Below are 113,751 nucleotides of genomic sequence, written 5' to 3'. Positions count from 1 at the left end.
AAGATTTGCATGTGTGGCCACAACCGCTACATTCCGCCGAAAAGTCCACATGTGCAAGATTTGCATCTGTGGACTCAGCAGACTCAGCGAAGTTACCCTCCACCTCCAAATGCAGACGATACGTCGTGCCCGACCGGTGCTTATGCGCGGACTTATCCGCACACGCACCCGACTGATCCCCGCACCACGAATAACGCGGAACACGTGAAATGAGCCCACACTCATCCAGCGTCTTTAAATGCGACGCCACACTCCGCAAAGAACACTCCGCCCGCTTGGCAATCTCCTCGCGCGAACGCCAGGTCTCATCCTCGTCGTTAGCGAACTCCGCCAACGCCAACAACACCAGCTTCTCGCCCTGACCAAGACCCTTAATCCGATCAAACGCCCACGCAACAGCCCTGAAACTCACAGCCCATCACTCCCCACCATCACCTGGCCCAACATGGGAAAGCGCTTCGCTTCAATAGGGCCACCCAGATCGATAAGCCCACGCTGTTGAAGATGGACCAAAGCACCTTTCACATCATCAACACTTGAACGCGACCGGCGAGCTGGACGCTCAAGCGAGCGCAACAACACCCAGCCGTCCTCACCAGCATCATCAGCCAAAGACAACAAGACCAGCTTTTCGAGCACATCAATACCGTCGGTTAAACCAAACGCCCACTCAATCGCTTCAACACTCACAACACGCCCCCTAACAGCAAGCGGGCTGACCAACAGCCCGAATCCGTCAGACGACTAATAACTCGACGGATATTACGCACGCTCATACGCGACTTTTTTGCTATGACCGCCTGGGATGGCCAGCAGACACCATCGTCTCTGGCAGCGTCAGCCAGGGAGAGCATGACGAGTGTTTCAGATTGCGTGAGTTCTTGGAGTTCCCAGACCCACGTCATAGCTTTAATACTCATGGCAGGATAGTTCCGTTCCACATCGTTAAACGAGAAAAAGAAAGTAAGAGGGGATACAGGCACGCTCAAGTCGTTTAAGAGCCTTGAGGCATTGGATTAAACCGACTCCCAGGCAAAGCGATATTCAGTGCCTGATTGAGCGCAATAAGGAGCAATCGCCTGTATGTCGCACGCGCTTCAATAGCCGTCTCGCGACTTAGATGACCACGCGCTTGTTTTGCCTCACAGACCTCATCAATATGCGCGCACGTATCGCGCCAGATCCCTTCGACCGCTTGAGAGCGCTCTAAGGGCGTTAAATCACCAATCTTGACAGACTGAAGCATGTCGACAAACGTTGCCGTTTGACGCTTCATTGCATCTTGTGTATTGATATAAGCTGGTGTTTGCGATATCACTGGTATCGCCTTTCTATCGCTTGTAGCTAAGCGATGTATCGAGTGCTAGGTACTCGAATGGGGGCGAGCAATTCGTTTGCTCGCCCCCATCCTCATGCCCTAGCACCACCTGCATAGCCTGCCGACGCCTGCTACACACTTGAAATTAAAGGTGAGAGGGCCTCACCCTTACACGCCCACCCTTGGAGGAACAGAGGCGCATGAGGGCGAGAGCTCAAAGAAAACGGTTCAGGCGACGCGACGACGCTTCAACGCCAGCGTTACACCGCCCCCGACAAGAGCCAGGCTCGCAAGGCCACCAACGCCAGCAATCTGCGCACCAGTCTTAGCCAAGCCACGAGACGACGAACCACGATCCTCATCCCCACCCTTAACTGTCTGGTCTTCGTCGTTGATGTCAGTGTGGACAGCGATGGTCTGGCCGTCGTGTTCGAGGCGTTCGAACACGACTGTGGTCTTGCCGACCAGCATGGAGGCGTCGATGGTGAAATCAACGTTTTCACACCCGTCAGACTCCTGTGGGGTGAACGTCTTAGAGGCGGTCACAGGCTTGCCCTCAACCATCAGTGGTTCACCTGTGGCTTTGTCCATCAGCGTGCCCGTCAGGGTGTATTCCTTGCCCGCCTTTAAGTTCGTGTAGCACACCTTGTCCGTGATCGTGACCATGCCCGAAGAAGCCAGGCTCTTATCACCGTCTGCCTTGTCGGTCGCGGTGGTCTTCAATGTCGGCGGATTGGGCTCAACAACATACTGCTCGCTCTTGTCAGTAACAGAGGTTGTAAACGGAGCAACACGATCATCGCCAGCAAACGAGGTGACAAACACATACGTACCAGGAGTATCGTCTTTCATTTTGAACTTGGTTGACCCAACAGAAGGCTTAAAACCATTAGACGCATCAACCTGAACTTCACTGATCGTTTCAGCAGCCGCAACGTTTTCGTCAGTGACCGCCTGGCCCTGGGGGAAGAACAACAGCTTTTGAGTGAACTTCAGCTCGTCACCTTTAAAACCAGCCCTAGCGGTAAAGTTCGGGTGAGACTCGGGTAGTTCGGTGACGAACATGTCGTCGACAAGGTACGAGCCCGACTTGGTGGTACGAACCGACAAAGTGGTATCCACGTTCGCCTTGAAACGATATGACGTTGTTTCATCGCCCAGCCCGAACTGGTCGTGCCAGTCGGCGTGCACCAATTCCTTAATGTCAATCGTCGGGTCACCAATCGTGCCAGGCTGAGTATCCTTGACGACCTTCCAGACCCACGTGTAAAACCCAGGTGCTAAGCCTGCCACATCAACATTGACAGTATGCTCACCAGGCCCCTCTGCTGTAAACGACGCAGTCGCGACCGCCTTTGCGTCTGCGGGAACCTCATCACGGGGGTCTACCGGCTCTTCACCCAACGCATAGGCAGTGCCCTCATACACAACCGGAACCGGCTGACCGTCAATTTCCAGCCACTTGCCATCACCATAATTCGGGTCAGCCATAGCAGTGATCGTGTCCACCAAGGTCGTAGAGTCAATCACCTTAGAGGTACCCACATTGGACGTAGCAATCGGCTGGAAATCAAAAATCACATCAAACGACGGCCCCGCAACCGTCTCAGAACGACCCTTGTCCTGATCAAACCAGATCACATCCTGGCGACCACCACCAGGCGACGCGTAACCAAGCGCAGAAGCACCCAAGTCTGCGTAATCAACATGATAGGAAACCGTGCCGTTCGCGGTTGAACGCCACTGAATACCACCAACCGGCGCAGACGCAGTTGTTCCCATATATGTGTTCGTCCCACTCGCTTCAAAGACAGCCGGGCCATTCAAAGTGATAGTGAACGGCTTACCCGCAACATACGCATTAGCGCCATTCTTCACACCAATACCGTCGATAGTGCCAAAGCGCATACGCTCACCCGTCACGCTACCAGCCTGCCAGCCAACGACACCCGATGCTTTTGCTTCAGCAACCATCTGGCGAGCACGGTTTTGAACGTTTTGGGGAACGGAAGCAAGAAGCGTATTCACGTTCGCCTGAGCATTACGCGAGTTCTCAAAATTCACGTGAGCAAGGAAAGCTGTTGCAGCCGCATCGACGTCAGTATTGGAAAACTCAAGCGACGTTGGCGTGTACCACTTCATGATGTACGCCATCTGCGGAATATCGACGCTGAGATCAGCCGGACGAGAAAGCGATGGCTGAACCGTCAACTGACTGGGCGATACGACCACCTCTGCTGCAGGATTGACCGCGTCAGCCTGAATACACAAACCAGGGACAGGCTGGCCGGTGTAGGGAATCCACGTTCCCAGCCAGCCAGACAGGCCGTTAATCGGCACGCCACGCACCCACGACCCCGCAGCAAGCGAAGCAGGAGACGCAGCAATCAACGAGGCACACACAACCACCATCGCTGCAAGGCAGGCTAAGATAGACCTCAGCCGTGAGTAGTGTGCCACCCTAGGCACAGAAGAATCCACCATCATCAATTCCTTTCAACTGATGGGAATACATGTGGAACCCACCAACTAGGCGATCAGCTTTCCTAGGGCATGGAGCGCCCAGTTGGCAGGAGTCTTACTGAGCTACAGCACACTACTCACGGTGCTGCGCTTGAAATTCAGAGCGATTCACGGAATGACCGTTTCTGTTGTTTGATAGTGACCATTTGAATCGGGTTGAATCTGGTGATGCCGCCAACCGTCAGGGTCATACACATACTCCGGATAGTTATGGTTGTACCAATATCCCGAACTTCCAAGATCAGTGGAAGATCCGCCCGAATAATCTGACGGCGAGCCACCACCCGTGTAAGCGCCACCGGAGTAGTCGTAAGAAGAACCGCTATAGGACGCTCCCCCACCAGCCGAGGTAGAGCTTGCCTGAGCTTGCGCGTCCTGAGCCTGCTGCCAAGCAGTCTGGTCGTCACTGACTGCCTTACTCTTCGCGTTGAGATCTTCGATCCCGCTAGCAATCTCGGCAGTCTTTGCTTTTACCTCTTCACGCCCGCCCTCAACCGAAGACGATTGACTCTCATCACCGGCTTCATCAGTGGACGGAAGTAGATTCGTCAGTGAATCAATCGCGGTCGCAAGCGCGTCACGCAGACTGTTGTCATTCACTTTCCCGTCCGACCCATCAAGCACCCCTTGCGCCGAACTCAAAGCAGATTGTGCGTCAGCGACCGCCTTGTCGAAAGCTGTCATAGCACAAGTGTTAAGCTCCGCCTCAACCGCGTCAGTTACAGTTTTCAAAGAGTCAAGAATCGACACGGTATTAGCTGTCTCAGCCTCAAGCTCTTCAGCCATTGCAACAAGAGTTGCCCGATCAACAGGCGTGGCAGGCTTACTCAAATCAAGAGCACTAGCGCGCGAAAGAGCATCATCGACAGACTCAATCAACGCAGGCGCAATGACCGGAGTATCCCCTGACGCCTCGTTCAGGGCATTCGCTTCATCACGAACCGCCTGAGCGTGAGCTACTGCTTCACTCAAGACTGTTGCTTGCCCCGAGTTCGCCTCCACAGCCGAAGAGAAAGCAAGTAAGGCTTGATGGGTCTGATACGCATTCACACCCGCGTACACTCCCCCACCAGCCAACGCAAATAGCACCACTGCCACAGGAACAGCAATCCTCGGGCGCTTCCACCACGCACACGCCACCTCATCAGGAACAGTCCCTTCAGAATCCCCCATCGCATTCAGCTCTGTTTCATCACTCATTGCCAGACGCACCTTCCCGAACAACCGTTAGACACCAACAAGACTAAAACAGCAAACGCCCAACAAGAGGCGAAGCCAGCCAGGTTCCACAACCACAAGAAACCTCACCCAGCCTGCTGAAGCGAATCACCAACCGGCGAGGAATCCCTATGTCCCAGTATTTCAAGGGGTTCCAAAACCTTTGTAACCTCAGACTCGGGAATTCGGAACTGACCTGACGGCAGTTGAATTGCCGTGATCTGCCCTCGGCTAATCCAACCCGTCACACTGTTTCTTGACACTTGCAGAGCGCGAGCCACCTCTGCAGTACTCAACAAACGTTCAGAAACCTCAATACTTTTCGAGTTTCTATGCACTTGACGCAGGTTCTTCATGTCTCAAGTATGCACAACCAAACCTTAACCGTCAAACGGTTTTAGTAAATTGATTCGTAATACCTGCACATGATGCACACTTTTGCTATCCTTACCACATGAACAACGATGACTTTCTCGCTTCAATGACCACCAACGAGATCGTTGGCGAACAGGTCAGCATCTGGCTACGGCGACGCGACCGGACAGCAACAGCTCTTGGTGAATTCCTCGGCGTTACTCAAACGACCGCTTCGCGCAAACTTAAAGGCGATACAACGTGGACAATCACGGACTTAGCGCGAACAGCAGCCTTCCTTGATGTGCCATTAGGTGATCTTCTTCCCAGCATCATTGTTGAGCAAGAAAGGGAAAAGCGCCCGCCCCTTTCAGGTCAGGCGCGTGAGCTTATTGGAGCAGTGCCCCAAGTCGGGCTTGAACCGACGACCGACGGATTATGAGTCCGTTGCTCTGACCGACTGAGCTATTGGGGCTCTCAAAGACTACCATCTCAAGACGCCACCTTCAGTTCACGCCCGCTCGCGTGGCTCGGCGCTTTCACTTGCCCCCTCGTCCGGGAACGAGTTTCGCGATGAAGTCCGCGTTTCTCTCATTGACGAGGCCACGCACTTCCGCTCGCACCAGTTCACTGCCGGATTCCGGCTAGCCTCGTGGACGCTCCCTTACGTCAGTGTTGCCTGTATTGTGTGCGCGTGAGGTTCCGCGATTTTCATGTTCAGACACTCGCACGTTGTGCCTCAAGGTGCGCAGGCAACCGGGGCTTTTCGAGCTTCGGCATCAATCCTGCTCCGCCCCTGGCACCGCCTCTCGCACCACGACCAGCTGCCGAAGCAGGCTTAGGCAAAACAAAAGCGAGGCTGAACCAACGTTCAACCTCGCGATTTTGTGGAGCTAAGGGGATTCGAACCCCTGACCTTCTCATTGCGAACGAGACGCGCTACCAACTGCGCCATAGCCCCAGGTGCCCGTTTAGCATAGCACCCAACGGGCAGCGATGAAAAACCGGGCAACGATGAAAAACGGGAAACGAAGACTCAGGAACGAGGCGCCGATCTCAAACGCTTCGACCTTCGAATGCGCGTAGAGAAGCGCACATAGTGAACACAGGCTCACCCGGTGTTCGGGTGAGCCTGTCCAAAAGGTTCGGGTGAGCCTGCCCAAAAGTCAGAGCGTCAGCACGGGTGTCAGTTACTGCGCGCGACGAGCCTCCAGCACGGCGTCCAAGTCAAGCGCAACAGCCTGGTCTGCGACAACCTGTTCGGTGGTCATGGCGTTCTCGGCGACAGTTGCTGCGATCGGGCGAGCCGGCACGGCCACGCCAACCTTCGGGATTCCGCGGATGTCGGTGTCAATGTGGACCGAACGACCGCTGACGCGACCGCGCGTTGCGTATCGTGGCGCGGGGATCGGGTTGACGGTCCACGTGCGACGCTCAACGGTGGTGCCGGTCAGTGCAAGTTCTTCGGCTTCGTCTTCAGCATTGACGAGGTCCGTCTGAGTTTCACCGCTGAGCGCATCGGCGGGCACATTGGACATCTCGATCACGTTGGTGTCACCAGATTCGGCGAGCGAGGTAGAAGCGGATGCGTCCAGCTCAACTTTTTCAAGTGCGTGCGATGCAGGGGAGACCGTCGCGCGAGACGTGGAACGATCTGCGGTGATACCGGCGAAGAGGTCGTCTTTTTGCGCCTTCGGGGCGGGTGCGGATTCTTCCTTGCGGACTCCTCGAGCCGAGGCTGCGTTGCGCAGGTTTTCGAGCAATTCGAGCTCAGCTTCGTTTGCTTTGTCGGAACGAATTGCCGCCATACGCGAGGCAACTAGGGACATGACAAGCAGAGCTGCGGGGATCAGAGTCCAGAGGAAAGACGCCGAAAGCGCGGCACAGACGATGGCGACCAGTCCGCTCAGACCAGCGCAGGTGGCGCTGACTCCAAGGCGACGGCGACCTGCAGCCGCTTCAGCGGCGAGGCGCGCAGCACGACGCGCACGAAGCTTAGCAATCTCACGCACGGCTTTATTTGCGCGGTGCTCGATACGAATCTTCGCATTCATTGCAGCTTGATCTGCCATGGCGATCGTTGCCCTTTGCGTAATTGTGCGATGAACACCGAGCAACTGCCCGGTAGATCGACCGCAGGTTTGGCGGTTGCTTTCATTATTGTTGAGGAGCTTCATGCCCGTTGAGAAACGGTCACTTTCACGGCTGAAAGTTTTCGCATTTTGTCGGGCAGCGAGCAGGGGAATCAGCCCCAGTAGTGTCACTACCGTTGCAATGATGATGATTCCGCCAAACTCCACGAGACAACGCTATGGGTTTTCACATGCGTTTGAATGGTGGGGTGGGCGCGTGTTGTGTTTCCTGATCAAAGCCACTTTCACACATACAACAATCGCAACATCAGCCCCACCAGCCACGCTACGACTGCACCCTCAGCCCGCCTGAAGACTGCGCGTTCAGCCCACACGAAAACTAGGCAACACCACCGGTCGGGACCTCGTACGCGACATCTACCGGCTGATCGCGTGACCGTAAATTTTCTTCACTAATCCACCGGCCGGCAGAGACTCCGTGTCGATCGAAAACGCTTCATGGTCCGCCCACGCGCCGTCGATGTACATGTAGCGCGGTCGCAGGCCTTCACGGTGCAGACCGAGCTTACGAGCAACTCCCAGCGATGCGCAGTTCTCGGGTCGGATCACAACCTCGATCCTGTGGAGTCCCAGTTCGCCGATAACCAGGTCGATGATCGCCGCGCAGGTGAATGTTGCCAGCCCTCGTCCAGCCCATTTTTCCGCCAGCCAGTAGCCGAGCATCCCCGATGACATCGCCCCGTGCGTCACGTTGGTCAGCGAGAACTGTCCGGCAATCTCGCCGCCGATTTCAAGCTTCATCACCAGCGCCCGCCCCGCGCGTTGAGCCCTGTCGATGGTGCGCGCATATTCGCCAAGCGTCTGGCCTGCGTTGCCGTACGTGTTCGGTGGCAGGGTTGCGTCCCAGGGCTGTAGCCAATCGGCGTTCTCGCGTCGCACTCGGTCGATCGCCGTGTGAGCGCCGGCGAAAGCAGGGCGAATTCGTAGCAATTTCGGGTGCAGTTCCGCCTGCTCTTTCTTGGGTTTCGCACTACCTTCGTGCTCCGCCGATTTCGTCATCGACGAGGCCGCTCGCCCGTGCATGAACCCTTCACCGACTGGGTCGCGGACCTCAAGGCTCAGTTCACCAAGAGTTCTGCCCCAGATCCGGATGAAGTGTCCAAACATGATCTGGTCCTCTACGTAGTCGACGACTGGTCGGGCTGAAGCTAGCGACCGGAAGACAGTAGGTAACGGCTGATCACTAGCAGGTAGCAGCGAGCGGGTCTAAGAATCACTCAAGAACCAAGCACTGCAACATGTCACCCGTACGCACGTTAGTTGTGCTTTCAGGGACAATGGCAAGCGCGTTGGATTCCGCGAGTGCACTGAGCAGGAGCGATGCGGGAGCACCCATGACCTTCGCTTGGTAACCGGTCTTGGGGTCACCGACTAGGCGGACACGAACGAATTCGCGACGGCCTCGCGGTGAGTACCAAGAGCGGTCGACGGCAGCCTTCACGGAGGGTCGGGTCAGCTGGGTCCAGCCCTGCATATGACGAAGTGCTGGGCGAACAAAGACTTCGAAACAGACCTGGGCAGAGACCGGGTCGCCGGGAAGACAGAAGATCGGGGTTCCACCCTCACCGTTGTCGTCGCCCCCGACAGTTCCGACGCCGAGGATGTGTCCCGGCCACGCGGCAATGTTGTCGAAACGAACGGTGCCCAGCGTGGACAGGACCTCGCGGACCGTGTCGCCTGAACCGTGCGAGATACCGCCGGTGGTCAGGATCAGGTCTGCGCGAACAAGCTGGTCTTCGATGGTTTCGCTCAGGACGTGGCGTTCGTCTGGGACCGCGGCAACGCGGAAGGTCTGAGCCCCCGCATCGGCGATAGCCGTTGAGAGGGCGTGACCGTTTGCGTCAAAGACAGTGCCAGGACGCGCTTTTTCGCCGGGTTCAACAATTTCGTCGCCGATGGACAGGATGACGACGCGAGGACGCGGGTGAACGTACACGCGCGAGCGACCCACACCTGCAAGCAACGCGACCTGGCGGGCACCAACGCGGGTTCCCTTTCGCAGGACAATTTCGCCTTCTTCAACGTCTTCTGCCTTTCGGCGAATATTTTCGCCGACTGCTGGCTGGGTTCGAACGTTGACTTGCGCCATGCCATGGTCAGTGAATTCAAGGGCGATCACCGAATCGGCACCGGCCGGCATCGGGGCGCCAGAGGCGATACGAATCGCGGTTCCGGGCACCAGTGCTGCGGGGTTCACGTCGCCCGCGCGAATTTCTTCGGTGACGCGCAGGGAGAGCTCATTGTCGGGGCGAGCGCCGGCAAGGTCTTCGGAACGCACCGCGTAGCCGTCGCGGGCCGCAAGGTCAGCGACCGGAAGATCGAAGGGAGCTTCAACGTCCTCGGCAAGAACGCAGGACACTGCGTCCGCGAGTTGCACGTCCAGTGGTGGCTGCTGGGCTACGGCTGAAAGACAGTCTTGGTAGAACTCTGCAACGCTTCGCATCAGGCCTCATTCGGTTGGGTGTTCAGATATTCACGCAGTGCCGGCCCCATGTCTGGGTCGGTGAGCGCAAAGGCGATGGTGGCTCTAAGGTAGCCGAGTTTGTCGCCGGTGTCGTATCGGGGTTCGTCGATGATGACACCGTACAGTCCGCCACCGTTTTCGCGCGGCGTGGCGATGAGCTGGGCACATGCGTCGGTCAGCTGGTATTCGCCGCCGGCTCCTGGAGTGATGTGTGTGAGCGCGTCGACAACGATGGGGTCACAAATGTAGCGTCCGTCGATCGCTGGGCGCCCGACGTTCGGTAGCATTTCTTTTGGAACAGACTGTGTGATCGGCAGGAAACGGGTACCGCGTCCCGCGGCGGGAACAACCGCGTGGGTGACAGTCTCATGCTGCTCGATCATGCTCTCCACCCTAGTTCGAGCAGGAGCAAAACCGAGTGATACACGAGGACAAAGCCCTCATTCGCGCGAGAATCCGCACACAGCGGAGTCAGCGTCGGGTCTGCACTTCCGCCGATCAGCGTGCGCGTGAACGCGCTCAGTTGGCTGCGTTGTGGCCCGAGGTGCTGGCAGATTTCGGGTTTTCTTCCGCCTCTGTATCCTCTGCGCCAGTTGACGAGACCGCGCTTACCTCTGTGTCCTCTCCCCCTGCTCAGGGCGCGAGTTTTCTTCCCGCTCTCTTCATTTCAAGCCCCAGCGAACCTGACACTGCCGGGCTACTTCAAGCGTGTGAGTGGTGTTTGATTCCCGGCCTCGTCGACCCAGATGGGAAGGCAGCTATTGGCGTGGCCTGGACGTACGTGGATTCGCGCCCGCAGGCGGCAGAGCCAATGGAGGCGAACCTGGAATCTATTGTGTCTACTGGCCCGCGGTTTACTCCTACGCGTATAGAGAGCGCCGACGAATTGGCGAAAGCCGACCTGATCGTTGTACCCGCACTGGCTGTGGATGCGCGAGGAGTCCGTCTTGGGCAGGGTGGCGGATGGTACGACCGGGCGCTCGAGCACGCTCGGCCTGGTGTTCCGATTATCGCCGTAGTCTTCGACAATGAGTTTTTCTCCGATCCTCGCGATTATCTGCCCGTTGAGCCTCACGATCAGCGGGTGAACGGGGTGCTGACTCCCAGCGGTTACACGCGACTTATCCACAATTCGCGCTAAGTGCCACTTATCCACAGTTTCCGTTTCGCTCAGGTGCGAGGCTGCGACTGCGTGCTTTTACTTGAGGTATGACCAGACGCATTTCGTTCACGGCGATCCGCAGGCTTGGACTCGCCATCATCTTCGTGTTCACCATCGGAGCAATCGCTTTGACCTTGCTCCCTCATTCTGGCGGACATCAAGTGCTGATCCTCGCCACCGACATTGAACGCGGGGACGCCATCGACTCTTCAGCGGTCACGCCAATCGAGGTCCCAGAACGGCTCGTCCCCGCCGACGCCATTACCTCGACCGACGTATTACCCGCTACTTGGACAGGAGAGCCAGCCACGAAAGGCACAATCCTCTCGGAAAGCGTCATGGCAGGATCAGCGTTAGGGCGAAGTTTAAAACCCGGACAAAACCTGATTTCTGTCATATTAGATAGGACACAAGTCCCCCCACTTGAGGCCGGAGATTCCGTGGTTTTATGGGGTTTTCCTGACAACTGTGACGTAAACACCTGTTCAGCATCTTTATTGACTAATCAAGCACTTATATCCTCAGTGTCAGTAACCGACGCATCCCAATGGGGATCGTCTGCTACTGCTCGTCTCGACCTCATCGTTGACGAAGCAGTAACCGACACCGTTCTCGGCCACGCCGGGACACATACGCTCGGCCTCGCTTTGGCTACACCACATGGCTAGCGGGACACTTCAATCAGGAGATCACAATGATCCAGGGATTCAAGGAATTCATCTCCAAGGGCAACGCTCTTGACCTCGCAGTCGCCGTCATCATCGGCGCAGCCTTCACCCCCATCGTCACCGCTATCACAGACGTCATCATGGACATCATCGGCGCCGTCATCGGTCAGCCGAACTTCGACTCCGTCCTCCAGTTCACGATCAACGGCTCTGACCCGATTCGGCCGGGCACCATCATCACCGCTGTTGTGAACTTCCTCCTCGTCGCAATTGCTGTTTACTTCGCGATCGTTGCTCCGATGAACAAGATCAAGGCCGCAACCGCTAAGAAGGAAGAAGCTGTAGAAGAAGCACCGGCAGCTCCCTCCACCGAAGAACAGCTCCTCACCGAGATCCGCGACCTGTTGGCGAACAAGAACTGAGACTCAGTTCCTTACACGCGTTCAAGTGGCTCCATCCCTACAGGGACGGAGCCACTTTTGCTATGCACGGATATAAGCTCCCTAGTCCGCTTGTTTAAAGGACAGGCGATGAAGTGACGGGAGAGGCCTTTTCAATAGGAGAAAACGAAGAGCACCTAAGCGCGCGCTTGGGCGTGAGGCGGAACGTTGTCCAGCAGACGACGATCATTCGCCCCATCCCCACGATCCGGTGAATCCGCGAACGAACCTGCCCTGCGATCGTCGGGGTGAACGCGATCCTCCCACGATGGCGCGACCCCGTGAGCAATCAACTTACGATCCACGTCAGACACGAAAGTCGCCACGCGACGACGCTTCTTCGTACGCTCAACAGGCGCACTCTGATCGACAGTCGCTCTCTGCTCAGCAGAAACTCGCCGATCAGAGGGAGTGAACGCGGGCGAATCAGTCGAGACGCTCAGGTTTTCAGACACCATGAATCACTGTTCGTCAGGGGCAGCCGGACGAGTCCTGCGCACGACGTTGCCCAGCACCGCATCAGACTGGAAACCGCGACGAGTAATCCCCAAAGCGTCACGCAACTCGTCAATCAACTCATTGAACGAGCGATCGACGCCGTCAGAGCGGATCCACATCGCCATCTCATCAAGCTGATCATCAGAGTAGGCCGCCAGTGGCAGGCCAGGGGCGATCGCCGGACGCGGACCACGCGCCGTCTCAGGCTGATTCGCAACGATGATCTCGAGCATGCCCGTAATCACCTCGTCAGCGCGCTCGCGGGCATCCATCTGATGATCCGACTTCGCAGGCTCCGTGACTACGTCATCCGTCTGTGCCCCAACGCCACCGGATTCAGCCGGTTCTTCCAGGACGATCTGTACCTCAGGCTCAAGAACTACCTGCTCGCTGGGAGCCAAGACCGGAGCGGGGGCCACAGCAGGACCCGCATCGCTAGATGCAACTTCAGGAGCGTTCAAGCCAACCAACGTATCCGGGCCAGAGGTATCCACGTCTACAACCATCGGGACCTCGACAACCTGTTGGTCAGGCACACCGTTGATTTCATCCACCGCATCCAAAACAAGCTGAACAATCGTGTTTGCTTCCTTTGCCGGGTCAATGAAAACGGCCATCGATAACGCCGTATGGACCTTCCAGCCCTGGGCTTCAAGCATCGCCGGCCACATACGGTCACGGACACGCAAGGACGGCTCCGCCACATACGCTTCATCATCAGTCAAAACCGCGACAAGCAGTCGACCGGGAACCTCCGGGTGGCCAATCGCAAGCGGAATACGCATTCCACCCGGGATACCCACGTTCGGGACTACCTCAAGCCCCATCGAATACAGGCGTTCTGCCAAGTCAATCAGCAGACGATCCGGTTCAGCTTCCAGAACCGGCCACCCTCCATTCCCCACACCGGACTGACCTTCGCCAATCTCAATCAGGTTGTAGAGCATCTGGGCGCCTTCAGCGGAAAGACGCGACGGATCGATATCGCCGGAGTGAATCGAAGAAATCAACGTCAGATCACCACGCACCGCACGCAAAACATCCGACATTGCCGACAGCCCGTTCTGGCTGGAGAAGACACCGAAATCATGGATCACACGCCCGTGCGGGGTCTTTGCAAAACCAACGGAAATGATGATCCGATCGCGACTAAAACCACGAGCGCCGCCAGGATCCACGACAGCGAACGGCTGAGCGGTTGCTTCGTCGAAGAAGGATGCCAGTCCGGGTTCCGAGGCTCGGACTTTCTCGATCGCGCGCTGAATGCGATTCGCGTGCGTAGTTGACAGGGCGATCACACCCAGCGAACGTTCCGGCTGAGACACGGCGTGCTCGATGACCTGTTCAACGACAGCATCGACTTCCGCGGTGGTTGATTCCACTGCGTGAGAACCCGGAGCGGGCATACCGGAGCTTTCGCACCAGAACGCCGTAATCGGAGCGGCTGCAGCCGTCCACGGGACCGGGACACCCGTATGGTCGATGCCATGGCGAGCAAGAAGCAATGCAACCTGGTCATTCAAACGCGTCGGTGCAACGTCCATTCGCGTCGTTGGTAGAACACTGGCCAGCACACGCGCCGCCCCACCTTCGTGAGCGCCAGACAAGTCTGCCAGTACAACAACTTGGCGAGCACGAGCAATAATCGGGATCAGTTCAACCAGTGGCAGATCATCAATATCGTCCAGGATCAGCAGGTCAACATGATGTCCGGCCTTGACGATCGCGGGAACCAACGTAGGAACCGTGAACACCACTGGCACCAGGTAACGGACCAGGGGAAGAGCGTTGTAGAAATCAAGCGCGCCAACGGGCGTGCCCGAAGCCAATAGAGCTTCCAGTTGTTCTTGCTGGTCCGGGCGTGTCGCCATCGCCTGTAAACGCAACCTGCGAAGCTGACCCAAAACCTGCGGAGCCAACGTATTCACCTGGGCAAGATCCAGGGCACGACCAGACTCAAGCGTGGCCTCAAGATGAGCGGGGTCGAAACCACCCAGTTGCGGATCGCTTGCCAGCATCAGGCCAAGAATTGATGCCCACCACGCCAGATCCAGTTCTGAATCCACCATCTCGTCATCAACGTGACGATCACGCAAGTCTTCAGCCAGCGACGCCAAACCTGCACCCTTGAGCTTCTTCAGCACTGTGACGCGACGTGGCAGTTCACGTGCACCTTCGGGATCAGTATCCAAGGACTCGAACAACGCCGCCAGATCAACGATCGTCATCTCTTCGAAGTTCTTATGACCCGTCGAGAACATCGGGCGCAGAGCCTTCAGATCATCCTGAATGCTTGTCGTCAATTCGATCGCTTCATTCATACGGTTCGGCAAAGTCGGCCAACCGTCGCCACCGGTATGGTCGCGCCACACATCGCGACGTTCCTGCACCTTGAGGAGTTCAGCGTGCAGGTCCGAAACATGCGTTCCAGGACGAACAAAGTCCTGGGCTCGTTTCAACAGACGCGTCCGTTCTGAACGCTTCATCGTGATGCCGTGGGCGGCACGCCACTGCTTCGACGCAGTCGCAATCACCATGTCAGCAGCCGAGTTCTCAAAGATCTGCGGAGTGAAAATATCAAGAACGTCGCGAACACCCTCAAACATATGCAGTTGAGCGAGCCACTGAGACAGCGTTGTCGCAGTTCGAATATCCGCTTCACCCGCAATCGTGCTGATACGAACACGAAGTTCAGGCAAGCTTTCCGTTGCCAAACGATGAACGCGCAACAAAACGTCAGGAACCTGCTCGTCCGACGAAATAACAACGCCCTTCCATGCGGTATGCGCCGTTGCGCGTGCAAAAAGACCCAAGTTCGAGGCCTCGTGCAGAAGCTCCCTAGCCTTCGCACCCTGATCCTGAGCAATATCTAACAGAACATCCTCGCGGAAACGAACGCGGGTAGAAGGGCTCGGATGCGCGCTTGTCAGGTCTGTCAGCACCTGAAGAGCCTCGTACGCACTTGCCCCAAATGCGCGGAACGGACGATGCAAGTACGTCGTGTACGACGACAAACGCGAACGCACATCGCGCAGCTTGGTACGTATCTCGTCCACTTCACCCATATCCGCAACCGGGGACGTATCGGTCATCACCTGATGGATGCGCGCACGGATTTCAGACCCGTCCGCGGTAGTGCCATCCAGACGGACCCCCGCTTCACTCAACCCCAAGGAACGCAGACGCTCTTCAGCCATCGTCGTACGCGACGGCGAACCCCCCAAGTGGATCACGCGCCTACCATAGGCCGCACTATCAGCAAGAATCGCGCCCACCAGCGCAGTGTCATCCGAACCGTGAGGCACATCCACAACGAAAGAACGACCCGAAGCAACAGCTTCAACAACATCCTGCTGCTGAGGCGTCAAATCGCCTGCGCCACGTTCTTTCCACGGATCGCGATCGGTTGGAACAGAATCCGGCAGTACGCGATGAGTGTTCTGGCGAGCTTCCTGATCGCCAGCCAGAGCACGCACAATATCCGAGCTCAAAATATGCTCAGCATTGTCATACTCGCGGTGCAGCTGAGAAGCCGGATGCTCGAACAGGCCGATAATGAGTTCGTCACGAAGCTCAAACTGGTCAAGATGACGACCCAACTCGCGGACCTTCGCCAGCGCCTTGGATGAAGAGAACCCGTGGATAGATGTCGCTTCATCAATCAACGCCTCAGCATCGACTGCGACTCCGCTCTTCAACAGAGCTGACGTGATCGTGTTGTCCAGCTTGTAGCCAGAAGCCAGACGAATCGTCACGTCATCAGGTTGGTCTTCAAGAAGAACAGGGCGAAGCAGGACAGCAGAGCTGGCCCATTCGCCAGCATTCATCCATCGGGCGTAGCCGATAGACATGTGAACAGTTCCCACACCGTGGCGTGCAGTGAGCTCACTTGAACGCGCCATGATTGCGCGCGCATGATCCAAGCCTCGTTTCAAGGCGGAAGGCTCACGGATGAGAAGGGACAGACGCGTCGGCTGGTCAGCGTAGAGCTTTGCAAGCCCACCTGGGTGCGGAGCGCCGATAGTCAGACGAGGAGCATCCGCACCATCAATGCGAGTCCGGCGAAGCAGGTCATCTTGCCACACAGTCAGTTGATCGCGAAGACGCTGGTGCGTGTTCGGCTGGGCTGACTCCTCTGTCGGCGCAACAGGAGTCTGTTGCTGCGACGAGGGCGTTCGTGAATGACGTGAGAAAAAACTAGAGGCCACGATTCCACGGTAGTGGAGTGGCCTCGGTTTTCAACGGAGGCGTTGCCGTGTAGGGGCAGATTCCCCTACGCGGCAACGCGTCTCACAATTGATGTCAGTAGTGAGTGACGACGGCAGTACCGGAATCAGCCCAGCTGAAGACGTAGTGTGCTTCAGCGACGGGCAGGTTCACACAACCGTGCGAACCACCAACGGAGCCTAGTCCAAACTGGCGAACCCACGGAGCACCGTGGATCGCGTAGGAACCGGTGAAGTAGGAAACCCACGGCACATCCTTCGCGCAGTAGGGCCACTCGGGGGTACAACCCATGTCCTGCTTCTCGTACTTCAGGTAGATGTGGTAGGTACCGGTGACGGTCTCATGACCGGGGGCGCCGTGGTTGACCGCAATGGGGTCGTGGACAACGGTCTGGCCTTCGTAGGCGGTCAGGCGGTTCGTGGTCAGGTTAATATCGATCCACTTTTCACCCTCATGCATGGCATATGGGTAGGCTTCGTAGCCCGCCATAACGGGGCGCGTTTCAGTGGGTGGCGGAACCTTGTCATAGTCGAAGCTACCCGAGTAGTCGGTCCCAGCATTCAGGGCAGCAACCACATCGGCGCCCACCTGAGCGGAGTTGTTGACGGCTTCGCCTTCCTTGCCGGGCATCGATTCGGCCAGGACATTACCGGCGCCATCAACGTTGTTGATTGCCGGGGTTGGGGCAACGTTCGTTGCTTCAGCAGTCTTATCAACCCATGCCTGGACAGCTTCAGGATCGATGGAAGGGGTTCCTTCTACGTCATCAACGCCGGGCAGAGCAACCCACGCTGCGCGGTCGACGGTTTCGGCAGTGTAGTCCTTAATACCGTCACTGATCGTCACCGAGTGAGCAACAAGAGCGGTGGCTGCGTCGGCAACCTTTTGAGCTTGCTTGTCAGACACAATCGGGTCCTGCGTGGACGGCGAAACGGAGATTGCCTGTGAGGACAGAGTCTGCAACGCCGTGGCCACAGCATCATTCAGCGGCTGGGCATCAATCGCGATACCAGGTACCCCGGGGGTCACAACGAACGCACCCTGATCATCGACTGAAACGGTCGCCGACTTGGGGGCCTCGCCGACGGACTTCACCAGGGAAGCCATATAGGCGTTGAAGGTTTTCTTATCAGTAGAGGAAACAAGGGGGTAGTCGCTACGCTTGAACAGCCCAACGAAGCGTTCCCAGACGGAATCCGAAGAAGCCAGAACTTGATCCGCTGACGCTTGCGCATCAACGGTGACGCCCAGATCTGCAAGCGATGCCTTTGACGGGGTACCGTCAACATCTATGTCAATTGAAACCTGGGAGGCCTGATCGTTGATCCATGCGACGAGCTCGTCACGATTCATCGCGTTGACACTGTGTCCGCCAACGGATGCGGTCGGAAGAGCTTTATCAGAGTAGTAGCTGGCGTACGCCGTTCCGGCGGCACCGACAACAACAACTAATACTCCAATGATCGCTGCGATCAGCCATTTCATTCGGGTCATGCGTCACTGCCTTTCATTCCGCTCATAATCGTAGTGGGCTGACGCTTGCTGAGGAAAGTCGTTGAGTTGTCAAACACTGTTAATGTCGCCTCAGTAGACATTTCTTTTTTCACAATCGTGCCACTCGGGTTAACCTGCCTGTCACCGCTAAGGTTGCGCCAATCGCTTCTGGCACACACTTTAAGTTCGTCACCCTCGAGGATCCGCTACAGTCCGACTACACCGAAGGCACGGTTGACTCGGTGACGCTGAATGACGCCGCAGTTGATTCCAAGTAGTACACCGCGACTGGAGGTCAGAAAGTCTCCGTCGACTTCAACCAAGCGCAGATCGCCACCGGCGAATAAGAGCACCGATGCACTCACCAACAATGGCGGGCACGAAGTACATCAGCGTGAACACCGCAAGGTCGCCCCAATCTCTGGGCGAGGTCAGGCCAAACGCCTCGGGAACTGAGACAACGAACGCAATAGTCGTCACGACGGCAAGGAGCACCGGGCGCCAGAATCGAAAACCCCAGCGATACGCGGACACCATCGCGCACACGTAGGCAACAAGCGGCAGGACAATAAACATTCCCGACAGCCCTTTTTCATCGTCAATCATCGTGCGCATGGCATCAACGTTGAACAGCAGGAATTGATATCCCACCTGCACGACGAATACGACGAGCAACAAAATCCATTCGGCGCGACGCATCACTGCACCTGCCAGATCAGGAAGCTCCACAACGCGATACCCGCATAGAAGAGCACGGGAACTCCCACGCCACTGGCAATCAGCGCCACGACTGCTTTCGGAGTGAAAGGTGCGGGCGCGTGCCGGTCAAAGCGAGTCGGTATCTGCTGTTCGGGCGACGGGGCGGTCGGCCCGAGGGGCTCGAGCTCTTCCATAGTCCAAGCGTACAGTCAGCACCTCGTTTACGGAAGAGGTGTCTCTGTATCGCTTGAAACGTCCGAAGTGAACACGTCAGACCTCACCCCACCCCTAACCCGCACCTCGTCGCGCGTCACCACCTACACCCAACGCGACACAACCACGCGTTCCAAGCCCAAACCGTCGCACCAGGCGCAGTCCGTGCCAGAAAACCCACCCAACCACAGCACCACCTACACCCAACGCGACACAACCACGCGTTCCAGGGCAAAAGTGTCGCGTCAGGTGCAGTCCGTGCCAGAGAACTGGCACCCATTTAAGAAGCGGAACAAAACCCAGGACGCTTCAAGCACGGCTCCGCGAGACCATCGAGACCGCGACCCGCGACCTCGACGACGCCTACGAGTTCTAATCGAGGGCAAAGAGTGTAGATAGGAACGTAGATCGGGGTTCTGAGCGGTTTTTTGGCTCAGAACCCCGATCACTTTTCGTTGATATTCCAACGTTTCTTGTGCCCCCGAGACGATTCGAACGTCCGACACCCGCTTTAGGAGAGCGGTGCTCTATCCCCTGAGCTACGAGGGCTTAGCCAGCCATATCCTGCGCACGAACGCGCCGGCAGTCTGAGCGCCTCCAACTCTACCAGCCTCGCCGACTTTCGCTCCACGCGCGAGCGCACAGCACCGGGCGCCAGTTGTACGTGTGGCCTCGTCAATCATCCGCTAGCGTGCAGTGCACACGCCCGCCCCTCATCTACGAGGTCGCGTACACCGCCACACCACTACCCCATCGCCGGCGCAGAACACCACCGCGCAAAACCTCGCCGAAACGCACTGGTGGGGTAAGGCCGAAGCCTCACCCCACCAGAAAACGAGTACTACGAATCAGAGGGCAGCCAAGCACTCGATAATCGCGCTAGCAACCTTCGGAGACGCGACGCTCATGGCGCGCAGAACATCCTCGTGTTCAGTTGGTATGTCGTCAAAACTGAGGTCGGAGACGACGGACAGACCACCAACCTCGACGCCCAGCTGATGGAGCGAGATCGCTTCAAGGATCGTGCTCATACCAACGATGTCCACACCATTGTTCGCGAGCATCCGCGATTCAGCTGCCGTCTGGAACTCCGGGCCGCGCAGCAGGCCGTACGTGCCCACGCGGTCGCTAATCGGAGCCAGGATACGCGTAATGCGTGGCGACCAGACCTGCCAGATGTCGGTAAACACCGGGCCCTCGAACGGGGAAACACCAGAGAAATTGAAGTGATCTTCAATCGTCATCACGTCGCCCACTGTCCAGTTACGCAGGCATCCGCCAGCATTCGTCAGAATCGCGACCGTGATGCCGGTCATCGCGCAGACGCGGACCAGCTGGCAGACCTGTGTCGGTGTATAGCCCTCGTACAGGTGGACGCGACCGGTAGCAACCAAAAGGTGCTTCTCACGACCACCGTGCACATTCACGCGCACGCTCAGCAGTTCAGCGCCGTGACCTTCAACCGCCGGAACCGGAACGCCGGGAAGGTCTGCCAAGGGCAGGCAAGCCTCGATTTTCCCGATTTCGTCCAGCGCATCACGCAGACCAGAGCCAAGAACGACAAGCGCGTCGTGGCGTTCAACGCCGGTGCGCGTTGCGATCAGCTGAGCACCCTCGCGCACCTCGTCCACTGCCAGCGGGTCACGCTGGAAGCAGTAGTCCAACGCTTCACTACGCACAGCATCCACAACGGCAACCGATAAATCAGGCACTGCGGTTTTCCTGAGCAGCGATCTTCTTCGTGGAAGCCAGCAGGTAAACAACGTAGCCGATGATCAGAGCAAGGATGACACCGATGTTGCCGTATGCCCACGGGCCTTCCTTACCACCGAGCATCCACAGCAGGTAGCCCTGCCAGTTGTTCCATGCGGCAGCCTCAGCGAACGAGTTGATCACGAAGCCCCAGCCGATCACGCAAGAGACGGCCATGATAACGATGGACACCCAGTTGATCGAACCGTAGATGCCGGAAGCATCGAACAGGGCCTTCTCGTCGTAGTCAGCCTTACGCAGGGTAATGTCGGCCATCATGATGCCTGCCCATGCGGCGAGCGGAACACCCAGGGTGATCAGGAAGGACTGGAACGGGCCGATAAAGTCCGGGGAGAAGAACACGACGAAGATCGTGCCGGCGGTCAGGATGATGCCGTCGATCAGCGAAGCCAGCGGACGAGGCACCGTGATGCCCAGCGTCAGCAGGGTCAGACCGGAGGAGTAAATACCGTTGATCGCACCTGACAGCAGGGACAGGATTGCGGTCAGCAGGAACGGAATGAGGAACCAGGTCGGTAGCAGGTTGGCCAGTGCACCAACCGGATCGCCACCGATGGCGTCGGACAGGTCAGCGTCAGAACCGGCAAGCATGAGGCCGAAGGTGATCAGGACGACCGGGCCGAGCGAGCCACCGAAGGTGTTCCAAAAAACGATGGACTTACCATCGGCGTCGCGGCTCTGGTAGCGCGCCCAGTCAGCAGCAATGTTGACCCAGCCAAGACCCATGCCGGTCATGACCATGGTGGCGGCACCGATCGTTGCAGCCAGTGAACCGGATTCGATTGCGCCGAGTGCGGACCAGTCGATGTGCGGGACGACCAGGATGATGTAGATGATCGTAGTGATACCGGTCAGCCAGGTGAGGACTGCTTGCATCTTCATGATGATGTGGTAGCCGGCAACTGCGCCGAGAACGATGAGCGCTGCGACGACAACGGCGGCAACGATTTTGACGGCGTTGCCGTCTTCGCTCGACCAGCCGAGGCGGACGAACACGGTGGAGGTCGCTAGGACGGCGGTGATGGCGAGGGAGGTTTCCCAGCCGATAGAGGTCAGCCACGAGAAGATACCGGGGATCTTCGCGCCGTTCACGCCGAAGGCGGAGCGGGACATGACCATGGTCGGTACGGAGCCACGCTTACCACCAAGGGCGATGACGCCACAGATGATGAAGGAGACAACGACACCAATGATGGTGACGATGACTGCCTGCGCGAAGGAAATTCCGAAGCCGAGAACCCAGGCGCCGTAGCTCATGCCGAACACGGAGATGTTCGATGCGAACCAGGGCAGGAACAGGTTATGGGGCTTAGCGGTACGTTCTTCGTCGCTGATGATTTCAATGCCGGCAGTTTCGATGCCGGACTGGGAAACGGAGCGGGTTGCGTCCGCTACCATTTCTGGCGTGCTCATAGACGTTCCTTGTCTGTGTAGATCAGTGCGAACCGCAGGATCGGTAGTTCGCACCGAATTAGACTAGACCATTCTTGACTATGAGTGACGCTCCCTCGGCCACACGCCAGAAAACCGGGGGCACTTTTCACACATTGGTGCGCTCTTTGGGGTACGAGGCCACTCACACCACCAGATCTCTCAGCATACTTCGGGGCGGATCATGAGTTTCTAACGGCCTCTACGAGCCTCCCTGGGGCATCCAGAACAGAAAACCTTGTAGCAACACAATGGTGTCTGGGCGGGGACCCGCCCAGACACCATCCATCAAGACAACGCGCTCTTCGCGCGAGCCATCGGCTGAGTCACGCGTCAGCGACGCTCCCACGTCGGAGCCTTCGCTGATTCAGCCTTGCCCAGGTGATCAGACGGAACAATCATCACGGGGCATGTTGAGTGACTGAGTACCGTCTGCGCGGTCGAGCCGAGCAAGACACCTGCCAAGCCACCGCGGCCTCGTGTACCGACAACGACCAGATCAACCGCTGTCGAGAACTCAATCAACAGCGAAGCGGGCGACCCGTCCAGCGCATGACGCGCAACCTCCATGTCGCGACCGTCAAGTGCCTGGTCAATGGCGGCACCTATTGCGGTGCGGACATCTTTCAACAGGTTGGAGTGATCCAAACCGGTCGGCGCCCACGTCATCATGGACGTGCCCGAAGCAATCGGAACAGCCGAAACAGCGGTCAGTCGAGCACCCCATGTGGATGCTTCATCAATCGCGCGACGCAAAGCCGACGAGGGAACCTCGGTACCATCCACACCGACAACGACACGTTCGATCGGCATGAAGCACTTGCCGGACGTATGGCGAGGAACGATGACAACCGGACACTTCGCGTGTGCCGGCAACGCGGACGAGACCGTGCCGAGAAGACGATCAGCAAAGGAACCGCCTCCACGCGAGCCGACAACAACTAAATCAACTTCGCGTGACATTTCAACCAGAACGCCCGCCGGGTCACCCGGCTCAATAGATGAAGTGACCTTTCCTAGGCCACGCTCTTTCGCCGCTGCGACCGCTTCTTCAACGACCTGCTGGGCGCCACGCTTCAGAGCTTCATCGTCAAGAACCGCGTAGCCACCATCCAACGCCGCCGCTGAATAGGACGCCAATGCGTAGGTGCAGAGAACGTGGACACGCCCGCCCGTGCGTAGTGCGCGGTCAGTGGCCCATTTGACGGCCGCGATGGACTCCGTTGAACCATCAACGCCGACCAAGATGACTTCGGTGGATGCCATAATGCCCCCTCGTGACTTACATCACCTACCATTGTGCACCACATCGCGATTTTCCGAAACCGAAAATAGAACTTTTACCTGTTCAAGAGGGTTTTAGACAAAAAACTAGAGCAAAAGAACCGAAGTTCTTTCGCTCTAGTTGAAGTATGCGCCCTTAACGAACGTTGAGCTCAGTAACGAACGAACATGCCACCTGCACGAACGGGCGAAACCTTAGAGAGAGAACCCGGGACGGTGGCTTCCACCATCTGGCCGTTACCAATGTAGATGGCAACGTGACCCGAATAAGCAACCAGGTCGCCAGGCTGAGCTTCGCCGGCCGAAACCTGGATACCACCGGCAGCCTGCGCGCCGGAGGAGTGCGGAAGGCCGATGCCCGCAGCGGCGTATGCCAGCATGGTCAGACCCGAGCAGTCAACACCAGCGTAGGAAGCGCCACCGTAGACGTAGGGAATACCGGTCAGAGCAAGAGCAGCGGCCACAATAGAAGATCCGGCAGCGTTGTACGCAGCAGCGGTTGCAGCGGTTGAAAGGCTGAGGTCTTCACGAGCCTCGGAACGATCCGCGGCGACAGTTTCTTCAGCGACCGGAGTAGCGGCAGCAGGAGCTTCTGCGGTCGCGGTCGGAGCTTCTGCTTTCCATTCAATATCCGCAACGGAAACGGTGACACCAGTTGCTTGAGGAGCAGTGGTCGTGGTGGGAGTAGCTTCTTGATCGCCACTAGGAGCAGAAACGGTGACAGCGTTTGCGGCGCCACCAACAACTGCAGTCAGAGCAAGACCGGTCACGGATGCAACTGCCGCCGGACGGATCGGGCTGAGCGACGTGATCGTGTCGGCCAGTTCCACGATCGGCACCATTGGGCGACGTGCCTTGCGGTGACGTGGCGCAGGTTTGAGGTTCGTCAAAAGTGTTCTCCTTTTGCACCTTCGAGGTCAGCTGTCGGATTCGAGCAGGAGAGCCCGGCTTGGTTTCCCAAGCTTCACCCCAAGGCCACAAGGGCCGAATTGGTTCCCCCGAGTTGGATCAAATGAACCGGACCCTTCACGATCCAACTTCGGTAAATGAAGGACGGCTGGCCTATCGACCGTTATGAACTCTATACCTTTGGCCGCCAAATGTCACGCAAAGGTAACGAAGTGGAGTCAAATCACATTTCGACTACTAGATGTGGTGCCAGCGCCAGAGGAATTCGGAAGCTGGAATCACTGTCAGAGGCATCCTGATCGGCGCGCGCAATCCGCACATGATCACCTTCTCCGCGCAGGATAATGCTGACTCCAGGACCAATCTTTGCCGCGGCAAAATCAGCGATGATGTCATGTTCAGCCTGGATAGGTTCACCGATACGAACGAGTCTCACAATTTGGTCGTCGTGGGCACGCACCACAAGTTCCGCAGACTGCCCACTGACCTCGACGCCCATTCCAGGAATCGGGTTACCGTAAGGATCCGTTGTCGGATCCTTCAAGAGCTCAAGCAGACGACCTTCGACCTTGTCGGACATGACGTGTTCCCAACGGCATGCTTCATCGTGGGCACACGCCCAATCCAAACCGATGACATCGACCAGGAGTCGTTCAGCCAAGCGATGCTTACGAACGACCTCTACAGCCCGCTTACGGCCTTCTTCAGTCAGCTCCAATCGACGATCACCCAGAACGTGCAGAAGCCCGTCGCGTTCCATGCGAGCAACGGTCTGCGAAACAGTCGGACCTGAGTGATCAAGTCGTTCAACGATGCGTGCACGCAGGGGCGTCACCCCATCCTCTTCCATTTCAAAAATGGTCTTGAGGTACATCTCGGTGGTGTCGATGAGGTCACCCACGGCGGTTCCTTTCCTACGATGAACCCCTGCACGATTCGTGCATCGTTCAAAGGTTTTCAGGTACTTAAGAGAATATGAGTTATCGAGTACTTTTACCTGACGATTGTCATTTCCGTTGATATCGCGCCAAACGGTGGACAGGCATACGCGGTGAGCACCCAAGGTATTTAGCACCATGTGTGTCATGGAATATGTTCTGCGAGCGCATCTAATGCGACTAAGTTTGAGCCTATGGAGACATTCCCCCCGATTCCTGTTTCTATCCTTCCTGCTGACGGCCGCTTTGGTTCCGGCCCGTCGCGTGTGCGCCCGGAGCAGATTGATGCGTTGAAGACGCCTAGGTTGATGGGGACCTCGCACCGCAAGTCCCCGGTGAAGAATGTTGTCCATTCAATCCGCGAGGGATTGACGACCTTGTTCAATCTTCCCGATGGCTATGAAGTCGCCCTTGGTAACGGTGGCGCCTCAGCGTTTTGGGACGTGGCGGCGGCCTCGCTCATTCGCAAGCAGGCCGCGTTCGCAACCTTCGGGGAGTTCGGCGCAAAATTCGCCAAAGAGGTGGACAAGGCCCCGCATCTCGCCGACGCGCTTCGCGTTGAAGGTCAGCTGGGCACCGTTGTCACGCTCACGGGGAACGAGGCCGGGACCGCTGGGGAAGAACCCGATGCTTTTGCTTACCCGCACCACGAGACCTCGACGGGCACGATCAGCCGGGTGAACCGTATCGGTGGTGAAGACGCATTGACGCTGGTGGATGCGACCTCGATCGCCGGCGCTGCGCACGTTGATATTGCCAACACAGACGCCTATTACTTCTCTCCCCAAAAGGCTTTCGCCTCTGACGGTGGCCTGTGGGCGGCGATCCTCTCCCCTGCAGCCGTCGAACGCGCACAAGAATTGCATGGGGCGACCGACCGTTGGATGCCGACCTTCTTCGACCTTTCGGTGGCGATTTCTCACTCGCGTAAAGATCAGACGCTGAATACGCCGGCTGTGGCGACGCTGATCATGATGGATCAACAAATCCAGTGGATGAATGCCGGTGGTGGCTTAAAAACGATGGAAGCGCGCTCTCGCGCCGCTTCCGACCTGATTTACGCCTGGGCCGACGCCTCGTCAGTCGCTCACCCCTTCGTTGAGAATAAGGACTGGCGCTCCCCCGTTGTCGTCACCGTTGAATTCGACGACGTGGTCGATGTGAAGGTCCTGTCTGACGGCCTGAGAGCATCGGGCATCGTCGACATCGATGCCTACCGCGGGGTTGGTCGCAACCAGCTCCGCATCGCGACATGGCCCTCGACTCCAACTTCGGACGTCGAGGCACTTCTGGAGTCGATCGATTGGGCGCTCGAACGAGCACTGTGACCCCAAAGGTCAGCCCAGGCCTCGTCGATCGCGATAATCCACCGCAGAGAACGTGGACGCAAGCGGGAACATGACGAGGTCCTACTAGGCGCAACCTGCACGACGCTCAGCGCGCAGGCGCTTGACACACTACTTTCCGGTCGCGTTCCGTTCAGCTTCAGCGAGCAGAGTAGCTAGGTATGCGCGCTCCGCGGGGCCCTCGACCTCGATCGGGTGCGTCGAAACATGGAACTTGACCCGGTAATTCCAATGAATCAGACCCCACACGCCCGCGATAACTCCGATCGCTAGGGAAGCTCCACCGCCGACAAGAATCGACCAACGGGCACCAAACTGCTCACCCACCCAACCGATGAAGGGTGAGCCGATCGGCGTCGCACCCATGAAAATCATCGAATAGAGAGCCATCACGCGACCGCGAACACTCTCTTCCGTGGTGATCTGAATAGTCGCATTCGCTGCCGTCACCATGGTCAACATTGCAAGGCCCGTCGGGATTGCAAGAACCGCGAACGACTCATACGTCGGAGCCAAAGCCAACACAATTTCAAGCAGACCGTAAATCGCCGCGCCCGACACGATCAGACGCAGTCGAGGCTGAGCGCGACGCGCAGCAAGAAGTGAACCGGTCAAAGCTCCCACTGCCATAAACGAACCCAGAATGCCGTACTCGCCCGCAGCCTTGCCGTAGACCTCAGTCGCCATCAGGGCACTGGTCAGCTGGAAGTTCATGCCCAAACCTGACACGACCGCTACAATCACCAGGATCAGCACAATGTCGGGACGATTCTTCACATAGGAAACGCCCTCGCGAATCTGGCCGGGCGAACGCTTCACAACCTTGCGGGGAACCAAATCTGCAGAACGCATCAACGCAAGCGTCAAAACTGGAGCAAAGAACGCAACAGCGGTCACGATCATCACCCAGCCAGTACCGATCGCATCAATCAACAAACCGGAAACAGCCGGGCCAAGCAGACGCGCAGCATTAAAGGCCGTCGAGTTCAAACCGACAGCGTTCGACAAAGACTGAGCCGGAACCAGTTCAGACACAAATGCCTGGCGCGCAGGTGAATCAATCGCGCCAGCAACGCCACCCAACAACGCCAACACATACACATGCCAAAGCTGGGCTGTATTCGTCAGAATCAGCACGCCCAAGATCAAGCCCAGGAGCGCGTTCGCCAACTGCATCGCCTGTAGCAGAGCGCGACGATTCAGACGATCAGCAAGCAAACCAGCCCACGGTGACAACAACAGAATCGGCAGGAACTGCAAAGCGGTGACAACACCCACTTGCGTGCCAGAGTTCTTCGTCAGAACGGTCAGAACCAGCCAGTCTTGCGCAACCCTCTGCATCCACATGCCCGTCGAGGCAATAATGTTTCCGAAGAACCACAATCGGAAGTTGAAGTAACGCAACGAATGGAAAGTACGTGACACGCGCGGATGCGCCTCCCTAGTTTTTCGGAGACCTAAGAAATAGCTGTTTCAAGCATACGAAAAGCCCCACGGCAATGTGAACTGCTCCCGAAGACTCGAAGCGCTGAAGCCCCAAGACCCATCAGCTCCCACCATGACGCGACCTCGAACGCGATGGCCTCATACACGCATCGGGCGAGGTCCGCATCAGTGGTCCCGAGCTGCAGGCCCCAGAAGACCCCGCTCGGCGCCTTCGACCACCTACCGCGATTTTGATCGGAAAGACGGGCGAAGAAGAAGGGCACCCCCGCGTCGAGTTCCAGCGCCGCCAGTTCATCACTTCGGTCGTATGTTCCACGCGGTAGAGCATTCTTCACGTACCACCGATGCGCGGCTCCTGCAGTCGCGACCGCCGCCTCTCTGACGAAATCCCCGCGCTTGAGAAAGGCGAAGACGGGACACCACTATGCGGGACTCCACTAATCGCGCCAACGTCAGCCTCAGATGAAGCCGGTACTTGTTAAGATGAGAAACGTCACGCCGACCTCCTGCGCAGTCACTTCACTCGCTCGTCTTCAGCGTCGACATTCCATCACCACCTATGCGAAAGGCCCGAAGTGAGCACCCCGTTCGAAGGGGGAGCTGCAACTCCTCAGGAAGTTCCCTCCCCCCTCCCCCCGTTAATCCCCAGATCCCTGTGAAGAAGCCGCGCAATACGCTCGGACTCGTCGCGCTCATCCTCGCCATCGCCGGAACAATTCTCTCGTGTGTACCCGGCATCATAATCCTCGGGTGGATCCTCCTGCCCGCCTCCTTCGTCCTCGGACTCGTCGCCGTGCTTCAGAAGGACAAGGCCCATGGTCAAGGCCTCGCAGCGATCATCATTTCCATCGTTGGAACCATCGTCGCAGCCATTGCTTTCATCGCCGTCATCGACCACGCCGTAGATCAGGCGCTGACCACTGAGACCACGACCTCGACCCCCGCAGCCTCGTCGCCTCAAAGCACTCCCGCCGAATCGAACGCCCCCGCTACGAATGAGGGCGATGCCGGCTCCTCCAGGGAGAATCCTCTCCCCATCGGCTCGGAGATCACGACGAAGGACTGGAAGGTCACCGTCAACTCCGTCGACCTCAATGCGGATGAGAAGGTTGCCGCCGCAAGCGATTTCAACGAGCCGGCCACGGATGGCTTCTCCTATGTTCTTATCAACATAACGGCCACCTACCTCGGCAATGACTCCCAGGGTCAGATGCCCTGGGCGACGGTCGACTTCGTCAGCAAGGACGGCAAGACGTACAACCTGGCGTCTTCTCAGAAGCTGACTCTCGCGCCGGAGGAGTTCGACCAATTGTCTCCCCTTTTCAATGGCGCATCGACGACCGGAAACATCGTCATCGAGGTCCCGACCGATGGGATCGAGCAAGGCACTCTCGCTGTCCAGGCGGAACTGCTTGCGGATAAGAAGTTCTTCGCCGTCAAGTAGTCGAGTCGATTCCACTGTACATCGGGGCCGTTGGAGCATCACTGCATCGACGGCCCCGCTGGCTTATCACGCACCGACGAACGCCCTCGCGACCTCGAGGAATGAACTGCTCCCCTTTAGTTGGACTGAGAAATCAGACACCGACTAATGGGGAGCAGTTCAATGCACCGTGGGGTCTTTCCATTCGGACGATTGGTGATCAGTCAAGCAGAGCATCACACCTCTGCGCATCACACGATCTGTTGCGAGGAGATCAGACTCCCAGCAGAGCCTGGATCGGCCCAAGCAGGAAGTAGACGACGAAGAGGATCGAAGCCAGCCACATGAGCGGGTGGACCTTCTTCGCACGGCCAAGAACAACCTGGATGACGGTGTGAGTAATGAAGCCAACGCCGATACCGACGGAGACGGAGTAGCCGAAGGGCATGAAGGCGATGGTCATGAACGACGGAAGAGCGATTTCCGGGGCCTGCCAATCGATCTCGGTAACCTGGGTCATCATCAGGAAACCAACGAAGACCAGAGCGGTCGAAGCGGCTTCGGTGGGGACGAGCTCCATGAGCGGTGCAAGGAAGGTCGAGAGAAGGAAGAGGATACCGGTGACGACAGATGCAAGACCTGTGCGCGCGCCTTCAGCGACACCCGCTGCGGACTCAACGTAGGAGGTGTTCGAGGAAACGCCACCGAAACCACCGGCGGCGGCGGCGAGGGAGTCGATCACCAGGATTTCACGAGTCTTCGGTGGGTTGCCCTGTTCGTCGAGCAGATTGCCTTGGGCGCCGACGGCGACCATGGTACCCATCGTGTCGAAGAAGTCAGCCAGCATGAGCGAGAAGATCAGCAAGGCGACGGAAACAATGCCTACCTTACCGAATGCGCCGAACATGTCGACCTTGCCGAGCGTGTTGAACACGGGGACGGCAACAGGTGAACCGTCGAGAGCCGGAATGGTCTGGCCCCAACCGGTAGCGTTCTCATCCGATTTCATACCAAGGTGAAGAACGGCTTCGACGATGACGGCCAGAATCGTCGAAGAGACGATCGAGATGAAGACGGCACCCTTGACCTGACGGATGTAGAGGACGAAGGTCAGGAACAGGCCGAAGACGAAGACCAGGGTCGGCCAGCCCTGCAGGGAGCCGTTGATGCCCAGCTGAACCGGGGTGGCGCCTGCACGGACGATACCGGCGTCAACCAGACCGATAAGAGTGATGAAGAGGCCTAGACCAACGGTCAGAGCGGTCTTCAGCTGATGAGGAACAGCCTTGAACACTGCCTCACGGAAGCCGGTGAGAACCAGGAGCAGGATGATGATGCCTTCCCATGCGACAAGACCCATGGCCTCTGCATAGCTCAGGCCCATGCCTATAACCATGGTGAAAGCAACGACGGCATTGAGGCCCAGACCGGCAGCAAGTGCCAGCGGATAGTTGGCGACAACACCCATGAGGATGGTCATAACGCCTGCAACAAGCGCGGTACCTGCCGCAACACCCTGGGCAGTAATAGAGCCATCCTCCGGCAGTGCTGCCCCGAGGATGGCTGGATTCACGACAAGAATGTAGGCCATGGCGAAGAACGTGACGACACCGCCACGAATTTCCTGACCGATCGAAGATCCGCGTTCGCTGATCTTGAAGAACGAATCAATTGAACCTTTGGCCGCTGATTGGGATGAAGCGGCAGTCTGTTGTGTGCTCACGAACTCATCGTGCCAACGTGCGAAACTTACAGGCAAGAATCGTGTCGGGCGCCACAACACAATGTGGACACCGTGCCTACGGGGTCACATTCGCAGGCATTTTCTCGGTGTCCAGTGCACCGTCGTCAATACGCGACGGGCGAACCGACCACTGGGTTCCCTGCTTGGCAACATCAGTTTCCGAGTGCGCGCCGCAGGTGTGATCGAGGCTGACCACGCGACCATCATCGGGAGCCCATTCGTTGGCGCATACACCGAACACCGTGCGCATCGAACCCGACAGTTTCACCAAGAAACCACAGGTTGAGCACGAGTTACGTGGCGGGCGAGATGACTTCGGTCCCTGCTCAGACTTGTACCAGCGATCAACGGCAGCACTACGGCCTTCTTCGGACAGGACGCGCTTGCGACCCAAGCCGATTTCCTTCAGCTCCGGGTAGTCAATGTCCTCGCCGACATCTTGGAAGGACTGCTCAAGGCGGGCATCTTCTGCCTGGTAGGGGAGGATATCGTCGCGCGACAGATCGCCTGGACGCAGGCGGTCTTCCCACGGGATCCACTGCGGAGCAAGCAACGCACCATCGCGAGGAAGCATGTCGACCTCACACACGGTCGCGTGACGCGAACGCGGAATGCGCGCAACCGTCACTGCCCACGCCCAACCGACATAGCCGTCGTCGGTGGAAGCGAAATAGTGGGTTCCGATGCGCTCTGAGTCCATGACGAACCCAAGGTGTTCACCGATGGGACGCGGGTGGGCAACAGCCTTCGCGGATTCACGAGCAACGTCGACTGCTTGGGCAAGAACCGCGTCCTTCTTCGGGGTACGCACCGCTCCCTTATGCGTTGAAGGCGAGCGCGACGAAGTTTTCACCGTTGTGTCAGTGGCGGGCGTCTGGGGTGCAGGCACAGTATCGCCAGCGTGTGTGTCAGGCATCGAAATCCTCGGCTACTGCTTTAAGAACCTTCGCGATCTGAGGCGCGTTCTCGGGGTACTTTCCGCGACGCAAGCTGGTCGAGGAAGCATCGAGCAGTTTGATGAGGTCCTCAATCACGGGGACCATGGCTTCAGGCTTGCGGTGGCGCGCCGCCGCAAGCGACTTCTTTGGGGCCAGGATGCGAACAGTCAGTGCCTGTGGACCCTTGCGTCCGTCAGCGACACCGTACTCGACGCGCGTCCCCGGCTTCACCGTTTCAATTCCTTCGGGGAGCGCAGAAACGTGCAGGAATACTTCCATACCGTCGTCACCACCGATGAAGCCGAAGCCACGATCAGCATCGAAGAACTTCACCTTGCCAGTAGGCATGTTGCTCCCCTTTCCTTTAGGAATCATTCGTTTTCATTCGTCCTGTCATTCTAATGCGCCCGCCACCTTAATGCGCTACATGCTTTCAACGCCAAATGAATACGGGGCGGGTAACATCGAATTATTGAACGCTTGCAGGTCGGCTCAAAGGTCAGGAGATCCCCATGTCGTTCCGTTCCGCTGTTTCGCATGCGTGCGCCAGCGCCGTTGTCGGTATCGCCCTGATTGCAAGCCTTGGCGCGCCAGCACTTGCCACATCCCCTGTCACTATTTCAACGTCGGTGACCGACCCCTCGGGTTGGCTCAGTGACTCTCACGTTTCGGAAATATCCTCTTCCGCGGACGAGGCCGGGGCTGCTGGTTTGCAGGTTTATTTCGTGACGGTTCCCGATTTTTCGGGTGCTGAGCCAATTGAATGGTGCAAGACTTCGGGTTTGAACTCCGGATTGTCACATCAGTCGATCATCTACGCGATTGCCTATGAAGAGCGCATGTTCGCAACGTGTGGCAACGCTGATCAGCAACTTGTCACCGATTCGGATATCACTCGCGCAACGTCGGCCGCAAAGAAAGTTCTTGCCACATCGAATCCTCTGGACGCTGATACGACGACGGATGCAGCAACAACCTTTATTTCAACGCTGACATCAACCGTGACAGGTCAAACCTCGTCCTCTTCTTCACACTCTTCGTCGACCGACGCTCCTTCCTCCGGGAAGTTGGGATTCAGGTGGATCCGCACCGTTGTCATCCTTGTCGTTATCGGTGGACTGATTGTGTTCTTCGTGAAGCGCAACACGGCGAAGGGCACTTCAACCCCCGCTCCGAAGGCAACCGCTGACCGCCCTTGGGCACCCGGCGATCAGCTTCCGTCATTGACCGAGGATCAGGTACTGGCCCTGACCAACCAATCTTCGACTCTGCTCCTTCAGGCAGACGAACTGGTACGTTCGGCCGCCGATGAGCTTGATTTCGCGCGCGCTCAGTTCGGTGAAACGAAGACCGACGCATATGTGAAGGCACTTTCTGCCGCTCAAGCGGGCATCGCGAAGGCATTTACTGCCCAGCAAACGATGAACGAGGCCCCCGATTCTCGTTCGCGTACCGAGGCTGCGCTTACGCTGCAACATGAGTTGAACCAGGTCATGCCAGCTTTGGTTGAGCAACAGAAGGCATTCAGCCAGCTTCGCGATGAAGAGGCAAGCGTTCCCATGCAGGCCACGGACGTGAAGACGCGCATTTCTGAGGCAATCGCAGCGTTGCCCAGCGTGGAAGCTGAACTCACCGCCCTTCAGACGCTGTACTCGTCCACGACCGTTGCCTCGTTGACGGACAATCCTCAGCAGGCACGCGCTCTCCTTGATTCAGCGTCGGTCGCCGCGAACCAAGCAACCTCCCTCGCAACCTCTGATCCGTCAGCAGCATTGGTGCAACTCGATATTGCTCGCCGAGCACTCGCGATGGCGGGACACCAGACCGAGGCAATCATGAGCGCCAAGCACGATCTCGCTGCCGCGAACGAGGTTCTGACGAAGGCAATTGCTTCGATCACCTCGGATCTTTCCGACGTGACGACCCTGAAGGCAGACTCAGCAGCGTTCGCACCGCTTGTTGCCGAAGCACAGAAGGCTGTAGCCGAGGCTCAAAGCGCACGCACAGGAAGTGGTGACCCGCTGGCTGCGCTGGAAAACCTACGTTTGGCCGAATCTCAGCTGGACGCCGCGCTTGAACCACTTCGTTCTCAGGCTGACGCAAGAGAACGCAAGGTCCAGGCAGCACGGAACGCCGTGTCCGACGCTCAAGCCCAGTACGCGCGAGCTAACTCTTACATTCAGGGACGCCGGGGCGTCATCCCGTTGGACGTCCGTTCCAAACTCGCTGAGGCTAAGGCTGAACTCGATCAGGCTGTTGCACTTGTCCAAACTGACCCCGATCAGGCAACGACCCTGGCGAAGAGCGCGCGTAGCGTGGCCCTTACCGTGCTGTCAACCCCGATAAACGATCCCTCATACAGGCAGGCTGATCAGTTCAGACACCACACGAATGGAAGCGGTGGAATCTTCACCGATAACACCGGCCTTGGCAATGCCCTGCTGTGGTCTGTCTTGATGAATGCCGGTCGTAGCCTCGGGCAAGGAGGAAGCGGAGACGGCTTCTCCGGTGGCGGATTCTCTGGCGGAGGCTTCGGCGGAAGCGGTGGCGGATTCGGTGGCGGTAGCTCCGGCTCCTTCTGATCTGAACATATGGCTGGTGCCTTGCAGGAATGCCCTGCAGGGCACCAGCCATCTCGGCTCCACCTTCACACCGAACGGATATGCAGTCCGTTCACAGGAAGTATTCGGTGTCACATTCTAAAATGGAGGTGACGCGATAGCCGCGCAATCCATCCAGCGAAGGACAGGAACAATGGCAGAAAAGCAGTCCATCATCGGTCGCATTTCCCAGCTCGCAAAAGCAAACATCAATGCCCTCTTGGATCGCGCTGAAGATCCGGCAAAGATGCTTGACCAGCTGATCCGCGACTACACGAACTCCATCGCAGAAGCCGAAACCGCAGTCGCCCAGACTGTCGGCAACCTGCGTCTGGCAGAAAAAGACCACGAAGAAGACGTTGCCGCAGCAGCTGACTGGGGTCGCAAGGCTCTGGCCGCTTCGCAGAAGGCAGACGAAATGCGTGCAGGCGGCGATGCTGCAGGCGCTGACAAGTGGGACAAGCTCGCCAAGGCAGCGATCGGCAAGCAGATCACCTTTGAAGGCGAAGCCAAGGACGCAGAACCAATCATCGCCTCACAGACCGAGGTTGTTGAGAAGCTCAAGACCGGCCTTGCTCAGATGAAGGACAAGCTCGAAGAACTCAAGTCCAAGCGCGATCAGCTGGTGGCACGGCAGAAGACCGCAGAGGCACAGACCAAGGTCAATGACGCTGTCGCATCTATCAACGTGCTCGATCCGACGTCAGAGCTCGCACGCTACGAAGAGCGTGTCCGTCGCGCCGAAGCACTGGCACAGGGTCAGGCAGAGGTCGCGGCCTCGTCCCTCGACGCACAGTTTAAAGAACTCGAAACCGACGCCTCCGAGATTGAAATCGAAGCGCGCCTGGCAGAGCTCAAGAACAAGGACTGATCGCTCAGCTCGAACGTCATTGCGACCAGCGAGTAGCTGAATCAAACAGAAGTGGTGTGGGGCAGTGCCCCGCACCACTTCTGTTTGAGGTTTGACGAACTATCCGGCACCTGATCGCCTCAGGCACAGGCATACTGACGCACAGGCCCCAAACAGCCCGGCTGGCGGTTTTTACAGGTAGTCGAACGGGTTGAAGTCGTCGACGTCGATGATGCTCAGTCGCGGTAGAGTTACCTGGAATGCGTGCAGATCGTATTCGAGGTCAAGGATCTCCAAGCCCTTGGCTTCCAGCTCATGGAAAGCGGTCGACAGGAATTCGCGGAAGCAGAGGATCGCGACACGACGTCCCTGATCCAGCAGACGCTCAACTTGAGGAGCGAAATCAGCGTCATGGCTGGCAAGAATGACCGAGCCCGAGTCCAGCTCTGAGATCGCATCCATCGTGCGCTGCAAACCAAGGTCAACGACCTTCACGTCGGCAGGACCCGAAAGCGGGATCACCGAGTAGTTCATGGCGATGAGTGCTTGAACGAATCCCATCGGTAGCGAACCGGAAGAACCGTTGAGGAAGAAGAGGCCCTTCGCTTCACTTCCCCAGTGTTCTTCGGCGCGTTCAAGGACTCGATTCCAGCGCGGGCGTTCTTCTTGATTCGGACGACGATCCAACACTGACATACCAAGAGTGGCATCGATATTTTCGCCGTCAACGATCAAGTAGGTTTTTTCTTCGTTAAATGAATAGTTATCCATAGGGTCAAGAGTAAAAGATTATTACGCGAAAAGGGCGTTGCTCGACACCTATCGTGCCGAGCAACGCCCTATCGAGTGGAAACTACCTACTCACGTGCGTGAGCAGATCACTTCACGTCTTCGTCAACCCAGTCGAAGGTGCGGGTAACAGCCTTCTTCCAGAGGCGGTAGGTGCGATCGCGCTCTGCGGTGTCCATGGACGGCTTCCAACGCTTGTCTTCCTGCCAGTTGGCAATGACATCGTCTGTGCCATTCCAGAAGCCGACTGCGATACCGGCTGCGTAGGCAACACCCAGAGCGGTCGTCTCTGCAACAACCGGGCGGATGACGTCCACGCCGGAGATGTCAGCCTGGAACTGCATGAGCAGATCGTCAGCCGTCATGCCACCGTCAACCTTGAGTTCCTTCAGCGGGACGCCTGCATCGGCGTTCATTGCATCAATGAGCTCTGCGGACTGGAATGCGGTCGACTCCTCGACTGCGCGGGCAATATGGCCCTTGTTCACGTAGCGGGTCAGGCCAACGATCGCACCGCGAGCGTCGTCCTTCCAGTACGGTGCGAACAGACCGGAGAATGCCGGGACGAAGTACACGCCACCATTGTCTTCAACGGTCTGAGCGAGCTTTCCGATCTCGGAGGACTTCTCGATCATCCCGAGGTTGTCACGCAGCCACTGAACCAGCGAGCCTGCAACTGCCACGGAGCCTTCGAGCGCGTAGACCGGCTTGGCGTCACCAAGCTTGTACAGCACGGTCGTCAGCAGACCGTTGGTCGAGAAGACGGGCTCTTCACCCGTGTTCATCAGGGTGAAGCAACCGGTGCCGTAAGTGTTCTTCGCGGTGCCCTTTTCGAAGCAGGCCTGACCGAAGGTTGCAGCCTGCTGGTCACCAAGGATGCCGGAGATCGGAACGCCTGCGAGCAGACCATTCGGGCGACCGGTGCCGTAGGTGTCTGCGGATGCCTTGATCTCAGGGAGCATTGCCGGCGGGATGCGGAAGTCAGCGCAGATGTCTTCTCGCCACTTGAGCTCACGAACGTCCATCAGCAGGGTACGGGATGCGTTGGTCACGTCGGTTGCGTGGACGCCACCGTTAACGCCACCGGTCAGGTTCCAGAGAACCCAGGTGTCCGGGGTGCCGAAAAGCAGGTCGCCTGCCTCTGCCTTCTCGCGTGCCCCCTCAACGTTGTCGAGGATCCAGGTAATGCGAGGTGCGGACGGGTAGGTTGAGATGTTCTCGCCGGTGATCTGGCGGTAACGTTCGGTACCCAGCGGGTCGCCTGCTGCGACGCCACGGACGATTTCCGAAGTACGGGTGTCCTGCCAGACGATTGCGTTGTAAACGGGCTCGCCGGTGTTCTTGTCCCATACGATGGTGGTTTCACGCTGGTTAGTGATGCCAACAGCAGCAAGTTGGGTGGCGTTGATTTCTGCCTTCTGAAGCGCCTCGGCGACGACGGTGCGAACCGATTCCCAAATCTCTACGGGATCGTGCTCAACCCAGCCCGGGTTCGGGAAGATCTGGGTGAATTCCTTCTGGCCAACCGAGACGATTTCGCCGGAGTGGTTGAAGACGATCGCACGGGAGGACGTGGTGCCCTGGTCAATCGCGAGAACGAATTTTTCATCAGACATGAATGGTGTCCCTTCTGTTCACTTCTTTGTGTTTCAGATAGAAACGCGGGGTCCCAGACGAGTCCGCCTGGGACCCCACGCGAGGTTAGAGTGCCAAAGCTCTAGGTTCAGGCCAAGCCAGAGCCGAATGCAACGAGTGTTGCGACGATGGCGCCGATGATCGGGCCGACGACCGGGACCCAGGAGTAGCCCCAGTCGGAGCCACCCTTACCCTTGATCGGGAGAATTGCGTGAGCAATACGCGGGCCGAGGTCACGGGCCGGGTTGATCGCGTATCCGGTGGGGCCACCGAGAGAGTTACCGATGACGACGATGATCAGTGCAACGCCGAGCGGGCCAATCGCGGTTTCGGTGTAGCCGGAGACGAAGACCCAGAGGATCAGGACGAAGGTGCCGATGGCCTCAGTGAGGGTGTTCCAGAATCCGTTGCGAATCTCGGGAGCGGTCGAGAAGACGCCGAGCTTGAGGGCCGGGTCGAGATCTTCATCGAAGTGCTGCTTGAAGGTCAGCCAGCAGAGGATTGCACCAACGAATGCACCGAGGAATTGAGCTGCTAAGTAGATGCCAACGTTTGCTGCAGTGACGGCAACGCCGGGGGCCAGTTCGACGGACGAATCCATCATGTGACCGACGGCCTTAGCAATGGTGACTGCAGGGTTGAGGTGGCCACCCGAGTCGTATGCGACGTAGACGCCTGCGAGAACTGCGAGGCCCCATCCCCAGTTAATCATGAGCCAACCGCCGCCGTTGCCCTTGGACTTGGGCAGGAGGTTGGTAGCAACGACGCCACCACCGAGGAGGAGAAGGACTGCTGTACCGAGGAACTCAGACATGAAGATATGTCCGGCAGTGAGTTCATGCGGCGCAAGAGGAAGAAGTGTTGCGAGCATTTTTCCAATCTTTCTTCGATGCTTCGTTGCATCGAATTGTCGGGCGGTTTCCCACCCGCAGGGTTCCTTTAGCGAGACAGGACTGATCACGCCAAGTGCGAAAAGTCTACCGCGTCACATACGAATTCTTTTTCAAGACTCCGCTTGTTTCGCAGGACCGCTCGTGAGCACTTTGCGGTCGCAGAACAAACCCGCGCTGACCTGTGATGTCTTCACCTGGACACCACACAGTATGACAGCGTTTGCACATCGAACCTGCCCCTGTGCACAACCGTGCATCTGAGGGGACACTTACCTCTCCAATGTGTGCACGCTCACCAAATCGCACAGTCTCCCAAAGGATTGGACATTCAACAGTTAGACCTGCACGCCTGTGCATGGCAGACTATGACACGTGACGATTCGTGACGAACAGGCTCATGAAGCCGCATCAATGTATTACCTCCAAGGCCAGACCATGGAGACGATCGCACGCCACCTTGGCGTATCACGCTCCTCGGTCTCTCGTTTACTGTCCTACGCGCGCGACACCGGCTTGGTTCGCATCTCAGTGAGCGCCGCTCCAGGACACAAAGGAACCCTTGCCGGTCAAATTTCTGAAATCTTCGGCGTACAGACGTCCGTTGTTCCGGTCCATGACGTCCACACCGAAGTCAACCGACTTCATAACGTCTCGCTTGTCGCGGCGGAACGTCTGGTCGACATGCTCAAACCCGGTGTCACCCTTGGCATCGCATGGGGCAACACGACCTCAGAGATCACCCGTTGTATGCCACGCGTCAACTTCCCCGGATCGACCGTCGTCCAGCTCAACGGGGCCGCGACCGCTACCGAGTCCGGCATGCCGTACGCAGACGCGATTATTTCCCGCGCAGCGCGCGCAATGGGCGGACGCATGGTCCACTTCCCCGTTCCCACGTTCTTCGACTACGCAGAGACAAAGAAGCAGCTCTGGCGCGAGCGCTCGGTTCAGACCGTGTTGAAGACGATTGACGACTGCGATATCGCTCTGTTCGGCGTCGGCTCACTTTCGGCACGCTTGCCCTCCCACGTTTATTCGGGTGGCTTCCTGGACACTGAAGAAATCGCAATGGCCCAGAAGGACGGCGTTGTCGGCGACGTCTGCACCGTCCTCCTGCGCGAAGACGGCTCAACAGACATGGAACTCAACAGCCGAGCTTCCGGGCCCAGCCCAGAGACTCTCCGCAAGATCCCGCGTCGCCTCTGCGTCGTAGCTGGTGCCTCGAAGGCGCTCCCGCTACTTGGCGCGCTGCGCGCACACGTCGCCACCGACCTCGTCCTTGACGATGGCGTGGCACGCGAACTGCTTGATCTGGTTCGCACTCGCGCGGCGCAGGCGCGTGGCCTCGCCCCTAGGCGCTAAGCCAGATCATACCCAGCCAAAAACCAAAGAAAAGTGGAGCTCACAACAATCGTGAACTCCACTTTTCTTTATCCAAGCAGACACCACACTCCGGTTGACAAGGACGTGTTCTAGGCGATCTGCGCACGAAGCCCATCAATGACAACGTTCAAGAGGCCGGTCCGGGAATGCTCAGAGCTTCTTGACCAGCGGGAACGTGATGGTCTCACGGATACCCTGACCGGTCAGAGCCATCAGCAGGCGGTCAAGGCCCATACCCATGCCACCTGCCGGTGGCATACCGTACTCCATGGCCATCAGGAAGTCTTCGTCCAAGACCATTGCTTCCGGGTCACCCTTTGCCGCAACAAGCGCCTGCGCTTCGAAACGCTCGCGCTGGATGACCGGGTCGACGAGTTCGGAGTAGGCTGTCGCCAGTTCGAAGCCTCGGACGTACAGGTCCCACTTCTCGACGATGCCCGGCTTGGAACGGTGTCCGCGGGTCAGCGGGCTGGAGTCTTCGGGGTAGTCGCGCACGAAGGTCGGCGCATACAGCTTGTCACCTACGGCGACTTCGAAGATAACCTCTGCGACCTTACCGGGACCCCAGTGGTCAGCAACGTCTTCACCGAGTTCTTCGGCGATCTTCACCAGTTCGTCCAGCGGAGTATTCACCGTGAACTCACGACCAAGAGCGTCAGCCGTGGCCTCGAACATCGAGATTTCTTTCCACGAACCCGAAAGGTCGTAGGACGAACCGTCAGGCAGGGTGACGACCTCGGTGCCCAGGGCGTCGCGTGCCGCCTTCTGGATGAACTCACGGGTGCGACGAGCCATCGTGTCGTAGGAACCGTAGGCTTCGTATGCCTCGAGCATCGTAAATTCGGGGCTGTGCGAAGAGTCCGCGCCCTCATTACGGAAGTTGCGGTTGATTTCGAAGACCTTGTCGACGCCGCCGACAACCGCACGCTTGAGGAAGAGCTCGGGCGCAATGCGCAGGAACAGCTCGGTGTCGTAGGCGTTCATGTGAGTCGAAAACGGACGTGCGGCCGCGCCACCGTGCAGGTTCTGTAGCATCGGCGTTTCGATCTCGATAAAGCCAGCTTCATCAAAGTAGTTGCGCAGCGACTTCACAACATTGGCGCGCATACGCACCATGTCGCGGGCGGCCGGGCGAACAATCATGTCGAGGTAGCGGCGACGAACACGCAGGTCCTCAGACAGGGACATTTCGGTGCCGTCTTCTCCGGTGTAGGTCTTCGGTAGCGGGCGGATCGCCTTTGCAGCGATCTGCCATGCGGGGACCGGGGCGCCTTCGTTGATGCCGGGCGTGAACAGGTCGGCGGGCGCGGTGCCGGGGCATGCCATGATCGACAGTTCGCCACGACGCGAGGAAATGACGCGACCGTGCACGAACAGGTGGTCACCAAGGTCCACGTCGGTCTTGTACTGAGCCAGCGAATCCAAACCGACCTCTGCGGCCGACAGCATGACCTGAATACGGTTGCCGGCGCCATCCATCAGGGTTGCGAAGCAGAGCTTGCCACCGTTGCGAGCAAGCATCACGCGACCGGCAATACCGACCTCGTCCTGAGTTTCTTCGCCGGTTTCAAGGTGAGCGTACTTTTCACGAACATCGGCGATCGAAGTGGTAATCGCCAGGACGACCGGGTAGGCCTGGCCTCCTTCGGCAAGCAGGCGCTCGCGCTTTTCTTGGCGGACACGCACCTGTTCGGGGGCGTCGTCGTTTTCCGGGGCAGCTGGGTTTGTATTCACGTCAGTCACCCTGCCAGTTTAACGGCATCACCGCACCCATTTCGCATAGGGAACGCGAGTGGGTGCAGTGCCACATCGCACAACGTCAGTTCGCGGATTATTCCACCTTGGCACTCGTATCGACGAGGCCGGGCACTTCAACGTATGTCTATGCCACCGTTGCCCGTTTTAAAAAGGGACGCGGGGAGGGCCCAGAGGCACTACGTGCCGGACGACTTCAGGCCGAGTTCGCGAGCGCGATCAGAGTCTTCTGGAACCGTCCCCGCTGAGGACCCGACCTCGACAATATGGTTGTCAGCGTCAACGAATGCGACGGCAGGCTCCCAGCCTTTCACCATGGACTCTGGAACCTGGCAGTAGGCCATGATGATGACCAGATCGCCGAGGTTCACGAGGTGCGCAGCGGCGCCGTTGAGCTGGATGACACCGGAGCCTCGCGGACCGGCGATCGTGTAGGTGGACAGGCGATTGCCATTGTTCACGTCTGCAACGTCGACTCGTTGCCCGGGCGCAATGTTCGCCGCGTCCAGCAGCTCCTCATCGATGGTGATCGAACCGACGTAGTGCAAGTCAGCACCCGTGACGGTGGCGCGGTGGATCTTGCCCTGGATCATCGAGCGCATGATTTCACTCACCAGCATTCCCCTGTTCAACGGGCGCCACAAACGACATATTGTCGATCAGGCGCGTGGTGCCAACCTTGGCTGCGAGCAGCAGACGATATTCGCGCTCCCCCGCCTGATTCAAGGTCGCGGGATGCAAGGAATCAGCCGACGTCAGTTCTGCCGATCCGTAGGCGCCCAGGATATCGAAGGTTCCATCATCGACCAGCGCAATGTAATCAATGTCGATATCTCCGGTCGCCTCGAGGTGGCCTCGTATGACGTCAATAATCTGGGTGGCAGGTGCGCCCGCACGACCCGCTTCAACACCCAGCGTCAAGCTCTGGTTGAGAGCACGAGCGCGGACACGCTCTTCGTCAGACAGGTAGCGGTTGCGACTGGACAGGGCAACGCCGTCGGTGTCACGCACAATCGGAACGCCGATCACGGTCACCGGCACGTCGAGCTGGCGGAACACATGGCGCAACATCGCAAGTTGCTGAGCATCCTTTTCGCCGAACAGTGCAACATCTGGGCAAACGAGCCCCATGACCTTCGTGCACACCAGCGCAACCCCACCGAAGTGGGTCGGGCGAGTCTTGCCTTCTAGGACGCGAGCAATCGGACCGGGATCAATCGAAACGGTGACGGGCTCGGGGTAGGCATCTTCGGGGCTCGGTGCCCACACGACATCCGCGCCCACGGTTTCAAGCGCGTCCATGTCCGCTTCGAGCGTGCGCGGGTAGGCATCATAGTCCTCACCCGGAGCAAACTGCGTGGGGTTCACGAAAATCGTGACGATGACGTGATCACCGTGCGCCTTCGCCTGTTTGACCAGCTCCAAATGCCCCGAATGCAGGGCGCCCATCGTCATCACCAGAGCTCGCGAGCCGGTCAATGGCTTCAGCGCTGTGGCAAGTTCTTCACGCGTATGAGTGAGCACTGGTCGTTTCGTCATACTTCCATTGTCGTAGTAGGCAGACTCATATGCGACCTCTAAGGGCGAGTATTCCCCCACGTTTCTGACTGATGCACTGCCAATTCTGCGCCAACACGACGCGGACAACCAGCGTCAGAGCCCGCCTTCCATCAACGCCGTTTTAATCGAGTCGCACGCTCTATCACTCAGGTGGCCTCGTCGATAGAGGATGTCGGTCGCCTGATGCGCACGCGCGCGGTAGATATCCGCGAAATCACCCCCAGCATCACGATCACCGTCGGATGCGAGCAGGCCAGCCAGCGCTTTCACATGTTCAGCAATGACCTGCGTATCGCCGTTCGCAATCGGAGCCGCAAAAGCCCGCTCAATTTCAGACAGCGCTTTTTCTGCCGTTCCAGCCAGAAGCGAAGAAGCGAAGAGAGCGGGGTCCTCAATCCCAGCACGTTCAAGACCAGCCAACGACTGGACGACCGCCGTCACGATCCCAAGCGTGCCAAGCGTGAGCGCCGCGTGGACTGCCGGGCGAGCATCTTCGTCGACAACAATGGGTTCACCACCCATTTCCACAACCAGCGCCTGCGCGATCGGCAAGAAAGGTGCGGGCGCGCTGACAGCAAACGGAGTACCCGACAGACGCGGAATATCAAGGCTCATACCCGTGAATGTCATAACGGGGTAAATCGCGGTCGGAATCGCGCCATTCGCCTGCGCGGGCGCCAGAATCCCGGTTCCAAACGGACCGGCCAGATGGCAGACGATCTGCCCCATTTTCCACGCGCCCATGTCGGCAAGGCCCTTGACCAGAGGCTCGATTTCTCCGTCGGGAACGGCCAGAATCACCAAGCCCGATGCGGCAATTACCTCGGTTTCATCCATGATCGCCACGCCCGGGAGCATCATCTCCGCACGCTCACGCTCAGCGTCCGTGTGCGCGACGACGCCGGCGATTCGATGCCCCACGGAACGTAGAGCGGAAGCGATGACAGGACCGACCGTCCCCATGCCGATGAGTCCGACGTCAAGCCTGCCTGGTTGCTCACTCACAATGTGCCGCCTTGAGTAGATGGTGTGCGCGGGCGCGCGTCTTCAACGGTAGTCGATATTCGCCCGCCGTTATTCGATCGACGAGGCCGCGCTCGATTCATCGGCTTCCAGCTGAACATCGGCGCGATCACAATCGAAGTTATCTTCACCTACGGTCACGCTGCTTTCACACGAGGGGTCATCCTGTGGCGCGTAGACGCTCTGATCATCCTGATGACGGGCGTCAAGACCCTTCGTGACGCGCAGCATCCAGTGTTCCGCGGGCTCGCTGGCACGCTTCAGCTGAGACTTCGCGCGGAGCTCTTCAAGCAAGGCAACGCCGGCTTCCTCATCAATGTGGCCTGCCAACTCTGGGGCACTACCTGGAACGATGGAAGCATTCACACCAACCAGCTGGCGCCTTTTCTCCCACGGACCTTGAATGATCGCCAGGGATTGAATCCGCTCCACGGGTATGAAACCGGTCTGCCAGGTCAGCCAGCCCTTGCGGATCACAAAGCACGTATCTGTCAGCGCGACTGCGCGACGCCTGTAAGAGAACCAATCAAACAGGCGCGCACGTATCGGAACGGGAAGGAATCCTTGCCCTTCGCGCGTTCCATTCAAAGCAGCTTCGATGAAAGCAACGGGGTCAGTCACACCCAAGTCACGGATCACCAGCCACAGAGCAAGCTCCGCGTCAGCGCGAGTGCCCACCGGCAAAAGAACGTCAGCGGAACGCTGAGACTTGTCACTATCGGTTTTGCCACCGTAGCCAGCCTGCGTGATCTTCACGCGATACCAGCCGAAGCGACGCCAAAGCCACGGCTGCTGAACAAGAACAGCGTGGACACGACGTGGCGGAATCGTCTGATTACGGGTTTCCAGAAGACCCGAACGAGTGCGAATACCATCCGGGGAAACGGCTGCAGTGAAGTTAAATTCGCCTGCGAAACGACTCCAGATTGCAGCGACGACAGGAATAATACCTGCAAAACCAGCGAAGATACCCGCCGTCCCCTCAATTCCGACTTTGATCAGCAAAACAACCGACATGACCAAGATGGCAAGCACAACCAGGATCGCAATGATCATGCCCATATTCGTCACCAGCGAAGCAACAAGCCTGCCCACAGGAACCGTGTACAGGACTCGTTCGGGAGCGACCACCGGACGCTGAGGAACCGAGGCACCGTCCTGTTCCGATGACGGTGTCTGAGCGATGGAGCCGGCCTCGTCCCCCGATCCGATGGCGGAATCAGACTGAGGCACATCCTCCACAGAAGCGGAAGTTGGCGAAGAGTAGACGCCGGCAGCGCGCGCCAAGATTTCAGCGCGCACATCATCCAATTCCTGTGTTTTAAGGAAACCGAATTCGACATTCGACTGTCCGCCACCGGCAACCTCAATGTTGATCTTGCCTAAGCCGAAAATACGCCCCAGCAACGGATGATGAATATCGACCGCCTGAATGCGATCCAGGCGAGCGTGCTTCAACGTTTTCACGAAGATGCCAGCGCGGTAATACACACCTTCGTCGACAACGGCGAAAGACGTGAACTTCCACGAGAAGTACGAAAACAGCGCGATCGCAAGAAGAATCAAGAAGGCCGAACCGACAATGACGCCAACGACCAGCGAGAGCGCCTGATGGCGAACAAAATCAGAATTCGCAATATCGGCAACCATGTCGAAATTCTGATAGGTGACAACCGCAAGCAGAGCCACGATCGCCTTCCACGCATGGATAATCGGAGATGCCGGGTGCAGTTTGCGCCACTGCTCGTCGGAGACACCGCCCTGCGTGGCGCGCAAAGGGGCGGATTCATTCGATTTTTTCACAGGCCAGCCAATTCCGCCGTGCCACGCTCGGCAAGCATGTCGCGAAGGCGAGCGGCTTCAGCAACCGGAACACCGTTCAACGTCGCATCCGTCGATGCGGACGCCGTATGAATCTTCAGCTCTGCGATGCCGTAGTGGCGAGCAATCGGACCTTCAGAGAGTTCCACATACTGAATACGACCGTAAGGAATCAACGTCAGACGACGGAACATAATGCCCTTGCGGATCAAAAAATCGTCATCGCCCGTGCCAAATGCCATCGCGCGAACCTGACGGTGAATAATCGCCAGCGACCAGACCATCATGATGACAACAACCGCGAATCCGATCCACCACCACTTCGAAACGAGAACCGCGAGCGCGACTCCGCCGGCGAGCAGAGGCAGGAACGTCAGAATCGTCGTGATGATGCGGACCTGGGCAAGCTTGGGCGATACGGAGTGGAACTCCACATCGGGTGGGCTCATCGGATCGAGCATCGCTGGTCCTTTCGGGTTCTCTCATGTGTGTTCTTGGAGTTCTATCGTGCCATATGCACAGGTCGTTGATAAGTGCTGAATAAATGGTGTGGCACAGAAACGGGCTTTTACACGCACACATGCGACTCTCGCAAACCATTCAGGAAACATTCAGAAATATCAGTCACACTATGGATATGACACGCACAGGCACTGAGGAAGAAGCTCGCCTGCTCGTCGTTGACGACGAGCCGAATATTCGCGACCTTCTGGCATCATCACTTCGTTTTGCCGGATTCGATGTCCTGACCGCGGAAGATGGCCACTCCGCCTACCGTATCGCCATGGACGAGGCCCCTGACCTGATCGTTTTGGACGTCATGTTGCCGGACATGGACGGATTCACCGTGACCCGTCGCCTGCGCGAAGCAGGAACGACAGTCCCCGTTCTATTCCTGACCGCACGCGACGATATGCGCGACAAGATCCAGGGTCTGACTGTCGGTGGCGACGACTACGTAACTAAGCCCTTTGGCCTTGAAGAGGTCGTTGCCCGTATCCGCGCCATCTTGCGACGCACCATCGGCTCCGAAGAAGACGATGGCAAGCTCCGCGTCGGCGACCTGGTCATTGACGAGGATGCGCACGAGGTCAGCCGTGCGGGCGTCGAAATCGACCTGTCCCCCACAGAGTTCAAGCTTCTTCGCTACCTGGTGATCAATGAGGGACGCGTCGTGTCGAAGATGCAGATCTTGGATCACGTGTGGGAATACGACTGGGGTGGAGAAGTTGCGATCGTCGAATCGTATATCTCCTACCTGCGTCGCAAGTTGGCAGTCGAAGGTGCAGGCGGCGAACTGATCCACACCAAGCGCGGTGTCGGATACATCCTGCGCGCCGACGACTGAGGAATACATGAGTAGCTCCTCGGGGCCGCTTGGCCACCTGCGTACTTTTTGGGAACGTCGTCCCCTCTCTACTCAGCTGGTCAGCCTGATTACAGCCCTATTGGCTCTGGGGCTGATCATGTCTGGAACGGTCATGGTAGGCCTCCTGCAACGCCATCTGGTGTCTCAGATTGACGAACAGTTGCGCGTCACGGCGAACTCTTTCATTCGAGGCGAAAACACGTCGATTAAAGACGGCACCTCGGGTCTACCAACCCTGTATTACATTCACACACGCCTCATAAGCGGCGACGATACGACCTACTACTACCCGGGAACGTTGGAAACATCGGGAACACCCATGATCCCGGATCTGCTTGCAACTGCGCAGATTCCGGAGACCTCCGACGAGATCACTAACCCCATTACCGTGCCCTCGACTAAACTGGGCTCCAACTGGCGCGCGGTCGCTTTCCCGCTCTATGCGTCCTCCACGGCAAACACGCCCCTGGGCACCATGACGATCGCTCTTCCTCTGACAGACGTTCAACGCACCCTGCGCACCACGGGCACCTACTTCTCGATCGCCGGTGTTGTCATCGTCTTCGTCGGCGCATTCCTGGGCCACACTTTGGTTCGCCGTTCCCTGCTTCCCCTGAGAGAAATCGAATCGACCGCGGGCAAGATTGCGGCCGGCGACCTCACACAACGCGTTCCTTCCCAACCGGGAAGCACCGAAGTCGGATCTCTGTCCCTGTCGCTCAACGCGATGCTGACCCAGGTTGAGCAATCATTCCACGCTCGACAAGTGTCAGAACAGAAGATCCGTCGCTTCGTGTCTGATGCATCCCACGAACTACGCACGCCACTAGCCGCGATCTCAGGCTACTGCGAGCTCTACTCCATGGGTGGCGTTCCCGATGAACGCGTCGACGAAGTCATGGGACGCATCCAATCAGAATCAACGCGCATGGCCTCACTGGTCGAAGACCTTCTGACCCTGGCTCGCTTGGATGAGGGACGCCCCCTTGAAATCACCGATATCGACTTGGTGAAACTTGCTGGCAACGCCGTATTTGACCTGCAGGCACTGGACCCCACTCGTTCCGTTGCCCTGACGTCTCTCAGCGGACACAAACCACCCATGACACTGGTGACGCAAGCCGACCGCGACCGCATATCACAGGTATTCACCAACCTCATTGGCAATATCGTCCGTTACACCCCCGCGGGCTCACCCGTCGAAATCGCACTCGGCAAAACAGGCGACACGGCTGTCGTCGAATTCCGCGACCACGGTCCCGGCATCGCAGAAGCAGACCAATCGCGAGTCTTCGAACGCTTCTACCGCGCCGACACATCACGTGCTCGCACACAGGGAGGCTCCGGCCTTGGTCTTGCCATCATTGCCGGCATCATCAATGCCCACCGCGGCAACGCCACACTGAGCAAAACTAAAGAAGGCGGACTGACCGTCCGCATCGAACTTCCGCTCCTCTACTCCCCCGCGGACACGAACCCGGACACACCAGCCATCAGCCCCACCGACGTAGAAAAGTAGCATCCAGACCGGTAGGCCCCACGCACCCAGCGCGCCCGCCACGTGCTTCTTTCACTTCGAGAACGCTCAGGCCTCCTCAATCCACAATGAGACGTAGGCCACCGGAAATGCCTTATTCCTATCCCCTGAGTATGATTTCGGCATATCCCTAAACCAGGAGTGAGCGTATGGGTGCTGGAGCACCACAATGGCTTATCAGCTCGTTTACTGACGCCATGATTGAACTCGGCACAACCGCCTCGGTTGACCGACTAACTCAAGAAGCGCACGCACTTGTCGAAGAATGGTCCGACGAGCGCCTGGCTCTGCATAACCTGCATCATCTGATTAACGTTCTTACGCGCATCGATGAGCTCTCTGCAACCACACACGACCCAGACGTCCTCCGCGTCGCCGCATGGTACAGAGGCGCAACCCTCAACCGTTGCATCGCGGTGAAACTCAAGGGCATCGACCCGCAGGCGACCGTCAACGAGTGCGTCGCCAACACCACCGAGCACATGGAATCGCTCGGCGTCAGCGAAGACGTGACAAACCGTATCGGTGAACTCATCGGATACCTCGCCAAGCACCGCGCACCGCGTGACGATGTGGACGCCCAGGTACTGGTGGACGCCGACCTCGCACTGCTGGCCGGAAGCCCACAGGAATACAAGAAGTACCGCGAGAAGCTACGCAACGAACTCGCCGACCTGGAAGAAACTCCCTTCCTCAAAGCACGCCGCGCACTGATTACCAAGCTCCTGTCCTACGACCCGCTCTACCAGTCACCACTGGGAAGCGCGTGGGAAGACGCCGCCCGTTTCAACCTGGAAGTCGAACTAGCAAAAATCAACTCCGCACTCTGCCAGTGCGGTGACAACAATGACGATGCCGACGACACGGATGATTCCGACGACGCCCCCGAAGAGGATCTCACCACAACCGGCACCATCATCTTAAAGCGACGCCATCTGAAGAAGAACGTTGCTACGGTCGAAACTCCGGCAGATGAACTCACGATGACCGGCACCCTGCCGAAGGTCGTCATTCCTACAGAGCCTATCGCTCCAGAAGACGATGAAACAACGTCGTCCCTTGAAAGCGCGATCGAAGCAATGGATCTGCCGGCAAACCCGGCATAAGCCAGACTTATCCACATTGTGTGCGGGTGAGACTTATCCACAATTGAGCGCTCGCCCGGTTTCTGCTTCGTCCTTTCTTTCCTAGCGTGGGCGTACGCACCATTTTTCAATGTGCGTCACCACGATTGGAAAGGGATTCTCATGGCAGTTTTCACCGTCGATTCTTCGCAAATCTCAGCGAGCGCTATGCGCGTCAGTGTCCTCAGCAACGAAATCCGTTCGCAGATTCAGACGATGCTCGCAGACCTACAGGCCTTGGAAGGCTCATGGACAGGCGCTGCGCAAGCAAATTTTCAGACATGCGTCGCTTCCTGGCAAGCCACACAAGCGCAGGTCGAAGCATCTTTGGACACGATCGGATCTCATATGCAAATTGCAGCCCAAAGCTACGAAGACGCCGAGGCCGCGAGCGCAGGCCTTTTTGTGGGCGCATAAGCCATATTTCACGCTCTCACGTAGCGTCTGATGGGGTTGTCTACTGGCGTTTGCTCCAGGTGCCAACATCAGACGCCTGAGTAATGCCGATGGTTCCACAGACACGCCTGATACCACTTGCTCGACTGGTCTGAAGAGACAGTCGGGGCCGACCCTCATCTCAGGGTCGGCCCCGGTTGTTTTCAGCTACGCGAGACGCGCGCGAGCATCAGTGGCTCAGTACATGCCACCCATGCCGGCGTCTTCGCCACCGGCCGGTGCCGGCGGTTCAGGCTTGTCGGCTACGACAGCTTCGGTGGTCAGGAACATGCCTGCAATCGAAGCAGCGTTCTGCAGAGCAGAGCGGGTGACCTTCACCGGGTCAGAGATGCCGGCTGCCATCAGGTCGCCATATTCGCCGGTTGCTGCGTTCAGGCCGTGACCCGGTTCCATTGCTGCGACACGATCTGCGACAACGCCACCTTCGAAGCCAGCGTTCTCAGCGATCTGCTTGAGCGGAGCGGAGATTGCGACACGGACGATGTTCACGCCGGTTGCTTCATCGCCAGGCAGGCCTTCGAGGGTTGCCAGTGCGCGGTCAGCGGCCTGGATCAGAGCAACACCGCCACCGGCGACGAGGCCCTCTTCGGAGGCTGCGCGAGCATTACGCACTGCGTCTTCGATGCGGTGCTTACGTTCCTTGAGTTCGACCTCGGTTGCAGCGCCGGACTTGATGACGGCAACGCCACCGGAGAGCTTGGCGAGGCGTTCCTGGAGCTTCTCGCGGTCGTAGTCGGAGTCGGTGTTGTCGATCTCCTGGCGGATCTGACGGACGCGAGCGTCGATCATTTCCTTTTCGCCAGCGCCTTCGACGATGGTGGTTTCGTCCTTGGAGACTACGACCTTGCGTGCGCGACCAAGCAGTTCAAGATCAGCGTTTTCAAGGGAAAGACCAACGGTTTCGGAGATGACCTGGCCACCGGTCAGGATTGCCATGTCCTGGAGCATTGCCTTGCGACGGTCACCGAAGCCCGGTGCCTTGACGGCGATGGACTTGAAGGTGCCACGGATCTTGTTGACGACGAGGGTTGCCAGAGCTTCGCCCTCGACATCTTCGGCGACGATCAGCAGGGGCTTGCCGGTCTGCATGACCTTCTCGAGAACGGGGACGATGTCCTTGACGTTCGAGATCTTCGAGTCCATAAGGAGTACGTAGGCGTCCTCGAGGACGGCTTCCTGGCGCTCGGTGTCAGTGACGAAGTAGGCGGACAGGAAGCCCTTGTCGAAACGCATACCTTCGGTGGTTTCGAGGGTGGTATCGAAGGAGTTGGTTTCTTCGACGGTGACGACGCCTTCTGCGCCGACCTTCTCGAATGCCTGAGCGATCAGCTGGCCGATGGCCAGATCGTTAGCGGAGATCGAAGCGGTTGCTGCGATCTGCTCGCTCGTTTCGACAGGCTTGGAGTCCTTGTGGAGCTGTTCGACGATAGCGGAGACAGCCTGGTCGATACCGCGCTTGAGAGCGATCGGGTTCGAGCCGGCTGCAACGTTACGGAGGCCTTCACGGACGAGCGCCTGAGCGAGAACGGTTGCGGTGGTCGTGCCGTCACCTGCAACGTCGTCGGTCTTCTTAGCAACTTCCTTCACCAGTTCGGCGCCAATGCGCTCGAACGGATCCTCAAGGTCGATTTCCTTTGCGACAGAGACGCCGTCCTTGGTGATGGTGGGGGCGCCCCACTTCTTGTCGAGAACAACGTTGCGACCCTTGGGGCCGAGGGTGACCTTGACAGTATCAGCGAGGAGGTTCAGGCCACGTTCCATGCCGCGACGTGCGTCCTCGTCGAAGTGAATGATCTTTGCCATTGGTGTGTATTTCCTTCCGCGGTGCGGATTGGGGATGGTGCCCGCGACGGACGGAGCGCTGTTCATCTGGCCTTTCCAGATGCCGAACGCCCCTCACCTTCCCGCTGGTTTTATCACTCTGCCGTGGCGAGTGCTAACTCAAGTTTGGCACTCTCCCCTTTCGAGTGCAAGACGAGGCAAACGGGGTTCGCTGTGGGCGCAAACAGCAAAGTGGCCAGTCGATTTTCGACTGACCACTCCTGCTAGTGTCGCGTTCGCGCCTAGAGCGCGAAGCGGGACTACCTCAACAGAACGACAATATCTGAATCGCCGATGTTATTCGACTGCTGAACGTTCGTGATGCCGACAGCTTCGGCAACTGCTCGCGCGCTGGCTTCCAAGTTCGGATCCTGGTAGTAAACGGTTGAAACGTCGGTTCTCCAACCGGTTGCGTTGCCCGTCGCGGCACCGGCAAAGCCTGCTGCGGTGAGCTCTTCGGCGGTCTGAGCTGCCAAACCGTTTCGGCCGGTACCGTTCAGCACTGAAATCTTCACGTTGGTGTCAACGATGGGTTCGTTCGCCGGGGCGGGCGTTGATTCCGGTTCGGTTACCGGTTCCGACCGAGCAGATTCAGCCTGTTCAGCGGGAGCAGACTGGGTGGTTTCAGGTGTCGACTGAGCCGACTGCGCTTCGGATTGCCCTGAAGAGGCGACAGTCGTATTCGACGAGGTCGGCCTGTTCGTCAGAAGGCTACTTGCTCCCCAAGCCAGTAGGGGAACAACGATCAGAATGACCAGGAATGGCCAGACTGACTTCCACTTCGACGGCTGAGGGCGGTGCATACCGACAGGCATATCTTCGCCGGCAACATCAAATTCATCACGAGGGTTAACTGAACTCACCCTTTTAGCCTAACGTCACGCACGTTTCGATGCCGAAGAAGACGCCGGCGCGCCGAGGCCTCGCCACGTATCACAATCAGATAAACATCGCGGCTTCGATCGCACTAATCTGAGCATATGAATGACGTTGCTCCTCAACCGCTTATCAATCTCATCGATCCCGGGTGGGCTGAAGCCTTGGCGCCCGTTGAAGACAAGATTCATGAGTTGGGAGTAATGCTCCGCAAAGAAATCAAAGCCGGGCACAACTATCTGCCCGCCGGTACGGATGTACTGCGAGCGTTCACCTACCCATTTAACGACGTGAAAGTACTGATCGTCGGTCAAGATCCATATCCCACGCCCGGGCACGCGATGGGGCTCAGTTTCTCCGTCACTCCGGGGACACCGATTCCGCGGTCCCTCGTCAATATTTTCACCGAACTGGAGTCGGACCTAGGCCTAGCGCGACCGACATCCGGTGACTTGACGCCGTGGGCGCGCGAGGGAGTCTGTCTGCTCAACAGAGTGCTCACGGTTCGCCCGGGTGCCCCAGGCTCGCACCAGAAACGCGGGTGGGAGGAGGTCACCGAATGCGCGATCGATGCTCTTGTTGCCCGCACAGATGACGAGGGCACACCACAACCGCTGGTGGCAATCCTCTGGGGCCGACCGGCACAGACGCTGGAACCGCGACTGAACCGCTTCCCGATCATCAAGTCGGTGCACCCATCCCCTTTGTCAGCACGTCGCGGGTTTTTTGGTTCGAGGCCTTTCTCGAAGGCAAATGACCTTCTTCGGGCTCAAGGAGCAACGCCAATCAATTGGCAACTCCCCTAAAACATCGGCACGGGAAAAATTTACATAGAGTTGACATTCTTCATCTTTGCCCCTTACATCCGTCTTTCAGACTTGAGCGTGGTCATCATCGATCACGTTGAAGGAGAAAGACCTGATGAAGAAAATCATCACAACTCTCGCTGCCGGAACCCTACTGCCCCTTGCACTCGCCGCATGCGCTCCCAACCAAGGAAGTGGCGTTTCCACCGAAGGCTCAACATCCATGGAAAAGCTCATCGGGAGCCTCGGCGAATCATTCACTAACGAAACCGGCATCGCATTCACCTACAACCCGACGGGTTCTGGATCCGGAATCCAAGCGGTCAAAGACGGACGAACCGACATTGGCTTGTCATCGCGAAGCCTCAAGGACGAAGAAAAAGCCCTTGGACTGAAAGAAACGCTTCTTGCACGCGAAGCAATCGCCGTTGTTGTCAATCCCAACAACCCCATCACTGACCTGAGCGTCGAACAAATTGCCGACATCTACACCGGCAACATCACCAACTGGTCTGAGATCGGTGGAAACAATGAGGAGATCGTTCTTATCGGCCGTGAAGCCGGATCCGGAACCCGAGACGGCTTCGAATCCATCACTCAAACTGAAGATCAGAACAAATACCGTCAAGAGCTCACCTCGACGGGCGACGTCATCACCGCCGTATCGCAAAACCCTGCAGCAATCGGATACGCAGCTGAAGCTTCCGTCAACGACTCCGTCCACGCTCTGAGCGTGGACGGAGTCCAGCCCACCGAAGAAAACACCCAAAACGGAACCTACGTCATTCAGCGCCCCTTCGTTCTTGTCACGAAGGAAGGAAGCGCTCTTTCTGAGAACGCACAAAAGTTCTTTGACTTCGCCACGTCGGAAAACACCTACGAGCTGATCCTGTCTAGCGGAGCGGTTCCGGCACACTCATGAAATACGCCCGCAACCTTGAAAAGGTCCTCCACGGCCTTTTCCTCGTATTAGGGACAATCAGTGTTCTCTCGGTCATCCTCATTACCGTCTTCCTCATTGTCTCCGGCCTACCAGCTATCCACTCGATTGGCGTCATTCCTTTCCTTTTCGGAACCCAGTGGGCCTCGACCTCAACTCCGCCCCTCTACGGGATTGCGCCGTTTATTCTCTCCAGCATTTACGGCACTGCCGGAGCCATCCTTCTGGGCGTTCCGCTGGGATTCTTCACCGCGGTATTTCTTGCAAAGATCGCTCCCTTACGACTGCGACGAAGCGTAGAAACAATCGTCAACCTGCTTGCCGGAGTGCCATCCGTTGTCTTCGGCTTGGTCGGCATGATCGTGCTCGTCCCCTTCATCCGTGCGACATTCAGCGTGCCGGACGGCGCGACACTCCTCGCAGCGATCATCGTGCTGGCAGTCATGATCCTGCCCTCGATCATCAAAATGTCGATCACCGCGCTCGACGCAGTGCCTCGTGAACTGGAAGAGGCCTCACTGGCCCTAGGCGCCACCCCTCTGGAAACTATCTTCCGCGTATCCGTTCCGACAGCAAAAAGCGGAATCGCAACATCGATCGTTCTTGGTATCGGACGAGCCATCGGGGAAGCCATGGCCGTCATGATGGTCGCCGGAAATGCGCCAAATATGCCGAATTCACTGTTTCAATCCGTACGGTTCCTGACAACGGCAGTCGCTTCTGAAATGTCATATTCCGCCGGACTCCAACGCCAAGCTCTGTTTTCGATCGCGCTGGTTCTATTCCTGTTCATTCTGGCAATCAACCTCTCGTTGAACGTCATGGTGAAAAAAGAAAAGAAGTAAACGCATGCGGAACACACGACCACGCCTGTCCCGGCGCATCTACGCCATCGCTGTTTCAACGGCGATGTACCTGAGTACCGCACTCACCGTCACCTTGGCCATCAGCCTGATGATCTACGTCCTTGCGCAAGGAATCCCCCACATCACATGGGAAATGCTCTCAACCGCGCCCAGTTACATTGGCAAGCGAGTCGGCATTCTTCCCGACATTTTGAACACCCTGTATATCGTTCTTGCGACCCTCGCTTTTGTCATCCCGCTGGGAGTCGGAGCCGCGATCTATTTGAACGAGTACGCAACGAACAAGCGGATCGTTCAGACCATCGAATACGCCACAGAAACTCTCGCCGGAATCCCGTCGATCATCTTTGGTCTTGTCGGAATGCTCCTGTTCTCAAACACGATCGGAACCTCCCTCCTGGCAGGCGCTCTCACCCTGGTCATTATGAATCTTCCGACCGTCATCCGGAGCACTCAAGAATCCCTGAAATCCGTGCCACAAAGCTATCGCGAAGGCGCATTCGGATTGGGAGCAGGAAAGTGGCGGACAATCCGCACGGTCGTTCTTCCTCAGGCCATCGACGGCGTCATCACCGGTTGCATCCTATCTGTCGGAAGAATTCTGGGCGAGTCCGCGGCTCTGCTCTTCACGGCGGGTTTCGCTCACACAGTGCACGGGTTCTTCGACTCCCTCCATTCTCCCGGCGCGACTCTTTCCGTCAGTCTCTACGTCTACGCCAAAGAAAACGGCGATTTCACAGTCGCTTTCGCACTTGGAGCGCTATTACTGATCCTCCCCCTGATTATCAACGGTATCGCGACGCAAACAGGTCGCTATTTCGAAAGGAAACGAGCTGTATGAATCCGATTATGAGTGCAAGCGACCTCTGCCTCTGGTACGGCGAACATCAAGCCTTGAAAAACGTTAGCCTCGACATCCCCGAAAACACTGTCACCGCACTCATCGGCCCATCCGGTTGCGGAAAATCAACATTCCTTAAGACCCTCAATCGGATGAACGACCTTGTTCCCACCGTGCGTATCAACGGAGAGGTCCGCTACGACGGCAACGACATCTTTGACAGGGACGTTGACGTCAACGATCTACGACGTGAAATCGGGATGGTCTTCCAGAAACCGAATCCGTTTCCAATGAGCATCTACGACAACGTCGCTTACGGTCCGCGAACACACGGCATCCGTAAGAAGAAGGACCTTGATCTAATCGTCGAACAAGCACTCACCAGAGCCGCAATCTGGGAAGAGGTAAAGGACCGTCTTCACAAAAACGCTCTGGGATTGTCGGGAGGCCAACAGCAACGCCTCTGCATTGCTCGAGCGCTCGCTGTGGAGCCTCGTATCGTCCTCATGGACGAACCCACCAGCGCACTGGATCCGATCTCAACGGCACGCGTCGAAGACCTCGTCGGCGAGCTGAAAGAGGACTACACGATCGTCATCGTCACGCACAACCTTCAGCAAGCCGCACGTATCTCCGACTACACCGCATTCTTCCTCCTGGGTGAGCTCATCGAAGTTGGCAGAACGCACGAGGTCTTTGATCGCCCTCAACATGAACGCACAGAATCCTACATCACCGGCCGCTTCGGATAAGGAATCCCAATGAGAATCAAATTTGAACGCCACCTGAACACACTGACCAGCGAACTCATCACCATGGGGTCACTATGTGAAGAAGCAATATTGGGAGCTGAAAAGGCTCTCGCGTTGGGCAATATCGAGTCGATCCAGTACGTCCAAGAACTCTCCGAAGAAATCCGGCAAACAGAGCGCACAATCGAACGCAGGTGTCTTGCCCTTGTTCTGCACGAACAACCTGTTGCGAAAGACCTGCATCTTGTCTCGGCCGCGTTAAAGATGATCACCGACATGAAACGAATTGGCGATCAAGCACAAGAGATCACCGAAATCGTCGCCTTCTTTAACGGACGGCACCTGCCTGACATTGATACGACCAGCATGATGGCTGAAGCAACACGTTCCATGCTCTCCAACGCGATCCAGGCGTTCGTTGCCCGCGATGTCGATAAAGCGCTGGGTGTTGTGGCCGATGACGACATCGTAGATTCCTATTTCAATCAGATGAAATCAAATATCATTCACATGATTGCGAACGGTTCGACCGACGGAGAGCTTGCGCTCGATTTATTGATCATTGCAAAGTATTTTGAACGTATCGGCGATCACGCCACGAACATTGCGGAGTGGATTGTTTTCTCCGTCACGGGACAACACGAGGATGAAATCTAATTGATTTGGTGTGTCGAAGACGATGCCAGCACTCGAGATATCGAAGTGCATACTCTGCGCGCTACCGGCTTCGAAGCTCGCAGTTTCGACGATGGCACGTCGTTTTGGGAAGCCCTGCAGAAAGAACGTCCCCAGCTGGTCGTTCTTGACGTCATGCTTCCTGGCATCGATGGCATTGAGTTACTCCGTCGTATGCGCGCATCATCCACGCTCAAAGATTTACCCGTCATCATGGCAACCGCAAAGGGCCAAGAGTTCGACAAGATTAAGACTCTTGACATGGGAGCCGACGATTATCTGGTGAAGCCGTTCTCCGTGCTCGAACTCGTTTCACGAGTGAAAGCTGTTTTACGTCGCACAGAACCAGACCGTCTTGCGGATGTCTTCACCCACGGTGATCTCGTCGTGAACTTCGATGAGTATACAGTCTTTATCGGCGACGAACGCATCTTCCTAACTGCGAAAGAATTCGCTCTATTGCGACTGCTTCTTTCACGCCCGGGAACGGCATTCACACGCGAGCAAATCTTCTGGGACGTGTGGGAAACCGACTATATCGGTGATAGCAGAACCCTGGATATGCACATTCGCACACTCAGAGGAAAACTTGGACCGTACGCATCAAAGATCGAAACTTTGAGGAACGTAGGGTATCGGTGGGTAAGCAAAGACTGACAACTCGTGTTTTCCGTTCGATTTTGGGAGCGTCTGCGACGGTTCTCCTGGTATCTTTCTGCGTCATTTCAGCCACCCTGTGGCACTACTTCACGTCGATTCAAGACCACCAGTTACGCGACGAATTAGAGTGCGCGGTCCATGGCGTCCAGGTATCTGGAGAAAACTACCTGCAAGACTTTAAGCCGGGAGTCTACCGATTGACGTGGGTCGATGCCGACGGCAGTGTCATCTACGACAGCGAGGCGGCTCCGGCTACGCTGAAGAACCATTTTGACCGTGAAGAGATCGCTGAGGCACGCGCGAATGGGCATGGTTCAAGCTCTCGTTATTCGTCGACGCTGACTGAGCAAACCCTCTACGAAGCCGAACGCCTTCCCGACGGCACCATTCTTCGCATTTCAATAAGCAGGGCAACCGTCGTGTCCCTTGCTATTGGAGCGATCGTCCCGGTACTGGCAGTAATCCTGAGTGCCATGCTCATCTCAGCTTTTGTTGCTCATCGAATATCCCGGCGAATTATTGAGCCACTCAACAGCATCGATCTGGATCAGCCACTGTTGAACGATACCTACGTTGAGCTGACTCCGACGCTAGAGCGTATCGACGCTCAGCACAATGAGTTGAAGACTCAACTTGCGACCGTTCGCAGGCGGAGCGATGAGTTCACGTTGATCACAAGCAATATTCGCGAGGGCCTCATCCTTCTGGACGAAAACTATCGCGTACTATCCATCAATCCAGCAGCTCAGCGATTGTTTAACACGGATACCACCTGCGTCGGTACCAACTTGCGGACCATTCATCACGGGCATGCGTTGTGGGATGGCATCGAACGCGGAAAAAAGATTGGTTTCTCTTCACTCCGTTTGCCTATAGGTGATCGAGAATTCCAGTTTGATTGCAGCAGGATCGATTCTGATGGTCAGCCCGTTGGGGTGGTGATTCTGGCGTTCGATGTGACGGTTCAAGCAACACACGAAAAAATTCGCCGTGAATTTACCGCGAATGTGTCGCACGAATTGAAAACGCCTTTGCAGGGCATTATTGGCTCAGCTGAACTGATCGAGAGCGGTTTTGTTGACGGGGAGGATTTGCCTCGTTTTGTTGGGCATATTCGCCATGAGTCATCGCGTCTTGTTGATCTTATTGATGACGTCATCCAGCTTTCTCACCTAGATGAAGGAGTCGATGCTCCAAAGGAGCCGGTGTCACTTCTAGCTGTGTGTCGCGAAGTCGTTGATACGCTTCAGCCTTCAGCGCAGGCGAAGAATATTCGCTTTGCACTTGAAGGAAACGACGGCATGATCCTCGCAATTCGTCGATTGATCTACGAAATCGTATTCAATCTTGCCGATAACGCCCTGAAGTACTCACACCCGTCATCGACGGTCACCATCGGTGTTACTACGACCGATCAAACGGTTGAGCTCAATGTTCGCGACGAGGGAATCGGCATTGCCCCCGAAGAGCAGGAGCGTATTTTTGAGCGATTCTACCGCGTCGATAAGAGCCATTCGAAAGAGTCTGGTGGAACCGGGTTGGGCCTGTCGATTGTTAAGCACGCGGTCAACTACCACAATGCTCAGATCGCGTTGGACAGCGACCTCGGTCAGGGAACAACCGTCGCGGTCACGTTCGAGCGAGCACAACTCCCCTAGCCATTCCCACCGGCGTACCTTCGAGGCCGGTTCAACGCGACCTGAATCTGAGCAGAATCTGGGCAAACAAAAATCCCCGAAGCACGTGCTTCGGGGATTATTTACTGCTTACTCAGCGAGTCTCGCGGTGCGCAGTGGACTTGCGGCAACGCGGGCAGTACTTCGCGAGTTCCAGACGATCCGGCGTGTTACGACGGTTCTTCTTGGTGATGTAGTTGCGCTCCTTGCACTCCGAGCAGGCCAGAGTGATCTTGGGGCGAACATCCTGAGACTTGCTTGCCACGGTGTGTCCTCTTTTGCTTCAGTAGTTTGTCGGCGCGCGACCTGATATCTGGTAGCGGGGGCGGGGCTCGAACCCGCGACCTCACGATTATGAGTCGTGCGCTCTGACCAGCTGAGCTACCCCGCCGCAATGGCGCGACCCTCGTCGCTACCTGAGCCCCGAAAGGGAATCGAACCCTTGACCTTCTCCTTACCATGGAGACGCTCTGCCGACTGAGCTATCGGGGCAACGCGAAAGAGCCTATCTCAGTTCCAATTGCTTTAGCAATCTGTCAGTCTGAGAATGACCTCACACGATGGATCTTGGATACATCCAAGATGGTGGCGGGGGAGGGATTCGAACCCCCGTAGCTTACGCGGCTGATTTACAGTCAGCTCCCTTTGGCCGCTCGGGTACCCCGCCGTGCACCAATTTTTTCGGTGCCGTGGAAGAATAACAGATAAATTATCCTCAACGCCAATCGGCGGACCGCTGGTCGGACTCACCTGCCCACGAACCGCGCATTTACAAGGAAGGGAAAGCCCATGGCAGATTCCTCGTTCGATATTGTTTCCAAGTTGGATCGTCAGGAAGTTGATAACGCAGTGAACCAAGCTGCGAAGGAAATTTCGACGCGTTACGACTTCCGTAACGTTAATGCAGCGATCAAGTTGAGCGGTGACGCGATTGAAATGGAAGCGAATTCCGCCGATCGAGTCCTTGCAATCCTTGATGTTCTGCAGACAAAGCTGATTCGTCGCGGCATTTCTTTGAAGAGCCTGGACTATAAGGATCGCGAGCCGAAGCCGTCGGGCAAGATCTACAAGTTGGTCACTCCCCTGCGTGAAGGTATTGCTCAGGATGCTGCGAAGAAGATCGCGAAGCTCATCCGTGATGAGGGCCCGAAGGGTGTGAAAGCCCAGATTCAGGGTGACGAACTTCGCGTTTCTTCGAAGTCTCGTGATGACCTTCAAGCTGTGATTGCACTGTTGAAGGGCCCGGCCGGCGAGAACATTGATGTCGCGTTACAGTTCGTGAACTACCGCTGATTTTTCGATTCACGAGGCCGGGCGGGGTGGAAGCGAATGCTCCCACCCCGCCCGCCTTATACAGTCCATGTGACGACTTTCACCCAAGTGTGATGCACGTTGGGCGAGCAGATGCGACCTCGTTCCGCCCGTTGCGCAAACAGGAAGAGGGTCAGTAGCCGGCCATTTTTTCGAGGCGCGCGCAACGCTCATCCATTGACGGGTGCGTTGAGAACAGATTGCGCACCTTGCCGAAGGGATTGGCGATCATCATGGCAGCAACGGATTGGTTGGCCGGAGTTTGTTCCATTGGACGGTGTGCCGTGACCTGCTCCAGCTTGCGCAATGCGGAGGCTAAGGCCAGAGGATCTCCAGTCAGTTTCGATCCGTCCTCGTCCGCGTCGAACTCGCGGGTGCGCGACAGGGAGAACTGAATGAGGGTCGCAGCAAACGGCGCCAGAAGGGCGATGAGGATCGAACCGATAATGCCCACTCCCCCGCCTTCGCCATCACGCCTGCTCCCACCACCGAAGAACATGAGGAATTGCGCGACTGATCCGATCAGACCAGCAATACCCGCCGCAACGGACGAGGTCAGGATGTCACGATTGTAGACGTGCATCAGTTCATGCCCCAGGACGCCACGTAGCTCGCGCTCGCCCAATATTTCAAGGATGCCTTCGGTACAACACACGGCTGCATGGTTCGGGTCGCGCCCCGTTGCGAACGCATTCGGAGTCATAGTCGGAGCGACCCAAATGGAAGGCACCGGCTGATTTGCACGCGCAGCCAGCTCTTCAACAATTCGATACAGGTCAGGCCGTTCTTCCCGCGTCACCTGATAAGCGTTCATTGATCGCAGTGCAATTGTTGCCGAGTTCCAGTAGGACACTGCGGTCTGAACCAATCCAATACCCGCAAAGATCCAAATCCAGATTGATCGACCGGTTGAACCGGCAATCAAACCACCAATCACCAGTAGAAGCGCCCACATGCCTCCCAGCAGGAACGCCGTCTTCAAGCCGTTGTGATATCTACGCTGCGTCATAGAAACAGAATATGAGAACTGTCTGGGTAAGCCCTGAAAACAATCGGAACACTATCTGAAATCTGCCTCTTATCGCCAACGAGCGCCCTCGCGGGGATCAGCATTGCCCTTGAAACAAGGGGCGGGCAGGCCTGAGAAAAGCACTGCCCGCCCACACAAGGAAAACGTTACTTGCTTCGTCCCGGACCGGTGTAGTCATCGAAACGCTCGGGAGCTGAAGGAACACCCATCTCTCCCATCTGACCAATCAGGTCAGTGGGCTTCGAATCGGAACCTCGTGAAATGTCTGTCATCGCGCGACGGGAAACAACCTTCACGCGCTCACGCACGCCACGACCTTCGGGAAGCTCGCCGTATTCGGAGCCGAGTGCACGCTCGTATTCATCAAGCAGTTCCCAGCCTTCCCAGGTCGTGAATTCGACGCCACGCTCGTTCAGCAGGTTCACCATCGCTTCGTGGCCCACCGTGGACGAGGACGCGTGCAGACGTCCAGCATTCGCATCCTCCACCAAGTGGGAGATCGTCTGCTGAGCATCAGACTTCGTCGAACCAATCAGACCAACCGGACCACGCTTAATCCAACCGGTGGCGTACATGCCCGTCAGAGCCTCGTCCTCGCTCGCCTCCGGCGTCGGAACAACTCGGCCCTCAACGTTCGGGACAACGCCGCGAGCAGTATCGAACGGCAGGCCAGGAATCGGCGACGAGTAGTAGCCGACAGCGCGATAAACCGCCTGCACCGGCCACGTCGTGATGACACCCGTGCCACGCACGTTTCCATCGCCAGTCAGCTCCGTACGCTCGGTACGAATCGCCTTCACATGCCCCTTGTCATCGGCAACAATCTCGGCCGGCGACTGGAACAGGTGAATGTGGATGCGACGGCTTGCCGTGTGTTCATCCTCGTCAGCCATCGCGTAGTTCGTCAGAGTCTTGACAACCTGGCGCTGCTGGTTGGATTCGCGCAGAGCCTGTTCACTGCCCTCATCGAAGTCGAAGTCTTCTTCAGAAACGATGATGTCAACGTCGGGCACCTTGCCCAGTTCGCGCAGTTCCAACGGGGTGAACTTCACCTGTGCGGGACCTCGACGACCGAAAACGTGCACGTCGGTGACGGGATTGTTCTTCAGCCCCTCTGCGACGTTTTCAGGAACCTCGGTGACCATCATGTCTTCGGCGTGCTTCGCCAGAACCCGCGCAACGTCCAACGCAACATTGCCAACACCCACGACCGCGATTTCCTTCGCCTCAAGCGGCCAGGTGCGCGGGTAATCCGGGTTGCCGTCGTACCAGGACACGAAATCGGCTGCACCGTAGGACTCCGGCAGATCAACGCCGGGAATATTCAGCGGAGCATCGCGGTCGGCACCCGTCGCGATAATGACCGCATCGTAGTGTTCGCGCAGATCATCGATCGTGACGTCGCGACCGATTTCAACGTTGCCCAGCAGTCGAATGTCACCGCGCTGCAGGATCTTGTACAAGGCAACAATGATCTGCTTAATACGCGGGTGGTCGGGGGCAACACCGTAGCGGACCAGACCGTAGGGAGCGGGCAGACGCTCGAAGAGGTCGATGTTCACGTCCAACCCAGACTTCGACAAAATATCGGAGGCATAAATACCCGCAGGACCAGCACCAATGACAGCAACGTTGAGCGCAGTCAACCCGTTCTCCCTTCGAAGCCCCACGCGTTTTGATTTACGCAAACAGGACAACTTGAAAATCTATCTGTGTTGATCCTAGTGTCGATCGCGCAAATCTCGCCATTTCGTAACCGGCTTCACCCATTTGGTGGAGAGTTTCACCTTCTCTGATGCTCCGGCTGGGTTCGCGCACGAGGCTCGAACGAACTCTTGGCAGGGAGCGTGGCCTCGTCCCGGCTCCCAGCCAATATCTCACCCACTGTCCTTCTGACGTGCGAAACACGCTCGGGCGAAAGAGAAGAGACTCCCCGTAAAGCACTGTGTGCCCCACAGTCACAGCTACGGGGCACACAGATGAAAACAACTGTCGAAGTCAGACCAAACGATCCACCATCAGGTGAGCAAACGCGATGAGTGCCTGCTTCGGTTCACCATCGGGCAGAGAGTCGAGCACCTCGATCGCACTATCTGACCACTGACGAGCCAGCGCACGCGTTTCCTCCAAGCAATCATGGACACGAATCTTCGCTACCAGGGCACCGAGAGCTTCATCCGACGACAGATCAGCGTCACGTTCAGCCAGAATCTGCTTCCCCGCTTCATCGATCGTGCCCTCAGCAACACGACGACGCAGGAGCAGAATCGGCAGGGTGTCTACACCCTCACGCAGATCAGTACCCGGTGTCTTACCAGACTGATCGGACGCAAGGTCAAGGACGTCGTCAGCGATCTGGAATGCCACACCAATGCGTTCGCCGAACTCAGAGACGATCGCAGCAATGTCATCAGAAGCACCCGACAGACACGCACCAAAGTACGCGGCCGTTGCGACCAGCGAGCCGGTCTTATCCGACAGAACCTTCAAGTAGAAGTCGACGCGGTCGTCTTCTTCAGTCGGACCGAAGGTTTCATTCAGCTGACCGATGCAGAGACGTTCGAAGGTCTTCGCATGGTAGCGAACCATCTCAGGACCAAGCGTCGTGATCAGCATCGACGCCCGCGCAAAAAGCACGTCACCAGCGAGGATCGCACGATTATTGCCCCACACGTGCTGAGCCGACGGAACGCCACGCCTGGTCGGCGCTGAGTCCATAACGTCATCATGATAGAGCGACGCGAGATGCGTCATTTCAACGGCAGTCGCACCGCGAATGACCTCGTCACTGAGCGCACGTTCCGGGTCACCCAGTTGCGCGCACACCAGCGCGAGGAGGGGGCGAAGTCGCTTCCCACCTGCAAGAGCAAGGTGGCTGGTCAGGTCATCAACGAGGTCACGCGACCCCGTCACTGATTCGTACAGGCGACGCTCGACGACCTCGAGCCCCGGAAGAATTCGGGACTCGAGGTCGGGAACATGGAGATCTGGCGTAGAAACGGTCACGGCAAAAGTATGACGATGTTTGACAGAATCGACAAAACGGGACCGGGGAAGACGCCTAGCACAATCGTCGCAAGTGCCAAGATCAGGACCGCGATGAAGGTCATGCCTTCAGAACGGACAACCACTGAATTCTCAGTCGGCTCGGTGAAGAACATCAGGCGAACCAGGCGGAAGTAGTAGAAGGCCGTCACTGCGGAACACGCCAAAGCAAGCGCCACGAGCCAGCCGAAGCCACCGGCGAACCCATCGGAGAACACGACGAACTTGCCAACGAAACCAGCCGTCAACGGAATGCCAGCAAACGAGAGTAGGAAGACAAGCATGGATGCCGCCATCAGCGGGTTCTTCTTGCCAAGGCCTGCCCAGCGATCCAGAGCCGTTGCCTCGCCACCGGGTTCACCTTCAGCAGTCGCAGAGCGAACCAGAGTGATGACACCGAATGCGCCAACCGTTGCCAGCCCGTATGCCAGCACGTAGTAGAGGACGTGGCCAGCGGAGCCCTGAGCCAGCGAGAAAACACCGATCAGGATGAAGCCTGCGTGCGCGATCGACGAGAAGGCAAGCATACGCTTCACATCGGTCTGAACGATACCGGTGAAGGTGCCAACCAGCATGGTCAGAACGGCAACTGCGATCAGAACCGGAACCAGGTCCCACTGAAGCAGTGCTGCGATCGTCTGGTAGAAGCGCACCATCGCACCGAAGGCCGCCATCTTCACGGCTGCCGCCATGAAGCCGGTAACCGGGGTCGGAGCACCGGTGTACACGTCGGGCGTCCAGGCATGGAACGGAGCGGCACCCACCTTGAACAGCAAGCCGACCATGATCATGAAGACGCCAACAACTGCCAGCCAATCAAGACCGCTCGCGGTCGGGACGACTGCTGCAGCATCGGAGATTTTCAGGGAGCCGGTGAAACCGTAGAGGAGCGCCGAACCCATCAGCAGGAAGCCGGATGCGAATGCACCCAGGATGAAGTACTTCATGCCTGCTTCCTGGCTGAGCTGACGGCGACGACGCGCGGTGGCGGCCAGAATGTAGAGCGGAAGCGACATGACTTCAAGAGCCACGAACAGCATGATGTAGGAATCAGCTGCCGGGAACAACATCATGCCACCCAAGCTGAACAGGGTCAGCGGGAACATTTCCGAACGCTGGTAGTTCTGAGTATCGGAACGCTCTTCATCCTGCGAACCGGGGCGATCCGAAGGCTGACCGGCGAAAGCGCCGTCACCAACAACAGTGCGATCGGCCATCACCAGGATCGCGAAGAACGCGACGATGGTCAGGACGAACTGGGCACCGATCGTCAGCGGGTCCTCGATGTACTCACCAATGGAAGTGGGCTTGTCAAGAACCGGGAACCACCGCGTAGCGAGCACCGCGCCTGCGGCCAGAGTCGTCAGCAGAGCGACGGCAATGACCAGCGTGCGACGGGTCTTGCGGGGAGCAAATGCTTCGATGAGCACACCCAAGACCGCGCCACCGAAGACGACGATGATCGGAATGAGCGTCACCCACGCAATCTGCGGAGCGCTAAAGTTTGCTGCTTGCAAGAGATTCAATTCGAGCTCCCTTCAAGAACTGCCGTTGCGGCAGTATCGGCAGTGCCAAGAGCAAGATCTTCACCGATCGGGGTCAGTGCACCGACAAGTGGCGCAGACCAGATACCGAGAACAACCATTGCAATGAGCAGCGGGGCCATCACTGACTTTTCACGAGTGTTCAAGTCAGGCAGTGCATCCTTGCCGGCGACGGGGCCACCGGTGAAGACACGCTGGTAAGGCATCAAGACGTACACGGCAGCGATGATCACACCGAGTAGCGCGAAGACCGCCAGCACGATATTCACCTGCCACGTACCCATGAGGACAAGGTATTCGGGAACGAAGCCTGACAGACCGGGCAGTGCGATCGATGCAAGACCGGAAACCAGCCAGAGGCCGGCAAGAACCGGGGTGACGCGCTGCATACCCGAGTATGCGTTCATGTCCTGGGTGCCACCGCGACGCGACAGCCAGCCGGAGAGGATAAACATCGCTGCGATCGAAACGCCGTGAGCAACCATGTAGAACATAGCGCCAACCATGGCGACCGACGAGCCAATAAAGATACCCAAAACCATGAAGCCGAAGTGCGACACGGACGTGTAGGACACGAGGCGCATGATGTCGTCCTGACCGTTAGCAGCAAGACCGCCCCAGATGATCGACAGGACTGCCAGTGCGCAGAGGACCCAGCGCGCTTCGAAGGAAGCTTCCGGGAAGAGGCGCAGGCAGAGGGTGATCATGCCGAAGGTACCGATCTTGTCCAGCACGCCAACGAGCAGAACCGACGTGCCCGGACGGGCAACAGCGGCAGTGTCGGGGAGCCAGGTGTGAACCGGAACCATCGGAGCCTTGATTGCGAAGGCGACCATGAAGGACACGAACGCGCCCATCTGCACTGTGCTCGACAGGAGCGGCGCAACCTGGGACAGGGTGTCGAGGCGGAAGAAGGTGTCGGAGTGCTCTGGAGCGAATGCCCAAAGAGCGATCAGACCACCGAGCATGACCAGACCGCCGGCGAGCGAGTAGAGCAGGAACTTCATCGCTGCCGCATGACGCTCGGCAACCGGGCCGACACCGTAACGACCAATCATCAGGAACAGCGGGATCAGCATCGCTTCGAAGGCAATGTAGAAGACCACCAGGTCACACGCTGCGAAGATGACGACCATGAACGCTTCGAGGAAGAGGACGAGGGCCGCGTACGAGCCCGCATCCGCTTCACTTTCATCTTCGTTCCAACCGGCGATCAAAACGATCGGAACCAGGATGACAGCAAGAAGGATCATAACCAGGGCCAAGGCGTTGACGCCGAGGGCCCATGAAACGCCCATCTGGGGAATCCACGAGACGGATTCGATGAGCTGATACATAGAAGCCGAACCCCAGTCGAAGCTCATGGCAGCGCCAATAGCAGCACCGAGTTCGAGGAGGGAGACGACCAGAGCAAAGCCCTTGCCTGCGCCCTTACGCAACGCGGGGGTTACTCCAAGCAGGAGCGCACCCAGCGCGGGAAGAGCGACCAGGAGGGTAAGCCATGGGAACGAGGATTCAACCATTGTGTTTTCCATTGTCTAACTCCCTCACAGCCTGAAGCCGAGGACGATCGCGAGGGCAACGACAACGCCCCCGAGGATGTATGACGCGTAGGCGCGGACGAAGCCGTTCTGCGTGATCGCAATCAGGCGACCAACACCAGCCGAACCCTTGGCAACCAGACCAACCGCGCCGTCGATTGCCTTACGGTCACCACCGGTTGCAAGCTTTGCAAGGCCCGCAGCGGGAGCGACGAACAGGGTGGCATTCACGTCATCCTGGTAGAGGTCACGACGTGCAGCCTCGGTCAGAGCATTACCGGCAGGAACGCCAGTCGGAACCTCGCCGGCACCGTACATGCGCCATGCGAGGAAGGCACCGGCAATCACAAGGACGAGGGTCAGGATCTGAATGGCCATCACCGGCATGACCGGTTCGCCATGGTGAACGCCACCGATTGCGGGAGACAACCAGTTGGTGAAGAAGTCACCAATCGACATGAGGCCACCGATGAAGATCGCGCCAATGGCAAGGATGATCATCGGGACGGTCATGAGAGCGTTGGACTCGTGCGGGTGAACCGGCGAGCCTTCCGCTTCAGTCGTCCACCGCGGCCTGCCGTGGAAGGTCATGAAGAACAGACGCGACATGTAGAACGCGGTGATACCGGCACCGATCAGAGCAACCAGGCCGTAGACCCAGCCGATCCACGGTGCTTCGATCGAACCGAAGGTGTGCGCCGCGAAGGCTGCTTCAATGATCTTGTCCTTCGACCAGAAGCCGGAGAACGGCGGAACACCGAGGATTGCCAGCCAGCCCATCATGAACGTGACCCACGTAATCTTCATGACGGTACGCAGGGCACCGAAGCGACGCATATTCACTTGGTCAGCCATGCCATGCATGACTGAGCCGGCTCCAAGGAACATAAGTGCCTTGAAGAAGCCGTGGGTGAACAGGTGGAAGATTGCGAATGCCCAGCCGATCGGACCGAGGCCCGCACCCAGCATCATGTAGCCGATCTGCGACATGGTCGAGGCCGCGAGGACCTTCTTCATGTCATCCTTTGCGGAACCGACGATCGCTCCGAAGAGCAGCGTGATTGCACCGATAATGGCGACTGCAGTTGCTGCCGCGGGAGCTGCAACGTAGACGGCACCGGAACGAACAACCAAGTAGACGCCAGCGGTGACCATGGTTGCCGCGTGAATAAGAGCGGAAACCGGGGTCGGGCCTGCCATTGCGTCACCAAGCCATGCCTGCAACGGGAACTGCGCGGACTTACCACAGGCAGCAACCAGGAGGAAGATGCCGATGGCGGTTGCTTGAGCAACCGGGATCGTAGCGACACCCTCGGTCACATCCTCGAAGCGGACGGACGAGAAGTTTGCGACCATGACCATCATTGCGGCGAGCATACCCATGTCACCGACACGGTTCATGACGAACGCCTTCTTTGCAGCGCGAGCATTCGCCGGAACGTGATTCCAGAAGCCGATCAGCAGGTACGAGGCCAAGCCCACGCCTTCCCAGCCGACGAAGAGGACGGCGTAGGAGTCAGCCAGAACCAGGGTCAGCATTGCTGCGATGAACAGGTTCAGGTAGGCGAAGAAGCGGCGACGATCCTTGTCATGTTCCATGTAGGCGATTGCGTACACGTGAATGAGGGAACCAACGAAGGTCACCAGCATCACGAAGGTCAGCGACAGCGGATCAACCAGCAGGCCGAAGTCCACACTGAAATCCCCCGCGGGGATCCAGGTGAACAGGGTGTGTGCCATGCGGTGTGCTCCCCCATCAGCTCCCAGGACCTGGGCGACGATGACGGCACCGACGATAAAGGATACCCACGAGGCGCAGGTGGCCAGCAGGTGACCCCAGCGGTCAGAAGAACGACCCAGCAACAGCAGGATCGCTGCGCTTGCCAGCGGAATTGCAATCATCAGCCATGCCAGTGACGCTGCGCCGGTGGCAGGAACGATTACCTCAGCAAGGCCGTCGTTCATCGCGTGAAGAGCGAAGGATGTTGTCATTCTGTTTTCCTCCCTCAGTTCTTCAGCAGGTTGATATCGTCAACGCTCGTTGTCGACCGTGACTTGAAGATGGACACGATGATCGCCAGACCGACCACGACTTCAGCGGCCGCGACGATCATGACGAAGAACGCCATAATTTCACCGTTCACATCGCCGAAGATTCGCGCGAAGGTGACGAACACCAGGTTCGCGGAGTTCAGCATGAGCTCAACGCCCATCAGGGAAATGATGGCGGAGCGACGAACCAGAACGGTAACAGCGCCGATTGAGAAGAGCACTCCCGCAAGCAGGAGGTACCAAGCCAGACTCACTTCTCCTCCTCTTCCTTGGTTTGTGCGGGTGCTTCAGCGTCAGCCACACCGGCGGGACCGACCGGCTGATCAAGGCCGGTGGGCGCTGCCGGGCCAGGCATACCCCACGAGCCCGAACGCTCGACGGTCTGCGATGCAAACTGTGCAAACGGCGAGTCGATGGTATCGCCGGTACGGGCGAGCATGAGCGACTGTGCCACGTCGTGGTCGACCTGATCGATAGAACGCTCCAAGCCACGAACACGAATCACGCGCGGGACGGATTCTTCGACCGGGCCGAGGGTTTCACCGGAGATGGCCGGGACGTCAGCAGCGTTGCTGTGTGCGTAGACGCCAGGTGCCGGAAGCTGACCGATGCGTCGGCCGGATTCGGCAAATGCGCGCATCTTGGCCTTTGCGGTTTCTTCCTGCGAAATCTTCGGGCCGAGGTTGTCGGAGTGCGTCAGTAGCATTGCGCCGATTGCGGCGGTGATGAGCAGTGCGCCCGCAACCTCCATCGTCAGCCAGTGCTGCGAGAAGAGCGTCGTTGCGAGGGATTCGATCGGTTCATTCGAGTACGGGTCAGCGGGGACGAGGCCCTTTGCGTCAGCCGTGAACTTCGTGTGGCCGAGGGTGGCAGCGATGATCACTGCAAGGCCAAGACCCGCGATGACTGCTGCGATAATCGAACCGCGTGACTGCGTTGCGTAGTCATCGGTGGCACCGATGCCAATCATCATGATGACGAACAGGAAGAGCATCATGATTGCGCCGGTGTAGACGACGATCTGCACAACACCGAGGAACGGTGCCTGTTGCGTCAAGTAGAGAACTGCAAGACCCAGCATGACGCCGACCATCGAGATAGCGGCGTATGCGGCCTTTTTAAAGAACAGGACACCCAGTGCGCACACCACCATGACGATTGCGGTGCATGCGAACAGCACGGCTTCGCCGGTAGATGCCATCTCGGGCCATGTACCCAGTAGATTCATCGGACTTCCTCCTTTGCCACCACGCGCGCGTTGGCAAGGCTCGGATCCTCAGGACGGTGTTCCTTCACCCAATCAATCTGGGACTGGGTGGCACCACTGACCGCACCGCGGTAGTAATCGCCATCGTTCAGCCCCTCGACCATCGGGTGAGGCGGAGCGAGCATTCCATCGGAGAGAGGAACAAGCAGATCCTGCTTTTCGTAAATATCATCTGCGCGAGTGTAGGTGGCGAGCTCGAAGTCATTGCTCATCGTCAGAGCACGAGTCGGGCAAGCTTCGATGCACATACCGCAGAAGATACAACGCAAGTAGTTGATCTGGTAGACGTTGCCGAAACGCTCGCCGGGGCTGTACTGCGCCTCGGGAGTATTCGATGCTGCTTCAACGAGGATAGCGTCAGCGGGGCATGCCCACGCGCAAAGCTCGCAGCCAATGCACTTTTCCAAACCATCTGCGTAGCGGTTCAGCTGGTGACGACCGTGGAAACGAGGCATGACGCGCGCGGGTTCGCGCGGGTACTGCTCGGTGACGGTCGGACGGAAGAAAGACGAGATGGTGACGCCGTAGCCGGCGATCGGAGCAAAGAATTCGCCGATCGGCCCCTTCGGGTCATGCTCGAAGCGCATTTCCTCATTCTTCGAATCGTTCTTCTTACTCATCGGTGTCCTCCTTCGAGGCAGTCGCCACGACCGGCGCACGGCCGGCGCGCGGGGACTCAACCGGACTCTGACCGGGAAGTGGCGGGATCGGGAAGCCATCAGCGAAGCCGGTGTATTCCATATCTGCAGGCTTGGGGGCCGGTTCAGGCTCGCCCTTATCCGTGACCCACATAATCAGCATGATGATTGCGAAGAGGATGACAATCGATACGCCAAGGACTGGCAGGGAAACCTCAACCCATTCGGTGATGCCACGAACGACGGCGACGGCAACCAGCCAGACCAGAGCGATCGGCATCAGCCACTTCCAGCCGAAGCTCATGAACTGGTCGTAACGGAAGCGGAGCAGCGTTGCACGGGTCCAGATGAGGAGGAACATGAAGAACCACATCTTGAGGAAGAACCAGAGCATACCGAACCAGCCGTCGTTGATGACCGGTACGTGCGACAGTGGCCACGGCGCGTGCCACCCACCGAAGAACATCGTGGTGGCAACCGCGGAAACGTTGAGCATGTTCACGTATTCGGATAGGTAGTACCAGCCGAACTTCATGGACGAGTATTCGGTCATGTGACCGGCGACGAGTTCACCTTCAGCTTCGGGGAGGTCGAAGGGCAGACGGTTGACTTCACCGGTAGCCGAGATGCAGTAGACAACGAACGCTGGGATCAGCGCAAATGCCCACCAGACCTGGCCTTGGGAAGCAACGATCTGCGAGGTCGACATCGTGCCCGACATGAGGAACACGGAAACAAGCGCCATACCCATTGCGAGTTCGTATGAAATCACCTGGGCGGACGAACGAACCGCACCGTAGAGCGGAAGCGTCGAACGGGTTGACCAACCGCCGAGGACAACGCCGTACAGGCCAAGCGAGGTGATTGCCAGGATGTAGAGCGTTGCGACCGGCATATCAGCCAGCTGAAGCGGGCTGGAGTGGCCGAACAGGTTGACGTTCGGACCCATCGGAATCACGGCAAAGACGCTGAATGCGCTGAATGCTGCGATGGCCGGAGCGATGAAGTACAAGAACTTATCGGCTCCGCGGGTCCACATGTCTTCCTTGAACAGAAGCTTGCCTGCATCCGCGATTGCCTGGAGCAAACCGAGCGGGCCAGCCACGTTCGGGCCCGGACGGGTCTGCATGCGACCGAGGCCACGACGCTCAACCCAGAGGGCAAGAAGAACGTTCAGGATCAGGTAAACGATGATGAAGACGGCCTTGATGAGCGTCAGCCACCATGTTTCTTGCGAGAAATCTGCTGCGGTGTAATCAGGCACCGCACTGAGCAAGAGATTCACCGGGCCACCTCCCCAGTGGCGCTGAGAGCCACGAGGCAACCTGCGTCACCCAGCGACTGATGGACTGAAGAACCCTGCGAGCATTCGGGAACCCACACGACGTTGTCGGGAAGGTCCGCGATCTGCGCGGGCAGTGTGATGGAACCGCGTTCAGTGGAAAGCGTCAGGGCTTCACCTGCATTCACGCCGGCACCTGTCAGCGTTGCCTGCGAAGCGAATGCGATCACGCGACGAGCAGAACCAGCGAGCCACGGCGCACCATCTTGCAGACGGCCGGCATCAAGCATCGGCTTGTGCGTTGCGAGAACTGCCTGACCAGCACCGACTGCTTGAGGAGCCTGCGGGGCAACCGGCATGAACTCGGCACGAGCGCCGTCCCAGGTACTGATGGCGTTGACCTCGTCGTATAGGTCGGTCAGCGTCAGGATGCCAAGATCCTCGCCAAATTCCTCGGCCAGCTTGACCAGAACATCGCGGTCGGTCAGCGAACGAGCGGAAACAGCCTGACCGTAGGGGCGCAGACGACCTTCCCAGTTGATCGACGTGCCGTTCTTTTCCAACTGTGGAGCAACCGGAAGAACAACGTCGGCAAGCTCGGTGATCTCAGAGGAACGAACCTCAAGGCTCACCAGGAACGGAACCGTTTCAAAAGCGCGAAGCGCAAGAGCCGGATCGGTGAAGTCGCGGTAGTCAACGCCACCGACGACCAGTGCCTGAACCGAGCCGTCGAGGGCACCTGCAAGCTGAGCGTCAGCATCCAGGCCCGCGCCCTTCGGATAGGACTTCCAGCCGAGTGAAGCCTGCGCGGCCTCGTCGTCCAGTTGACGACCAAAGGGCAACACGCCCGGTAGCAGGCCGGCTTCGACTGCGGCACGATCACCGTTACGGCGAGGCACCCACTGCAAACGAGCACCCGTACGCTCAGCCAATTCGACAACCGCGGAAAGCAGGCCCGGGGTGCGAGCTGCGCGCTCACCTACCAAGATGACGCCACCGTTCAGTGCGGCTGCAAGCTCTGCGTTCTGTTCGCCCTCAGCAATCGAAGCAACAACCTCAGGCTCGGTGCCAGGAGCGGCACGCAACAGAGTCGCGCTCATCTTCGCACTACCGTTCGTGGTGAACGGAGCAACCGTCGCAACCTTCACGCCACCCTTACGAACACCCTTGCGCAGGCGCAGGAAGATCGCGCCCGCTTCATCTTCAGGTTCGAGGCCGACCAGCAGGACTTGCCCCGCATTTTCAAGGTCGGTGTAGGTGACGCCAAGACCAGTACCAGCAACCTTCGAAGCCAAGAACGAGGTCTCTTCAGCGGAAATCGTGCGAACGCGAGCGTCGATCGAATCGGAGCCGATGACGGTGCGAGCGAACTTGCTCCATGCCCAGGCATCTTCGAAACTCAGGCGACCGCCGGGCAGGAAGCCCGTCTGATCCGCAGCTTCGAGACCCTTACGGACACGGTCAAGAGCATCCGACCACGAGGTCGGAACCAGTATGCCGTCTTCGCGAACCAGCGGGGTGACCAGGCGATCCTGCTTGTCCCACTCGAAAGCGAAGCGATCCTTATCGGTGATCCACTCTTCGTTGACCTCCGGATCGTTGCCGGCCATACGACGGACAACCTCACCGCGACGGATATCGACGCGGAGTGCAGAACCGGAAGCATCATGCTCGGCGACCGACGCGGTCGACACGAGGTCGAACGGGCGGGCGCGGAAGCGGTACGAGGAAGCGGTCAGTGCGCCAACCGGGCAGATTTGAATGATGTTGCCCGAGAAGTAGGACGCAAACTGGCGACCGGTCTGATCAAGATCAGCTTCGGTCAGGTCACCAGAGTTTGCCGAACCAATGATGCCCGCATCACCGTAGGGACCGGAGATTCCGGCGTTACCCAGGTTCTTCGGCTTCGGGTTGTGGAAGTCCAGAGCAGTCGTGTCGAACGCGCCGATCTGTTCTGCCATGAAGTAGTGGTCGTCGGTCGGAGCCGTACCACCACCGCGACCCTGCAGGTCGATGAACACGTCGCCGGAGATTTCCTTACCGAAGCGCACGCAACGCTGGCAGAGAATGCAACGATCGCGGTCGAGCAGGATTTGGCTGGTCAGACGCAACGGCTTGCGGTAGGTGCGCTTCGCATCGGCGAAACGGGACTTTGCGCGACCATCGGTCATTGCCTGGTTCTGCAGGGGGCACTCGCCACCCTTATCGCAGATCGGACAGTCCAGCGGGTGGTTGATCAGCAGGAACTCCATCACGCCATGCTGTGCCTTCTTGGCGACCTCGGATGTGAACTGAGTCTTGACGACCATTCCGGGAGTGACGGTCTGTGCGCATGACGGCTGAGGCTTCGGCATGAAACGAAGCTCGCCGGTGTTGCGATCGGGCATACCGACCTCGACCAAACACTGACGGCACGCAGCAACCGGTGCCAGAAGCGGATGGTCGCAGAAGCGCGGAATACGAATTCCGGCCTGCTCTGCTGCACGAATAACAAGCGTGCCCTGCGGGACGGCGACAGTGACATCATCAATGACGACATCAACCATGTTGGGAGCGTCGCTCATCGGACACCTCCTCTAGCGTAGATGGCGGATGCCTCGTAGGGGAAGAGCTCATTGGCCGGAGTAGTCAGACCGGCTTCGAACTCTTCGCGGAATCGCTGAATACCCGACTTGACCGGCGTTGCAGCGGCATCGCCAAGGGCGCAGAAGCTACGGCCGGCAATGTTGTTCGCGATCTCGCCCAGCAGGTCAACGTCTCCGGGAAGACCCTGGCCCTTTTCGAGGCGGTACATGATCTGCTTGAGCCAGTACGTACCTTCACGGCAGGGCGTGCACTTACCGCAGGATTCGTGCTGGTAGAACTCGATCCAGCGAGTGACCACGCGAACCACCGACACGGTCTCGTCAAAGACCTGCAGGGCTCGGGTACCGAGCATCGAACCTGCAGCGCCGACCGACTCGTAGTCGAGCGGGGTATCAAGTTCAGCTTCGGTGAAGATCGGGGTGGAGGAGCCACCGGGAGTCCAGAACTTCAGCTGATGACCATCACGGATACCGCCGGCCATCTCGATCAGTTCACGCATCGTGATACCGAACGGAGCCTCGAACTGCCCCGGATTGTTCACGTGGCCGGAAACGGAGAAGATGCCGTGCCCCTTCGACTTTTCCGTGCCCATCGATGCGTACCATTCCGGCGAATTGCGGAAGACACCAACGACCTGAGAGATCGACTCAACGTTGTTCACAACGGTCGGGCGGGCGTACAGACCTGCGACTGCCGGGAACGGTGGCTTCAAACGCGGGTGGCCACGACGGCCCTCGAGCGAATCGAGGAGCGCTGTTTCCTCACCGCAAATATAGGCGCCAGCACCAGCGTGAGCGGTGATCTTCAGATCGCCGAGCAGACCGGCATCGGTTGCCTCTTTAATAGCGTTCAGCAGACGACGGTATACGTGGACGACCTCACCACGCAGGTAAACGAACGCGTGCCTGCAGTTGATGGCGCGACTGGTAATCGCGATGCCTTCAACCAGAACATGCGGGTTCGCCATGATGGTCGGGATGTCCTTGCACGTACCCGGCTCGGACTCGTCAGCGTTGACAACGAGGTAGCGAGGCTTGCCGTCATCTGGTGGAAGGAAAGACCACTTGAGGCCCGTCGGGAAGCCTGCGCCACCACGACCGCGAAGACCGGAGTCCTTCACGATCTGGACGATGTCGCCCGCTTCAAGAGTGTTGGCCTTCTTCAGACCCTCGTAGCCACCGCGCTTCAGGTACGAAGCGAGAGTCCACGACTGGTCTTCACCCCAACCGTTCGTAACGATCGGCGTGAGGGGCCCAGGAGCTACAAATGTTGTCATGCCTGTTCGCCTCCCTGCTCACCTTCGGTGCCAGCAACAGCAACCGGCTCGGTCCAGTCATTTTCCGCGGCGAGCTTGCAACCCAGCAGGGACGGCTCACCGGCGGACGGACCTTCGTTTTCATGGCCATCAAGGAAGCCCGCGAGTGTGTGCTCAACTTCCTTGAAGGTCGGGGCAACCGCAGCGCCACGCGTCGGGTGGACGGGGCGACCAGCTTCGAGGTCATCGACCAGAGCAAGTGCCGATTCGGGCGTCTGATTGTCGAAGAACTCCCAGTTGACCATGACAACCGGCGCATAATCGCAGGCCGCGTTGCATTCGATGCGCTCAAGGGTGATGCGACCAGATTCGTTGGTTTCGTCGCTTCCCACACCAACGTGTTCGGAAACAGCATCCCAAATCGCGTCGCCGCCCATAACTGCGCAGAGCGCGTTCGTGCACACACCAACCAAGTAGTCACCGTTGGGGTGACGCTTGTACTGCGTGTAGAACGTTGCAACGGCACTGACCTCTGGACGCGACAAGCCCAGAATGTCGGCGACCAGGGCGATACCGTCGGGGCTGACGTAGCCGTCTTCGGACTGCACCAGGTGCAGCATCGGAAGAAGAGCCGAACGTGCGTGCCCTGTCGGGTAACGGCCAATAATTTCTGCGGATTCAGCCCTCAGGCGGGCTTCAACTTCCTGCGTGTAGCTCATCGGTCAACGCCTCCCAGCACCGGGTCGATGGCAGCAAGTGCAACGACGACGTCGGCCAGCTGGCCACCTTCGGTCATCATTGCCATGGCTTGAAGGTTTGCGAACGAGGGGTCACGGAAGTGGGCGCGGAACGGGCGGGTGCCACCGTCAGAAACGAGGTGAACACCGATGATGCCCTTTGCGTGCTCAACCTGCTGGTACACCTGACCAGCGGGGACCTTGAAACCTTCGGTCACAAGCTTGAAGTGGTGGATCAGGGATTCCATCGAGGAGCCCATGATCTCGGAGATGTGCTGCAACGAGTTGCCCTGACCGTCGGTTGCCACCGACAGCTGTGCGGGCCATGCAATCGCCGGATCCGCGACCATCACGGGAGCACCTTCGCACTTCTCAAGACGATCGAGGACCTGGTAGATGATGCGCAGAGACTCGTAGCACTCGTCGAAACGAACCATGACACGGTTGTAGACGTCTGACTTGTCGCGCGTCGGAATGTCGAACTCGAGCTGTTCGTAACCACAGTAGGGCTGGGACTTACGAAGGTCGAGTGGCAAGCCAGCGGCGCGGACGCCCGGGCCGGTCGTGCCAAGAGCCATCAGAGCGGACAGTGGCATGACGGCCACGTCGCACAGACGCTTCTTGAAGATCGGGTTCTGCTTCGTCAGGTCTTCGAGCTCGCCAATATCGCGACGAGCCTTCGGAAGAAGCTCACGGATGTAGTCAACGGTGCCTTCGCCAATGTCCTGTGCGACACCACCGGGGCGGATGTACGCATTGTTCATACGCAGGCCGGTGATGCGTTCAAAGATGCGGAGGATCTCTTCACGACCGCGGAATGCGATCGTCATGATCGTCGTTGCACCCATTTCGTTACCGGTCGAACCGATAGCGACGAGGTGCGAGGCGATGCGGCAGAGCTCCATCATCATGATGCGAATCAGGTTCGCGCGCTCCGGAATGTCATCCGTGATGCCCAGGAGCTTTTCAACGCCGAGGCAGTAGACGGCTTCCTGGAAGATCGGGGCAACGTAGTCCATACGGGTACAGAGCGTCACGCCCTGCGTCCACGTACGGTATTCCATCGTCTTCTCAATGCCGGTATGAAGGTAGCCGGTGTCAACGCGGGTTTCGCGAACGGTTTCACCGTCGAGTTCGAGGATCAGACGCAGAACGCCATGGGTTGCCGGGTGAACCGGGCCAAGGTTAACGACGATGCGCTCGGAGGAAATCTTTTCGATTTCGTTCAGAACGTCCTTCCAGTCGCCACCCTGAGTCATGACCTCGGGAACTTCGTCCATATTCAGCGGGGCTGAAGAAGCCGCCGCGTGGAAGTGTGGTGTGCTCATCAGTTGTATGACCTCCGCGTGTCTGCAGGCGGAACTGTTGCGCCCTTGTATTCAACGGGGACGCCACCAAGCGGGTAATCCTTGCGCTGGGGGTGTCCTACCCAGTCGTCAGGCAGTGCGGTACGAGTCAGCGACGGGTGACCGTCGAAGATGATGCCGATGAGGTCCCAGGTTTCACGTTCCTGCCAGTCGTTTGCCGGGTAGACAGAAACGATGGAGGGAATGTGCGGGTCGCCATCGGGGCACGTGACCTCAAGACGAATGTTGCGGTTGTAGGTGATCGACATCAGCGGGTAGATCGCGTGGAGTTCGCGACCCTCGTCTGACGGGTAGTGAACACCGTTCGTGCCAAGGCAGAGCTCGAAACGAAGATCTGCATCGTCACGCAGGTACTTTGCAACGCGAGCAATATGATCGCGGACGATGAAGATTGTCAGTTCACCGCGGTCGACAACAACCTTTTCGATGACCTCTTCAACCTTCAGACCGTCGGCTTCGATCAGTTCTTCAAGAATGTCGACTGTGTTGTCGAACCAGCCACCGTAGGGGCGTGGCGTTTCACCGGGAAGGAAAGATTCCTTCACCAGGCCGGAAAATCCGGTCGTATCGGGGAACATGCCTTCGCGACGCGTCATCAGTTCGGGTGCACCGAACGCACGCTGCGGGGCTTTGGCTACGACTTGGGAGTCGTCCGGGGTGACGATTTCGTCACTCATGCGAGGAGTCCCTTCATCTGGTGGGTGGGCGTTGCGGCGAGAGCTGCCTGCTCAGCCTTGCGGGCAATTTCCTGACGGTGAACGCCGAGTGGTTCCTTACCAATCTGTTCGCGCAGTGTCAGAACCGCGTGAATCAGGGCCTCGGGACGGGGCGGGCACCCAGGCAGGTAGACGTCGACGGGAACGATGTGATCGCATCCCTGAACGACGGCGTAGTTGTTGAACATGCCGCCCGATGATGCGCATGCACCCATCGAAATAACCCATTTGGGTTCCGGCATAGAGTCGTAGACACGACGAATAACGGGAGCCATCTTGTGGCTGACACGACCTGAAACGATCATCATGTCCGAGTGACGCGGCGATGCGCGGAAAACTTCCAGACCGAAGCGGGACATATCGAATCGAGGTGTGCCGGCTGCCATCATTTCAATAGCACAACATGCCAGACCCATGGTGACCGGCCATTGGCTGTACTTGCGTGCAAGGCCGAGAACCTTCTCGATGCTTGTCAGCGCAACGCCAGCGGGCAGGCTTTCTTCAAGACCCATTTATCTGCTCCTGTCCCTCAGTAATCCAGGCCACCGCGTCGCCACTCGTACACGTATGGCACGGTGATGAGCGCGATGAACGTCAGCATTGCAATAAGCCCGAACAGGCCGAGCTGGCTGAAGCTCACTGCCCACGGGTACATGAAGACGACTTCAATGTCGAAGATGATGAACGTCATGGCGACCAGGTAGTAACGAACCGGGAAGCGACCTTCGTGAAGGTGCCCCGAGGTCGGTTCAATGCCACATTCGTAGTTGTCAGCTTTGGTCTTAGACTTCTTCGTCGGGCCGAGAATCGCCGATGCGCCAAGGCCACCAAGTGCCAGCACGAGTGCAGCCGCAGCCATAATCAGCAACGGAAAATAGGGATTCGTCATCGTTCCTCCCGGGGTTGAAAGAAGTGAAGGGCGTTCATACGGACGGCACCATCTTTGTCAACATTGTGATGAGGCGGTCATCAAAGTCGCCGCCCTTACGTTCATAGCCGTCAGAAAGTAGCTTGTGAACGAAAGTCATAAGTCGCGGAATTGGCAGACCCCTGTTGGTGCAGAGCTGCATGATTCGCGGATTTTCAATGAGAGCCACGAAGACTCGGCCCAGCTGGTAGTAGCCACCGTATTCTTCGCGGAGAAGTTCGGGATATTCGCTCATGGCGCGGTCGATGCCTGCCGACGTGGTGCGCGAGAAGGCTTGGGCGATGCACGAGGCAGCGAAGCGACCCGCCTTCAGAGCCGGTGCGATACCTTCGCCATTAAACGGAGACACCATGCCACCTGCGTCACCAACGAGTACGAGGCCCGACACGTAGTGTGGCTTGCGATTGAAGCTCATCGGGAGGGCAGCTGAGCGGAGCGGGCCGATCTGATTTTCAGGGGTGAATCCCCATTCCTCAGGCACGTTCGCGATCCACTGTTCGAAGACCTTCTTGTAGGGAAGCTGCGTCGCATTGGCTGTAGAGGCAACAGAGCCCAAACCAACGTTGACGATTCCGTCGCCCATGGGAAAGACCCAGCCGTAACCGGGAAGCAGGTCCGATTGCCCGGGCACGCCCGACCAGAGTTCCAGCTGGGATTCCATGTAGTCTTCGTTGCCACGAGGCGACTTGAAGTAGGCGCGCGCCGCAACACCCATGGGGCGCTTGATCGCCTTTTCGATGCCGAGAGAGGTAGCGAGCCTGGCAGAAACACCACCGCAGTCGACAACCATCTTGGCGCGCATTTCCAAGGCCTCGGCATCTTTACCGCGCCCCTTCTTTGCCTTCACACCGCACACGCGACCCATTGGACTGGTCAGTGCGCCGGTGACGGTAATTCCCTCCATCAGACGGGCGCCCGCATGCACTGCATGCTGGATCAGATCGTGGTCCAGCTGCATGCGTGCGCGCGTCATCCCATAGCCCGGAAGCGACTTCTGATCAGGCCAGTCAAGGGAAATCGTGTGTCCTCCGCCGACGACGGTCAGCCCTCGGTTTCGGTTCCACGTGGAGATGTCCATGCCCATCGCGATCAATTCGTGGACGGCCGCGGGAGTCAGGCCGTCACCGCAAATCTTGTCGCGCGGAAACTCTGCTTTTTCAAGGACGAGGACGTCAATCCCTAGCTTTGCCAGGTGATATGCGGTGGAGGAACCCGCAGGTCCGGCACCGACGATAATGACGTCGGCATCCGTTACGCCAGTAAGGTCATTGACCACTGGTAGCCCTCCCAAAAAAGTGAGCGCAGCTGTACGGGCTGCGCAGATGTGCAAGTCGGAGCGGTGTGCACTGCACCGCGATCCGAATTGAAAGCGTAGCCTGTTGCGCCAACGAGTGCGCCCGTTCTTCAAGAAAGGCGGATTTTCGGGAAAAGTGAAATGCGAGCGTTAACAAAGATGCATTCAATTCGGAAAAAGAAGACGTACCTAATTCGGTACGCCTTCCTCCTCATTGATCTGTGGCGCCCTTAGGGCAACGGCTTCACAGCTCGGTGCAGTGCCGCGATTCCGCCAGTAAGGTTTCGATACTGGACATCGGCCCAGCCGTTCGCGGCGATCATTCGAGCAACATCTTGCTGATCCGGCCAATCACGAATCGACTCGATCAGATAGTCATAGGCGACATCATTCGACGACATTACTTTCGCCATCACCGGCATCACGGTGGACTGGTAGAAGTTGTAGAGCCTACGGAAAACCGCGTTCGGCGGGGTTGAAAACTCGCAGACAACCAGGCGGCCTCGTGGACGAACAACTCGCGCCATCTCACGTAGCGCGCGAGCCGGATCTGGGATATTACGCAGACCCCACGAAATCGTCACCGCATCAAAGGACCCATCTTCGAACTGCAGGTCAAGCGCATTACCCTGGACGAACTCAATGTCGGGGTGACGCTGGCGACCAACCTCGATCATGCCTTCGGACAGGTCGCAAGCCACAACCTCCGCCCCACCCTTCGCCAAGGCAGCCGACGAAGCGCCCGTGCCCGCAGCAAGGTCAAGGATCCTCTCCCCCGGTGCCGGCTTCACCGCGTTGCGCAACGCGACCATCCACACGTGATCCATACCGCCTGTCATCAGCGCATCCATAAGGTCATAGCGCTCGGCAACACGGTCGAACATCGATGCGACGTCGGTGGTTGATTTCGTGAGGTCAGCGCGCAGTGCGCCCGAAGGTTCATTCTCCATACCCCTATCTTCCCACGTCGGCCCCTCGTGTCATACCCGCGCCCACATCGCACTGTCCGTTCACACTTCGCGCATCTCCGCGCCCGTCCTCACCACTAAGATGCCCGCATTGATTCCCCCTCACACCCACACCCAGGTGAGGCGCACGCACCCCAGCAAAGTCGCACGGGTAAGATTGACCCATGCCCACCGAGCTTTCCGTTCCCACTTTGCGTGTGCGTGCAGCCTCACTTCAAGGCACCCGCTGGGAAAACACGCCGCTGCTTGAACTGATCCCCGACGGCGTTTCGCCTTTCGTGTGGTTCGGATGGCGTCAATCAATGGTCGGCTGGGGCACCGCCGCCGAATGGTCATCCAACACCCCGTCCGCTATTTCCGATTCGGCATCGTGGTGGGACCAGGTGCGCCGTTCCGCAATCGGCGAGGCCGACCACACTGGCCTCAGCCTTCCCCTTGCTTTTGGGTCCTACGGTTTCGCTTCCCCCTCTGTTTCATACCTGAGCGTCCCCGAATTCGTGATCGTGGCGACCAACAAGGAACGCTGGGCTGTTTCAATGTCCTGCTCGGATACTGCTCGCGATCCACTTGAGGCGCTCGCCCAGCTCCGCCCCAGTTTTAAGGACAGCGAACTGACCGGGCCGGACGGCCTCGTGACCGATACCGGCAGGATGACGCAAGCCGAATGGGCGTCCAGCGTCAAAGAACTCGCGGGGCGCCTCCAGGCTGGGGATGCCGCGAAGGCCGTCATGGCGCGCGACATGCTCGTACGGGCTGAAACCGCGATTGACCAGCGGTATCTTCTTGCTCGACTCAATAGGCTCTACCCGCAGACCTGGCGTTTCGCCGTCCATGACCTTGTGGGCGCCACTCCTGAAATGCTCGCGTCCGTGCACGTTTCTCAGCTACGTTCGCGAGTCTTGGCTGGAACTGCGCCCGCCGGCCACACCGATGAATTGCTCGCATCCGCGAAGGATCGTCGCGAACACACTTTGGCGGTTGATTCCGTTGTTTCAGCGCTCGCTCCCCTCGCATCTGAAGTCAACGCACCCGATGACCCCTTCATTTTGGAGCTCCCGAACGTCGTCCACTTTGCTTCCGACATTCACGCCACTTTGGCAGATGCGAACCTGTTGGATGCAGTCGCCGCTTTACATCCGACCGCAGCCGTCTGCGGGACACCGCGCCTCGAGGCGCTTGAGCTGCTGAAAGTTCACGAGCAAACCGCGCGCGGACGCTATTCCGGACCAGTCGGTTGGATCGACGCCGACGGCGAGGGTGAATTCTGCATTGCCCTCCGCTGTGGCCTTGTTGAAGACGACGGGCATACACTGCGCATTTTTGCAGGTGGCGGAATTATGCCGGATTCTGATCCTGAGATTGAGCTTGCAGAAACGCGCCAGAAGATGGCGCCATTGCTGGACGCACTCGGCTTGTGAGAGACATCCTTGGCGGACTCACTTTGTCGCTTGGCGGGTAGAGCGTCGCACCAGGTGTAACAGGTGCCAGGGTCAGGATCGTGACACGGCCCCAACTACACCCCACGCGACACAAACACGACTATCCAAGCAAAACCGTCGCACCAAGTGCAGTCGGGAACAAAAAACCAACCCACACACGGCACCAACTACACCCAACGCGACAAATCCGAGCTTTTAGACACACATCCGTCGCATCAGATGCAACTAGTGCCAAGGCCAGGATCGTGGCACGGCACCAAGCGCAGTCGGCGCACTTGCAGCAGAAGAGAGACCCCTAGACCGCTCCAAAAATCAACGGTTGATAGACAGTAAGACCCTGGCTTCTACAGGCACATAATGTGTCCGCAGAAGCCAGGGTCTTGTTCCGTCTGACAGACGCTTCAGCTACTGGTACAGCACGCTATACCGAATAACGCTCTGCCCGTCGATCAGTTGAACTCCTTGCGAGTACGTCGTTGGGACGCCACCATGGTGCCACCTGCAACAAGGAAAGCTAGCGACACGTACAAAGACAGCCCAATGTGCGCAGCACCCGTCTTCGGGAGTTTTGCAGGCGATGGCGGCTTGACATCGATCACTGCAGGATCTTTCGTGACCTTCAAGGTGAGCTGAACTGCCGAGCTGTCAGTTCCCTCAAGGATCTTGTCGCGTCCGCCTTCCTTCTGGACAGAAACCCATTCCATCGAGAACGATGCCGAACGACCACCTTCAACTGTCGCCAACGCCTTCATGTATCCAGAAACCTCGCCACTCACGGTGATGTTCTGGTCAAGTGGCGCGGTGTCTGGCACCTTGAAGCCAGCCACTGTCAGAATCAAGCTCGACTTCGTGTCATCATGAATTGCTTGACGCAAAGCCTTGTACGTTGGGTAGTCGCCCTTAAGCTTCATCGAAAGAGTGATGACACCATCTGCATACGCCACATCCGAGATCTCAAAAGCATCCGTTCCGGTCAGGGCGTAGCTTGCCTTGTCCTTCGGCCAGACTGCTCGAAGTTCTTCAGGAACGCTAATGCGAGTCGTGAATTCACTCTCGATCCGCTTCACCATCACTCGATCGAAGTGCTCCGCGGGCACGTTGTTGCTCTTTTCGATCTCTTCCATCTTCTTCTGAATCACGCTGACATCAAGATCAGCCGAGAAGTTCAATTCACTTCCGCGCTTGGTCATGTGGATAGCTGAATTCTCGGTATCACCATTGACCAGAATGTCGGCGGGCAACAGCGCCTGCTCCGGAGTGATGACTGTGAAACGAATGGACTTGTCCGAAGCATCAGCCACAGCATCCCTGCCATCAGGCCACTGTTCCGCACCCCAGGAGAAGTTGAATTCCTTAGCCGTTCCAGCTTCAGAGGTAGCTGTCGCTTCGAACGCGCCGGTGACTTCACCAAAGAGCGTCAGTTGCTTACCAGCCGGAGCATCCGAATTAACCGTGACACCGGGGATAAGCATCTTCATCCAGTGATCCTTCGCACCAGCATCCATAACAATCTTTTGCAACTGTGCGTAGTTCGTGACGTCCTTATTCAGCGTCATCTTCACCGTAAGGGTTCGACCGTGAACTGATGTTTCCTCAACCTTGAAGCCTTCACCAAAGTCCAGAGCTTGTGGCGTGACTTCTGCCGGAAGCGAGAGGCCTTCCGGAATAGTGAAGGTTGCTTCGAAGGCAAAGTTGCGAACCTGAATCCCAAGTTTCTCGTAATCAGTGCCCCCAGGATAAAGAGCCTCGATTTCCTTCATTTGTTTTTTAATAGGCTCCACATTCACTGCGCCTACAAAGTCGAGCGATTCCCCACGACGCACCGGATACGCAGCATTATGCTGAGTTTCTTTACCAACCCGAATATCGGCGGGCAGAATCCCCAGGTACGGCTTCACTACGACGAGCGTGTACTCAATTGCCTTGACGTTGCTCGAGTTCGGATCCCCTGTCGAACCATCTTGCACTGCATTCCAAGTAAACTTGAAATGCTTTGAGGTGCCACCGGGGCTTGTAGCAACTGCCGAGAATGAACCAGTAACCTTTCCACTTATCGTGAGCTTGTCACCATTGGCAACCTTGTCACCATCAATACCCAAACCATTAACCGTCAGGGTTAAACCGCCATCAGCCATCGGGGTAACAGATTCTACAGCCGCCTTGAGTTTGGCGTAATCCGTCATTCCCGCTTTCAGGCTCAGGGTCACGGTGATGTCGCGATCGTCAACCTTCACGTCCGTGACCTCGAAAGCATCACCCAAACCTGCCGGAGTCACCTGAGGAGACTCAGGGATAGTGACGCCCTCTGGCATGGTCAACGTTGCAGTGAACGTCGATGTCGGAGAAGTCAAAGCAATCTGTGAAAGCTTCAAGTTTTCGCTGTTAGCGCTTCGATCCATCATGACCGCAGAACGATTACTACTCGTAACCTGAGGGAACATCGATTCAATCGCGTTCATCTGATCTTTGATGGAATCTGCGTTGATAACACCGGTCACGCTGAATGTGTCACCAACGCGAACAAATTGTTCCTTGGAGCTTTCGGCAGGGTTGACACCCCAGATATCTCCAGGGATTTCAGCATCGTTCTCGATCTTGTCAACCTTCGGATCTTCTTTCCATCCGAGGTAGAAGGTCATATCTTTCGTGATTTGTGGGTTATCGCCTGGTCTGGAGAACAGCCACGACTTCCGGTCCTTGAAGTTATATTTCTTTCCACCGGTGGGGGTTGTGTACCAATTCGTCGTGTCGCCGAGTATCCATCCGTTCTTCTGAGCCTTCTGATCCGGCACAAGCGTGTTGTAGTCGAGCGCACCAAGAAGAGAGCGGAACTCGTCGCCGTATTCTGCCTTCTTCTTCAGTACTGCGACGTCGCCACCGTTGGGATCGGTAATAACCGTGAACACGTCTGGATTCGTCTTGAAAACGGAATCATCGGAGAAGCGACCACCATTTGCAGAGAATGCAACCTGATACAGGTTGACGTCGTACTGCGCATACAAGTCGATGCTTGATGCACCCGTAATGGGAAGAGTCTCGCCCGGAGCAATCGGCTTGCCCTGCCCTGCAGGATCCGTCGTCCAATGTTTAAACGTCTTTCCTGGAACAGCAAATGTTGAATCTTGAGCGCTGATCGAGTCAAAGTCCAGAACAGTCGCTGACTGAGCCGAGGGAGCAACGGCACTGACGAAGTTCGTGCCACCGTTGTTGTTGTGGTAGATCACCGACGCTGCATTCCACTTAGCGTAAACCTCAAGGTTCGTATCCACGGCAGATGAAGCATCAAACTCGTGTTCCGCACCAGCGTCATCCCTGTAGAACCATCCAAGGAACTTGACTCCATTCGCGTCAGTTGGAGTCCCGGGATCCACATTTCCAGCAATCATGTCGAGGGCATAACCGCGAATTGTGGTGGCAGTCTTGGACTGCTTTGACCCGTCTGCGAATGAGGCGTTGGAGTTGTTCAATACGTAGGTAACCTTGGCGCTTGGCACCCACACGTGTTTGAGACCATCATCTGAGGCACGCGCAACGTTATAGGTGTACCTGTCACCGTTAATGTTCTTCGGATTCAACACGTTCGTTGAAGAATCAGCCAAGGTCAGCAGGCTCAGTCGCTCATTACCGTTCTCGGCACCGTTCGTCGGCGTAGTGACGTTATAGTTGTAGGTCGGATCGTAAGCGATCTTGAACGAGCCACCGGTTACAACGTACTGCGCAGGAGCGTTCGCACCACCATTATCGGCTGTTTTATCTACCGCAGCAGTGTTGACAACGCTGTTGCCAACAAACTTAATGAACTGGCCTTCTGGGTTGTTACGACCAGCTCCGAATAGTGGAATGTACCGCAGGTTTTCACCGACGAGAGTCGAGTTCGTAAACGTGGCGTTTGAATTCTCGTAGTTGATGTTGTAGCCACCTGCGGTGCTGTTTTTGAAGACCATCGTGGAGTCGGTGACTTCCATGGTTGAATGATCACCCTGAGAAATACGCGATCCGTCAGAAGTGAGCGTAGAGCCGTTGACGATTCGAAGCTGGCCGAAAATTGCCATCGTCTGCTTATATGCAGAAGAACCAGTGGCTTTGTAGACATACAAGTCAGAGTTATTCAAATCGAGAGAATACGTGTCTTTTTCAGGGTTCAGGTAGTACCAGACTCCGCGCGTGGTGAGCGACGCATTATTCATCACAAGCGGAGCGTACTGCTCGCTCTTTTCGTCCTTCGCTTGCACATTCACCGTGCAGTTGTTAAAGCTAGAACCTTTCCCATAGGTGAAAGCTCGCCCAGTGCTCTCTAGGGCAGATACGGTCAGCGCTTCTCGCGACGAACCGTTGAATTTGCCTTTCAAGTTAAAAGCAATCGCGTTCCGATCAAGGATGTAGATACCATCATTGACTTCCGCGCCAGAAGCAATGTCGAGAGCAGTTGCAAAACCGCTCATCGTGAGCTTAGCGCCATGAGAGGCCCCCAGCTTCGCACCGGCAGAGAGAATGATGCCATTTTGGCCGTTTGAACCGGTAAAGGTGGCATCTGAGTACACGTCAAGGTGTGCACCACTTGGGATAGTAAGCGGAGTGCCGGTTGTAAAAGTGCCTGCGATATGCAAAGTTCCGCCGTCACCAAGTGCATTTAAACCAGCTTTCAGCGATGCAAGTGGCGCATCTGCAGAAGTGCCAGCATTATCATCACTGCCAGAATCAGCATTCACCCAGACGTCAGACAAAGACTTGGTAGCCGGCGCCATACGAGGAAGCCTCTGTGGCTGAGCTATCTTATTTGAATCGGAGGGGGAGGCTTGAGAAGGAAGCGATGACGAAGCGGTTGGTTCGCCAGAGCCAGTCGACTGCGTGTTTTCCGTTGTAGCATTCTCTGAATCGCTCGAATTTGAAGCCGAAACTCCCATTCCATTGTCCGATGCATCTGCCTGGGATGACGAATCAGTCGGTGCAGTCTGAGACGCAGGAGCCTGCACCTTAGAAACCGTACTCTCTGAGCCTTCTATCTGTTCAGTAGCCCATGCGCTTGCTGGTACGCCAATCAGGACTACCGAGGCAGAGACGGCGAGCGCAAGTAGGCGCCGGCATGTCCTCGTCCACGGAGCTCGATGGTTCTTCATCACTTACCTCTTATTCTTAGACACACGTTTGTTTTCAACGAGGAAAACTCCGGCTCGCATATACAGTGGGATGCTTACATTATCTTCCTCGTCATCAAGAAAGCACCAGCCCCGCACTCCCGCGAGATATGTCATACCTTTTTGGAGTAACTGTCCGTACCAAGCGCAAATCGAGACATGTGCATACAAACAGGTGGGCCCACCCAAAGGGTAGGCCCACCAAGAGTTAGAATCAGCAGAGCTGTCAGGACGCCTTGCCGAGCGTGACGGTCACATCCTGCTTCTCACCATTGCGGACGTAAGTGATCGTTACTTCCTGACCACTCCGGTAGCGACGGATGTACCCGGTCAACTGCTTCGACGAGGACACCGACTCTCCATCAACGGCGGTGATCACGTCCCCTGCCTGCAACCCGGCCTGAGCAGCGGCACCGCCACGCGTCAATTCCTCAACCGAGGCGCCCGCAACGTTAGAACCATCAACGGCAACAGCCTTCGTGGTCACCGAAACACCCAGGACCGCATGATCAACGGTGCCGGTTGCGATTAGCTGATCGGCCACGGAGGTCACCAAATCAACGGGGATAGCGAAGCCCAAGCCGATCGACCCGGCCTTGTCCGAGCTGGTATTCGACGCAATCGACGAGTTGATTCCGATCACCTTACCGGTCGCATCAAACAGCGGGCCACCGGAATTACCAGGGTTAATAGATGCATCAACTTGGATAGCGTTGGTGATCTGAGTATCCGTGGAGGACTGAGCCTGAGCCTGATTTTCTTCTTGTCCACCACCAAAACCGGGCAGTTGACCGAACGGATCGTTCGGGTCGACCTCTTGAGAGTTTTCTTTGCTTCTCGAAACTTCAACTGGCCTGTTCAGAGCGGAAATGATACCGGTGGTTGCAGTGTTTGACAGGCCCAGCGGAGCGCCCACGGCCATGACTTCCTGGCCGACAGCCAAGTCTGACGACGAACCGAAGGCAGCGACCGTCAGGTCGGAAGGGGCGTTTTCCAGGCGAATAACCGCAAGGTCAGTCGTCGGGTCAGTTCCGACGACTGACGCGTTGTACAAGCGACCATCACTGAGAGTCACCTGGATCGTCGCATCGGCACCGGTCGCACCTGAAACGACGTGGTAGTTCGTGACAATGTCGCCTTGAGCGTCGTAGATGACGCCGGATCCAACGCCGGAGGACGAACTGGAGCTCACTGAAATCGTGACAACCGCGGGTTGGACAGCTGCCGCAACCGCCTGCCAGTCAGGGTCTTCACCGCTGGTACTAACAGGCTGAACGGTTGACGCGCTTGTCTTCGTGTTTGCTGACGAATCGGTTTCGTTTGCCTTTCCATGACCGGCATTGATCATCGCGAAGGCTCCCGACAGGGACACGGCAGCAGTAGCCGTCATGCCAAGGATCATTGCAAGCCAGCTAGGACCGCGACGCTTCGAACTCCGCCTTGCAATAGATACCGTCGGCGTATTTGTCGGTGCACTCAAAGGTGAGGTGTAGGGGTGAGTCTCCGTCGTCGGCCCATTCCCGCCCGCGTACGAGGCTCCTTGCGAACGCGATCCTGGCTGATTCGGCTGTTGAAAGCCTGCTGATTGAGTGGCCCCCGCACCCTGGTAAGCCTGAGAGCTCGACGGCTGGTAGGGCTGGCCGCTCGTTGCAGATTGGTAGGTGCCACCGGAGGTCACGCCGGAGTACGCAGAACCTGTTCCGTATGACCCCTGCTGTTGGGAGGGAGTCGAACCGGTCGCACTGGCCTGCTGAGCGGGTGAGGATGGACGCGCAAACCTTGCGTGAGGCAACGGCTCTGTCGGCCTAGTTGGAGACGACTCTGTCGGCGTGGTGGGACCTGAGACTTGAGCGGGACGCCCCGCCCAGCGGGAGAGCGGAGTCGATTCCGATGTCCTCGAAGCGCCCGTGCCACTGGCCTGCGTCTGGACACGTGGTGCTGGCTTAGCTGTGGGGGTGGTTTCTGTCTTCGTCGGTTCCGATGACAAGGCGCGCTGTTTACCATTGTTGGGTGAGTCGCTCATTGCGGATCCTTCATTAGCTAGCGTGTTAAAAACTGAGTGCTTCTTGGAAGCTGATGACATTAGTGTGCACCCGCTTCTTGCCGACTCACTGAATCTTTCCTGTGCGTTTCCTGTGGTGCTAAATCTGATCCGCCAGCTTCCTCACATCAGCAATTTGCACAGGTCGAGCGCATTTCACATGACAGATCCGGATCCCGTGTACGTCGGAATCAAGCTCGCGCATCACGTCTTGACGCGTCATACATTCCACATAATCCACGCCGTAGGCGTGAGCCAGGTGCTTAAGAGACTGCGGTTGAGCAGTCGCAAACCATCTCTCGAACGTCGGAGCGTTTTCTGGGCGCCCGTGTTCAAGGGTGGAGAAAATTGACCCGCCACCATCGTCAGCAACAAAGATCAACAAATCGGGGGCGGCCTCGTCCGCTGGGATAGCCAACGCGCCCACATCGTGGAAGAACGTCAGATCCCCCATCAGCGCAACAGTCGGCTCTTCGCGAACAAGTGCCAGACCAATCGCAGAAGCGATCGTGCCATCAATTCCCGCAAGGCCCCGGTGAGAAACAACGGAGCGCCCATGCCCATCAACACCAACCAGGTCAAGTGCACGGATCGAGTGAGATGCTCCCACCATCAGCGGACGCGAATCGTAACTCCACACTAAGTCAGCAAGAACAAGCACTGACATCGGGGATTCATCAAGAATCGTGCGAATCTGCTGGGAGACTCTTCGGCCAGCTTCCTTCCACTGCTCCAGCCACACATCGTCCGTTGAAACCTGGCGTGGCGGAGCAAGCGATGCCACCACTTCACTGGCACACCCTTGAACATCAACCCACTCATCATGCGGGTCGACAACAATCAAGCGAATGTCACTGCGCCCAAGTAACGCAGACACGGGACGCGACAGGGTCGGACGACCGGTAACGATCACCTGTTGAATCTGATCTGCTAGGGGCGAGGCAAGGAGCACCTGCTGGTGAGCAATTCGATTCGGATCGCACGCAAGAACACTGGTCGGTTCAGCAAAAATCGGGATCTTCGCATAATTCGCCCAAGCTTCCCCACTCTGGTCATCACCATCGCCCGCCACGATCACAGTTCGCAGTGACGAATCAACGACGTCATCCCACGTCTGACCGAGACGACGAGGCCGGTAGATCGACGGCGATGACACCTTGGCAAGAGACAAAGGCTCAAGTGTCGCTGAACCTGACTGAGGTGTCAGCGGATCACGGAACGCAACATTGATGTGAACGGGACCTGCAACACCTGACGGTCTACCGCATGCGCGATGCACGGCTCGAGCTACTCGCGAGTCAACGCGCTGATCGGGCTTGGTATCCGCTGGCAAATCAAGGACAGTTGGAGCGTGCGGACCGAAAATGCCGTACTGAATCGTGGTTTGGGATGCTCCAACACCGCGCATTTCATCTGGACGATCCGCACTGAGAACGATCAGAGGCCGGTGAGCATGAGCGGCCTCGGCGACCGACGCATGTAACTCAGCCACTGCCCCGCCCGAAGTCGTCACAATCGCAACCGGCGACAGGTCCTCGACGTCGTGGCAGGTGGGCTCGCTTGCCCATCTCCTGGTCAAGCCGAGTGCGAGGAATCCAGCTGAGCGCTCATCAAGGCGAACATGGGCGCGGACAAGGTCGCCCCGCACTGCTGAGTCAAGAGCGTAAGCAAGGGGCGCGCTACGAGACCCAGGGCAGTACACGATGTCATTGACACCCGCAGCAATCAGCGCACCGACAATGCGCTGGGCAAGAACAATTGACTGGGATTCAGGCATGATGTCCTCCAGCGACAGATTCGAGATGCGCACACATGAGGTCAAGACGGTGAAGCCACCGGTCACGTATTTCAGCGTCAACGGGGCGGGCATCAACCAGACTCTGATCTGGTTCAACGTCACGCACCGGCAAAAACCCGTCAACAGGAAGCAGGCGTTGAGGGACAACGTCACAAGCCAAGAAGTGCGATGTCGCCAATCCGCACGCGCGTATCATTCCTGGCAGAAGCGAAGCGGCCCGCACACCGACGGCCAGGCCAACACTGGATTCCAAGGCGGACGAAACCACTAGGTCCAAGCCGGTTTGCTCACCAATCTGTAGGGCTCGTTCGATTCCACCAAGCGGAGCAATCTTAATGATCGCAACATCCGCGGCCTGAGCGCGCGCAACTGCTTGAGGATCATCCGCCCTGCGAATTGATTCGTCTGCAGCAATGGGCACATCAATTGAACGACGCAAGGTTGCCAAATCTTCGACCCTGGCACACGGCTGTTCTGCGTATTCAAGACCGCCCACTTGCATTGCTGCACGGTCTAGCTGAGGAACGGCTTTTCGCGCGTAGTCCACATCCCATGCGGCATTCACATCGACTCGAATACGACCGCGTTCGGCTCCGACCGTATCAACAAGCGCCTGAGCAACGGCTTCGACTCGAGCAATATCTTCGCTCAGTTCAGTATTGGGATCCGCAACTTTCACCTTCGCCGTAGCGCAACCACCCGAACTGATGACTCTCTGGTAGGCATCGGATGCGCAAACAACCGGAATCGTGACATTCACGGGAACACGATCGTGCAGTGAAGTTCTGCGCGGTCCAGTCGCCACCGAATAGGCGCCAGCCAGCCAGGTTGAGGATTCAACCGGGTCATAATCCCAAAATGGCGACGCTTCTGCCCAGCCGGACGGCCCGTGTAATAGCAGTCCTTCCCTGCTGGTCACGCGCCTAAAACGCACGTTCATCGGCAGATGGTGAAGAAGCAGATCATCGACGCCATCAAGAACGCGACGAACATGGCTCGGCAAAGATGCCATATCAATGCGCGTCAATTCACCATGGGATTCGCTCATACTTCCATTGTGCCCGAATTGGCGTCTCAACAAACTGTGAGGACGCCCAGTTGTGGATTGTCGTTATTCACAGGCGATACCTATGGATAACTGGTTTCCACAAGGAGTCCCAGCCTCGTGCGCTTCACGGAAGGCAAGACGCTAGGCTGGTTGCATGAGCGCACTGCCTTTCATCTCCGATACTTTCGACCCTGCCCGTTGGCGCGAGGTCGAAGGATTCACGCTGACCGACATGACATACCACCGCGGTATTTCGCGTGGTGAAGCCGAAGACGGCCAGCCCAAGGGCGCCGACATGCCCGTCGTTCGAATTGCATTTGACCGCCCCGACATTCGAAACGCCTTCCGCCCCCACACCGTTGATGAGCTCTATCGCTGCCTCGACCACGCACGGATGACGGGCGATGTCGCTGCGGTGATCCTGACGGGCAATGGCCCCAGCTCCAAAGACGGTGGCTATTCCTTCTGTTCGGGCGGAGACCAACGCGTGCGAGGCAACGACGGCTATCGATACGAAGTGGACGGAGCCGACTCTCAAGCCAACACTGTAGTTCGTCGCGAGCAAGTAGATCCCGCTCAGGCTGGACGCCTGCATATTCTTGAAGTTCAGCGTTTGATTCGTACCATGCCGAAAGTTGTCATCGCGGCAGTTCCTGGGTGGGCTGCCGGTGGCGGGCATTCTCTGAACGTGGTCTGTGACCTGTCCGTCGCGTCGAAAGAGCATGCTGCGTTTATGCAGACTGACGCGAATGTGGGGTCCTTTGACGCCGGATACGGGTCAGCTCTACTGGCCCGCCAGGTCGGTGACAAAAGGGCACGCGAGATCTTCTTCCTCGCCGAGCGCTACGACGGCGATACTGCTGAAAAGTGGGGCGTTGTCAACGCGTCGGTTCCCCACGCGCAACTGGAGGAACGCGCGCTCGAGTGGGCTGGCACAATCGCTACCAAGAGTCCACAGGCAGTCCGCATGCTCAAGTTCGCATTCAATTTGGCAGATGATGGAATGGCAGGCCAGCAGGTGTTCGCGGGCGAGGCCACACGCATGGCGTATATGACTGCGGAAGCACAAGAGGGACGCGATGCATTCTTAGAGCATCGTCAGCCCGATTGGAGCGGGCACCCGTACTACTTCTAAACCGAGGAAGCCAGAACGCAGTGAAGACTCAGTGGCATACAACCGCTGAGCCTTCACTATAAAAACGTGTGGACAGACCTTGGTAAAAGCCTGTAGCGGGCCCCAGTAAAAGCCTGGGCATCCTTAGTAGTGGGAAACCACCGTGGTGCCGTAGTCGGACCAGTCGTAGATGAACTTGGCCGCTTCAACTGGCATGTTCACACAACCGTGCGAGCCACCGGGGCCAGACCAACCGAAGGATGAACGCCATGGCGCACCGTGGAACGCGTAGCTACCGGTGAAGTAGGTAACCCACGGGACGTTCGGAGTTTCGTACTTGGAACCGTCAACGTTGTCGCCACGCATTGTCTGCTTCGCGTACTTCAAGTAGACGTGGTAGGTGCCGGTGACAGTCGGGGTCGCGGGGGCACCGGGAACCATGTAGTAGGGGCCGCCAACGACCGTACCACCCTCATATGCAATAACGGTGCTTTCGCTGAGGTTGAGGTCGATCCACTTTTCACCGTCGGCCGCCTGGTAGACCAGGTTTCCTGCGCCTTCAGCGACCTGACGGCTCTCGTAGGTGGGTTGAACCTCGTCATAGGTAAATTCAGCACTGTACGCGGTCAGGGCGTTGACAGATTCAACCAGTGCCTGAGCGATCGCATCGACATTGTTGACATTCTTGCCAGGCTGGCCTTCCTTGAAGACAGTCAGAACCTGACCCGCAGAGTTCACATTGTTCACGCCGTTCACAACGGCGGTGTTTGATGCTTCAGCGGTTGCCTGAACCCACGCGGTGGCCTTTTCAAGATTGACCGAAGGAGCCTTCAGCGAGCCGTCTTCGTTTGTGGTGACTTCAATCCACGATGCTTTTTCTGCCGGTGTTGCGGTCACGGTTTCTGTTCCAGTGTTGATCGAAACGTCAACGGCGACCAGAGCATTTGCTTCAGTGGCTTTCTCGGCAGCGTCTTCAGTTGTCACCTTAGGCTCACGCTGAACCGGAGAAAGAGTAACGGATCCGGAGGTCAGTGTACTCGCCTGCGTCAGCACGCCGTCCTTCACAGTCTTTGTATCGATCAGCGCACCCGCAACAGCTTCGGTGCCTTCGAAAGTTACACCGTCGCCGCCAAGGACAACCGTGCCTTCCTGCGCGACAGTGCCGGTCGATTCAGCTAGTGTGGTCGCGAACTCGGACAGGATCACGTCGTCGGTGACCAGAACCGGAGCCACGTCCTTCTTGACGAACAGAGCCTTCATTTCAGTGAAGAAATTCTTGTTGCCTTCAAACACTTCGTCGACGGTCTTATCAACGTCAACAGTAACGCCAGCATCGGCAAGAGTCGTCTGCGATGTCGCACCGTCAACGTCGAACGTCACGATGGTGTCCTCAACTCGCTGGGCGATGGACTCTTTGACCTGGTCGCGCGTCATCCCCGTAACGGAAACACCAGCGATCTTGACTCCAGGCAGAGCCTTGTGAACGAAATACGCGGCATATGCGCCGGAGGCACCAAGGGCGACAAGAACAGCCACAACGATACCTGCGACCGTCCACTTCATCTTGGAATTCAGCTTGTTCAACATCGGCTCAACCTTATCGGTTGTACATTTTTCAAGCGACTTGAGTCCCACAAGGAGGAGTGGAAAATCTGCCACAATTCCACGACCATTCTTGGCTTAATTGAGCGCTTTTTATACGTGCAACCTAGGCTGTAGGCAGTACAGAACAGACGCATTCTAGGGGGATCCACATTGACAACTCGAACGCTGGTGGTACCTGGAGGAACCTCAATCGGAGCTGTCGCTCTTGCACATGCGGCTCTTCACAAGCTGGTGGAACTTTACGAAGAACGCCAAGCTGACCCGAATCACCCCGCACCTCACACGGTGGTTGTGATGCGTGATCCGAAGGATGTTCCGCCATCAACTCTGCGCGGGGCCTCGGCAACCGTCGAAGAGGCGTTTCCAGCCGAGCGTTTCCCCTCGCTCTATCCGGCGATCACCGAGCCTGATTTCTTTAGCGGTGTCGACCTGGTCATTCCCACGTCCGGTTCGTCCGCAGGCACACCTCATCTTGTGGGCTTGTCGATCGATGCGTTGATCGCGTCCGCGCGTGCAACGCACGAAGCCCTTTCCGGGCCGGGAAAATGGATTCTAGCATTGCCGGCCCACCACATTGCCGGAGCGATGGTTTTGCTTCGCGCGGCCGTTGCCGAAACGAATCCGCAAATCGTTGATACGTCTGCGGGCTTCGATCCGCGAGCGCTTCTTCCTGCGATCGCTGGGGCTACGGCCGAGGACGGAGTTCCTGGTTATCTGTCGTTGGTTCCGACTCAGTTGGCCTCGTGCTTGGCTGACGATCAAGTGATCGAGGCTCTTTCAGGGCTTTCTGCGATTTTGGTTGGTGGCGCGCACACGCGTTCGGATCTGCTGGATGTGGCACGAGGCCGTGGTCTGAATATCGTCACGACGTATGGGATGACGGAAACGTGCGGAGGGTGCATCTATAACGGGGTGCCTCAGCCCGGTGTTGAGGTGCGAACTGTTGAGCATGATTCTCAGGCGCGGATCGCTCTTTCAGGCCCGATGCTGATGACTCGTTATGTGGACGGGGATTCCCCTCTTTTTGTTGAAGGAGGCACAACCTGGATGCTGACGGGCGATATCGGTGTGATCACGAGTGAGTCAACCGTGAAAATTCAGGGGCGCGCGGATGATGTCATTGTTTCCGGTGGTCTTTCTGTTGCTCCTGCCCCGGTCTTAGAAGCTGTTCTATCTTGCGATGAGGTAGCTGACGCATGGGTGACGTCGACTCCTGACGATAAGTGGGGCGAGTTAATCACGACGCTGGTTGTCCCGAAGAATCCTATTTCATCTGCGGACGAAGTCGATCAGTTTGCTCGGCATCTGCGTTCTGACGTGGGCGAGGTCTTGGGGCGCGTGTACGCTCCTCGCCGTGTTGTTGTGACCGGTGTTCTCCCCTACCTGTCGGAGATGAAGATCGATCGCATGGCGGCCACGAAACTGTTGAAGGATGCTGAAGACACGGTCTTTGACTGGCGTCGTTAAGGCGCGCTTCTTGGCTTTTGTGCCTGACATGCAACCGAAGCAGAATGCTGTTTTCATCTTAGACAGCGTATTCTCGTGAAGCACGCTTGCGACAAACGCTCGTGAGCCCGTCACTTTTTCAGACAATGGAAAGCAGGTACTGCCACTCATGGCAACGTTGAACGACTGGATCGAAGGGGCGCGTCTTCGCACTCTGCCTGCTGCTATTGCTCCCGTGATGGTCGGTACCGCGTCAGCAATCCACATGGGTGCCGTTGCGCCAGTGCGCGCCGTTCTTGCTCTTGTCGTTGCCTTGGCGTTGCAGATCGGCGCAAACTATTCGAATGATTATTCGGACGGTATTCGAGGCACCGACGATTTCCGCCTGGGGCCTGCGCGCCTTACGGGTGGAAAGTTGACCGCTCCGAAGAATGTCCTGATTGCCGCGCTCACTTGTTTCGGGATTGCTGGTGTGGCCGGCTTAGCCCTGCTTGCTTTGTCTGGCGCATGGATTCTTCTGATCCCGGGCATTTTGGCCGTGCTTGCCACATGGTTCTACACGGGTGGCCGCACTCCCTACGGCTACATGGGGATCGGCTTGTCCGAGCTGTTCGTTTTCCTTTTCTTCGGTTTGATGGCGTGCGTGGGCACCACGTGGACTCAGATCCCTCAGGCACCGGGCTGGCTTTGGATGCTGGCATCCACGCTGGGTTTCCTGTCAGTCGCACTGCTGATGGCGAATAACATCCGCGATATTCCAACGGATCGCAAATCCGGTAAACGCACTCTTGCTGTTCGCCTGGGTGATACAACGTCGCGCAATATATTCACCGCCTGCTTTACTCTGTCCGTGATGAGCCTTGCAGTATTGCTGTTCACCCTCACCTATTCGTGGCCACTGATTCTTGTTGCCCTCATCATCACCGGATTCATGACTGCTCTCGCAGTTCTCCCGATCGTGCGTGGAGAAACTGGCGCCCGTTTGATTCCTGTTTTGCGCAACACCGGCCTGTACACGCTCGCCTGGGCGATCGAGGTCAGCGCTTTCCTGCTCCTCGCCTGATCCCCTAGCCGCTCAGCTCGGACTTTCAGCCTGAGCCTCGTACACGATGGCGAGATTGAGCACCCCGCGCATTTCGCTCGCATCCGTTGACCGCGAAGCCCTCCCCGCGAAGCCCTCGCTGCGACGCTTCAACGCTCCTTGGATAGACTGGCGCAATGGTACGCATTCTTGGCATCGTCATTTGGGCCGCGGTCACGATTTACGCGATCACGGATTGGCTTCGCACGCCCGAAGATCAAGTGCCGGCGAAGTTGCCAAAGAACATCTGGCTACTGCTGATAATCCTGACGATCCCGTCGTTGTCGATCGGGTCGATCGCGTGGATCGCCTTGCGTTTCGTCGCCAAAGCGGAAGCCGGCGAGGCTCCCATCAGCTTCTCCGTCACCCGCCTCCCCTCGGAGAAACAAACGCCCGCACCCCTTGCTCCCGATGACGATCCGGAGTTTCTTTTCCGGCTCGAGCGCGACATTCAACGCCAACGCAAGAAGGCCAGCAAGGAAAGCGCGAACGCGTCTAACGATTCCGCTCCCGATTCACCATCCGCATTCGAAGAGGGCTCGGGTGCGTCAGATACGTCCGCGAACCATGACGACGAGACCACAAACCGCAACGACCCCCCGGCTTGATCGGGTCGGCGCGATAAAGACTCAGCGTTTGAGGGCCGCTTCGGAATCCCCGGGAGTCATATCGTGTGCGTGAACAAGCAAGTCAGCGCTTGGCTCAACGTAGTCAATATCGACCAGTGTGCCGTCATCGAAAATAAACGTCGTGATCGACGCTAGGGAACAGTGCCTCGACCATGGGGCGTGTGCCAGCATCTGCTTGCGAGCAAAACGCGTGAGCAACGTAATCGGACTCTGGTGCGAAACAACAAGGGCCTCGTGACCATAGGCGCGTTTCAACGCGCCTGACAGTGCGGCACTCATGCGCGACGCAATCTGCGCATACGGTTCGCCCCACGATGGCTCAAATGGATTGCGATAGTACTTCAGCACATTCGGCTTGATCAACACCCTGCGGTCAGCATTCACCGGCTGGCCTTCGAAGATATTTCCAGCTTCGATCAGGCGAAGATCCGAGTGAATAGGAAGCTCGTAGGCGCGAGCAGTCGGGGTCGCGGTCTGCTGCGCACGAAGAAGAGGCGACGCAATGACGGCCGTGATATCCGCGTCGGTTTCTTTCAGATAGTCGGCTCCACGCTGAGCCATCTGATGTCCGAGCTCCGTCAAACCAAAACCGGGAAGACGCCCATAGAGCAGGCCGTCTGGATTATCGACTTCGCCGTGGCGCATCACGTGGATCTTCGTTGTCGTCATGGGGTAAGTCTGACACGAATCATGTGAGTACGCGCAAAACGGGCTCCGACCAAAGCGGGCTCCGACAGATAAAAGCGAAGGCCCGACCGAATCGGCCGGGCCTTGAAGCTCACTTCTTGTTGCGACGCTGGTGACGCGTCTTGCGCAGCAGCTTGCGGTGCTTCTTCTTTGCCATACGCTTGCGGCGCTTCTTGATGACGGAGCCCATGGGGTTCCTCCCTCTTGTTGAAACTAGCTCGCGGCAGAGGTTCCTACCGCCTGACGAATCATGCCCATTACAGGCATAGCGTTGCTATCTTACCCGTTAATGGCACTACTCACCGAAATGGAAGTCTCGGTGTGATCAGCAAGACCCGATTCGATGATCTGGCCAAGAGCTGCTTCCGGCACGCGGAAGCTCTTGCCGACGCGGATCGCAGGCAGGTCGCCAGAATGAATCAAACGGTAGACGGTCATTTTTGAGACGCGCATAATTTCCGCCACTTCAGCGACCGTTAGAAAACGGGGGGCGGAATGCGACACCATGAGAACTCCCAAAAATATCTTCGTGAGGCAGCCAGTGGCGCCGGTCCTTTTGCGCGCGTAGCCTCAGGGTCAATACTAATGCCTAAAGACAGGTTGTGGATAATTCTGGAAGAATGCGTTCAGATATCTTTACTTCGCAGTCGCGCGCCGGCGAAAACCAAGAGTTTCTTTGGTGATAGTGGGGTGGTAGCGTGGCAAGGAATCATGGAATGCCAAGCGATAGGGGGCGAGTGTTGTGTCGATAAGGCGAAAGCATTCCGCATCGTCTGAACGCTCGTCGCACTCCGATGACTTCGCCGCTACCCCTCTTGTGCAATACGCAGACCAGTCCCTGGCGACACACTCAGCGTCCACGCGCCCCTTGGCTCACGAAAAAGAAACCACTCGGATGGATAAGTTCCGTGCGTGGTTTGTTTCTCAGGCCCGCTATTCGCCGGCGCGTCTGGCTCTGGGCATTTTCGCTCTGATCATTGCGGTCATCACGGGGCTTCTCTGCTTACCTTTTGCGTCCGTGTCAACGCGTTCGGCATCGTTCGTTGACATTCTTTTCACCGCGGTTTCTGCCGTGTGTGTGACAGGTTTAACGACCGTTGATACAGCCACCCATTGGACAGTGTTCGGTCAGGTCGTCATTGCAATGGGCATCATGATCGGTGGCTTGGGCGTGATGACCCTGGCGTCGATCCTCGGTTTTGCCGTTTCACGTCACCTGGGTTTGACGCAAAGAATGCTGGCCGCCCAGGAAACAAAGTCCGACGGCCTCGGCCAAATCACGGGGCTGTTGAAGGCTGTTATCGCAACCTCACTTGTGGGCGAGTTGCTTCTTTTCCTGGTTTTCCTGCCACGTTTCCTGACCATGGGTGAAGGCGTTCTTCACTCGCTATGGGAAGCGCTTTTCATGGCGATCTCAGTGTTCAATAACGCGGGATTCGTGATTCTAGTTGGTGGGCTTGCTCCCCACGTTTCCGACTGGTGGATGCTGGCTCCGATTGCTTTAGGTACCTTCACCGGCGCCATTGGTTTCCCCGTCATCCAGGATCTTGCTCACCGTTGGCGCACCCCGCAAAAGTGGGCGCTCCACACGAAGCTGACCCTGTCGGTCTACGTGTCCTTGATCTTCATTGGCGCTGTCCTTTTCGCATTGACGGAGTGGACAAACCCGGAGACGCTGGGAGCCTTGCCTGTTCCCAGTCGTATCTTGAATGCGTTGTTATCCGGTGTGAATACACGTTCCTCGGGATTATCCGCGGTTGACGTTGGGGTGATGCGCCCGCAGACGCACTTCGTTCAAGACATCTTGATGATGATCGGTGGTGGCAGCGCATCGACGGCCGGTGGCGTGAAGGTGACGACTTTCGCCATCTTGGTACTCGCCGTTATCGCCGAGGCTCGAGGTGATCAGGACATCGAAACCTTTGGCCGTCGCATTGCTCCGTCGGTTGTCCGCCTTGCTGTTGCCGTCTCGCTGTTGGGGCTGGCAATGGTGGCCGTTTCCGTTGTTATTTTGCTGAGCCTGACGAACTATTCGCTGGACACGATTCTGTTCGAAACAATTTCTGCCTTCGCAACAGTTGGCTTGTCGACAGGCATTACGGCGACTTTGCCTCCACTAGCGAAGTATGTCTTGATCGCCCTGATGTTTGCCGGCCGAACGGGGTCGATGACGGTCGCTGCAGCTCTGGCTCTTCGTGAGCGTTCTCGCGTGATCCGCATGCCCGAGGAACGCCCAATTATCGGCTAACGTTGTGCATGATCGGCCACCGGGAAAAAGAGGGCCACGAAGGTGCGGCCGGCCTCGTCGCTTGGTGCGAACGGCCACCTCTCTGCCCGCCCACGCCGCGGCCTCCCTGCCCCATACCCATTGGAAACAAAAACAGGGCATAATTGCGCCATGGCATCAGATGACATCAAGGACCTTTCGTCCGGCACCCTGGCTATCGGATTGGGTCGTTTCGGGTCGGCAGTTGCGGTCACACTCGACAAGCTGGGATACGAGATCCTGGCAGTGGAAAAGAACCCCGCTCGCGTTCAGGCGTTCGCCGGCAGGTTCCCACTGGTGGAGGCCGACGCAACGAGTATCGAGGCTCTTGAACAGCTAGGTGCTCGCGATTTCCGCGCTGCCGTGGTTGGCGTCGGCTCGTCCTTGGAAGCGTCCGTGCTCATCACAGCAAACTTGGTTGACATGGGGATGCCGTCGATTTGGGCGAAGGCAACCTCGCGTGAACACGGTCGAATCCTGCGTCGTATTGGCGCTCATCACGTCATCTATCCCGAGTTTGATGCCGGCCAGCGCACGGCTCACCTCGTTGGTGGTCGCATGATCGACTACATCGAGATGGAGAAGGACGGCTTCGCGATTATGAAGTTGCGTCCACCAAAGGAAGTGCACGGTTTTACGTTGGCCGATCTGGATCTACGAGGCCGGTATGGCGTGAATATGCTCGGCTTGCTCAGGCCGGGAATGCCGTTCGAGTACGCCGATGCAACGACCCGCATTAATCCCGAAGACGTCATCATCGTATCGGGCGATGCGCGCCTTCTGGAGTACTTCGCGAACCGTCCATAAAGTCGCATCACTTCAGCGGGTTGCACCACGTCATGTGGAATTGCAATCGGGTTTCTACACGGTGGTCTGTAGCGTTGTTCTATGGCTAAGGAAAAGATCAGCTACCGATGCACCGACTGCGGGTGGACTTCACCCAAATGGGTCGGCCAGTGTCGCGAGTGCCAGGCGTGGGGAACAGTGGAAGAGGCCAGCGCGGGTGGCGCCATCGCTGGTGTTGCCACGCCGGTTGCACCCAGGGTTCTTGCCCGACCTATTGCTGACGTTGATTCTGCTCAAGCCCAGTCTCGTCCAACAGGGGTGGGGGAAGTCGACCGCGTCTTGGGTGGGGGCATTGTTCCCGGTGCGGTGATCCTTCTTGCCGGTGAACCGGGCGTTGGCAAATCAACACTTCTTTTAGACGTTGCCGCACGCGCCGCGCGGGATTCAGGGAAAAAGGGGCCGGTTCTTTACATCACGGGTGAAGAATCATCGTCGCAGGTGAAGGCTCGCGCAGAACGCATTGGAGCGATTCACAATGATCTTCTGCTCGCCGACGACAATTCTCTGCCGACCATTTTGGGGCACGTGGATGCGACTTCTCCTTCGCTTCTGGTGGTTGATTCGGTTCAGACAATTCAGTCTCCACAGGTTGATGGTGGCGCGGGTGGTGTCGCGCAGGTACGCGCTGTTGCCGCTGGGCTGATTCGCTTGGCTAAGGAACGAAACCTGCCGATTCTTCTGGTTGGTCACGTAACAAAAGACGGCGGGATCGCCGGCCCTCGCGTCCTTGAGCACCTTGTGGATGTGGTGTGTCAGTTTGAGGGCGAACGCCATTCACGCCTACGCCTATTGCGGGCAGTCAAGAACCGCTACGGACCAACTGACGAGGTCGGTTGTTTTGAACTGATCGATTCTGGGATCCGCGCTCTGCCGGATCCTTCCGGATTGTTCTTGTCACAGACGTCGCGTGATGTCCCAGGATCGTGCGCGACCGTGTCGCTTGAAGGCCGACGCCCCATGCCGATCGAGATTCAAGCTCTTCTTGCCCCTAGCGCGGGCGGATCTCCCCGGCGCACAACATCGGGCGTCGACCATTCGCGTGTTTCGATGATCTTGGCGGTGGCACAATCGCGATTGGGACTCGATTCGTCTTCCTTAGACGTGTATGCCTCAACCGTTGGTGGAGCCAAGACAACTGAGCCCGCCATTGACCTTGCTACCGCCATTGCGATCATCTCGGCTTTTAAGGGCACTCCCCCACGGGAGTCACTCGTTGCGATGGGTGAAATCGGTTTAACCGGAGAAATCCGAGCATGCACCGGACTTGGGCGTCGCCTCACGGAAGCCGCTCGTCTGGGGTTCACAACGGCGATCATTCCCGCACAGGGAAGCGAAGATTTGCCACCAATCGAGGGAATGACCGTGTTCACCGTCTCTGATCTTTCAACAGCCATTCGTGTTGGTCTCCCGTAAAATTTCAATAGATGCTCGATAAAGGAAGGCCCGAGCGATGACCGACGATTCCGTAACTCTCCGTGAAGCCCTGCAGGCTGTTGCTCCAGGCACAGACCTCCGCGAGGGACTTGAACGCATTAAGCGTTCGCACACAGGGGCGTTGATCGTGCTCGGATACACGCCTGAAATTGAAGCCATGTGTTCGGGCGGCTTCGATCTCGATATTCCTTTCAGCGCCTCGCGTCTTCGCGAACTCTGCAAGATGGACGGCGCTGTCATCTTGGACAAAAACAACTGGCAGATCCGAAAGGCGAACGTCCAGCTACTTCCAGACCCGTCGATTCCGACGGAAGAATCCGGTATGCGCCACCGCACGGCTCAGCGTACCGCCCGCCAAACACACTTGCCTGTCCTGTCACTCTCGGCGTCGATGCGCATGATTTCCATCTACGTTGGACCTCATCACCACTTGGTTGAAGAGCCTGAATCTCTGCTGGCACGCGCAAACCTGGCCGTCGACACATTGGACCGCTACTCGCAGCGTCTTGACGAGGTCCTCCAGACTCTGACCGTTCTTGAGATGCGCGATTCTGCGACCGTTCGTGATGTCGCAACCGTTATGCAGCGCATGGAAATGATCCGCAGGATCACATCCGAAATTAATGGTTATCTTGAAGAACTCGGTTCGGAAGGTCGACTACTTGCGCTGCAGCTTGATGATCTGATCCGAGGCTCCGCATCCGAACGTGCGCTGGTGATGCGCGATTACATTCGCGATCAAGCAAATGTTGCTTCGGTCGAAAAGCATCTGTCGGATATGCCCAGTGAAAAGCTCGTCGACCTGGCAGTAATCGCTAACGTTCTTGGCCTGTCCGTCTTTGAGGTCGCTGACCTCGACCGTGAGATCCAACCTCGTGGTATTCGTTCGCTGTCGTTGGTTCCGCATCTTCCGTGGAGCGTCATCAAAGAACTGACCACCCACTGGGATTCATTCGCATCTCTACGTGGAGCTTCCGTGGACGAACTCCAGAGCATCGAAGGAATCGGCCCCTACCGCGCACGCTTGATTCGCGACAGTTTGGAACACCAAGCCCAGGTTGCCGCAAACGGAATTGTCGGCTGGTAATTCTTCGAATTGAGCACTACTCCAAACTGCATAAGCCCTCTGGCGAAGTAACTGTTGAACCGACAGACTTTTCACCTTCAGTTCATTCTGCGAGGTTTTCTCAGGCTCGACGATCCTGCTGAGCCCTACGCAGCAGGATCCGGTTCGGGGGCAATCACAACAAACGCACTCTTATCCGTTACCGAGCGAGCTCCCACATACAGCTGAGCGTTATAGGTTCCCGCAGCGGCAACCGGTGCCGAACTGGTTTCTTCCCCCTCAGCAAGCTCAACGCATCCGCCTAAGTGATGACGCCCATCCCACGTGATACTGGTAGCCCATTCAAGGTCAGGGGCCAATACCAGCTTCGTCGCCGTCTCATCGAACGCAGAACACTGCGCTGAATCATAAATCAGCTGGTCACCACTGGTGATCTTGAGTGAAACCTGCCCGAAGGTTGTCCAGCAGGAAATATTTCCCTCATTTTTCACGATAACACTGACTTCCTCGCCAGCGCCCTCGTTCGTATCCGTCGTCGATGCCTGATACTTAATCGCGGCCGAAGTACAGCGAGGGATCGTCACCGAATCATCGGCAGCAATAATCCCATCCTTGGTGACCTTATCGGTTGAGCGAAGACGAATCTCACCATCACCAGATTGCACCGTCTCTTCGGTGTATACCGAAATCGACTGAGGTCCTTCCACCTGCTTCTTCGTTGCATCCGTTGCCATCATGACGAGCGAATAGATGCCCCACCCAAGCAGAGCAATAATCAGAAGAAGACCCGTGCCCGTGATGATACGTCGCGGCCAGAGATTCACTTTTTTCACGCGCTTCTTCGCAGGCTGAGGCCGAGGTGCTGTGGAAGATGAGCCCATCGCCGAATTCCTCCTTATGAAGTAAAAGCAGGCAAAAACGTGTGGTTCGTCGAATCAGGCGGGGCTGACATTCGGGCTGTGATGCTCCGGATCATCGTCAGCATCGATGACGCACCAGCGTTCAACGATAACCGCACACACGCACCAAATGATTCCCGCAACGGCGCTCAACCCAGAAATCACAGCATTGGCAACCATTGCTGGAGCCCCAATACGTGCCATCGAAATGAGCATGAGAGCGATAAGCGTACCCGTGACGATTGATGAAACATACGCGCTGGCGCGGGCTGCCACGGCGATACGCAACGCATTGAGCGCGTTCACCCAGGTTTTACGGTGAGCAAGATAGCGCTTCACATGAATACCCGACCAGATCAGCATGAGCGCAAGGAAAAGTTCAAGCACCATGATCATCGGAGTGACTTCAAGTGGAGTGCCACCCATGATGACAACACCCATTCCGATCACGCCCACCAAGAGCAACGCAATGATTGCGTACCCAATCAGACGAGGTAACGAAACGGGTTTCATTCACTCACCCTGATCTTTAGTCAGTGGAATGTGTCCAGTTGAAGAGGGACGAACCACAAGCTTGCGGATGATCGATGTCTTCGTTACTTCAGAGTCATCGATCGGACCGCGAAGCGCATCTGCCGGTAGCTGAGGATCAACGATTGAACGTCGCTGAACGGCCCCAGATGACGAAAGAGCATCGACGGGGCTTGGTTCGTCAACAATACGTACCTCACGATGAGCGAAATCCCAACTCGGAAGAGCACGTGACGTCGGCCGAACCTCACCCTTGCGAGCGTTTTCAGGCACACGATCTTCGGTCGGGTTCAGTTCTTGGGCTTCGTCACGCGGGAACAGTGGGAACCACTTCAGTGAGCGTCCAAACCCCTGCAGACGATGGGAAGACGTCGACTTGGAAACAGGTTCTGACTCCCGGCCAGCCTCTTCACCCGCTGATGTTTCTTCGTCGTCATGAACGTCTGCATCAGCATCCGCAACAGATTCTTCCTGCGCATCCACGTTAGGAGGAATAGAAGCCTCGTCGCTCATCTCGACGGGCGATTCCGATTCTGTTTCGTTCCCTTCGACCAAGTTGTCCTGATCAAGCATCACCGGATTATCAACGTCCAGCTCAGGCACCTCGACGATATCGCCAGATTCTTCCTGGTACTGAGTGTCAGCTTCGTCCTGCTCAGCAACGGTTTCTAAGGCCTCGTCGGCCCGGCTCAGCGACCACTTGGCCCACAACGCGTTCCAGAGTTTGTCATCTGCTCCCTTATCCGGTTGCAGATTCACGCGAGAGATAGCCGGCATACGGTCAAGACGAGTCTCTTCACCTTCAAGAGTCGGAGGAGCAGCTAACGCGACCGACAGATCCGACAGATCCAAGTCATACAAGCTCGGAACACGTGGCGTCTGAGACTCAGCATCAACGCCAACAGCAGAGTCCTGCCGAAGCTCAGACTCCGATTCAGGCATCGCGTCAGCCGAACGTGTCTCTTCGAAGTCCACAATCGAAGAGACACGAGCAGACGAAGTAGCATTCAGACACTCATCCGACTCAGCGATCACGGACGCTGGGTCCATCAGCCAATCTTCAACCGCGTCAATGATGCCATCTTTGTCCGAGGCATCGTTGAAAAGCTTTTCAACTTCCACCCCATCAAGCTGGGCCGAAGAATCAGCCATCAGCCAAGGAGCGAGAACAAAAGCACGAGAATGCGCGCGAATATGCGGAAGAACAAGCACGCCATCGTCGTATGAAATACCCGCGTAATCGACAATGTCAATGTCCAGCGTGCGCGCACCCCAGTGCTCGCTACGTTCGCGCCCAGCTGCGTCCTCAAGTTCGTGGGCAACGTCGAGGACCTCGCGCGGGGTCAAATCTGTATCAACCAGTACGACAGCATTCCAGTAGTCACTCTGCGGCTCCTGGTTCTCGTTCAAAACAGGAAGTGTGCGTAGGATCGGCGATACGTTCACAACGTCGAAACGCGCATCATCAATCAACGCTTCGATTGCCGAAGCGAAGGTTGACGGCACGTCACCAATATTTCCGCCCAATGCCAAGACCACTCGGACGGGCGATGCCGGACAATCCTCACCCTGATCGGCTACCTCGTCTACCTCGGAATCAAGGGCAAGGACAGGAACCAAAGCCGAAGGTCGCGGCGAAGAAGAATCCGTGTCCACGACAGACGCCGATTCGCTCAGGTTCGCGAGCCGATCATCATCGGCCATATCACCGCCAGTAGCGACTGAGCCGGGGTGGCCGGCCTCGTCGATAAAGGAACGATCCCGGGCAGAATCTGACACGCCAGCTGACGCGGACACATCAGGAGACGAAGATGCAGATGACGGCACAGCAAGCGGAACCTGCCCGCGACGAACCGTCACCGACACATCCACAAATGGCTGTTCAAGCGGGGCCTGGGGCTTGTGAACCGTCACTTCAACGCCGAGGACGTGAGCCAAGCGCAAAAGACGCCTCGCAATCGCATTGCCGAGGGTCTCGATCAGCTTCACGGAGGGACCTGAAACAATCGACGTGATTTCATCCGCGACCAGCGCATACGACACAGTGTCGGCGATATCATCTGACGATGAGGAAGCGGACGTATCCACCCACAGGGCACAGTCGACGATAAACGGCTGGGGCGCGTCATGCTCGAAGTCAAATACACCGTGAGCAGCCTCAACGTACAGACCACGCAAAGTGATGACGTCAAGCGGCGAGCTCATCGCGTTTCCTCATTTCCTTCACGCATCATGGCAACATTCAAGCCAACGTTGTGAACGCGAACCGCCCACACACTGTTACGCATGCACGTCACACTGATCCGACCAGTTTCTTCGTCCATGTCCCGCCCAGTCGCTTTGATGAAACGCTTACGGGACGCGCCGATAAGAATAGGGTAGCCCAGTGCGGTCAGTTCCCCTAGAGAACGCACAATCTGCCAGCATTGTTCGTTCGTCAGCGAGAATCCGAGACCGGGATCAATGACAATCGCATCGCCACTCACGCCGGCATCCAGAGCCAGATCAACCTGGTGCATCAGACGCTCCGACAGTGTTGCCATCAAGTCGGAGCCGTAGTCGAAGTGTTCACCAGGCATTCCGGGAAGCGCACGATAGTGCTGAAGAATGAAACCTGCCTTCGTATCCGCAACAACCGAGAGCATCTGCGGATCCCAGCCACCACCGGACACATCGTTAATGATCAGCGCCCCAGCTTCCATGGCACGCACCGCGCTCACAGCGTGCAACGTATCAACCGAGCAAACGATCCCATCTTCAGCCAGCGATGAAACGACGGGACCAATGCGTTTCCACTCTTCGTCCGTATCGATCCGCGTTGACCCGGGAGCGGTGGACTCGCCACCAATGTCGACCAGCGTAGCCCCTTCGGCGATCATCTGGTGCGCATGTTCGATCGCGGCATCCACGTGCGCCCATTTCCCGCCGTCTGAAAAAGAGTCGGGAGTGACGTTGAGGATGCCCATGACCAGCGTGTTTTCGCCCCCAAGCGTACGGCCATCAGGCAGAAGCGGACCGCGGAGATTCACGAACGATCACCTCCAAGGACGAGAGCCATCATCTCAGCGCGTGTCGTTCCGTCATTCATGATTCCGCGCAGTGCACTGGTAACAGTGGAAGACCCGGGCTTCGTGATGCCACGCATGGACATGCACATATGCTCTGCTTCCATAACGACGATGACTCCCTGGGGGCAAAGGACCTCGTCGATGGCGTCCGCGATCTGCGCGGTCAGGCGTTCTTGAACCTGAGGGCGACGCGCGTAGCCTTCGACGACACGTGCGAGCTTCGACAGGCCAGTGACCTTGCCACCGCACGGAATATAACCGACGTGTGCACGACCGTAGAAGGGGAGCAGGTGGTGTTCGCAGATAGAGTGGAAGGTGATGTCGCGGACTAGGACAAGTTCGTCCGTTCCCGCCTCAAACTGAGTACGCAGGTAGTCGCGCGGATCTTCTTCCAAGCCAGAGAGCATTTCACGCCATGCGCGCGCCATCCGTTCAGGAGTACCTGCCATACCTTCGCGCGTCGGGTCCTCGCCGATCGCAATCAGCAGGTCGCGCGACGCTTTTTCCACGCCGGCCGCGTCGTACGCCATCAGTTCTCCCCTGCTTGGCTTTCGTTCGTGGACGAGGCCGGGGCCTCTTCAACACGGTCAGCTTGCTGGGCCGGCGCAGTGGGAGTCTGAGCCGAGGGAATACCCACGGGGTTACCCAAGCGAGCACCTTCAATAGCGGCATCCGCGCCGTAGTTC

101 protein-coding genes, 6 tRNA genes, 1 pseudogene and 1 riboswitch (1 of these 109 cut by a window edge) are annotated in these 113,751 nt (G+C 57.5%); of the genes and pseudogenes, 31 read left to right on the top strand and 77 right to left on the bottom strand.

Annotated elements, in window-relative coordinates:
- From QP503_RS03190 to QP503_RS08845, 7 genes are all read right to left on the bottom strand, one after another.
- The coding region (locus QP503_RS03190) for a helix-turn-helix domain-containing protein (protein WP_285101241.1) at positions 1–412 on the bottom strand (412 nt) is incomplete at its 3' end.
- Positions 409–690 carry a hypothetical protein gene (locus QP503_RS03185; protein WP_285084260.1) on the bottom strand — a complete coding sequence of 94 codons (282 nt, stop codon included), beginning with the start codon at positions 688–690 and terminating at the stop codon, positions 409–411. The genes QP503_RS03185 and QP503_RS03190, both read right to left, overlap by 4 nt.
- Positions 687–920, bottom strand: a complete 234-nt coding sequence (locus QP503_RS03180) for a helix-turn-helix domain-containing protein (protein ID WP_285022692.1) — start codon at positions 918–920, stop codon at positions 687–689. The genes QP503_RS03185 and QP503_RS03180 overlap by 4 nt, the downstream gene beginning before the upstream one ends.
- Before the next feature lie 74 nt (positions 921–994).
- Positions 995–1,318 (bottom strand): hypothetical protein, encoded by a 324-nt coding sequence (locus QP503_RS03175; RefSeq protein ID WP_285084259.1) that lies wholly within the window; start codon positions 1,316–1,318, stop codon positions 995–997.
- Between the two features lie 228 nt (positions 1,319–1,546).
- Positions 1,547–3,730: a VaFE repeat-containing surface-anchored protein gene (locus QP503_RS03170; protein ID WP_285101239.1), complete on the bottom strand. Its 2,184-nt coding sequence runs from the start codon at positions 3,728–3,730 to the stop codon at positions 1,547–1,549.
- Positions 3,731–3,949: 219 nt separating this feature from the next.
- Positions 3,950–5,041, bottom strand: a complete 1,092-nt coding sequence (locus QP503_RS03165) for a hypothetical protein (protein ID WP_285101237.1) — start codon at positions 5,039–5,041, stop codon at positions 3,950–3,952.
- Between the two features lie 104 nt (positions 5,042–5,145).
- Entirely contained in the window at positions 5,146–5,415 is a 270-nt protein-coding gene (locus QP503_RS08845; protein ID WP_350338036.1) for a helix-turn-helix domain-containing protein, read from the bottom strand.
- A 98-nt stretch (positions 5,416–5,513) separates the two neighbouring features.
- On the opposite strand from QP503_RS08845, the gene QP503_RS08840 reads away from it, so the two are divergent.
- On the top strand, positions 5,514–5,855 hold the full coding sequence (locus QP503_RS08840; protein WP_350338037.1) for a helix-turn-helix domain-containing protein: 342 nt from the start codon (positions 5,514–5,516) through the stop codon (positions 5,853–5,855).
- On the opposite strand, the gene QP503_RS03160 is transcribed toward QP503_RS08840, so the two are convergent.
- The 6 genes from QP503_RS03160 to QP503_RS03135 all read right to left on the bottom strand — a co-directional run bounded on the left by QP503_RS03160 (position 5,815) and on the right by QP503_RS03135 (position 10,413).
- Positions 5,815–5,888, bottom strand: a tRNA-Ile gene (locus tag QP503_RS03160). The two genes, QP503_RS08840 and QP503_RS03160, sit on opposite strands and share 41 nt — an antisense overlap.
- 413 nt (positions 5,889–6,301) lie before the next feature.
- Positions 6,302–6,374, bottom strand: a tRNA-Ala gene (locus QP503_RS03155).
- A 229-nt stretch (positions 6,375–6,603) separates the two neighbouring features.
- Positions 6,604–7,713, bottom strand: a complete 1,110-nt coding sequence (locus QP503_RS03150; protein WP_285101235.1) for a hypothetical protein — start codon at positions 7,711–7,713, stop codon at positions 6,604–6,606.
- Positions 7,714–7,923: 210 nt separating this feature from the next.
- Complete coding sequence (locus QP503_RS03145; protein WP_285101233.1) at positions 7,924–8,673, bottom strand: GNAT family N-acetyltransferase; 750 nt, start codon at positions 8,671–8,673, stop codon at positions 7,924–7,926.
- 106 nt (positions 8,674–8,779) lie between these two features.
- The gene (locus QP503_RS03140; RefSeq protein WP_103632090.1) at positions 8,780–10,009 is read right to left on the bottom strand and encodes a molybdopterin molybdotransferase MoeA; all 1,230 of its coding nucleotides are present in this window, start codon (positions 10,007–10,009) and stop codon (positions 8,780–8,782) included.
- Positions 10,009–10,413 (bottom strand): hypothetical protein, encoded by a 405-nt coding sequence (locus QP503_RS03135; protein WP_103632091.1) that lies wholly within the window; start codon positions 10,411–10,413, stop codon positions 10,009–10,011. Before QP503_RS03135 ends, QP503_RS03140 begins: the two co-directional genes overlap by 1 nt.
- A 35-nt stretch (positions 10,414–10,448) precedes the next feature.
- On the opposite strand from QP503_RS03135, the gene QP503_RS03130 reads away from it, so the two are divergent.
- From QP503_RS03130 to mscL, 3 genes are all read left to right on the top strand, one after another.
- Positions 10,449–11,171, top strand: a complete 723-nt coding sequence (locus tag QP503_RS03130) for a 5-formyltetrahydrofolate cyclo-ligase (RefSeq protein WP_285069505.1) — start codon at positions 10,449–10,451, stop codon at positions 11,169–11,171.
- A 68-nt stretch (positions 11,172–11,239) separates the two neighbouring features.
- Entirely contained in the window at positions 11,240–11,860 is a 621-nt protein-coding gene (locus QP503_RS03125; RefSeq protein ID WP_103632092.1) for a CpaB family protein, read from the top strand.
- Between the two features lie 26 nt (positions 11,861–11,886).
- Positions 11,887–12,282 carry a large conductance mechanosensitive channel protein MscL gene (gene mscL, locus QP503_RS03120; RefSeq protein ID WP_006680861.1) on the top strand — a complete coding sequence of 132 codons (396 nt, stop codon included), beginning with the start codon at positions 11,887–11,889 and terminating at the stop codon, positions 12,280–12,282.
- Positions 12,283–12,437: 155 nt separating this feature from the next.
- Here mscL and QP503_RS08900 read toward each other — a convergent pair whose 3' ends face one another.
- The 11 genes from QP503_RS08900 to QP503_RS03065 form a co-directional block, all read right to left on the bottom strand.
- A complete protein-coding gene (locus tag QP503_RS08900) occupies positions 12,438–12,758 on the bottom strand; it encodes a toxin (protein WP_257878475.1) in 321 nt (106 codons plus the stop codon).
- A gap of 3 nt (positions 12,759–12,761) precedes the next feature.
- The gene (locus QP503_RS03110) at positions 12,762–17,006 is read right to left on the bottom strand and encodes a PDDEXK-like endonuclease domain-containing protein (RefSeq protein ID WP_103632093.1); all 4,245 of its coding nucleotides are present in this window, start codon (positions 17,004–17,006) and stop codon (positions 12,762–12,764) included.
- A gap of 94 nt (positions 17,007–17,100) precedes the next feature.
- A complete protein-coding gene (locus QP503_RS03105) occupies positions 17,101–18,519 on the bottom strand; it encodes a L,D-transpeptidase family protein (RefSeq protein WP_285101231.1) in 1,419 nt (472 codons plus the stop codon).
- 315 nt (positions 18,520–18,834) lie between these two features.
- A complete protein-coding gene (locus tag QP503_RS03100) occupies positions 18,835–19,248 on the bottom strand; it encodes a hypothetical protein (RefSeq protein ID WP_285101229.1) in 414 nt (137 codons plus the stop codon).
- The gene (locus QP503_RS03095; RefSeq protein WP_285101227.1) at positions 19,218–19,412 is read right to left on the bottom strand and encodes a hypothetical protein; all 195 of its coding nucleotides are present in this window, start codon (positions 19,410–19,412) and stop codon (positions 19,218–19,220) included. The genes QP503_RS03100 and QP503_RS03095 overlap by 31 nt, the downstream gene beginning before the upstream one ends.
- 495 nt (positions 19,413–19,907) lie before the next feature.
- Positions 19,908–19,980: transfer RNA gene (locus QP503_RS03090), tRNA-Arg, on the bottom strand.
- Between the two features lie 299 nt (positions 19,981–20,279).
- Complete coding sequence (locus QP503_RS03085; RefSeq protein ID WP_285101225.1) at positions 20,280–21,143, bottom strand: purine-nucleoside phosphorylase; 864 nt, start codon at positions 21,141–21,143, stop codon at positions 20,280–20,282.
- Positions 21,136–22,617 (bottom strand): purine-cytosine permease family protein, encoded by a 1,482-nt coding sequence (locus tag QP503_RS03080; RefSeq protein ID WP_502929448.1) that lies wholly within the window; start codon positions 22,615–22,617, stop codon positions 21,136–21,138. Before QP503_RS03080 ends, QP503_RS03085 begins: the two co-directional genes overlap by 8 nt.
- Before the next feature lie 351 nt (positions 22,618–22,968).
- Complete coding sequence (locus QP503_RS03075; protein WP_179370177.1) at positions 22,969–23,901, bottom strand: universal stress protein; 933 nt, start codon at positions 23,899–23,901, stop codon at positions 22,969–22,971.
- 170 nt (positions 23,902–24,071) lie between these two features.
- Positions 24,072–24,809 carry a C40 family peptidase gene (locus tag QP503_RS03070; RefSeq protein ID WP_179370176.1) on the bottom strand — a complete coding sequence of 246 codons (738 nt, stop codon included), beginning with the start codon at positions 24,807–24,809 and terminating at the stop codon, positions 24,072–24,074.
- A gap of 2 nt (positions 24,810–24,811) precedes the next feature.
- Positions 24,812–24,974, bottom strand: a riboswitch (cyclic di-AMP (ydaO/yuaA leader).
- Positions 24,975–25,051: 77 nt separating this feature from the next.
- Positions 25,052–25,729, bottom strand: coding sequence for a metal-dependent transcriptional regulator (locus QP503_RS03065; protein WP_179370175.1), 678 nt, complete (start codon positions 25,727–25,729; stop codon positions 25,052–25,054).
- A 231-nt stretch (positions 25,730–25,960) separates the two neighbouring features.
- Here QP503_RS03065 and serC point away from each other — a divergent pair, with 231 nt between their 5' ends.
- Positions 25,961–27,094 carry a phosphoserine transaminase gene (gene serC / locus QP503_RS03060; protein ID WP_179370174.1) on the top strand — a complete coding sequence of 378 codons (1,134 nt, stop codon included), beginning with the start codon at positions 25,961–25,963 and terminating at the stop codon, positions 27,092–27,094.
- Positions 27,095–27,223: 129 nt separating this feature from the next.
- Here the strand turns inward: serC and QP503_RS03055 are convergent, their stop codons facing one another.
- Positions 27,224–28,537, bottom strand: coding sequence for an MFS transporter (locus QP503_RS03055; RefSeq protein ID WP_179370173.1), 1,314 nt, complete (start codon positions 28,535–28,537; stop codon positions 27,224–27,226).
- 32 nt (positions 28,538–28,569) lie between these two features.
- A pseudogene (locus QP503_RS08830) lies at positions 28,570–28,947 on the bottom strand (FGGY-family carbohydrate kinase); the annotation flags it as partial.
- A gap of 266 nt (positions 28,948–29,213) precedes the next feature.
- On the opposite strand from QP503_RS08830, the gene QP503_RS03050 reads away from it, so the two are divergent.
- Positions 29,214–30,002 carry a hypothetical protein gene (locus QP503_RS03050; protein ID WP_285101221.1) on the top strand — a complete coding sequence of 263 codons (789 nt, stop codon included), beginning with the start codon at positions 29,214–29,216 and terminating at the stop codon, positions 30,000–30,002.
- A 253-nt stretch (positions 30,003–30,255) separates the two neighbouring features.
- Here the strand turns inward: QP503_RS03050 and QP503_RS03045 are convergent, their stop codons facing one another.
- The 3 genes from QP503_RS03045 to QP503_RS03035 form a co-directional block, all read right to left on the bottom strand.
- Positions 30,256–31,704 (bottom strand): NCS2 family permease, encoded by a 1,449-nt coding sequence (locus QP503_RS03045; RefSeq protein WP_285067991.1) that lies wholly within the window; start codon positions 31,702–31,704, stop codon positions 30,256–30,258.
- 76 nt (positions 31,705–31,780) lie between these two features.
- Positions 31,781–32,641, bottom strand: coding sequence for a DUF3027 domain-containing protein (locus QP503_RS03040; protein ID WP_285067992.1), 861 nt, complete (start codon positions 32,639–32,641; stop codon positions 31,781–31,783).
- Complete coding sequence (locus QP503_RS03035; RefSeq protein ID WP_285067993.1) at positions 32,634–33,011, bottom strand: cold-shock protein; 378 nt, start codon at positions 33,009–33,011, stop codon at positions 32,634–32,636. The genes QP503_RS03040 and QP503_RS03035 overlap by 8 nt, the downstream gene beginning before the upstream one ends.
- 164 nt (positions 33,012–33,175) lie before the next feature.
- On the opposite strand from QP503_RS03035, the gene QP503_RS03030 reads away from it, so the two are divergent.
- Positions 33,176–35,245 (top strand): TPM domain-containing protein, encoded by a 2,070-nt coding sequence (locus QP503_RS03030; RefSeq protein WP_285101219.1) that lies wholly within the window; start codon positions 33,176–33,178, stop codon positions 35,243–35,245.
- 172 nt (positions 35,246–35,417) lie between these two features.
- A complete protein-coding gene (locus QP503_RS03025; protein ID WP_006680841.1) occupies positions 35,418–36,134 on the top strand; it encodes a PspA/IM30 family protein in 717 nt (238 codons plus the stop codon).
- A 171-nt stretch (positions 36,135–36,305) separates the two neighbouring features.
- Here the strand turns inward: QP503_RS03025 and QP503_RS03020 are convergent, their stop codons facing one another.
- The 3 genes from QP503_RS03020 to QP503_RS03010 all read right to left on the bottom strand — a co-directional run bounded on the left by QP503_RS03020 (position 36,306) and on the right by QP503_RS03010 (position 39,408).
- A complete protein-coding gene (locus QP503_RS03020; RefSeq protein ID WP_006680840.1) occupies positions 36,306–36,884 on the bottom strand; it encodes an NYN domain-containing protein in 579 nt (192 codons plus the stop codon).
- Between the two features lie 107 nt (positions 36,885–36,991).
- The gene (gene glpK / locus QP503_RS03015; RefSeq protein ID WP_285101217.1) at positions 36,992–38,518 is read right to left on the bottom strand and encodes a glycerol kinase GlpK; all 1,527 of its coding nucleotides are present in this window, start codon (positions 38,516–38,518) and stop codon (positions 36,992–36,994) included.
- A gap of 107 nt (positions 38,519–38,625) precedes the next feature.
- A complete protein-coding gene (locus tag QP503_RS03010) occupies positions 38,626–39,408 on the bottom strand; it encodes an MIP/aquaporin family protein (protein WP_006680838.1) in 783 nt (260 codons plus the stop codon).
- Positions 39,409–39,841: 433 nt separating this feature from the next.
- Here QP503_RS03010 and QP503_RS03005 point away from each other — a divergent pair, with 433 nt between their 5' ends.
- Entirely contained in the window at positions 39,842–40,792 is a 951-nt protein-coding gene (locus QP503_RS03005; protein WP_040318513.1) for a sugar-binding transcriptional regulator, read from the top strand.
- Positions 40,793–40,963: 171 nt separating this feature from the next.
- On the opposite strand, the gene QP503_RS03000 is transcribed toward QP503_RS03005, so the two are convergent.
- From QP503_RS03000 to QP503_RS02975, 6 genes are all read right to left on the bottom strand, one after another.
- Positions 40,964–42,556: a lysine--tRNA ligase gene (locus tag QP503_RS03000; RefSeq protein ID WP_219585640.1), complete on the bottom strand. Its 1,593-nt coding sequence runs from the start codon at positions 42,554–42,556 to the stop codon at positions 40,964–40,966.
- Positions 42,557–42,747: 191 nt separating this feature from the next.
- Complete coding sequence (gene panD, locus QP503_RS02995; protein ID WP_006680835.1) at positions 42,748–43,170, bottom strand: aspartate 1-decarboxylase; 423 nt, start codon at positions 43,168–43,170, stop codon at positions 42,748–42,750.
- A 4-nt stretch (positions 43,171–43,174) separates the two neighbouring features.
- The gene (gene panC / locus QP503_RS02990) at positions 43,175–44,107 is read right to left on the bottom strand and encodes a pantoate--beta-alanine ligase (RefSeq protein ID WP_219585639.1); all 933 of its coding nucleotides are present in this window, start codon (positions 44,105–44,107) and stop codon (positions 43,175–43,177) included.
- 114 nt (positions 44,108–44,221) lie between these two features.
- Positions 44,222–45,133 (bottom strand): Rossmann-like and DUF2520 domain-containing protein, encoded by a 912-nt coding sequence (locus QP503_RS02985; protein ID WP_103632694.1) that lies wholly within the window; start codon positions 45,131–45,133, stop codon positions 44,222–44,224.
- 69 nt (positions 45,134–45,202) lie between these two features.
- Positions 45,203–46,954, bottom strand: coding sequence for a PH domain-containing protein (locus QP503_RS02980; protein WP_257878473.1), 1,752 nt, complete (start codon positions 46,952–46,954; stop codon positions 45,203–45,205).
- Positions 46,951–47,433: a PH domain-containing protein gene (locus QP503_RS02975; protein WP_006680831.1), complete on the bottom strand. Its 483-nt coding sequence runs from the start codon at positions 47,431–47,433 to the stop codon at positions 46,951–46,953. Before QP503_RS02975 ends, QP503_RS02980 begins: the two co-directional genes overlap by 4 nt.
- 176 nt (positions 47,434–47,609) lie before the next feature.
- Between QP503_RS02975 and QP503_RS02970 the strand changes: the two genes are divergently transcribed.
- The 4 genes from QP503_RS02970 (at position 47,610) to QP503_RS02955 (ending at position 51,419) form a co-directional block, all read left to right on the top strand.
- Complete coding sequence (locus QP503_RS02970; protein ID WP_285101213.1) at positions 47,610–48,320, top strand: response regulator transcription factor; 711 nt, start codon at positions 47,610–47,612, stop codon at positions 48,318–48,320.
- Positions 48,321–48,327: 7 nt separating this feature from the next.
- A complete protein-coding gene (locus tag QP503_RS02965) occupies positions 48,328–49,860 on the top strand; it encodes a sensor histidine kinase (RefSeq protein WP_285101211.1) in 1,533 nt (510 codons plus the stop codon).
- A gap of 167 nt (positions 49,861–50,027) precedes the next feature.
- Positions 50,028–50,984: an HD domain-containing protein gene (locus QP503_RS02960; RefSeq protein ID WP_285101209.1), complete on the top strand. Its 957-nt coding sequence runs from the start codon at positions 50,028–50,030 to the stop codon at positions 50,982–50,984.
- Positions 50,985–51,125: 141 nt separating this feature from the next.
- On the top strand, positions 51,126–51,419 hold the full coding sequence (locus QP503_RS02955; protein ID WP_006680827.1) for a WXG100 family type VII secretion target: 294 nt from the start codon (positions 51,126–51,128) through the stop codon (positions 51,417–51,419).
- 216 nt (positions 51,420–51,635) lie between these two features.
- On the opposite strand, the gene groL is transcribed toward QP503_RS02955, so the two are convergent.
- Both groL and QP503_RS02945 read right to left on the bottom strand, forming a co-directional pair.
- Positions 51,636–53,261: a chaperonin GroEL gene (gene groL / locus QP503_RS02950; protein WP_285101207.1), complete on the bottom strand. Its 1,626-nt coding sequence runs from the start codon at positions 53,259–53,261 to the stop codon at positions 51,636–51,638.
- Positions 53,262–53,539: 278 nt separating this feature from the next.
- The gene (locus QP503_RS02945; RefSeq protein ID WP_006680825.1) at positions 53,540–54,142 is read right to left on the bottom strand and encodes a LytR C-terminal domain-containing protein; all 603 of its coding nucleotides are present in this window, start codon (positions 54,140–54,142) and stop codon (positions 53,540–53,542) included.
- 117 nt (positions 54,143–54,259) lie between these two features.
- Between QP503_RS02945 and QP503_RS02940 the strand changes: the two genes are divergently transcribed.
- From QP503_RS02940 to QP503_RS02905, 8 genes are all read left to right on the top strand, one after another.
- Positions 54,260–54,961, top strand: coding sequence for a uracil-DNA glycosylase (locus QP503_RS02940; protein WP_103632688.1), 702 nt, complete (start codon positions 54,260–54,262; stop codon positions 54,959–54,961).
- Between the two features lie 115 nt (positions 54,962–55,076).
- Positions 55,077–55,883 carry a phosphate ABC transporter substrate-binding protein gene (locus QP503_RS02935; RefSeq protein ID WP_285101205.1) on the top strand — a complete coding sequence of 269 codons (807 nt, stop codon included), beginning with the start codon at positions 55,077–55,079 and terminating at the stop codon, positions 55,881–55,883.
- Positions 55,880–56,746: a phosphate ABC transporter permease subunit PstC gene (gene pstC / locus QP503_RS02930; protein ID WP_006680822.1), complete on the top strand. Its 867-nt coding sequence runs from the start codon at positions 55,880–55,882 to the stop codon at positions 56,744–56,746. The genes QP503_RS02935 and pstC overlap by 4 nt, the downstream gene beginning before the upstream one ends.
- A 4-nt stretch (positions 56,747–56,750) precedes the next feature.
- Complete coding sequence (gene pstA, locus QP503_RS02925; RefSeq protein WP_006680821.1) at positions 56,751–57,608, top strand: phosphate ABC transporter permease PstA; 858 nt, start codon at positions 56,751–56,753, stop codon at positions 57,606–57,608.
- Entirely contained in the window at positions 57,605–58,360 is a 756-nt protein-coding gene (pstB, locus tag QP503_RS02920) for a phosphate ABC transporter ATP-binding protein PstB (protein WP_006680820.1), read from the top strand. The genes pstA and pstB overlap by 4 nt, the downstream gene beginning before the upstream one ends.
- A 9-nt stretch (positions 58,361–58,369) precedes the next feature.
- Complete coding sequence (gene phoU, locus QP503_RS02915; protein ID WP_006680819.1) at positions 58,370–59,017, top strand: phosphate signaling complex protein PhoU; 648 nt, start codon at positions 58,370–58,372, stop codon at positions 59,015–59,017.
- Positions 59,018–59,692: a response regulator transcription factor gene (locus tag QP503_RS02910; protein WP_006680818.1), complete on the top strand. Its 675-nt coding sequence runs from the start codon at positions 59,018–59,020 to the stop codon at positions 59,690–59,692.
- Positions 59,674–61,353 (top strand): sensor histidine kinase, encoded by a 1,680-nt coding sequence (locus tag QP503_RS02905; RefSeq protein ID WP_006680817.1) that lies wholly within the window; start codon positions 59,674–59,676, stop codon positions 61,351–61,353. Before QP503_RS02910 ends, QP503_RS02905 begins: the two co-directional genes overlap by 19 nt.
- Before the next feature lie 112 nt (positions 61,354–61,465).
- Here QP503_RS02905 and rpmG read toward each other — a convergent pair whose 3' ends face one another.
- From rpmG to QP503_RS02885, 4 genes are all read right to left on the bottom strand, one after another.
- Positions 61,466–61,636 carry a 50S ribosomal protein L33 gene (gene rpmG, locus QP503_RS02900; RefSeq protein WP_006680816.1) on the bottom strand — a complete coding sequence of 57 codons (171 nt, stop codon included), beginning with the start codon at positions 61,634–61,636 and terminating at the stop codon, positions 61,466–61,468.
- Positions 61,637–61,685: 49 nt separating this feature from the next.
- Positions 61,686–61,762: transfer RNA gene (locus QP503_RS02895), tRNA-Met, on the bottom strand.
- Positions 61,763–61,790: 28 nt separating this feature from the next.
- A tRNA-Thr gene (locus tag QP503_RS02890) sits at positions 61,791–61,863 on the bottom strand.
- A 91-nt stretch (positions 61,864–61,954) separates the two neighbouring features.
- Positions 61,955–62,038: transfer RNA gene (locus tag QP503_RS02885), tRNA-Tyr, on the bottom strand.
- A 122-nt stretch (positions 62,039–62,160) separates the two neighbouring features.
- On the opposite strand from QP503_RS02885, the gene QP503_RS02880 reads away from it, so the two are divergent.
- Positions 62,161–62,664: a YajQ family cyclic di-GMP-binding protein gene (locus tag QP503_RS02880; protein WP_006680815.1), complete on the top strand. Its 504-nt coding sequence runs from the start codon at positions 62,161–62,163 to the stop codon at positions 62,662–62,664.
- A 151-nt stretch (positions 62,665–62,815) separates the two neighbouring features.
- Here the strand turns inward: QP503_RS02880 and htpX are convergent, their stop codons facing one another.
- The 19 genes from htpX to QP503_RS02785 all read right to left on the bottom strand — a co-directional run bounded on the left by htpX (position 62,816) and on the right by QP503_RS02785 (position 84,914).
- Positions 62,816–63,691 carry a zinc metalloprotease HtpX gene (gene htpX / locus QP503_RS02875; protein WP_006680814.1) on the bottom strand — a complete coding sequence of 292 codons (876 nt, stop codon included), beginning with the start codon at positions 63,689–63,691 and terminating at the stop codon, positions 62,816–62,818.
- A gap of 167 nt (positions 63,692–63,858) precedes the next feature.
- On the bottom strand, positions 63,859–65,358 hold the full coding sequence (locus tag QP503_RS02870; protein WP_285101203.1) for an FAD-dependent oxidoreductase: 1,500 nt from the start codon (positions 65,356–65,358) through the stop codon (positions 63,859–63,861).
- Positions 65,359–65,710: 352 nt separating this feature from the next.
- Positions 65,711–66,718, bottom strand: coding sequence for a polyprenyl synthetase family protein (locus tag QP503_RS02865; RefSeq protein ID WP_006680812.1), 1,008 nt, complete (start codon positions 66,716–66,718; stop codon positions 65,711–65,713).
- Positions 66,715–68,283 carry an NADH-quinone oxidoreductase subunit NuoN gene (nuoN, locus tag QP503_RS02860; protein ID WP_219585633.1) on the bottom strand — a complete coding sequence of 523 codons (1,569 nt, stop codon included), beginning with the start codon at positions 68,281–68,283 and terminating at the stop codon, positions 66,715–66,717. Before nuoN ends, QP503_RS02865 begins: the two co-directional genes overlap by 4 nt.
- Entirely contained in the window at positions 68,280–69,824 is a 1,545-nt protein-coding gene (locus QP503_RS02855; RefSeq protein WP_103632702.1) for a complex I subunit 4 family protein, read from the bottom strand. Before QP503_RS02855 ends, nuoN begins: the two co-directional genes overlap by 4 nt.
- 24 nt (positions 69,825–69,848) lie before the next feature.
- Positions 69,849–71,834: an NADH-quinone oxidoreductase subunit L gene (nuoL, locus tag QP503_RS02850; protein WP_179370155.1), complete on the bottom strand. Its 1,986-nt coding sequence runs from the start codon at positions 71,832–71,834 to the stop codon at positions 69,849–69,851.
- 14 nt (positions 71,835–71,848) lie between these two features.
- Positions 71,849–72,148: an NADH-quinone oxidoreductase subunit NuoK gene (gene nuoK / locus QP503_RS02845; protein WP_006680808.1), complete on the bottom strand. Its 300-nt coding sequence runs from the start codon at positions 72,146–72,148 to the stop codon at positions 71,849–71,851.
- The gene (locus QP503_RS02840; RefSeq protein WP_006680807.1) at positions 72,145–73,122 is read right to left on the bottom strand and encodes an NADH-quinone oxidoreductase subunit J; all 978 of its coding nucleotides are present in this window, start codon (positions 73,120–73,122) and stop codon (positions 72,145–72,147) included. Before QP503_RS02840 ends, nuoK begins: the two co-directional genes overlap by 4 nt.
- Positions 73,119–73,781, bottom strand: coding sequence for an NADH-quinone oxidoreductase subunit NuoI (nuoI, locus tag QP503_RS02835; protein ID WP_006680806.1), 663 nt, complete (start codon positions 73,779–73,781; stop codon positions 73,119–73,121). The genes QP503_RS02840 and nuoI overlap by 4 nt, the downstream gene beginning before the upstream one ends.
- Positions 73,774–75,084, bottom strand: coding sequence for an NADH-quinone oxidoreductase subunit NuoH (gene nuoH / locus QP503_RS02830; RefSeq protein ID WP_006680805.1), 1,311 nt, complete (start codon positions 75,082–75,084; stop codon positions 73,774–73,776). Before nuoH ends, nuoI begins: the two co-directional genes overlap by 8 nt.
- A complete protein-coding gene (locus QP503_RS02825) occupies positions 75,081–77,645 on the bottom strand; it encodes an NADH-quinone oxidoreductase subunit G (protein WP_006680804.1) in 2,565 nt (854 codons plus the stop codon). Before QP503_RS02825 ends, nuoH begins: the two co-directional genes overlap by 4 nt.
- Complete coding sequence (nuoF, locus tag QP503_RS02820; RefSeq protein ID WP_103632680.1) at positions 77,642–78,943, bottom strand: NADH-quinone oxidoreductase subunit NuoF; 1,302 nt, start codon at positions 78,941–78,943, stop codon at positions 77,642–77,644. The genes QP503_RS02825 and nuoF overlap by 4 nt, the downstream gene beginning before the upstream one ends.
- Positions 78,940–79,641 (bottom strand): NADH-quinone oxidoreductase subunit NuoE, encoded by a 702-nt coding sequence (gene nuoE / locus QP503_RS02815; protein WP_103632679.1) that lies wholly within the window; start codon positions 79,639–79,641, stop codon positions 78,940–78,942. Before nuoE ends, nuoF begins: the two co-directional genes overlap by 4 nt.
- Positions 79,638–80,987, bottom strand: coding sequence for an NADH-quinone oxidoreductase subunit D (locus QP503_RS02810; protein ID WP_103632678.1), 1,350 nt, complete (start codon positions 80,985–80,987; stop codon positions 79,638–79,640). The genes nuoE and QP503_RS02810 overlap by 4 nt, the downstream gene beginning before the upstream one ends.
- Complete coding sequence (locus QP503_RS02805) at positions 80,987–81,703, bottom strand: NADH-quinone oxidoreductase subunit C (protein ID WP_006680800.1); 717 nt, start codon at positions 81,701–81,703, stop codon at positions 80,987–80,989. Before QP503_RS02805 ends, QP503_RS02810 begins: the two co-directional genes overlap by 1 nt.
- Entirely contained in the window at positions 81,700–82,254 is a 555-nt protein-coding gene (locus tag QP503_RS02800) for an NADH-quinone oxidoreductase subunit B (RefSeq protein WP_006680799.1), read from the bottom strand. Before QP503_RS02800 ends, QP503_RS02805 begins: the two co-directional genes overlap by 4 nt.
- A 17-nt stretch (positions 82,255–82,271) precedes the next feature.
- On the bottom strand, positions 82,272–82,631 hold the full coding sequence (ndhC, locus tag QP503_RS02795; RefSeq protein WP_006680798.1) for an NADH-quinone oxidoreductase subunit A: 360 nt from the start codon (positions 82,629–82,631) through the stop codon (positions 82,272–82,274).
- 34 nt (positions 82,632–82,665) lie between these two features.
- Entirely contained in the window at positions 82,666–83,946 is a 1,281-nt protein-coding gene (locus QP503_RS02790; protein WP_006680797.1) for a geranylgeranyl reductase family protein, read from the bottom strand.
- Positions 83,947–84,194: 248 nt separating this feature from the next.
- Positions 84,195–84,914 (bottom strand): class I SAM-dependent methyltransferase, encoded by a 720-nt coding sequence (locus QP503_RS02785; protein WP_285101198.1) that lies wholly within the window; start codon positions 84,912–84,914, stop codon positions 84,195–84,197.
- Between the two features lie 182 nt (positions 84,915–85,096).
- Between QP503_RS02785 and QP503_RS02780 the strand changes: the two genes are divergently transcribed.
- Positions 85,097–86,350, top strand: coding sequence for an isochorismate synthase (locus tag QP503_RS02780; protein ID WP_285101196.1), 1,254 nt, complete (start codon positions 85,097–85,099; stop codon positions 86,348–86,350).
- A gap of 470 nt (positions 86,351–86,820) precedes the next feature.
- Here QP503_RS02780 and QP503_RS02775 read toward each other — a convergent pair whose 3' ends face one another.
- The 4 genes from QP503_RS02775 to QP503_RS02760 all read right to left on the bottom strand — a co-directional run bounded on the left by QP503_RS02775 (position 86,821) and on the right by QP503_RS02760 (position 96,393).
- On the bottom strand, positions 86,821–91,116 hold the full coding sequence (locus QP503_RS02775; protein WP_285101194.1) for an InlB B-repeat-containing protein: 4,296 nt from the start codon (positions 91,114–91,116) through the stop codon (positions 86,821–86,823).
- Positions 91,117–91,732: 616 nt separating this feature from the next.
- Positions 91,733–93,529: a S1C family serine protease gene (locus QP503_RS02770; RefSeq protein ID WP_181002145.1), complete on the bottom strand. Its 1,797-nt coding sequence runs from the start codon at positions 93,527–93,529 to the stop codon at positions 91,733–91,735.
- A gap of 118 nt (positions 93,530–93,647) precedes the next feature.
- Positions 93,648–95,417, bottom strand: a complete 1,770-nt coding sequence (menD, locus tag QP503_RS02765) for a 2-succinyl-5-enolpyruvyl-6-hydroxy-3-cyclohexene-1-carboxylic-acid synthase (RefSeq protein ID WP_285084416.1) — start codon at positions 95,415–95,417, stop codon at positions 93,648–93,650.
- Entirely contained in the window at positions 95,317–96,393 is a 1,077-nt protein-coding gene (locus QP503_RS02760; RefSeq protein ID WP_006680791.1) for an o-succinylbenzoate synthase, read from the bottom strand. The genes menD and QP503_RS02760 overlap by 101 nt, the downstream gene beginning before the upstream one ends.
- 154 nt (positions 96,394–96,547) lie before the next feature.
- Between QP503_RS02760 and QP503_RS02755 the strand changes: the two genes are divergently transcribed.
- Positions 96,548–97,528, top strand: coding sequence for a 1,4-dihydroxy-2-naphthoyl-CoA synthase (locus QP503_RS02755; protein ID WP_103632671.1), 981 nt, complete (start codon positions 96,548–96,550; stop codon positions 97,526–97,528).
- Between the two features lie 123 nt (positions 97,529–97,651).
- On the opposite strand, the gene QP503_RS02750 is transcribed toward QP503_RS02755, so the two are convergent.
- Entirely contained in the window at positions 97,652–99,166 is a 1,515-nt protein-coding gene (locus QP503_RS02750) for a L,D-transpeptidase family protein (RefSeq protein WP_285069510.1), read from the bottom strand.
- A 96-nt stretch (positions 99,167–99,262) separates the two neighbouring features.
- Here QP503_RS02750 and QP503_RS02745 point away from each other — a divergent pair, with 96 nt between their 5' ends.
- The 3 genes from QP503_RS02745 to QP503_RS02735 all read left to right on the top strand — a co-directional run bounded on the left by QP503_RS02745 (position 99,263) and on the right by QP503_RS02735 (position 102,247).
- On the top strand, positions 99,263–100,579 hold the full coding sequence (locus tag QP503_RS02745; protein ID WP_006680788.1) for an AMP-binding protein: 1,317 nt from the start codon (positions 99,263–99,265) through the stop codon (positions 100,577–100,579).
- Positions 100,580–100,727: 148 nt separating this feature from the next.
- Positions 100,728–101,621, top strand: a complete 894-nt coding sequence (locus tag QP503_RS02740; RefSeq protein ID WP_006680787.1) for a 1,4-dihydroxy-2-naphthoate polyprenyltransferase — start codon at positions 100,728–100,730, stop codon at positions 101,619–101,621.
- Between the two features lie 155 nt (positions 101,622–101,776).
- A complete protein-coding gene (locus QP503_RS02735) occupies positions 101,777–102,247 on the top strand; it encodes a hypothetical protein (RefSeq protein ID WP_103632670.1) in 471 nt (156 codons plus the stop codon).
- Between the two features lie 21 nt (positions 102,248–102,268).
- On the opposite strand, the gene QP503_RS02730 is transcribed toward QP503_RS02735, so the two are convergent.
- The 3 genes from QP503_RS02730 to QP503_RS02720 form a co-directional block, all read right to left on the bottom strand.
- Positions 102,269–102,937, bottom strand: a complete 669-nt coding sequence (locus tag QP503_RS02730; RefSeq protein ID WP_103632669.1) for a histidine phosphatase family protein — start codon at positions 102,935–102,937, stop codon at positions 102,269–102,271.
- A gap of 109 nt (positions 102,938–103,046) precedes the next feature.
- The gene (locus tag QP503_RS02725) at positions 103,047–103,145 is read right to left on the bottom strand and encodes a 30S ribosomal protein bS22 (protein ID WP_003792170.1); all 99 of its coding nucleotides are present in this window, start codon (positions 103,143–103,145) and stop codon (positions 103,047–103,049) included.
- A gap of 89 nt (positions 103,146–103,234) precedes the next feature.
- Positions 103,235–103,462, bottom strand: coding sequence for a helix-turn-helix domain-containing protein (locus tag QP503_RS02720; protein WP_006680784.1), 228 nt, complete (start codon positions 103,460–103,462; stop codon positions 103,235–103,237).
- A gap of 388 nt (positions 103,463–103,850) precedes the next feature.
- Here QP503_RS02720 and QP503_RS02715 point away from each other — a divergent pair, with 388 nt between their 5' ends.
- From QP503_RS02715 to disA, 4 genes are all read left to right on the top strand, one after another.
- On the top strand, positions 103,851–105,203 hold the full coding sequence (locus QP503_RS02715) for a TrkH family potassium uptake protein (protein WP_131367607.1): 1,353 nt from the start codon (positions 103,851–103,853) through the stop codon (positions 105,201–105,203).
- Between the two features lie 150 nt (positions 105,204–105,353).
- Entirely contained in the window at positions 105,354–106,028 is a 675-nt protein-coding gene (locus QP503_RS02710) for a potassium channel family protein (protein ID WP_040318363.1), read from the top strand.
- A gap of 81 nt (positions 106,029–106,109) precedes the next feature.
- Complete coding sequence (radA, locus tag QP503_RS02705; RefSeq protein WP_006680781.1) at positions 106,110–107,480, top strand: DNA repair protein RadA; 1,371 nt, start codon at positions 106,110–106,112, stop codon at positions 107,478–107,480.
- Positions 107,481–107,517: 37 nt separating this feature from the next.
- Positions 107,518–108,588 carry a DNA integrity scanning diadenylate cyclase DisA gene (gene disA, locus QP503_RS02700; protein ID WP_006680780.1) on the top strand — a complete coding sequence of 357 codons (1,071 nt, stop codon included), beginning with the start codon at positions 107,518–107,520 and terminating at the stop codon, positions 108,586–108,588.
- A gap of 125 nt (positions 108,589–108,713) precedes the next feature.
- Here the strand turns inward: disA and QP503_RS02695 are convergent, their stop codons facing one another.
- The 6 genes in view from QP503_RS02695 to ftsH are tightly spaced (at most 54 nt apart) and all read right to left on the bottom strand, a layout consistent with a single transcriptional unit that may run on beyond the window.
- A complete protein-coding gene (locus QP503_RS02695) occupies positions 108,714–109,448 on the bottom strand; it encodes a hypothetical protein (RefSeq protein WP_006680779.1) in 735 nt (244 codons plus the stop codon).
- Positions 109,449–109,502: 54 nt separating this feature from the next.
- Positions 109,503–109,979: a DUF3180 domain-containing protein gene (locus QP503_RS02690; protein WP_006680778.1), complete on the bottom strand. Its 477-nt coding sequence runs from the start codon at positions 109,977–109,979 to the stop codon at positions 109,503–109,505.
- Entirely contained in the window at positions 109,980–112,202 is a 2,223-nt protein-coding gene (gene folK, locus QP503_RS02685; protein WP_285101192.1) for a 2-amino-4-hydroxy-6-hydroxymethyldihydropteridine diphosphokinase, read from the bottom strand.
- Positions 112,199–113,026: a dihydropteroate synthase gene (gene folP / locus QP503_RS02680; protein ID WP_006680776.1), complete on the bottom strand. Its 828-nt coding sequence runs from the start codon at positions 113,024–113,026 to the stop codon at positions 112,199–112,201. Before folP ends, folK begins: the two co-directional genes overlap by 4 nt.
- A complete protein-coding gene (folE, locus tag QP503_RS02675; RefSeq protein ID WP_006680775.1) occupies positions 113,023–113,595 on the bottom strand; it encodes a GTP cyclohydrolase I FolE in 573 nt (190 codons plus the stop codon). Before folE ends, folP begins: the two co-directional genes overlap by 4 nt.
- On the bottom strand, positions 113,595–113,751 hold the final stretch of the coding sequence (gene ftsH, locus QP503_RS02670; protein WP_103632698.1) for an ATP-dependent zinc metalloprotease FtsH. It continues 1,823 nt past the right edge of the window; 157 of the gene's 1,980 nt are visible here — the last part of the coding sequence; the start codon falls outside the window, past its right edge — the gene reads right to left on this strand; its stop codon occupies positions 113,595–113,597. The genes folE and ftsH overlap by 1 nt, the downstream gene beginning before the upstream one ends.

Source organism: Pauljensenia sp. UMB0895 (assembly GCF_030218905.1).
GTDB lineage: Bacteria > Actinomycetota > Actinomycetes > Actinomycetales > Actinomycetaceae > Pauljensenia > Pauljensenia turicensis_A.
The sequence above is the reverse complement of the archived record's forward strand: the minus strand, read 5'-3'. Positions and strand labels throughout refer to the sequence as shown.

Coding starts and splice junctions, on each gene's coding strand:
- QP503_RS02715 (WP_131367607.1), top strand. CDS start 103,851: ATGGATAAGTTCCGTGCGTGGTTTGTTTCTCAGGCCCGCTATTCGCCG.
- panD (WP_006680835.1), bottom strand. CDS start 43,170: ATGCGCTCGATGATCCAGGGCAAGATCCACCGCGCCACCGTCACGGGT.
- QP503_RS02725 (WP_003792170.1), bottom strand. CDS start 103,145: ATGGGCTCCGTCATCAAGAAGCGCCGCAAGCGTATGGCAAAGAAGAAG.
- QP503_RS03075 (WP_179370177.1), bottom strand. CDS start 23,901: ATGGCATCCACCGAAGTCATCTTGGTCGGCGTTGATGGTTCAACGGAG.
- QP503_RS03140 (WP_103632090.1), bottom strand. CDS start 10,009: ATGCGAAGCGTTGCAGAGTTCTACCAAGACTGTCTTTCAGCCGTAGCC.
- QP503_RS02880 (WP_006680815.1), top strand. CDS start 62,161: ATGGCAGATTCCTCGTTCGATATTGTTTCCAAGTTGGATCGTCAGGAA.
- QP503_RS02975 (WP_006680831.1), bottom strand. CDS start 47,433: ATGCTCGATCCGATGAGCCCACCCGATGTGGAGTTCCACTCCGTATCG.
- pstA (WP_006680821.1), top strand. CDS start 56,751: ATGCGGAACACACGACCACGCCTGTCCCGGCGCATCTACGCCATCGCT.
- QP503_RS08845 (WP_350338036.1), bottom strand. CDS start 5,415: ATGAAGAACCTGCGTCAAGTGCATAGAAACTCGAAAAGTATTGAGGTT.
- nuoL (WP_179370155.1), bottom strand. CDS start 71,834: ATGACAACATCCTTCGCTCTTCACGCGATGAACGACGGCCTTGCTGAG.
- pstB (WP_006680820.1), top strand. CDS start 57,605: ATGAATCCGATTATGAGTGCAAGCGACCTCTGCCTCTGGTACGGCGAA.
- QP503_RS08900 (WP_257878475.1), bottom strand. CDS start 12,758: ATGGTGTCTGAAAACCTGAGCGTCTCGACTGATTCGCCCGCGTTCACT.
- QP503_RS08840 (WP_350338037.1), top strand. CDS start 5,514: ATGAACAACGATGACTTTCTCGCTTCAATGACCACCAACGAGATCGTT.
- radA (WP_006680781.1), top strand. CDS start 106,110: ATGGCTAAGGAAAAGATCAGCTACCGATGCACCGACTGCGGGTGGACT.
- QP503_RS02955 (WP_006680827.1), top strand. CDS start 51,126: ATGGCAGTTTTCACCGTCGATTCTTCGCAAATCTCAGCGAGCGCTATG.
- QP503_RS02720 (WP_006680784.1), bottom strand. CDS start 103,462: ATGGTGTCGCATTCCGCCCCCCGTTTTCTAACGGTCGCTGAAGTGGCG.
- QP503_RS03040 (WP_285067992.1), bottom strand. CDS start 32,641: ATGCCTGACACACACGCTGGCGATACTGTGCCTGCACCCCAGACGCCC.
- QP503_RS02940 (WP_103632688.1), top strand. CDS start 54,260: ATGAATGACGTTGCTCCTCAACCGCTTATCAATCTCATCGATCCCGGG.
- QP503_RS02825 (WP_006680804.1), bottom strand. CDS start 77,645: ATGAGCGACGCTCCCAACATGGTTGATGTCGTCATTGATGATGTCACT.
- QP503_RS02935 (WP_285101205.1), top strand. CDS start 55,077: ATGAAGAAAATCATCACAACTCTCGCTGCCGGAACCCTACTGCCCCTT.
- QP503_RS03095 (WP_285101227.1), bottom strand. CDS start 19,412: ATGGAAGAGCTCGAGCCCCTCGGGCCGACCGCCCCGTCGCCCGAACAG.
- QP503_RS02960 (WP_285101209.1), top strand. CDS start 50,028: ATGGGTGCTGGAGCACCACAATGGCTTATCAGCTCGTTTACTGACGCC.
- folE (WP_006680775.1), bottom strand. CDS start 113,595: ATGGCGTACGACGCGGCCGGCGTGGAAAAAGCGTCGCGCGACCTGCTG.
- nuoF (WP_103632680.1), bottom strand. CDS start 78,943: ATGACAACATTTGTAGCTCCTGGGCCCCTCACGCCGATCGTTACGAAC.
- QP503_RS02805 (WP_006680800.1), bottom strand. CDS start 81,703: ATGAGTGACGAAATCGTCACCCCGGACGACTCCCAAGTCGTAGCCAAA.
- QP503_RS02785 (WP_285101198.1), bottom strand. CDS start 84,914: ATGGAGAATGAACCTTCGGGCGCACTGCGCGCTGACCTCACGAAATCA.
- QP503_RS03165 (WP_285101237.1), bottom strand. CDS start 5,041: ATGAGTGATGAAACAGAGCTGAATGCGATGGGGGATTCTGAAGGGACT.
- QP503_RS02855 (WP_103632702.1), bottom strand. CDS start 69,824: ATGGTTGAATCCTCGTTCCCATGGCTTACCCTCCTGGTCGCTCTTCCC.
- QP503_RS03125 (WP_103632092.1), top strand. CDS start 11,240: ATGACCAGACGCATTTCGTTCACGGCGATCCGCAGGCTTGGACTCGCC.
- htpX (WP_006680814.1), bottom strand. CDS start 63,691: ATGACGCAGCGTAGATATCACAACGGCTTGAAGACGGCGTTCCTGCTG.
- QP503_RS02755 (WP_103632671.1), top strand. CDS start 96,548: ATGAGCGCACTGCCTTTCATCTCCGATACTTTCGACCCTGCCCGTTGG.
- QP503_RS02970 (WP_285101213.1), top strand. CDS start 47,610: ATGACACGCACAGGCACTGAGGAAGAAGCTCGCCTGCTCGTCGTTGAC.
- QP503_RS03170 (WP_285101239.1), bottom strand. CDS start 3,730: ATGGTGGTTGTGTGTGCCTCGTTGATTGCTGCGTCTCCTGCTTCGCTT.
- phoU (WP_006680819.1), top strand. CDS start 58,370: ATGAGAATCAAATTTGAACGCCACCTGAACACACTGACCAGCGAACTC.
- QP503_RS03020 (WP_006680840.1), bottom strand. CDS start 36,884: ATGGATAACTATTCATTTAACGAAGAAAAAACCTACTTGATCGTTGAC.
- QP503_RS02965 (WP_285101211.1), top strand. CDS start 48,328: ATGAGTAGCTCCTCGGGGCCGCTTGGCCACCTGCGTACTTTTTGGGAA.
- QP503_RS02710 (WP_040318363.1), top strand. CDS start 105,354: ATGGCATCAGATGACATCAAGGACCTTTCGTCCGGCACCCTGGCTATC.
- glpK (WP_285101217.1), bottom strand. CDS start 38,518: ATGTCTGATGAAAAATTCGTTCTCGCGATTGACCAGGGCACCACGTCC.
- QP503_RS02695 (WP_006680779.1), bottom strand. CDS start 109,448: ATGGGCTCATCTTCCACAGCACCTCGGCCTCAGCCTGCGAAGAAGCGC.
- QP503_RS03005 (WP_040318513.1), top strand. CDS start 39,842: ATGTATTACCTCCAAGGCCAGACCATGGAGACGATCGCACGCCACCTT.
- menD (WP_285084416.1), bottom strand. CDS start 95,417: ATGCCCGCCCCGTTGACGCTGAAATACGTGACCGGTGGCTTCACCGTC.
- QP503_RS02840 (WP_006680807.1), bottom strand. CDS start 73,122: ATGAATCTACTGGGTACATGGCCCGAGATGGCATCTACCGGCGAAGCC.
- groL (WP_285101207.1), bottom strand. CDS start 53,261: ATGGCAAAGATCATTCACTTCGACGAGGACGCACGTCGCGGCATGGAA.
- QP503_RS03105 (WP_285101231.1), bottom strand. CDS start 18,519: ATGACCCGAATGAAATGGCTGATCGCAGCGATCATTGGAGTATTAGTT.
- pstC (WP_006680822.1), top strand. CDS start 55,880: ATGAAATACGCCCGCAACCTTGAAAAGGTCCTCCACGGCCTTTTCCTC.
- mscL (WP_006680861.1), top strand. CDS start 11,887: ATGATCCAGGGATTCAAGGAATTCATCTCCAAGGGCAACGCTCTTGAC.
- QP503_RS03080 (WP_502929448.1), bottom strand. CDS start 22,617: ATGAGCACGCCAGAAATGGTAGCGGACGCAACCCGCTCCGTTTCCCAG.
- QP503_RS02735 (WP_103632670.1), top strand. CDS start 101,777: ATGGTACGCATTCTTGGCATCGTCATTTGGGCCGCGGTCACGATTTAC.
- ndhC (WP_006680798.1), bottom strand. CDS start 82,631: ATGACGAATCCCTATTTTCCGTTGCTGATTATGGCTGCGGCTGCACTC.
- QP503_RS03030 (WP_285101219.1), top strand. CDS start 33,176: ATGTCGTTCCGTTCCGCTGTTTCGCATGCGTGCGCCAGCGCCGTTGTC.
- QP503_RS02740 (WP_006680787.1), top strand. CDS start 100,728: ATGGCAACGTTGAACGACTGGATCGAAGGGGCGCGTCTTCGCACTCTG.
- QP503_RS02730 (WP_103632669.1), bottom strand. CDS start 102,937: ATGACGACAACGAAGATCCACGTGATGCGCCACGGCGAAGTCGATAAT.
- panC (WP_219585639.1), bottom strand. CDS start 44,107: ATGACGAAACGACCAGTGCTCACTCATACGCGTGAAGAACTTGCCACA.
- QP503_RS03035 (WP_285067993.1), bottom strand. CDS start 33,011: ATGCCTACTGGCAAGGTGAAGTTCTTCGATGCTGATCGTGGCTTCGGC.
- QP503_RS03010 (WP_006680838.1), bottom strand. CDS start 39,408: ATGCTCGCAACACTTCTTCCTCTTGCGCCGCATGAACTCACTGCCGGA.
- nuoI (WP_006680806.1), bottom strand. CDS start 73,781: ATGAGTAAGAAGAACGATTCGAAGAATGAGGAAATGCGCTTCGAGCAT.
- QP503_RS03135 (WP_103632091.1), bottom strand. CDS start 10,413: ATGATCGAGCAGCATGAGACTGTCACCCACGCGGTTGTTCCCGCCGCG.
- QP503_RS02800 (WP_006680799.1), bottom strand. CDS start 82,254: ATGGGTCTTGAAGAAAGCCTGCCCGCTGGCGTTGCGCTGACAAGCATC.
- QP503_RS02770 (WP_181002145.1), bottom strand. CDS start 93,529: ATGAGCGACTCACCCAACAATGGTAAACAGCGCGCCTTGTCATCGGAA.
- QP503_RS02780 (WP_285101196.1), top strand. CDS start 85,097: ATGCCCACCGAGCTTTCCGTTCCCACTTTGCGTGTGCGTGCAGCCTCA.
- QP503_RS03025 (WP_006680841.1), top strand. CDS start 35,418: ATGGCAGAAAAGCAGTCCATCATCGGTCGCATTTCCCAGCTCGCAAAA.
- folK (WP_285101192.1), bottom strand. CDS start 112,202: ATGAGCTCGCCGCTTGACGTCATCACTTTGCGTGGTCTGTACGTTGAG.
- QP503_RS02760 (WP_006680791.1), bottom strand. CDS start 96,393: ATGAGCGAATCCCATGGTGAATTGACGCGCATTGATATGGCATCTTTG.
- disA (WP_006680780.1), top strand. CDS start 107,518: ATGACCGACGATTCCGTAACTCTCCGTGAAGCCCTGCAGGCTGTTGCT.
- nuoE (WP_103632679.1), bottom strand. CDS start 79,641: ATGAGCTACACGCAGGAAGTTGAAGCCCGCCTGAGGGCTGAATCCGCA.
- QP503_RS02775 (WP_285101194.1), bottom strand. CDS start 91,116: ATGGCGCCGGCTACCAAGTCTTTGTCTGACGTCTGGGTGAATGCTGAT.
- QP503_RS03180 (WP_285022692.1), bottom strand. CDS start 920: ATGAGTATTAAAGCTATGACGTGGGTCTGGGAACTCCAAGAACTCACG.
- serC (WP_179370174.1), top strand. CDS start 25,961: ATGGAGACATTCCCCCCGATTCCTGTTTCTATCCTTCCTGCTGACGGC.
- QP503_RS03145 (WP_285101233.1), bottom strand. CDS start 8,673: ATGTTTGGACACTTCATCCGGATCTGGGGCAGAACTCTTGGTGAACTG.
- QP503_RS02810 (WP_103632678.1), bottom strand. CDS start 80,987: ATGAGCACACCACACTTCCACGCGGCGGCTTCTTCAGCCCCGCTGAAT.
- QP503_RS02690 (WP_006680778.1), bottom strand. CDS start 109,979: ATGAAACCCGTTTCGTTACCTCGTCTGATTGGGTACGCAATCATTGCG.